The 99,723-nt window shown below is 49.4% G+C and carries 102 protein-coding genes, 1 tRNA gene and 2 pseudogenes; 83 read left to right on the forward strand and 22 right to left on the reverse strand.

The features are described 5' to 3' along the window. Positions 1 to 477 precede the first annotated feature (477 nt). Positions 478 to 732 carry a UPF0175 family protein gene (locus tag PHH59_RS09940; protein ID WP_300015022.1) on the forward strand — a complete coding sequence of 85 codons (255 nt, stop codon included), beginning with the start codon at positions 478 to 480 and terminating at the stop codon, positions 730 to 732. A gap of 322 nt (positions 733 to 1,054) precedes the next feature. Here the strand turns inward: PHH59_RS09940 and PHH59_RS09945 are convergent, their stop codons facing one another. After that, positions 1,055 to 1,897, reverse strand: coding sequence for an urease accessory protein UreD (locus PHH59_RS09945; protein ID WP_300015025.1), 843 nt, complete (start codon positions 1,895 to 1,897; stop codon positions 1,055 to 1,057). 155 nt (positions 1,898 to 2,052) lie between these two features. Next, positions 2,053 to 2,991 (reverse strand): Gfo/Idh/MocA family oxidoreductase, encoded by a 939-nt coding sequence (locus tag PHH59_RS09950; RefSeq protein ID WP_300015028.1) that lies wholly within the window; start codon positions 2,989 to 2,991, stop codon positions 2,053 to 2,055. Between the two features lie 427 nt (positions 2,992 to 3,418). Between PHH59_RS09950 and PHH59_RS09955 the strand changes: the two genes are divergently transcribed. From PHH59_RS09955 to PHH59_RS10045, 19 genes and pseudogenes are all read left to right on the forward strand, one after another. Beyond that, a complete protein-coding gene (locus PHH59_RS09955; protein ID WP_300015031.1) occupies positions 3,419 to 4,042 on the forward strand; it encodes a TetR/AcrR family transcriptional regulator in 624 nt (207 codons plus the stop codon). A gap of 138 nt (positions 4,043 to 4,180) precedes the next feature. After that, positions 4,181 to 5,725 carry an efflux transporter outer membrane subunit gene (locus PHH59_RS09960; protein ID WP_300015034.1) on the forward strand — a complete coding sequence of 515 codons (1,545 nt, stop codon included), beginning with the start codon at positions 4,181 to 4,183 and terminating at the stop codon, positions 5,723 to 5,725. 194 nt (positions 5,726 to 5,919) lie between these two features. Further along, positions 5,920 to 7,098 (forward strand): efflux RND transporter periplasmic adaptor subunit, encoded by a 1,179-nt coding sequence (locus PHH59_RS09965; RefSeq protein ID WP_300015037.1) that lies wholly within the window; start codon positions 5,920 to 5,922, stop codon positions 7,096 to 7,098. Between the two features lie 6 nt (positions 7,099 to 7,104). Next, positions 7,105 to 10,161: an efflux RND transporter permease subunit gene (locus PHH59_RS09970; RefSeq protein ID WP_300015040.1), complete on the forward strand. Its 3,057-nt coding sequence runs from the start codon at positions 7,105 to 7,107 to the stop codon at positions 10,159 to 10,161. Positions 10,162 to 10,268: 107 nt separating this feature from the next. Then, positions 10,269 to 10,955 (forward strand): annotated as a pseudogene (ispD, locus tag PHH59_RS09975) (2-C-methyl-D-erythritol 4-phosphate cytidylyltransferase); the annotation flags it as partial. A gap of 21 nt (positions 10,956 to 10,976) precedes the next feature. Then, positions 10,977 to 11,453, forward strand: coding sequence for a 2-C-methyl-D-erythritol 2,4-cyclodiphosphate synthase (ispF, locus tag PHH59_RS09980; protein WP_300015358.1), 477 nt, complete (start codon positions 10,977 to 10,979; stop codon positions 11,451 to 11,453). Positions 11,454 to 11,594: 141 nt separating this feature from the next. Then, the gene (gene ureA, locus PHH59_RS09985; protein WP_300015043.1) at positions 11,595 to 11,897 is read left to right on the forward strand and encodes an urease subunit gamma; all 303 of its coding nucleotides are present in this window, start codon (positions 11,595 to 11,597) and stop codon (positions 11,895 to 11,897) included. 25 nt (positions 11,898 to 11,922) lie between these two features. Then, positions 11,923 to 12,222 (forward strand): hypothetical protein, encoded by a 300-nt coding sequence (locus PHH59_RS09990; protein WP_300015046.1) that lies wholly within the window; start codon positions 11,923 to 11,925, stop codon positions 12,220 to 12,222. After that, positions 12,204 to 12,497, forward strand: a complete 294-nt coding sequence (locus PHH59_RS09995; RefSeq protein WP_300015048.1) for a type II toxin-antitoxin system RelE/ParE family toxin — start codon at positions 12,204 to 12,206, stop codon at positions 12,495 to 12,497. The genes PHH59_RS09990 and PHH59_RS09995 overlap by 19 nt, the downstream gene beginning before the upstream one ends. 31 nt (positions 12,498 to 12,528) lie before the next feature. Then, entirely contained in the window at positions 12,529 to 12,861 is a 333-nt protein-coding gene (locus PHH59_RS10000) for an urease subunit beta (protein WP_300015051.1), read from the forward strand. Further along, positions 12,858 to 14,609 carry an urease subunit alpha gene (gene ureC, locus PHH59_RS10005; protein ID WP_300015054.1) on the forward strand — a complete coding sequence of 584 codons (1,752 nt, stop codon included), beginning with the start codon at positions 12,858 to 12,860 and terminating at the stop codon, positions 14,607 to 14,609. The genes PHH59_RS10000 and ureC overlap by 4 nt, the downstream gene beginning before the upstream one ends. 198 nt (positions 14,610 to 14,807) lie before the next feature. Beyond that, a complete protein-coding gene (locus tag PHH59_RS10010) occupies positions 14,808 to 15,959 on the forward strand; it encodes an SMEK domain-containing protein (RefSeq protein WP_300015058.1) in 1,152 nt (383 codons plus the stop codon). Between the two features lie 126 nt (positions 15,960 to 16,085). Then, entirely contained in the window at positions 16,086 to 16,832 is a 747-nt protein-coding gene (locus PHH59_RS10015) for an SHOCT domain-containing protein (protein ID WP_300015100.1), read from the forward strand. Between the two features lie 268 nt (positions 16,833 to 17,100). Continuing rightward, the gene (locus tag PHH59_RS10020) at positions 17,101 to 17,376 is read left to right on the forward strand and encodes a BrnT family toxin (RefSeq protein ID WP_300015103.1); all 276 of its coding nucleotides are present in this window, start codon (positions 17,101 to 17,103) and stop codon (positions 17,374 to 17,376) included. Continuing rightward, positions 17,360 to 17,590, forward strand: coding sequence for a hypothetical protein (locus PHH59_RS10025; protein WP_300015106.1), 231 nt, complete (start codon positions 17,360 to 17,362; stop codon positions 17,588 to 17,590). The genes PHH59_RS10020 and PHH59_RS10025 overlap by 17 nt, the downstream gene beginning before the upstream one ends. A 200-nt stretch (positions 17,591 to 17,790) precedes the next feature. After that, on the forward strand, positions 17,791 to 18,327 hold the full coding sequence (locus PHH59_RS10030; RefSeq protein WP_300015109.1) for a transposase: 537 nt from the start codon (positions 17,791 to 17,793) through the stop codon (positions 18,325 to 18,327). Positions 18,328 to 18,467: 140 nt separating this feature from the next. Beyond that, positions 18,468 to 18,749, forward strand: a complete 282-nt coding sequence (locus tag PHH59_RS10035) for a hypothetical protein (protein ID WP_300015112.1) — start codon at positions 18,468 to 18,470, stop codon at positions 18,747 to 18,749. A gap of 44 nt (positions 18,750 to 18,793) precedes the next feature. Beyond that, the gene (locus tag PHH59_RS10040; RefSeq protein ID WP_300015115.1) at positions 18,794 to 20,002 is read left to right on the forward strand and encodes a hypothetical protein; all 1,209 of its coding nucleotides are present in this window, start codon (positions 18,794 to 18,796) and stop codon (positions 20,000 to 20,002) included. Positions 20,003 to 20,129: 127 nt separating this feature from the next. Then, the gene (locus tag PHH59_RS10045) at positions 20,130 to 21,452 is read left to right on the forward strand and encodes a CorA family divalent cation transporter (protein ID WP_300015118.1); all 1,323 of its coding nucleotides are present in this window, start codon (positions 20,130 to 20,132) and stop codon (positions 21,450 to 21,452) included. A 464-nt stretch (positions 21,453 to 21,916) separates the two neighbouring features. Here the strand turns inward: PHH59_RS10045 and PHH59_RS10050 are convergent, their stop codons facing one another. The 3 genes from PHH59_RS10050 to PHH59_RS10060 form a co-directional block, all read right to left on the reverse strand. Beyond that, positions 21,917 to 22,156, reverse strand: coding sequence for a TIGR02647 family protein (locus tag PHH59_RS10050; protein WP_300015121.1), 240 nt, complete (start codon positions 22,154 to 22,156; stop codon positions 21,917 to 21,919). Between the two features lie 175 nt (positions 22,157 to 22,331). Next, positions 22,332 to 23,303, reverse strand: coding sequence for a D-glycerate dehydrogenase (locus tag PHH59_RS10055; RefSeq protein WP_300015124.1), 972 nt, complete (start codon positions 23,301 to 23,303; stop codon positions 22,332 to 22,334). Between the two features lie 102 nt (positions 23,304 to 23,405). Next, positions 23,406 to 24,569: an aminotransferase class V-fold PLP-dependent enzyme gene (locus PHH59_RS10060; RefSeq protein WP_300015127.1), complete on the reverse strand. Its 1,164-nt coding sequence runs from the start codon at positions 24,567 to 24,569 to the stop codon at positions 23,406 to 23,408. A gap of 358 nt (positions 24,570 to 24,927) precedes the next feature. Between PHH59_RS10060 and PHH59_RS10065 the strand changes: the two genes are divergently transcribed. From PHH59_RS10065 to PHH59_RS10080, 4 genes are all read left to right on the forward strand, one after another. Further along, positions 24,928 to 25,881, forward strand: coding sequence for a CoA ester lyase (locus tag PHH59_RS10065; RefSeq protein ID WP_300015130.1), 954 nt, complete (start codon positions 24,928 to 24,930; stop codon positions 25,879 to 25,881). Between the two features lie 72 nt (positions 25,882 to 25,953). Further along, positions 25,954 to 27,144 (forward strand): malate--CoA ligase subunit beta, encoded by a 1,191-nt coding sequence (locus PHH59_RS10070; protein ID WP_300015133.1) that lies wholly within the window; start codon positions 25,954 to 25,956, stop codon positions 27,142 to 27,144. Between the two features lie 9 nt (positions 27,145 to 27,153). After that, on the forward strand, positions 27,154 to 28,041 hold the full coding sequence (gene sucD / locus PHH59_RS10075) for a succinate--CoA ligase subunit alpha (RefSeq protein ID WP_300015137.1): 888 nt from the start codon (positions 27,154 to 27,156) through the stop codon (positions 28,039 to 28,041). A gap of 384 nt (positions 28,042 to 28,425) precedes the next feature. After that, positions 28,426 to 29,403 (forward strand): malate dehydrogenase, encoded by a 978-nt coding sequence (locus PHH59_RS10080; RefSeq protein ID WP_300015142.1) that lies wholly within the window; start codon positions 28,426 to 28,428, stop codon positions 29,401 to 29,403. Between the two features lie 123 nt (positions 29,404 to 29,526). On the opposite strand, the gene PHH59_RS10085 is transcribed toward PHH59_RS10080, so the two are convergent. After that, positions 29,527 to 32,964 (reverse strand): AAA family ATPase, encoded by a 3,438-nt coding sequence (locus tag PHH59_RS10085; protein ID WP_300015145.1) that lies wholly within the window; start codon positions 32,962 to 32,964, stop codon positions 29,527 to 29,529. 91 nt (positions 32,965 to 33,055) lie between these two features. Here PHH59_RS10085 and PHH59_RS10090 point away from each other — a divergent pair, with 91 nt between their 5' ends. Genes PHH59_RS10090 through PHH59_RS10100 form a run of 3 tightly spaced genes read left to right on the forward strand, consistent with a single transcriptional unit; the run spans position 33,056 to position 34,333 of the window. Next, the gene (locus tag PHH59_RS10090) at positions 33,056 to 33,178 is read left to right on the forward strand and encodes a hypothetical protein (RefSeq protein ID WP_300015149.1); all 123 of its coding nucleotides are present in this window, start codon (positions 33,056 to 33,058) and stop codon (positions 33,176 to 33,178) included. Then, positions 33,172 to 33,921, forward strand: a complete 750-nt coding sequence (locus PHH59_RS10095; RefSeq protein ID WP_300015152.1) for a glutathione S-transferase family protein — start codon at positions 33,172 to 33,174, stop codon at positions 33,919 to 33,921. Before PHH59_RS10090 ends, PHH59_RS10095 begins: the two co-directional genes overlap by 7 nt. A gap of 31 nt (positions 33,922 to 33,952) precedes the next feature. Beyond that, complete coding sequence (locus PHH59_RS10100; protein ID WP_366145461.1) at positions 33,953 to 34,333, forward strand: YajD family HNH nuclease; 381 nt, start codon at positions 33,953 to 33,955, stop codon at positions 34,331 to 34,333. Between the two features lie 9 nt (positions 34,334 to 34,342). Here PHH59_RS10100 and rnhA read toward each other — a convergent pair whose 3' ends face one another. Further along, positions 34,343 to 34,780 (reverse strand): ribonuclease HI, encoded by a 438-nt coding sequence (gene rnhA, locus PHH59_RS10105; protein ID WP_300015364.1) that lies wholly within the window; start codon positions 34,778 to 34,780, stop codon positions 34,343 to 34,345. Between the two features lie 216 nt (positions 34,781 to 34,996). Between rnhA and metG the strand changes: the two genes are divergently transcribed. After that, positions 34,997 to 37,042 carry a methionine--tRNA ligase gene (gene metG, locus PHH59_RS10110; protein WP_300015155.1) on the forward strand — a complete coding sequence of 682 codons (2,046 nt, stop codon included), beginning with the start codon at positions 34,997 to 34,999 and terminating at the stop codon, positions 37,040 to 37,042. A gap of 168 nt (positions 37,043 to 37,210) precedes the next feature. Here the strand turns inward: metG and PHH59_RS10115 are convergent, their stop codons facing one another. Beyond that, entirely contained in the window at positions 37,211 to 37,543 is a 333-nt protein-coding gene (locus PHH59_RS10115; protein ID WP_300015158.1) for a hypothetical protein, read from the reverse strand. A gap of 287 nt (positions 37,544 to 37,830) precedes the next feature. Here PHH59_RS10115 and PHH59_RS10120 point away from each other — a divergent pair, with 287 nt between their 5' ends. Continuing rightward, positions 37,831 to 38,193, forward strand: coding sequence for a DUF1640 domain-containing protein (locus PHH59_RS10120; protein WP_300015161.1), 363 nt, complete (start codon positions 37,831 to 37,833; stop codon positions 38,191 to 38,193). Between the two features lies 1 nt (position 38,194). Here PHH59_RS10120 and PHH59_RS10125 read toward each other — a convergent pair whose 3' ends face one another. Then, positions 38,195 to 38,506 (reverse strand): hypothetical protein, encoded by a 312-nt coding sequence (locus PHH59_RS10125; protein ID WP_300015164.1) that lies wholly within the window; start codon positions 38,504 to 38,506, stop codon positions 38,195 to 38,197. A 107-nt stretch (positions 38,507 to 38,613) separates the two neighbouring features. Further along, complete coding sequence (locus PHH59_RS10130) at positions 38,614 to 39,045, reverse strand: helix-turn-helix domain-containing protein (protein ID WP_300015167.1); 432 nt, start codon at positions 39,043 to 39,045, stop codon at positions 38,614 to 38,616. Between the two features lie 120 nt (positions 39,046 to 39,165). Here PHH59_RS10130 and PHH59_RS10135 point away from each other — a divergent pair, with 120 nt between their 5' ends. The 11 genes from PHH59_RS10135 to PHH59_RS10185 all read left to right on the forward strand — a co-directional run bounded on the left by PHH59_RS10135 (position 39,166) and on the right by PHH59_RS10185 (position 50,792). Beyond that, positions 39,166 to 39,651 carry an ester cyclase gene (locus PHH59_RS10135; protein WP_300015170.1) on the forward strand — a complete coding sequence of 162 codons (486 nt, stop codon included), beginning with the start codon at positions 39,166 to 39,168 and terminating at the stop codon, positions 39,649 to 39,651. A 282-nt stretch (positions 39,652 to 39,933) separates the two neighbouring features. Further along, on the forward strand, positions 39,934 to 40,554 hold the full coding sequence (locus PHH59_RS10140; protein WP_300015173.1) for a methyltransferase domain-containing protein: 621 nt from the start codon (positions 39,934 to 39,936) through the stop codon (positions 40,552 to 40,554). A gap of 737 nt (positions 40,555 to 41,291) precedes the next feature. Continuing rightward, positions 41,292 to 42,155, forward strand: a complete 864-nt coding sequence (locus tag PHH59_RS10145; RefSeq protein WP_300015176.1) for an energy transducer TonB — start codon at positions 41,292 to 41,294, stop codon at positions 42,153 to 42,155. An 8-nt stretch (positions 42,156 to 42,163) separates the two neighbouring features. Continuing rightward, positions 42,164 to 42,928, forward strand: coding sequence for a MotA/TolQ/ExbB proton channel family protein (locus PHH59_RS10150; RefSeq protein ID WP_300015179.1), 765 nt, complete (start codon positions 42,164 to 42,166; stop codon positions 42,926 to 42,928). After that, positions 42,928 to 43,335, forward strand: coding sequence for a biopolymer transporter ExbD (locus PHH59_RS10155; RefSeq protein ID WP_300015182.1), 408 nt, complete (start codon positions 42,928 to 42,930; stop codon positions 43,333 to 43,335). Before PHH59_RS10150 ends, PHH59_RS10155 begins: the two co-directional genes overlap by 1 nt. A 129-nt stretch (positions 43,336 to 43,464) precedes the next feature. Continuing rightward, positions 43,465 to 46,221, forward strand: coding sequence for a TonB-dependent receptor (locus PHH59_RS10160; RefSeq protein WP_300015185.1), 2,757 nt, complete (start codon positions 43,465 to 43,467; stop codon positions 46,219 to 46,221). Between the two features lie 174 nt (positions 46,222 to 46,395). Then, the gene (locus tag PHH59_RS10165) at positions 46,396 to 47,388 is read left to right on the forward strand and encodes an SMP-30/gluconolactonase/LRE family protein (RefSeq protein WP_300015188.1); all 993 of its coding nucleotides are present in this window, start codon (positions 46,396 to 46,398) and stop codon (positions 47,386 to 47,388) included. A 342-nt stretch (positions 47,389 to 47,730) separates the two neighbouring features. After that, the gene (locus PHH59_RS10170; protein ID WP_300015191.1) at positions 47,731 to 48,642 is read left to right on the forward strand and encodes a dienelactone hydrolase family protein; all 912 of its coding nucleotides are present in this window, start codon (positions 47,731 to 47,733) and stop codon (positions 48,640 to 48,642) included. A gap of 11 nt (positions 48,643 to 48,653) precedes the next feature. Continuing rightward, complete coding sequence (locus PHH59_RS10175; protein ID WP_300015194.1) at positions 48,654 to 49,358, forward strand: cytochrome b/b6 domain-containing protein; 705 nt, start codon at positions 48,654 to 48,656, stop codon at positions 49,356 to 49,358. A 34-nt stretch (positions 49,359 to 49,392) separates the two neighbouring features. Next, complete coding sequence (locus PHH59_RS10180; protein WP_300015197.1) at positions 49,393 to 49,854, forward strand: cytochrome c; 462 nt, start codon at positions 49,393 to 49,395, stop codon at positions 49,852 to 49,854. Positions 49,855 to 50,045: 191 nt separating this feature from the next. Next, positions 50,046 to 50,792, forward strand: a complete 747-nt coding sequence (locus tag PHH59_RS10185) for a Fe-Mn family superoxide dismutase (protein WP_300015199.1) — start codon at positions 50,046 to 50,048, stop codon at positions 50,790 to 50,792. 144 nt (positions 50,793 to 50,936) lie between these two features. On the opposite strand, the gene PHH59_RS10190 is transcribed toward PHH59_RS10185, so the two are convergent. The 3 genes from PHH59_RS10190 to PHH59_RS10200 form a co-directional block, all read right to left on the reverse strand. Continuing rightward, entirely contained in the window at positions 50,937 to 52,058 is a 1,122-nt protein-coding gene (locus tag PHH59_RS10190) for a methyltransferase domain-containing protein (RefSeq protein WP_300015202.1), read from the reverse strand. 27 nt (positions 52,059 to 52,085) lie between these two features. After that, a complete protein-coding gene (locus PHH59_RS10195) occupies positions 52,086 to 52,859 on the reverse strand; it encodes a pentapeptide repeat-containing protein (RefSeq protein ID WP_300015206.1) in 774 nt (257 codons plus the stop codon). 265 nt (positions 52,860 to 53,124) lie between these two features. Beyond that, positions 53,125 to 55,290 (reverse strand): adenylate/guanylate cyclase domain-containing protein, encoded by a 2,166-nt coding sequence (locus tag PHH59_RS10200; protein WP_300015209.1) that lies wholly within the window; start codon positions 55,288 to 55,290, stop codon positions 53,125 to 53,127. Positions 55,291 to 55,561: 271 nt separating this feature from the next. Here PHH59_RS10200 and PHH59_RS10205 point away from each other — a divergent pair, with 271 nt between their 5' ends. From PHH59_RS10205 to pnp, 11 genes are all read left to right on the forward strand, one after another. After that, positions 55,562 to 56,206 carry a uracil-DNA glycosylase gene (locus tag PHH59_RS10205; RefSeq protein WP_300015212.1) on the forward strand — a complete coding sequence of 215 codons (645 nt, stop codon included), beginning with the start codon at positions 55,562 to 55,564 and terminating at the stop codon, positions 56,204 to 56,206. A 109-nt stretch (positions 56,207 to 56,315) separates the two neighbouring features. Next, a tRNA-Met gene (locus PHH59_RS10210) sits at positions 56,316 to 56,392 on the forward strand. A 123-nt stretch (positions 56,393 to 56,515) separates the two neighbouring features. Beyond that, positions 56,516 to 56,992 carry a ribosome maturation factor RimP gene (gene rimP / locus PHH59_RS10215; protein WP_300015215.1) on the forward strand — a complete coding sequence of 159 codons (477 nt, stop codon included), beginning with the start codon at positions 56,516 to 56,518 and terminating at the stop codon, positions 56,990 to 56,992. A gap of 26 nt (positions 56,993 to 57,018) precedes the next feature. Next, positions 57,019 to 58,518, forward strand: a complete 1,500-nt coding sequence (gene nusA / locus PHH59_RS10220) for a transcription termination factor NusA (RefSeq protein ID WP_300015218.1) — start codon at positions 57,019 to 57,021, stop codon at positions 58,516 to 58,518. A gap of 25 nt (positions 58,519 to 58,543) precedes the next feature. Next, positions 58,544 to 61,282, forward strand: a complete 2,739-nt coding sequence (gene infB, locus PHH59_RS10225; RefSeq protein ID WP_300015221.1) for a translation initiation factor IF-2 — start codon at positions 58,544 to 58,546, stop codon at positions 61,280 to 61,282. A 2-nt stretch (positions 61,283 to 61,284) separates the two neighbouring features. Then, the gene (gene rbfA, locus PHH59_RS10230) at positions 61,285 to 61,656 is read left to right on the forward strand and encodes a 30S ribosome-binding factor RbfA (RefSeq protein WP_300015224.1); all 372 of its coding nucleotides are present in this window, start codon (positions 61,285 to 61,287) and stop codon (positions 61,654 to 61,656) included. A gap of 141 nt (positions 61,657 to 61,797) precedes the next feature. Next, positions 61,798 to 62,076, forward strand: a complete 279-nt coding sequence (locus PHH59_RS10235; protein WP_300015227.1) for a hypothetical protein — start codon at positions 61,798 to 61,800, stop codon at positions 62,074 to 62,076. A gap of 62 nt (positions 62,077 to 62,138) precedes the next feature. Beyond that, the gene (locus PHH59_RS10240; RefSeq protein ID WP_300015230.1) at positions 62,139 to 62,348 is read left to right on the forward strand and encodes a hypothetical protein; all 210 of its coding nucleotides are present in this window, start codon (positions 62,139 to 62,141) and stop codon (positions 62,346 to 62,348) included. Between the two features lie 23 nt (positions 62,349 to 62,371). Then, positions 62,372 to 63,274, forward strand: a complete 903-nt coding sequence (gene truB, locus PHH59_RS10245; RefSeq protein WP_300015367.1) for a tRNA pseudouridine(55) synthase TruB — start codon at positions 62,372 to 62,374, stop codon at positions 63,272 to 63,274. 175 nt (positions 63,275 to 63,449) lie between these two features. Next, positions 63,450 to 63,719: a 30S ribosomal protein S15 gene (rpsO, locus tag PHH59_RS10250; RefSeq protein ID WP_019868341.1), complete on the forward strand. Its 270-nt coding sequence runs from the start codon at positions 63,450 to 63,452 to the stop codon at positions 63,717 to 63,719. Positions 63,720 to 63,832: 113 nt separating this feature from the next. Then, positions 63,833 to 65,914, forward strand: a complete 2,082-nt coding sequence (pnp, locus tag PHH59_RS10255; RefSeq protein ID WP_300015238.1) for a polyribonucleotide nucleotidyltransferase — start codon at positions 63,833 to 63,835, stop codon at positions 65,912 to 65,914. A gap of 226 nt (positions 65,915 to 66,140) precedes the next feature. On the opposite strand, the gene PHH59_RS10260 is transcribed toward pnp, so the two are convergent. Next, a complete protein-coding gene (locus PHH59_RS10260) occupies positions 66,141 to 66,344 on the reverse strand; it encodes a hypothetical protein (RefSeq protein WP_300015241.1) in 204 nt (67 codons plus the stop codon). A 301-nt stretch (positions 66,345 to 66,645) separates the two neighbouring features. Here PHH59_RS10260 and PHH59_RS10265 point away from each other — a divergent pair, with 301 nt between their 5' ends. Next, entirely contained in the window at positions 66,646 to 67,002 is a 357-nt protein-coding gene (locus tag PHH59_RS10265) for a helix-turn-helix domain-containing protein (RefSeq protein ID WP_300015244.1), read from the forward strand. Between the two features lie 476 nt (positions 67,003 to 67,478). Here the strand turns inward: PHH59_RS10265 and PHH59_RS10270 are convergent, their stop codons facing one another. Then, the gene (locus tag PHH59_RS10270) at positions 67,479 to 67,688 is read right to left on the reverse strand and encodes a hypothetical protein (protein ID WP_300015247.1); all 210 of its coding nucleotides are present in this window, start codon (positions 67,686 to 67,688) and stop codon (positions 67,479 to 67,481) included. Between the two features lie 490 nt (positions 67,689 to 68,178). Between PHH59_RS10270 and PHH59_RS10275 the strand changes: the two genes are divergently transcribed. The 13 genes from PHH59_RS10275 (at position 68,179) to PHH59_RS10335 (ending at position 79,288) form a co-directional block, all read left to right on the forward strand. Next, complete coding sequence (locus PHH59_RS10275; protein ID WP_300015250.1) at positions 68,179 to 68,754, forward strand: TerD family protein; 576 nt, start codon at positions 68,179 to 68,181, stop codon at positions 68,752 to 68,754. Positions 68,755 to 68,835: 81 nt separating this feature from the next. Then, the gene (locus PHH59_RS10280) at positions 68,836 to 69,231 is read left to right on the forward strand and encodes a hypothetical protein (RefSeq protein ID WP_300015253.1); all 396 of its coding nucleotides are present in this window, start codon (positions 68,836 to 68,838) and stop codon (positions 69,229 to 69,231) included. A gap of 143 nt (positions 69,232 to 69,374) precedes the next feature. Beyond that, a complete protein-coding gene (locus PHH59_RS10285; protein ID WP_300015256.1) occupies positions 69,375 to 69,950 on the forward strand; it encodes a TerD family protein in 576 nt (191 codons plus the stop codon). A 9-nt stretch (positions 69,951 to 69,959) separates the two neighbouring features. Next, on the forward strand, positions 69,960 to 70,565 hold the full coding sequence (locus PHH59_RS10290) for a TerD family protein (protein WP_300015259.1): 606 nt from the start codon (positions 69,960 to 69,962) through the stop codon (positions 70,563 to 70,565). A 5-nt stretch (positions 70,566 to 70,570) separates the two neighbouring features. Beyond that, the gene (locus tag PHH59_RS10295) at positions 70,571 to 71,590 is read left to right on the forward strand and encodes an ATP-grasp domain-containing protein (protein ID WP_300015262.1); all 1,020 of its coding nucleotides are present in this window, start codon (positions 70,571 to 70,573) and stop codon (positions 71,588 to 71,590) included. A 131-nt stretch (positions 71,591 to 71,721) separates the two neighbouring features. Continuing rightward, a complete protein-coding gene (locus PHH59_RS10300) occupies positions 71,722 to 72,957 on the forward strand; it encodes an AAA family ATPase (RefSeq protein ID WP_366904877.1) in 1,236 nt (411 codons plus the stop codon). Positions 72,958 to 72,960: 3 nt separating this feature from the next. Then, complete coding sequence (locus tag PHH59_RS10305) at positions 72,961 to 73,617, forward strand: DUF4276 family protein (protein WP_300015268.1); 657 nt, start codon at positions 72,961 to 72,963, stop codon at positions 73,615 to 73,617. Between the two features lie 130 nt (positions 73,618 to 73,747). Beyond that, the gene (locus PHH59_RS10310) at positions 73,748 to 74,944 is read left to right on the forward strand and encodes a phosphoribosyltransferase domain-containing protein (RefSeq protein WP_300015271.1); all 1,197 of its coding nucleotides are present in this window, start codon (positions 73,748 to 73,750) and stop codon (positions 74,942 to 74,944) included. After that, positions 74,916 to 75,665: a hydrolase gene (locus PHH59_RS10315; protein WP_300015274.1), complete on the forward strand. Its 750-nt coding sequence runs from the start codon at positions 74,916 to 74,918 to the stop codon at positions 75,663 to 75,665. Before PHH59_RS10310 ends, PHH59_RS10315 begins: the two co-directional genes overlap by 29 nt. 464 nt (positions 75,666 to 76,129) lie before the next feature. Beyond that, on the forward strand, positions 76,130 to 76,525 hold the full coding sequence (locus tag PHH59_RS10320) for a hypothetical protein (protein WP_300015277.1): 396 nt from the start codon (positions 76,130 to 76,132) through the stop codon (positions 76,523 to 76,525). A gap of 239 nt (positions 76,526 to 76,764) precedes the next feature. Then, a complete protein-coding gene (locus PHH59_RS10325) occupies positions 76,765 to 77,859 on the forward strand; it encodes a cysteine protease StiP domain-containing protein (RefSeq protein WP_300015280.1) in 1,095 nt (364 codons plus the stop codon). Continuing rightward, a complete protein-coding gene (locus PHH59_RS10330) occupies positions 77,856 to 78,803 on the forward strand; it encodes an HpcH/HpaI aldolase/citrate lyase family protein (RefSeq protein WP_300015283.1) in 948 nt (315 codons plus the stop codon). The genes PHH59_RS10325 and PHH59_RS10330 overlap by 4 nt, the downstream gene beginning before the upstream one ends. Positions 78,804 to 78,835: 32 nt before the next feature. Then, the gene (locus PHH59_RS10335) at positions 78,836 to 79,288 is read left to right on the forward strand and encodes a TerB family tellurite resistance protein (RefSeq protein WP_300015286.1); all 453 of its coding nucleotides are present in this window, start codon (positions 78,836 to 78,838) and stop codon (positions 79,286 to 79,288) included. Between the two features lie 51 nt (positions 79,289 to 79,339). Here PHH59_RS10335 and PHH59_RS10340 read toward each other — a convergent pair whose 3' ends face one another. Next, positions 79,340 to 80,149 carry a cupredoxin family copper-binding protein gene (locus tag PHH59_RS10340; protein WP_300015289.1) on the reverse strand — a complete coding sequence of 270 codons (810 nt, stop codon included), beginning with the start codon at positions 80,147 to 80,149 and terminating at the stop codon, positions 79,340 to 79,342. Between the two features lie 126 nt (positions 80,150 to 80,275). Continuing rightward, entirely contained in the window at positions 80,276 to 82,558 is a 2,283-nt protein-coding gene (locus PHH59_RS10345) for a TIGR03032 family protein (RefSeq protein WP_300015292.1), read from the reverse strand. Here PHH59_RS10345 and PHH59_RS10350 point away from each other — a divergent pair. Beyond that, positions 82,557 to 82,745 (forward strand): hypothetical protein, encoded by a 189-nt coding sequence (locus PHH59_RS10350; protein WP_300015295.1) that lies wholly within the window; start codon positions 82,557 to 82,559, stop codon positions 82,743 to 82,745. The two genes, PHH59_RS10345 and PHH59_RS10350, sit on opposite strands and share 2 nt — an antisense overlap. Before the next feature lie 388 nt (positions 82,746 to 83,133). On the opposite strand, the gene PHH59_RS10355 is transcribed toward PHH59_RS10350, so the two are convergent. Continuing rightward, positions 83,134 to 84,627 (reverse strand): right-handed parallel beta-helix repeat-containing protein, encoded by a 1,494-nt coding sequence (locus PHH59_RS10355; protein ID WP_300015298.1) that lies wholly within the window; start codon positions 84,625 to 84,627, stop codon positions 83,134 to 83,136. 631 nt (positions 84,628 to 85,258) lie between these two features. On the opposite strand from PHH59_RS10355, the pseudogene PHH59_RS10360 reads away from it, so the two are divergent. Beyond that, positions 85,259 to 85,515 (forward strand): annotated as a pseudogene (locus tag PHH59_RS10360) (hypothetical protein); the annotation flags it as partial. A gap of 241 nt (positions 85,516 to 85,756) precedes the next feature. On the opposite strand, the gene PHH59_RS10365 reads toward PHH59_RS10360, so the two are convergent. Beyond that, complete coding sequence (locus PHH59_RS10365; protein ID WP_300015301.1) at positions 85,757 to 85,963, reverse strand: NAD(+)--dinitrogen-reductase ADP-D-ribosyltransferase; 207 nt, start codon at positions 85,961 to 85,963, stop codon at positions 85,757 to 85,759. Between the two features lie 419 nt (positions 85,964 to 86,382). Between PHH59_RS10365 and PHH59_RS10370 the strand changes: the two genes are divergently transcribed. The 15 genes from PHH59_RS10370 to hypB all read left to right on the forward strand — a co-directional run bounded on the left by PHH59_RS10370 (position 86,383) and on the right by hypB (position 96,977). Next, positions 86,383 to 87,474: a hydrogenase small subunit gene (locus tag PHH59_RS10370; protein ID WP_300015304.1), complete on the forward strand. Its 1,092-nt coding sequence runs from the start codon at positions 86,383 to 86,385 to the stop codon at positions 87,472 to 87,474. Continuing rightward, positions 87,474 to 89,270, forward strand: a complete 1,797-nt coding sequence (locus PHH59_RS10375) for a nickel-dependent hydrogenase large subunit (RefSeq protein WP_300015307.1) — start codon at positions 87,474 to 87,476, stop codon at positions 89,268 to 89,270. Before PHH59_RS10370 ends, PHH59_RS10375 begins: the two co-directional genes overlap by 1 nt. 119 nt (positions 89,271 to 89,389) lie before the next feature. Continuing rightward, complete coding sequence (locus tag PHH59_RS10380; RefSeq protein WP_300015310.1) at positions 89,390 to 89,623, forward strand: hypothetical protein; 234 nt, start codon at positions 89,390 to 89,392, stop codon at positions 89,621 to 89,623. Continuing rightward, on the forward strand, positions 89,620 to 89,856 hold the full coding sequence (locus PHH59_RS10385; protein ID WP_300015370.1) for a PIN domain-containing protein: 237 nt from the start codon (positions 89,620 to 89,622) through the stop codon (positions 89,854 to 89,856). Before PHH59_RS10380 ends, PHH59_RS10385 begins: the two co-directional genes overlap by 4 nt. A 161-nt stretch (positions 89,857 to 90,017) precedes the next feature. Continuing rightward, positions 90,018 to 90,599, forward strand: a complete 582-nt coding sequence (locus PHH59_RS10390) for a HupE/UreJ family protein (RefSeq protein ID WP_300015313.1) — start codon at positions 90,018 to 90,020, stop codon at positions 90,597 to 90,599. A 12-nt stretch (positions 90,600 to 90,611) separates the two neighbouring features. Beyond that, positions 90,612 to 91,316, forward strand: a complete 705-nt coding sequence (gene cybH, locus PHH59_RS10395; protein WP_300015316.1) for a Ni/Fe-hydrogenase, b-type cytochrome subunit — start codon at positions 90,612 to 90,614, stop codon at positions 91,314 to 91,316. 127 nt (positions 91,317 to 91,443) lie between these two features. After that, on the forward strand, positions 91,444 to 92,115 hold the full coding sequence (locus tag PHH59_RS10400; RefSeq protein ID WP_300015319.1) for a HyaD/HybD family hydrogenase maturation endopeptidase: 672 nt from the start codon (positions 91,444 to 91,446) through the stop codon (positions 92,113 to 92,115). Beyond that, the gene (gene hypC / locus PHH59_RS10405; protein WP_300015322.1) at positions 92,115 to 92,411 is read left to right on the forward strand and encodes a HypC/HybG/HupF family hydrogenase formation chaperone; all 297 of its coding nucleotides are present in this window, start codon (positions 92,115 to 92,117) and stop codon (positions 92,409 to 92,411) included. Before PHH59_RS10400 ends, hypC begins: the two co-directional genes overlap by 1 nt. Then, positions 92,408 to 92,827 (forward strand): hydrogenase, encoded by a 420-nt coding sequence (locus PHH59_RS10410; RefSeq protein WP_300015325.1) that lies wholly within the window; start codon positions 92,408 to 92,410, stop codon positions 92,825 to 92,827. Before hypC ends, PHH59_RS10410 begins: the two co-directional genes overlap by 4 nt. A 287-nt stretch (positions 92,828 to 93,114) precedes the next feature. Further along, positions 93,115 to 93,963 carry a hydrogenase expression/formation protein gene (locus PHH59_RS10415; protein ID WP_300015328.1) on the forward strand — a complete coding sequence of 283 codons (849 nt, stop codon included), beginning with the start codon at positions 93,115 to 93,117 and terminating at the stop codon, positions 93,961 to 93,963. Then, on the forward strand, positions 93,960 to 94,181 hold the full coding sequence (locus tag PHH59_RS10420) for a rubredoxin (RefSeq protein WP_300015331.1): 222 nt from the start codon (positions 93,960 to 93,962) through the stop codon (positions 94,179 to 94,181). The genes PHH59_RS10415 and PHH59_RS10420 overlap by 4 nt, the downstream gene beginning before the upstream one ends. A 2-nt stretch (positions 94,182 to 94,183) precedes the next feature. After that, positions 94,184 to 94,645 (forward strand): [NiFe]-hydrogenase assembly chaperone HybE, encoded by a 462-nt coding sequence (gene hybE / locus PHH59_RS10425; RefSeq protein WP_300015334.1) that lies wholly within the window; start codon positions 94,184 to 94,186, stop codon positions 94,643 to 94,645. Between the two features lie 2 nt (positions 94,646 to 94,647). Then, positions 94,648 to 95,820: a Ni,Fe-hydrogenase I large subunit gene (locus tag PHH59_RS10430; protein WP_300015337.1), complete on the forward strand. Its 1,173-nt coding sequence runs from the start codon at positions 94,648 to 94,650 to the stop codon at positions 95,818 to 95,820. A 12-nt stretch (positions 95,821 to 95,832) separates the two neighbouring features. Next, the gene (gene hypA / locus PHH59_RS10435; protein ID WP_300015340.1) at positions 95,833 to 96,174 is read left to right on the forward strand and encodes a hydrogenase maturation nickel metallochaperone HypA; all 342 of its coding nucleotides are present in this window, start codon (positions 95,833 to 95,835) and stop codon (positions 96,172 to 96,174) included. Then, entirely contained in the window at positions 96,174 to 96,977 is an 804-nt protein-coding gene (gene hypB, locus PHH59_RS10440) for a hydrogenase nickel incorporation protein HypB (RefSeq protein WP_300015343.1), read from the forward strand. Before hypA ends, hypB begins: the two co-directional genes overlap by 1 nt. A gap of 381 nt (positions 96,978 to 97,358) precedes the next feature. Here the strand turns inward: hypB and PHH59_RS10445 are convergent, their stop codons facing one another. Together PHH59_RS10445 and PHH59_RS10450 are read right to left on the reverse strand one after the other, a co-directional pair. Further along, positions 97,359 to 98,342, reverse strand: a complete 984-nt coding sequence (locus PHH59_RS10445) for a DUF3387 domain-containing protein (protein ID WP_300015346.1) — start codon at positions 98,340 to 98,342, stop codon at positions 97,359 to 97,361. Between the two features lie 94 nt (positions 98,343 to 98,436). After that, a complete protein-coding gene (locus tag PHH59_RS10450; RefSeq protein WP_300015349.1) occupies positions 98,437 to 98,796 on the reverse strand; it encodes a hypothetical protein in 360 nt (119 codons plus the stop codon). Between the two features lie 282 nt (positions 98,797 to 99,078). Between PHH59_RS10450 and PHH59_RS10455 the strand changes: the two genes are divergently transcribed. After that, positions 99,079 to 99,336, forward strand: coding sequence for an FMN-binding negative transcriptional regulator (locus PHH59_RS10455; RefSeq protein ID WP_300015352.1), 258 nt, complete (start codon positions 99,079 to 99,081; stop codon positions 99,334 to 99,336). Here PHH59_RS10455 and PHH59_RS10460 read toward each other — a convergent pair. After that, on the reverse strand, positions 99,260 to 99,723 hold a 464-nt coding region (locus PHH59_RS10460), incomplete at its 5' end, for an integrase core domain-containing protein (RefSeq protein WP_300015355.1). The genes PHH59_RS10455 and PHH59_RS10460 overlap by 77 nt on opposite strands.

Genomic DNA, 99,723 nt, shown 5'->3' on the forward strand with positions numbered 1-99,723 from the left:
ACAACTTCAACCTGAAACTCAGGGCTGTTGGACGTAAGACCCCTTTTGATGCCGTCCTAAAATGGTATGATGAAAAACCAGATATTTTTATTATTAATCCTAACCATTTAAATGTGGGACTAAACAGCCGCAACCGTTCCACATTTAATTGGATATAACTGCTGGTCACGTCTTCGCCTTGCTTATGGTCCACCAGTGCCTTGACCGACTAGGCGGAAATATCTAACGACTCAGACATGGTTATGAAGGTGCGGCGTAAGTCGTGCTTGGAAAAAGGCATATCTGTTTTTTTCGATGGCCTTGGCTAGTTGCCGCACGCCTAAATTCCCTGCTTGATGGCAATCTGGATAAGGTACTGCATACACTCAGCGAAAACCTTTGGCAAACAACGGGGTAATTCAGGCTCTGTTATAATCCGGCTAAGACGTTACCAATCCGACCACCTCAAATAACGTCAATTATTACCAAGGAATTGCCATGCAGCGCACAATAACGATTGATTGCCCGCCCGAATTATTAATGGGTATCCACCTTAGCGCAGAAGACTTTGCCGCGTATCTAAAAAAACAAGCCGCCATCAGTTTGTTCAAGGAAGGCAAATTGTCATCGGGCAGTGCTGCAACGTGGCTAGGCATAGGCCGGGTTGCCTTTTTGCGGATGGCTTTTGATGCCGGAGCCACTTTACTGGAAGATAGCCAAGACGACTTCCAGAGAGAAATGGCCTTGTTATGATCGTCTTTTCCAATACCACGCCCATCATTGCCTTAAACAGTATCCAGCAACTGGATTTGTTGCCTGAATTGTTTGGACACATTCACTTGAAATGACCAACAACGACATCGTTCAAAAACTCTGGAACTTCTGCGACGTACTGCGTGACGATGGCATCAACTACAGCGATTACGTCACCGAAGGGGGGGATCGAAAGACCTTAAAATCCATATAGAGCCAAAAACTTTTGCACCACTACTTACTGGCATTAAACAATAGTGGTGGGGTTGTCCAAAGCGTTGGGGGAGGGCGGTTCAGTTTGAGAATTTATTGGCTTCTCTAATCAAGTCGCCCAGATACGCGGCGCACAGGCTTTACGCCCAACCACATCTGGCCGTAAACACATCCAAACTTCTTGGAAAAAATCACGTAAACGGTCGGCGCGGGTGTCCAAAGCGCGGCAAATTAATAAATCATCCAGCAAAGTCACGCCTCGTCCTACACTATCGCCAATCAATGTTTGCACCACCGCCAATTGCACGGTTGTGGCGGGATAGGCGAACAACGTGCCGCAAGCGGAATGTCCGTCCAGCCCCCAGTTGGCGGCAAACGCCTCAGCATCGATCAACAAACGTTCACGGTAAAATAAGTCGCCGGCGCGGAAGATTTGCCAGTTCATGCCGACTTCGCCGCTGGTGAAACTTTCCTGCGCGGCAGGTCGGCCCAGTGCGAGGATTTCCCAACCGATAAACTTAGCCCCCGCCGCCAATTCCAAACGCATTTCCGCCGCCACTTGTGCGCCTTCGTAAATAATCGTTTCCTGCGGCAACCATTCCAATGATGCCCCGGCCGCCACGGTCAAGGCCACAGTTTGCCGCGCCAGTTTGCCGTCGCTACGATAAAACTTGCCCGCCGCCGGCGTCGTCACCAAGGCCGCGCTATTGGTGGCGGCGTTGATGGTAATCGCCAAACAATCCCCCGCCACGACACCGCCAGGCGGATGCAGGACATACAGATGGCAGACTTCGCCTTCGGGATAAAAGGGACGTTGTACTGTCAAGGGGCCGATATGGCGGCGGTGCGCCAGTACGGTTTTGCCGTGTTTGTATTCAAAGCCCAGTTCTAATTGGGCTTGCCAGCCTTGGGATGATCCGGCACTTATAGTTTCCAAGGTATCTGGGTTCAAAATATTTCCGTTGCTGGTTTAGCGGGGCAGGATGGGCTAAATACCAAAGTGCTTCATACGAATATCAGTGCGATGGGTGTCTAGTTTGCTATGGATCATTTACGCAATGGTTGGGCGCATTTTGCTTAAGTCATGCGGGTGTTAAAAACAAACCCTCATTTCTCCCCCAACAACTCCGTAATCCGAATCGCCGTCGCCAATGCCCGGCGTCCTGCTTCGCCGGACACCAGCGGTTTGCTGCCAGTTTGGATGCAGTTGACGAAATGCTTGATTTCTTCCAACAAGGCATCGCCACTTTCAAACACCGATTCTTCCGTTTCAATTTCAGGGATGCCTGGGAACATTTCTTTTTTGCCCGTGCGGTGTTGGGTCAGGGTACGGTTTTGGAAATCGACGGCGATATACGAACTGGGGCGGAACAGGCGCATTTTACGCTCCAGTTTCATGCTGATGCGGCTGGCGGTGACGTTGGCGACACAGCCGTTTTTGAACAGCAAGCGGGCGTTGGCGATGTCCGTGCCTTGCGTCAATACCGCCGTGCCGCTGGCGTCGATGCGTTCGACTTCGGAATCGACCAAGGCCAGGATGATGTCTATGTCGTGGATCATCAAATCCAGCACGACACTGACATCGTTGGCGCGGGGGTTGAACGGCGACAAGCGGTGCGATTCGATGAACAGCGGTTTTTCGTCCTTATCCAGGCCCAATACGGCGGGATTGAAGCGTTCCAGATGCCCGACCTGCAAAATCAGCTTGTTGGCGGCAGCGGTGGCGATCAAATCATCGGCTTCGGCGACAGTGACGGTGATGGGTTTTTCCACCAGCACATGCACACCGGCATCGAGGAAATCTTTGGCGACGCGATGGTGCAGCGTCGTTGGCACGACAATGCTGACGGCGTCGATTGCACCATTGAGCAGGGATTGGTAATCGCTGAGGGCTTGCGCCCCGTGCTTATCGGCTACAGAGCTGGCGGCGGCAGGATTGACGTCCACCACGGCGACCAGTTCACAATCCGGTAATGACGCGTATTTTTCGGCGTGGAATTTGCCTAAATAACCGGTGCCGATCACGGCGCATCTTAATTTTTTCATGATTTTGTGGTGGATGGTCAAATGCTGTCACTGGGTTTGATAGAGATAACCAGCCGTGACGGGATTGAAGGGGTTTGGCTATTGTAAGCTATCGGAAACTATTCAGAAACCTCATAAACAAGCGTCTGTCCACGAAAGACACGAAAGACACGAAAAGTTTCGTATCCCAATTTTGGGGCTATGTCACCGTTAATTGTTGAAAAGTTTTTATTTTCGGCGCAAAGCCCTATTTAATACGGATTGTGGCTTTTGCTCAAAGCTGCGTCATTTAAGGCTTCCACAATTAACAGTGACATAACCATTTTTTTCGTGTCTTTCGTGTTTTTCGTGGACAAGCCTACTTTTAGGCTTCAACAACTTAAAAGGTTTTGGCAATTGGGATTTTTGATGCTATTATTTTTACCGAACGTTCGTTAGGGATTATTGAGTGACTTCCAAAGAAAAAATTTTAAGCGCGGCAATTTCGTTATTTGCCGAAAAAGGCTATTCCGGTTTGTCGATGCGGCAGTTGGCGAGTGCCGTGGATATGAGTGTCGCGGCGATTTATCATCATTTTCCAGATAAAAACGCGCTTTATATGGCAGCCACCCGCTATGCGTTTTCTGGCAAGGAATTGATTTTTGCCCAAGTTTGGGAAGCGCAATGTCCGGCTTCTGAAAAAATGTATAAATTCGTTCGTGCCTTAATCACCGTCATGTCGCAAGACAATGAATTTTGCCGACTGGTGCAGCGCGAGATTATGGAGGCCGACCCTGAGCGCATGGAGTTGTTGGCACAAGGCGTGTTCAAAAACCAGTTTAATTTATTGTTGCAACTAGCGGCGGAATTGGCCCCTGGGCGGGATAGTTACCTGGTCGCCACATCCATCATCGGCCTAGTTAAAATTTATGTTGACCATCAACCCTTAAATAAATGTTTTCCAGGTTGGCGGCCCGAATATGCTGAACCCGGGGCGATTGCCGCCCATGTGACGGATTTGTTGCTTAATGGCTTGATTGCTAAGGAGCACACATTAAACAACTTCGACAAATGTTATCGCCCAATCCCATAGAGCTTTCAGTTTTTTAAATCTGACCTGCCAGAACGCGAAGTGAAAGGCCATATCAAGCTCTGACAAACGCAGGACTCCCACGATTTAACCCGCCGGCCCGCTTCGGCACTAACTATTTATCCAAGGGGAAGAGTTTACATGCTATCCAAACGACGGGATTATCCCTTACGCAAGCCCATCAATGGCTTGTTGCTGGCGGCAAGCCTGATGACGGCATCTTGCACAATGGGGCCGGATTTTACGCGCCCAGCCGCACCTGAAGTGAAAAGCTACACCCCTAACGCCGAAGCCGAACACACGGTCAAGGCTTTGCAACCAGGCAAGGACTTGCCGGGGCAATGGTGGACGCTGTTCCATTCCAAAGCCTTGACTGCGCTGATCGAACAGGCGATCAAGCATAATCCTGATTTGCAATCGGCCCATGCGACGCTGGTTCAGGCGCGGGAAAACGCCTTGTCCAAACAAGGCTCGTTATGGCCGTCATTAGATGCGACCGGTTACGCAACCCGCCAGCAAATATCGGGCGCACAATTCGGTAATCCCAATTTTCCAGGTTCCGTGTACAGCTTATTCAATACCTCGATTGGCGTTTCTTACACTTTAGATGTCTTTGGCGCGATCCGACGCGAAATCGAAGGGCTGGAAGCGCAAGCACAATACCAACGTTTCCAACTTGAAGCGGCGTTTTTGACGATTGCGTCCAACATCGTCACCACCGCCGTGCAAGAGGCATCGGTACGGGCGCAAATCGACGCCACGCAAGAGATGATTGCCGCACAAACCCAGCAATTGGATGTCATCAAACAACAATTTGAACTCGGCAGCACGTCGAAAACAGCAATATTGGCGCAGCAATCGGCCTTGGAGCAAACCAAAACCACGCTGCCGCCTTTGCAACAACAGCTCACGCAATTGCGTAACCGCTTGAAAATCTTGGTCGGCACGTTCCCCAGCACCGATTTGGCGGCGCAATTTACATTGGAAGAAATCACTTTACCGACCAACTTGCCGCTGAGCTTGCCATCAAAATTAGTCGAGCAACGCCCCGATATCCGCGCCCAAGAAGCCATGTTACATGCCGCCAGCGCCCAAATCGGCGTGGTCATCGCCAGTGTCTTCCCGGATTTTACGCTCAAGGCCAATGTTTCGACGATTGCCACGGAAGCGGGCAATCTGTTCGCCCCAGGCAGTGATATTTGGAATATGACCGCCAATTTGGCACAGCCGATTTTTCATGGCGGGCAGTTGACGCACCAGCGCAAAGTCGCCAAAGCCGCTTATCAACAAGCCGCCAGCCAATACCGCAGCACGGTTTTGCAAGCTTTCCAACATGTCGCCGACACCTTGAACGCCCTGCATTACGATGCCGATGAACTGCAAACCCAAGCCTCTTCCCAAAATGCCGCCCGCGAAACGCTGGAACTGACGCAAACGCAATTCCAAATCGGCGCGGTGAGTTATTTGGATTTGTTGACCGCACAACATGATTACCAACAAGCACACTTAGGCCATATCAAAGCCAAAGCCACGCAATTGGGCGACACTGCCGCGCTGTTCCTTGCTTTAGGCGGCGGCTGGTGGCAACGCGCCGATTTGTCGCAAACGATCACGGATAATCAGCCGAAAGAAAAACCGGTCAGGTCTTGGCTGGAAGAATTTGAACGCTTCCGCAAAGGGAAATAGGGATTAATCAGAATTTTTGTCCACGAAAGACACGAAAAGCACGAAAAATAGATGTTTTAGACGTTGGGTTTACCCATAGGGCATAAAAGCGATAGCGTAACCCAACGCAATTTGCACAGAATGTCGGGTTACGCTATCGCTTTTATGCCCTGCGGGTAAACCCGACCTACTATTTCGTGCTTTTCGTGACTTTCATGGACAAACCAAACCAAATCAACAAACAATTCGCACAGGAAATTAATATGTTCAAGCGTATGCTCATTATGCTCATCGTTGTCGGCGTGGTGCTGGGCGGTGTGTTTGGTTTTATCGAATTCAAAGGGCGCATGATCAAGCAATTCATGACGGCCCAGGGCGAACCGCCGCAAACCGTTTCGACCATCACCGCCAGTTTCCAGGATTGGCTGCCAAAACTCGAAGCCGTAGGCACGCTACGCGCCGCGCAAGGAGTCGAGATCAGCTCGGAAGTGGCTGGCTTGGTCAGTGATATTCATTTCAAACAAGGCGATGCCGTCGCCGCCAATACACCGCTAGTGCAATTGCGCACCGATGATGAAATCGCCAAGCTAAAATCCTTGAACGCCACCGCCGAACTGGCGCGTATCACTTTCCGGCGTTCTGAGGCGCAGTATAACGCCAGGGCCATCAGCCAACAAACCGTGGACATTGACCGGGCCAATCTCAACATCGCCCTTGCCAATGTCGCCGCGCAACAAGCGTTGGTTGACAAAAAAACGATCCGCGCCCCGTTTGCCGGACAATTGGGCGTCCGCAACATCGACCCGGGCCAATTCCTGGAAGCGGGTACGGCTATCGCCACCTTGCAAAACTTGGATACGGTGTACGCGGATTTTTACTTGCCACAACAACATCTCGCCGCGTTAAAAGTCGGACTAGCGGTTAGTTTGGCTGCCGATGCCTATCCTAAGCAAGATTTTTCCGGTGTCATCAGCGTCATCGACCCTAAAGTTGACCGCAACACGCGCAACGTACTGGTCCGTGCCACATTGAAAAATCCTGACCATCGCCTGGTTCCGGGCATGTATGCCAAAGTGCATGTCGTCACTGGCAAGGCGCAATCCTATATCACTGTACCTCGCACCGCGATCAGCTTTAATTCGTTTGGGGCCAGCGTTTTTGTTGTTGAAGACAAGGGCAAGGATGATAAAGGCCAGCCAGCATTGGTCGCCCACCAAGCGTTTGTAACCACGGGTGCGACACGCGGCGACCAAATCAGCCTTATCAAAGGCGTTAAGGAAGGCGGGCTGGTCGTCACATCAGGACAAATCAAGCTGCATAACGGCACAAAAGTGCTGATTGATAATTCGCAGCAGCCCAGCAATGACGCTAATCCACAACCTATTGACCAGTAAGCCACCATGAATTTAACCGACATTTTTATCCGCCGCCCCGTTTTGGCTATGGTCATCAGCATCATGCTGCTGGTGCTAGGCTTGCGCTCGCTCACCAACTTGCCCGTGTTGCAATATCCACGCACAGAAAACGCCGTGGTCACGGTCATGACCGCTTATTACGGCGCCGACCCTGACATTATCGCGGGCTTTATCACCACGCCCTTGGAAACGGTGATTGCCGAGGCCAATGGCATAGATTACATCACGTCGATCAGCCAAAACGGGGTCAGCACCATCACCGCCAATTTGCGCCTGAATTTTGATCCGAACAAAGCCTTGACGGAAATCAATGCCAAGGTCAATTCAATCCTCAACCAATTGCCGCCGGAATCGCAACGTCCGGTGATGAACGTCAAAATCGGCGAAACCATTGATGCGATGTACATCGGTTTTTCCAGCGACAGCTTGCCGGCGAACAATATCACCGATTATCTGGTGCGCACCGTGCAACCCCGTTTGCAATCGGTGGAAGGCATCCAGTTGGCTGAATTATTGGGCAGCAAGAACTTTTCCCTACGCGCTTGGTTGGACCCCGACAAACTCATGGCCTACTCGCTGACCGCCACCGATGTCAGTAACGCGCTAAGACAAAATGACTTTATCGCAGGACTTGGAACGACCAAAGGGCAAATGGTGCAAGTCAACTTGACTGCCTCGACTGGCTTGCATTCAGTCGCCGAGTTTGAAGATTTAATTATAAAACAGCAAGATGGCGCAATTATCCGGCTGAAAGATGTCGCCAATGTCACTTTAGGTGCGGATGATTACGAATCCAGCGTGGCTTTCGATGGCGATAAAGCCGTTTATATCGGTTTGCAAATCGCCCCCAGCGCGAATTTGCTGGAAGTCATAGGCCGTGTGCGCGACGTGTTTCCTGGCATCCAGGCGCAATTGCCGGAAGGCATGAGCGGTAAAATCGTTTATGACTCGACCAAGTTTGTCGATAGCTCCATCCATGAAGTTATCCACACCTTGGTTGAAGCTCTGATTATCGTCACCTTGGTGGTGTTTGCGTTCTTAGGTTCGCCGCGCTCGGTGCTGATTCCGGTGATAGCGATTCCCTTGTCGCTGATAGGCACGTTCACGATGATGCTGATGTTCGGCTTTTCCATCAACTTGCTGACTTTGCTGGCTTTGGTTTTGGCGATTGGTCTGGTGGTCGATGACGCGATCATCGTGGTCGAAAACGTCAACCGCCATCTCGAAGACGGCATGGAACCCATTCCCGCCGCATTATTGGCGGCGAAGGAGTTGACCGGACCCATCATCGCGATGACCATCGTCTTGATTGCCGTGTATGTGCCCGTGGGTTTCCAAAGCGGTTTGACGGGGGCATTGTTCTCGGAATTCGCGTTTACCGTGGTCGGGGCCGTCACCGTGTCGGCCATCGTCGCGCTGACCCTCTCGCCGATGATGAGTTCACGTTTGCTAAAAGCCCACAAACATGACCGTAGTGGCTGGGAAGAACGTCTGGTCGATTGGATAGACCGCAATTTCAACCGCCTGAGCAAAATGTACGGGCGTTTGTTGCATGGTTCTTTGAATTTCCTCCCCGTGACGGCGGTGTTTGCGGTGATTATCCTGGGCAGCATTTATTTTCTGTACACCCATGCCAATAGCGAACTTGCCCCGCAGGAAGACCAAGGCGTCATTATCAGCATCGCCAACACCGCGCCGGATGCCACTTTGCAACAGAAACTGCTGTACAGCCGCCAGATTTTTGAAACTTTCCATAAATATGCCGAAACCGACCATGTTTTCCAACTGGAAACGCCAGGGCAATCCATTTCGGGATTGGTGCTGAAACCTTGGGATGAACGCCTGCAAACCGCCACGCAAATGTTGCCGCAAATACAAAATAATTTGGACAAAATCGCCGGCATCAAGGCCGCCGCATTCCAGCCACCGCCCTTGCCCGGCAGCAGCGGTATGCCTGTGCAATTTGTCATCGGCACCAACGAATCGTTTGAGCAGTTGAACACGGTTCATCAGCAATTCATGACGGAAGCGCGTAAAAGCGGGCGGTTTATTTTTGTTGACAGCGATTTGCGCTACGACCAGCCGCAAACACGGCTAAACATAGACCGCGACAAAGCGGCTTTGCTGGGCTTGACCATGCAGGATGTCGGCTCGTCGTTAGCGTCCATGCTCGGCGGTGGTTATGTCAATTATTTCAGCCTCGATGCGCGGTCTTACAAAGTCATTCCGCAAATACAGCAAAAATTCCGCCTCAATCCTGAGCAATTGCTGGATTATCCCATCCGAACCGCCGATGGTGGTAGTGTGCCTTTATCGACGATAGCCAGCCTCAGCACCGAAACGGTGCCACGCTTGCTAAACCATTTCCAGCGCATCAATGATGTGATGGTGACGGGAGTACCGTTCCCTGGCGTGACTTTAAGTGATGCCCTGGCAACCTTGCAAGACATTGCCAAACGGGTGTTGCCACCGACTTACAGCATCGACTATGCCGGACAATCGCGGCAATTGATCAAGGAATCCAGCGGTTTTTTGTTTACCTTCCTGTTCGCGCTGATCATTATTTTCCTGGCCTTGGCGGCGCAATTTGAAAGCTTCCGCGATCCCTTGATCATTTTGGTGTCCGTGCCAATGTCGATTGCTGGCGCGTTAATTTTTATTGCGCTTGGCATCGGGAATGCCACGCTGAACATTTACACCGAAGTAGGTTTGGTGACGCTAATGGGCTTGATTAGCAAACATGGAATTTTGATTGTCGAATTTGCCAACAACCGGCAAAAACAAGGCATGAGCAAGCGGGAAGCGGTAGAATCTGCCGCCAGCATCCGCTTACGCCCGATTTTGATGACCACGGCGGCAATGGTGCTGGGCGTGTTGCCCTTGATTATGGCAACGGGTGCGGGGGCGGTGTCACGCTTTAGCATGGGTCTGGTGATTGCCACAGGCATTGCGATTGGCACCTTGTTTACCATGTTTGTCGTGCCGGCGGTGTATTTGATGTTGGGCGAAGACCATCATAAAACTGAGGCGAAAACGCTTTAATCGGTTATAGTCCGCAATTTAAAGCATAAATCCTCAACCACGAAGGGTACGAAGGTTGTTGTTTCGTCGTACCCTTCGTGGTGTAAACCGTTTACTAGAAAAGCCCCATGACCCATCCACAAAAATTCTGGGCCGTCGTCCCGGCCGCTGGTGTCGGCAAGCGTATGAACGCGGGCCGCCCTAAGCAATATCTTGAACTCGGCGACAAAACCGTCCTTGAACACACGCTGGCCCGCTTGCTGGAAGCCGGAGTTTTTACTGGCATCGTCGTCGCGGTTTCCGAAGAAGATGGCTACTGGCCTGATTTGCCCATCGCCAGCCATCCGCACATCATCCGCGCCAAAGGCGGCATCGAGCGCGCCGATTCCGTGCTGTCCGCCCTCACCGCTTTGCAAAATACCGCCGCCGATGAGGATTGGGTGCTGGTGCATGATGCGGCAAGGCCGTGCATCACCGCCAGCGACATCCACTTGCTTATCGACACTTTACGCGATGACGCTGTTGGTGGCATTTTAGCGTTGGCCTCGCACGACACTTTAAAGGATGTCGATAAGGTCAATATTTTCGGCACTTTGGACAGAAGCCATATCTGGCGGGCATTAACCCCGCAAATGTTCCGCTACCAAGCCCTCAAGACCGCCTTGGAAACCCACCAAGGCAACCCGGCGATCACCGACGAGGCCAGCGCCCTGGAACTGCAAGGCCAGCAACCGAAAATCGTCGAAGGCCGCCCCGACAACATCAAAATCACCCGTCCCGAAGATCTGGCGCTCGCCCACTTTTATATGGAGCAGTTAGTTATGAGTAAAAAAAGCATGATACGCATAGGCCAAGGCTACGATGTCCACCGTTTTAACGAGGGCGGGCACATTATTTTAGGTGGCGTGAGCATCCCTTACGAACAAGGCCTGGAAGCGCATTCCGATGGCGATGTCGTGCTACACGCCTTGTGCGACGCATTGCTGGGCGCGGTGGCTTTAGGCGACATCGGCAAACATTTCCCCGACACTGACCCCGAATTTAAAGGCGCGGATAGCCGTGTGCTATTACGCCATGTCTACCATATCGTGCAGGAAAAGGGCTACCAATTAGTCAACGCCGATATGACCATCATCGCCCAAGCCCCCAAAATGGCCCCGCACATCGCCGCCATGTGCCAAAATATCGCCGAAGATTTGCAAGTCGCGGTCGATTGCATCAATGTCAAAGCCACCACGACAGAAAAGCTGGGGTTTGAAGGGCGTAAGGAAGGGATTGCCGTGCAGGCGGTTGTGTTGGTGGCTTCGGTTTGATGATAAAAGCACTGGTCATTAATAAACGGTTATTCCGTCACGGTCTCCAATTGTATTAAACTCTGGTTGCAAGAACTGTAGTTATCCACCTTAGCCCAAACAATCCGCTGTTTGGGAACGGGATTAAAGAGGAAAATAACCATGCAATTAACCGCACACGAAAAAGACAAACTCCTAATTTTCACCGCCGCCTTGCTGGCAGAACGGCGCAAAGCGCGTGGCCTGAAACTGAATTACCCCGAAACCGTGGCCTATATTACCGCCGCTATCATGGAAGGCGCACGCGACGGGCGCACCGTTGCCGAGCTGATGGAATATGGGCGCACCTTGTTAAGCCGCGACGATGTCATGGACGGCATCAGCGACATGTTGCCGGATGTGCAGGTGGAAGCGACGTTTCCAGACGGCACGAAGTTGGTGACGGTGCATAATCCGATTGAATAAATCGTTTTTTATCCGAGGCAAATCTATGAAAACAGCACAAAGCAATGCCAGCATGACGGTGAATCTTGATGTTAGCGATAGCAATCGGCTTGCTAGACTGGCGGCATTAAAAAAACAAAGTCCACAAACTGTTTTAAATCAAGCGGTTCACGATTATTTATTACAGGAAGAAGCGCGCCAGGCGTTTATTAATGAAGCGAAAACCTCGTGGGAAAATGTTGCCAAAACCGGACAGCATATTAGCTTGGAGGAATTTGCGGATTGGGTCGATACGGTGCAGAACCAGCCTGACGCGCCTATGCCGACATGTCACAAGTCATACTGACGGAAAAAGCCAGTAGTGATATTTTCAGGTTATACCTATTTTTGTTGGCGAAAAATGAGCCGTCAGCAAAACGGGCTGTGCAAACCATAAAATCGGCTTTCAACTTACTTGCCCAGCATCCAGAGTTAGGCCGTCCGGTTGAAAACGAGCCGGAACTCAAGGAATTATTGATAGATTTTGGCAACAGTGGTTACACGGCTTTGTACCATTTTGAGCAAAATACCGATCAAGTGATTATTCTGGCAATACGCCATCAACGCGAGGCGGGGTATTAATAGCCATCCCCGTTTTATTAAGGAGTCCCCCATGATCCCCGGAGAAATCATCCCCGCCACTGGCGAGATTGAACTGAACGCTGGTTGCGAAACCCTCACATTAACCGTCGCCAACAGCGGCGACCGCCCTATTCAAGTCGGCTCGCATTATCATTTTTACGAATCCAATCCGGCTTTGCAATTTGACCGGGAAGCGGCGCGAGGCTACCGTTTGGACATTCCCGCAGGCACGGCGGTACGCTTTGAACCAGGCCAACAACGGCAAATCCAGCTTGTGCCGTTTGGCGGTTTGCGCCGTGTCTATGGCTTCCGGCAAGCGGTGATGGGCTGCTTGGATTCAAAATCAGCGGAGGTTAAACCATGAGCAAAATCACGAGACAAGCCTACGCCGATATGTTCGGCCCGACCACAGGCGATAAAGTCCGTTTGGGCGATAGCGAATTGTTTTTACAAGTCGAAGCCGACCGCACGATTTACGGCGAAGAAGTCAAGTTCGGCGGCGGCAAAGTTATCCGCGACGGCATGGGGCAAAGCCAAGTCGATTCCAGAACCGCGATGGACATGGTGATTACCAACGCCTTGATTATCGACTACTGGGGCATCATCAAGGCCGATGTCGGCGTGAAAAACGGCCGTATCGCCGCGATAGGCAAGGCGGGCAACCCCGACATCCAGTCCGGCGTGGGTATGATTATCGGCCCCGGCACAGAAATCATCGCGGGCGAGGGCAATATCCTCACGGCGGGCGGCATCGACGCGCACATCCATTTCATCTGCCCGCAGCAAATCGAAGAGGCGTTAAACTCCGGCGTAACGACGATGATCGGCGGCGGTACGGGGCCAGCGACAGGCACCAACGCCACCACCTGCACCCCCGGCCCTTGGCACACACAACAAATGTTGCTGGCTTTGGACGGCTTCCCGATGAATTTTGGTTTGCTCGGCAAAGGCAACGCCAGCTTGCCGGGTGGTTTGGAAGAGCAAATCCGCGCTGGCGCGATGGGCTTAAAATTACATGAAGACTGGGGTACAACGCCCGCCGCGATTGACTGCTGCCTAAGCGTTGCCGAAAACTACGACGTTCAAGTGGCGATCCACACCGACACCCTTAACGAATCCGGTTTTGTCGAAGACACCATCGCCGCCTTCCAAGGCCGTACCATCCACACTTACCACACCGAAGGCGCGGGCGGCGGTCATGCGCCGGACATCATCAAAGCTTGCGGCTTGCCGAACGTGCTGCCGTCGTCCACCAACCCGACGCGGCCTTACACCGTCAACACCGTGGACGAACATCTGGACATGCTGATGGTCTGCCACCACCTCGACCCCAGCATCCCCGAAGATGTCGCCTTCGCCGAATCACGCATCCGCCGCGAAACCATCGCCGCCGAAGACATCCTGCACGACCTGGGCGCGTTCTCGATGATCTCGTCCGATTCGCAAGCGATGGGCCGCGTCGGCGAAGTCATCCTCCGCACCTGGCAAACCGCGCATAAAATGAAAATCCAGCGCGGACATCTATCACCCTCCTTTTCTACAGACCTGGCAGGTTTCCAAAACCTGCCAGGTCTTGAGTCAACGGTAGACAACGACAACTTCCGCATCAAACGCTACATCGCCAAATACACGATTAATCCCGCGATCAGCCACGGCATCGCCCATGAAGTCGGCTCGATAGAAGTCGGCAAACTCGCCGATTTGGTGTTGTGGAATCCGGCGTTTTTCGGCGTGAAGCCGAGTTTAATCTTAAAAGGTGGACTCATCGCCGCCGCCGCGATGGGCGATCCCAACGCGTCGATACCCACCCCGCAACCCGTGCATTACCGCCCCATGTTCGGCGCGTTCGGTGTGACCGCCGCCGCCACGTCGATGATCTTCCTGCCGCAAGCTGCGGTAGAAGGCGGCGTGCCTGCCAATTTGGGTTTGCGTAAACGCATCGGCATCGTCAAAAACACCCGTAACATCGGCAAGAAAGATTTAATCCATAACGCCTATCAACCCGTCATGGAAGTTGACCCGCAAACCTATGCGGTACGGGCGGATGGGCAGTTGTTGACGTGTGAGCCTGTGGCGGTGTTGCCGTTTGCTCAGCGGTATTTTTTGTTTTGAGTTGTTGGATGTAGGATGGGCACGACTTCCTCGCTATCCTCCCGATGATCAATCGGGGATTCTGAGCTTTTGATTGTTCAGAATCAAGACATAAGGATGGGCTGACGTAAGGAAGCCCATCAAAACTATCAATAAATGATATGCTTAGTTTGACTATGTATCTCATTGCGTCAATGCGCTACTCAACTAAAGTCAACAATGAATCGTACAAATTATTTCAATTTCATAAGTGAAAAGATTAACGCGTTTGCCAGACTTATAGAGTCACAAGGCAGCTTGAATCTTCTCGATCATCATATTCATGCGGAAATATTTTTTCGGGACTTTCTGAACTTATTGTTTGGATGGAACTTGAAAAAAACAGAGCATAACAATGAATCAGGAATTGATTTGATTGATGAAAATAATCGAATTGTAGTTTCGGTATCTTCAACTGCAACTAAGCAAAAAATTGAAAGCTCTTTAGAAAACGTTGATTTACGCTTTTCCAATTATGCTTTTAAATTCATGTCTATAGCTAAAGAAGCAAGCAAATTAAAAACTAAAACTTATTCAAATCCACATCAATTAATTTTTAATCCATCAGGTGATATTTATGATGTTAAAACACTGCTGGATTTTATTTCCAGAATGGAAATTAATCAGCTTTTCGATGTTTATAAGTTCATTAAAAAGGAACTTCATCATCATGAAACTTCCGCTGAAAACATAAATCCGATTGATCGTTTCAAAGACTATCTTGCGGATATTGAAAATTGGAAAGAAATCGAAACTGAAGAAGCGGTACCTGAAGAAATTGCTTACTACTACGAACCATATCCAGAATTCAGAGTTATAGAAAACAAAGAATTTCATGAAAAGTATGAAGAACCGTGGTGTTCTCAATTTCCCGATCCTAATTCACACCGATATGAGTATTTAGCTAAATACCACGACACTATTTTGTCTAAAGTTTATGTGGTTGTTTGTGATGGTAATAGATTTTTTACGGCTGAGCCTTCCATATGGCTTGGAGAATCAATAACCGATTGGTTTTATTCATACTATCTCATTGAGGATTCTATTGAATATTTAGTTGGTAAATTGATTCAAGAAAAAGGGGGGGCTGTAAATTTAAGGAATCCTCTAGTTTACGAAGATATTAAAATATTTGATTCAGAAGAACTTGCAAAGGAGTCAATTGATTACGATTTTTCCAATAATTGGTACGAGTATATTTACTATAGCTTTGATAAGAAAACTCAAGTTTACTCTCGAATTGTGGAAGGCGAAAAGGTCGAACTACCATTGAGCTGGTTAAAATGGAGAGGAAATTTAGAGCAATTAAGATGGAAGCCAAATTTACGCTAACACTATAATAGAATAGGATGTGCCTCCTATTGTCGGCTACCCAAGCAGGAGCTTAGGAAGGTGATTTGGTTATCTTAAAAAATTTGCCTTATGTTCGGCATTGTTGAATTAACGAGAGGGTATGAGATGGAATTATTGGTAATAATTTTTTTAATTATTTTTGTTATTTATTCTTTGCAAAGTTCGGAAAAATTTAAACTGCATATGGACACCTTAAATGCTGAATATCAAGCTAAATACAAAGAATTTGAAGATACTTTTCAAAAAGCGTCGGATTTTAACCCTACTTTCCTGTATGTGGGTTTGGATAGGAAGACTGGCATAGCAATTGATGAGCCAAGAACAAAAGTATGTATAGTCAAAAGGAATGGTAATTTGCTAGTTCATCGCGTAATTAGCTACGAGGACATACTTAGCTCAGAGCTGTATAAAGATGGAGAAATCATTTTAAAAACAGTAAGATCAAGCCAGATAAGTGGCGCGGTTGTTGGTGGACTCTTGTTGGGTGGAGTTGGAACAGTAATTGGAGGGCTCTCTGGCAACAAAATACAAAAAAACAACACACAAACTATTATCCTTAGAGTGGTTGTAAATGACCCGACTGATCCGCTACTTGATGTTTATTTCTTGAATTACGAAATTGACAATAACAGTGAATATTACAAGCTTCTTTTGGAAGATGCCCGCCAGTGGCAGGCTCGTATGGATATTTTGATAAAGCGTGCTGAGAGAGAAGATGCCGCTCTTCGAAGAAACGAAACGAGTTCTGTAAGTCTGCCAGATGAATTAAGGAAACTTGCCGAATTAAAGAACAATGGAGTTCTCACAGACGAAGAATTCAATACTCTAAAGGAAAAAATACTCAACCAGTAAGACGCACTAAAATAAACATCTATTTCAAATCCAAAGGAGTTTTTTAACACGTAAGATACTCTGTTCAATTTCAAGTTAAATGTGCTGATTTTTACTATCAGTTGCATTCTGGAATTGCATAAAAACGGGTGTTGTCGAAACACGTAAGGTGGATTCGCGCTAGCAATCCACCATTTCGAAAGTTGATGTTGCGCTAAACATGGCGGTTTGCTAGCGCGAAACCGCCCTACGAACTGCTGGCTATAGCAACGGGAATAAAGGATTCAAAATGCAATTTGAATGGGACAATCGAAAAGCTCTTATTAATTACCGCAAGCACGGCGTTAGTTTTGAAGAAGCAAAAAGTTGTTTTTATGACCCAAACCAAATTGCTTTTTATGATTCTGGGCATAGTCAAGACGAAGACAGGGAAATTTTAGTGGGTCATTCCAATAGGGGCAGGCTGTTAATGGTCATTTGCACGATACGCACCGACAAAATTCGGATTATTTCAGCGCGTAAAGCAACTCAACAAGAGGTGATTGATTATGAAAAAGGAATATGATTTAACCAAATTAAAAGTTAAGCGGCGCGGGTTATTAGCTGATTTACCGCCGCTGGAAGAAGCGGAACAAGTAACCTGTGTATTATCACTGGATAAAAAGGTGGTTGATTTCTTTCAACGGGCGGCAGATTTGCCAAATGCGTTGCCTTATCAGCAACAAATTAACCATGCGTTGCAGGAATGGTTGGAAACCCGTAAGGTGGATTCGCATTAACGCGATTAACGCGGTAAGTCGCATTCCGTAACGCGGTAAGTCGCATTCCGTAGGGCGCAATAGCCGATAGGCGTATTGCGCCGCATGGGAAATTACGAATCATACGGCGGAATACCCAAAGGGCATAAATACGCTATCGCTATTCCGCCCTACCTTTGTGGACACGCTTAATAAAGTCAACGATTAATTAGGGATAGGCAATGCCGGATTACCGTCGCTACCGCGTTCCGGGCGGGACTTATTTTTTCACGGTCAATCTGTTGGAACGGCACGGTAATGATCTTTTGGTGCGCCATATCGACATTTTACGCACGGTGGTGCGGGAGACGCGCACCCGTTGGCCATTTCACATTGATGCGTGGGTGGTTTTACCCGAACATTTGCATTGCGTATGGACATTGCCAATCGGCGATGCTGACAATGCCAACCGCTGGCGGGTCATCAAACAAGGCTTTTCCAAGGCTCTGCCGAACACGGAAAAACGCTCCGCCGTCCGTGTTGCAAGAGGCGAGCGCGGAATCTGGCAACGCCGCTTTTGGGAGCATGTCATCCGGGACGATGCGGATTATGCGGCGCATATCGATTATTGCCATATCAATCCGGTCAAACATGGCTTGGTTAAACAGGTTTCGGATTGGCCTTACTCGACGTTTCACCGAGATGTCGAGAGGGGGCTTTATCCGCTGAATTGGGCAACGTCTCCTGATAATAATTTTGACTACGGCGAGCGTGGTTGAAGATATTGGCAATCATGCGGCGCAATACGCTTGCGCTATTGCGCCCTACGGAATTAGGCTTATCTCCTTAGGCATGTCGGCGATGATGCCAAGCCTTATCAGGTGCGCGAAGCTAGGAAAAAAATAGAGGAATCAAAATCATGAAAGACAGTGACTGCTATGTGAAAATTGTTGAATGGTCTGAGGAAGATGGCTGTTTCGTGGGCTTTTGCCCTGGTGTTATCGGCGCTTGTTGTCACGCTGACAATGAAGTCGAAGTGTATGCCGAACTGTGCCAGATTGTGGATGAATGGCTTACTACTCTTAAAACTGACGGTAAGCCTCTACCTTTGCCTACCGTGGGTAAAGGTTTTGTCGACCAGATTTGCGCTCGTTCCCAAGCTGGAGCTTGGGAACGAGCGAAATTTCAAATTACCTATTGATGAGCAACTAACGGTAATCCAAGCAATTTTTTAAATGCAGGCTAATGATATTTTTAACTTACTTACCCGTTCCAAGCAAACATCCGGCTTTACTGGCCGTGCTGGTCATGGGGATTTTGCAAGGCTGTGTGTCTTCGCCCGCCTTGTTTGATGATGCGGTCATTTCCTACGATAAGTCAATCACCGAAACGTTATCCAAGCAGTTGCTGCTGAATATCGCCCGCGCCCATCAGCATCAGCCCATGCACTTCACCGGTATTTCCAATATAGCCGCAACGTTCAATTTTCAGTTGAATGCCGGCGTTACGCCTGCACTAACCGGTAATAGCGGTTCGTTATTGGTGCCTTCTTTTGGCGGTGGCATTTCGGAAAACCCCACGATCAGTATCGTGCCGATGGAAGGGGAAGAATTTACCCGCCGCTTGCTAACGCCTTTGCAGGAAGCCAAACTGACCATGCTGTTGCGCCAAGGCGCGGATGTTGATCTGGTATTACGTTTGTTAATTGATGAATTGCGGCTTACTGACGCCAATGGGGATAAAATCTATCAGAACAAACCCGCCGACACTCAAGCTTACCGTATGTTCCGGCAAGTGATTTTGCATTTGTCCGCCATACAAGATAACCATGCTTTGCATGTCAATCCTCTGTTGTTCGACCGAAGCTGGACTTTACCGGCGGCATCCTTATCGGTGGATAAGTTGGCGGAGCTACAAAAAGAATTTACCGTCAATTATGATGCCGTCCGGCAACAAGTCAAACTGACTAAACGGGTTACCGGGCACATCATTTTGAGCAATTATGATCCGGTTTCCCTTAGCAACGAAGAACGCGAGCAACTACAACAAGAAGCGGATAACCTGCCTGCCAATGAAGTGATGCTGGATATCCGGGCTGGTTACCCAGACGGGGAATGGCCGTTGCATGGCGCTTTCCGCTTGCGTAGTTTTCATAATGTGCTGAATTTTATCGGCCAAGGCATCAGTGAATATCCTGAATATGTTGTCCCCAAACATGCGCTGACACCGGAGGTAAGGGAAAATCCCGCACAAACTTTGGCTATCATGGTGTCACCCACCGAGCCTCAAAAAGCCGATCTCAGCGTAGAATATGGCGGCAACTATTACGCGATTAAGCCGGAGTCGGGTTATCAATGGAACCGCGAGGGTTTTCGGCTGTTGTATCAAGTTTTTCAGATGACGATGAGCGAATTGTCGCAACAAGGCGCACCTAGCATCACAATTTCAAAATAATCACTGGATTCCCAGGAAATTACTTCATAACTAAAGGTTTTTCAGGTTTTAATACCTGTGTGTCATTTGCAAAAATTGCATAGACACCAGATGACTCATTTACCGTGTTTAGCTTCTCTTTTCAGATATGCCAAAAGAACCGACCGCCAAATTCCACAATAGCCAGCAAGCTGTGCTTGACATATTGGTCAAGCACAAGCTGATTGCAAAATTGGTGCATAATCAGGAAATGCCCCACCATGAGCTGGTGGAAACGCTGGTCCGCAAAGAGAACATGGCGCAGTTGCAACAGATACTGAACCATTTGCCGCCTGAGGAAATTGCCCACATCCTCGAAGAATTGCCGCCCGAAGACCAATTGCTGGTCTGGGAGCAGTTGGATGACGCGCATAAGCAGCCCATCCTGCTGGAAGCCCCGATCTCTGTGCTGCAATTACTGGGGAAACAAGACTACAAGACGGAACGCTCCAGGGTCAAAGCGTTTAATCTCTACGAAGGCCGCTTGCACGAAATTACCATTGATACCCCTAACGATTTATTGGAGTCCCAACCTATCTGGATAGATTTGGTGGCGCCGACGTTTGAGGATCGGATATGGGTGGGCGATATTTTTGGCATAGAATTCCCCGATCCCTATAAATTGAGCGATTTGGAATCCAGCGCGCGGTTTTATGTGGAAGAAAACGGCGAAATCCACTTGCATTCAGATTTCCTGCTTGACAAAGGCGACGTGTCACGCAACATCGTCGTGGCGTTTATCCTTTATAAAGATATTTTGTTTTCCATCCGTAAAGAAGAATTGCCGGTTTTCCGGCTCCAGCGTTTACGCGCCTTGAGCCAGGCTAATTATGTTGCCAACTCAAGGGATATGTTGCTTGACCTTTACGCGGCGAATGCCGAGTATTCGGCTGATGCCCTCGAAGATGTTTATCTGGCCTTGGAAGTGGTTGGCAATCAAGTCCTCAGCAAACAAATGAGCGATGAAGAAGCGGCTAAGATATTGATTGATATTGCCAATGAAGAGGATCTGAACGGGCGTATCCGCCGGAACGTGATGGATACCCGCCGTGCCGTTTCATTTTTAATGCGCAGTAAGTTTCTTGCCAAAGACCAACTGGAATATTCCCAGCAGATTTTGCGTGATATTGAGTCCTTGGACGGCCACACGGCATTTCTTTTCGACAAGATCAACTTCTTGATGGATGCCGCCGTGGGTTTTATCAATATCAACCAAAACAAGGTGGTCAAGCGGTTGACCGTCGTCAGTGTGGTGTTTATGCCGCTCAATGTCCTGGCGGGCATTGGTGGCATGTCCGAATTTTCGATGATGACACAAGCGATACCTTGGCCTATCTCATACAGCATTTTTACTATCGGTTTGGTCATTGTCGGTTGGCTGACTTTTGTGATTTTGCAGATTCTTGAAAAACGCGAACACAATAAATCATAGGATTTTCGCTAAGGATTTGGCCATTAATAACTTCCCGATATTAAGACCTGACAGGTTTTTGAAACCTGTCAGGTCTAGGGTTTCAAGAATGGTTCAAGGAAGTTATTTTTAGCCAAATCCTAAAGGGTTTTGAGGTCGGACTATAGGACACGTTATCTTAAACCCACAGTGCTTTAGGAATGTGCATGGAATAAATTCGCGGATCAAGACCTGTCAGGTTTTGATACCCTCTGGGGCACAAGAAACCTGACAGGTCTGACGAGCCGGTGCGGAAATTATTTCATGCACATTCCTTAGCCAGTGGTTGTTTAGTGTTTTTTTGGAGTACAAACCTAATCCTCAGTCAATGTTTTTCCGACGGGTATTCCGGCCTACGTCAACCCGACAATTCAACACTGACTGGGTACTAGGCTTGTACTCCGCAACTAAATTACAACCACTATCAGATAATCCAACTAAGGAAATTAGGCCGGATTGATCAAATGGAATAAAGTCTGCGCCATTTCCGCTGCTTCATGACCCATCGTGGTCAGATAACCGCCATCTTCCCGTGTGGTCAGACCTTTTGCATGCAAACGATGTGCGGCGGCAACCGCGCTTGGGGTTGCACTGGATGTGTGGATTTTAAGGCCGGCCAGGGTGCTGTCCAGATTGTAAAGGGCCAGCAGGTTGAGTTCATCGATCATTTCTTGATTATAGTTCATTGTTTCTCCTCGTGTGTTGCCTAAGCCTGGGCGTATTGCTGGCTTTGGCGGGTGTGGGTACGCTTTTATGCCCATGAGGGCGGCGCGTACCTTTATGTATTGGATAAGATAATTTATGTTGAAAAACGTACTTGCCACGTCTGGGCGCACCCTGCCGGATTCACGGGCAAGGCTATTATGCAACGCGGTCTTCCGGCTCGTTTCCCGCAAAAAACGCGGCGATATTGCTCAGGACCCGATTGCCCATCGCCTCCCGTGTTTCTTCACTGGCACTGCCTAAATGCGGCAATAGCGTCACATTGTCCAGTTCCAAGAAACCGGGATTAAGATTCGGTTCGCCTTCGTAAACATCCAAACCGGCTCCGGCGATCCAACCTTCTTTCAGGGCTTTGATCAGCGCGTTGCTATCGACCACGTCACCTCGTGCGGTGTTGATAAGATGTGCGGAGGGGCGCATCAGTTTCAGGCGTTGTTCGTTGAGCAAATGTTGGGTGGCCGCCCCGCCAGGGCAATGTAGCGAGACGAAATGGGCTTCGGTCAGCAACTCCTCAACCGTTTCACAGCGCACGGCTTGTAATTCTTCGACTATCGCGGCATCGGGTGCGGAAGGCACATAGAACAGGATTTTCATGCCAAAGCCATGATGGGCTTTGCGGGCCATCGCTTGGGCGATGCGGCCAAAGCCGATTAATCCCAAGGTTTTGCCCGTGACTTTTTGCCCGACCAATTGCGTGGGCCCCCAGCCCGTCCATTGCCGGTTCAAAATTAGCCGTTCACCTTCGGCGGCTCGGCGGGCGGACATCAACAACAACAGCATGGCTATGTCCGCCGTGCAATCGGTCAGGACATGCGGCGTGTTGGTGACGACCACACCATTTGCTTTAGCGGCGTTGATGTCGATATTGTTATAACCCACGCCAAAATTACCGATGATTTTCACGCGCCGGTTTTCGGCACCGATAATGTCGGCGGTGATCGGGTCGGTCACCGTCGGCAACAAGGCATCGGCGGTTTGCATGGCGAGTTTCAATTCATCCGCGTTCATTGGCGTGTCGGACTCGTTGAGCTGCACATCGTAAAGGGCTTTAAGTTGCGACTCGACTTCGGCGGGCCAGCGGCGGGTGACAATGACTTTGGGTTTATTCATAAACGTAGCTCCACGCGATTGTAGGTTTAGTTACAGCAATCGGGTTGCAATAGATGCGCAACCCGATTGTGGTAAAGCAGGGAGGGTAGGGCGGTGTGCTTATTACGCCGTGGCGCGATAATATTCAATCGCCGCCGCAACGCCGCTACCCGGGACTATATCAATGCCGCTATCCAACAAGGCCATTTCCACACCGGCAATCGCACCGAGCATGGACACGTCATTCATGTCGCCAACATGGCCGATTCGGAAGACCTTGCCGGCCACTTCAGACAGGCCCGCACCCAGGGAGATGTTGTATTTGCTGAATGCAGTGCTGATGACGGTGCGGGCATCCTTGTCTTCAGGGACAACCACGGCGGTGACGGTGTTGGACTCAAACCCCGGCTGGGCGCATTGTTTCAAGCCCCACGCAGCGACGGCTTTACGGGTGCCTTCCGCCAGGCGGTGATGGCGGGCGTAGACGTTTTCTAAGCCTTCTTCCAGCAACAAGTCCAAAGCCTTGCGCAAGCCGTATAACAGCGGCAGGTTGGGCGTATAAGGCGTGTAGCCAGAGGCATTGTTGGTCATTTGGTCTTTCAAGTCCAAGAAGCAGCGCGGATACGTTGACGTTTCCACAGCGGCCAGGGCTTTTTGGCTGAAGGCCAAGAACGCGCCGCCTGCCGGCAGCATAAAACCTTTTTGTGAACCGCTGATCGCACCGTCCACGCCCCATTCGTCCATGCGGAAGTCGATGCTGGCAATCGAGCTGACACCGTCTACAAACAAAAACGCCGGATGGTTTGCCGCATCCATCGCTTTGCGGACGCCGCCGATGTCGCTGGTCACGCCGGTGGCGGTTTCATTATGGGTTGCCAACACGGCTTTGATTTCATGGTTGGTGTCTTCTTTCAGACGGGCTTCGAGTTTGTCTAAAGGAATGCCGCAGCCCCAAGGTTCTTGGTGGATTTCAACATCAAACCCTAAGCGTTTCGCCATTTCCGCCCACAAGTGGCTGAATTGTCCAAAACGGTAAATCAAGACTTTGTCGCCGGGATTCAAGGTGTTGGTCAATGCCACTTCCCAACCTGCCGTACCTGTGGCAGGGAAAATGAAGGCTTGCCCTGTTTCAGTTTTGAAGACTTTTTTCAGGTCTTGCAACAATGGGGTCAGCAGTTTTGGGAAGATGGGTGAGCGGTGGTCTTCCATCGCAACGTGCATGGCGTTAAGGACTTCGTTAGGCACGTTGGTAGGGCCTGGGATATAAAGGTGGTTACGACCAGCCATGAGGTTTCCTCTTGTGTAATAGTTAAGAAAGGGATGGGGGCGTCATGCAAACTGGCGTTTGCGGGTGGGCCTGAATGTTCTGGATATAGGGGGCGACTTTGACAAAGTCACCAGGCCGCGCTGGGTTTAAGTATAAAACAGCTTGCGGTTGTTAATAAAGTCCCAGCAAAAAAACGAGCAATAATGACATAGCCACTGACAATCAGCAACATTTGATTGACGATTTATCGTGGTAACAATTGACTTTACGGTGCCTGAAAGTAAAATGGGCGATTTATTTGTTTCTGGGACGCGCCAGAATGACTTTCTCAAGTACTGTATTCCAGTACGTTAATACCCAAAAAGTAGGGATGTACAAATGAGCCACACTTTATATACAGCGTCAGTCCAACGAGTCCAACGCTGTGAATTGGCTGTTCCGGGTTCCAACCCGGATATGTTTGAAAAGGCGATGAAGAGTGGTGCGGATTTTATTTTTTTGGACCTTGAGGATGCGGTCGCTCCCGATGACAAACTACGTGCCAGAAAAAATATTATCGAAGCCATCAATGACCTAGACTGGAAAGGCCACGGCGTGACCGTTTCTGTACGGATCAACGGCTTGGACACCCAATACATGGTGCGCGATGTAGTTGATTTGGTTGAACAAGCCGGAAGCAAGATCGATACCATCCTGATACCAAAAGTAGGCGTATATGCCGATGTCTACATGGTGGAAGCCATGTTGAACCAATTGGAAATGCAGCAAGGCCTGAAAAACAAAATCGGTATTGAAGCGTTGATTGAAACCGCTTTAGGTATGGCAAATGTGGAAGATATTGCCCGCCAAGGCGCACACGGATGTCTGGAAGCCCTGCATTTTGGCGTGGCTGATTATGCCGCCAGCAACCGCGCCCGCACCACTAACATCGGTGGTTTGAATCCTGATTATCCAGGCGACCAATGGCATGCAGCCATCAGCCGCATGACCGTCGCTTGCCGCGCGTTTGGCTTGCGCCCAATCGACGGCCCTTTTGGTGATTTTAAAGATCCCGAAGGTTTTAAAATGGCGGCTAAACGGGCGGCGGCTTTGGGTTGTGAAGGAAAATGGGCGATCCATCCCTCACAAGTTGAATTGGCGAACGAGGTTTTTACCCCACCAGCGGCGGAAATTGAAAAAGCCAAACGCATACTCGTTGCTTTGCAAGAAGCGGCGGCACAAGGCAAGGGGGCGGCGGCATTGGATGGCCGTCTAATTGACGCGGCGTCAGAAAAAATGGCGAATAACGTGGTAAAAGCCGCTGAAGCGATTGCTGCAAAAACCCAAAAATAATTTTACGGGTGACTGGGCGGCAAAGATTTTGTCAGCCAAAGGCAAATTAACTACACAAATAATGGAGATGCTGTGGATATTCATGAGTATCAAGCAAAAGAAATTTTAAGCGGTTACGGTATTAAAATCGCGGAAGGCGGCTTGGCGTATAGCCCGGAAGACGCAGTGCAACGCGCACGGGAAATCGGCGGTCATGTTTGGGCGGTTAAAGCCCAAATCCATTCCGGCGCCCGTGGCAAGGCCGGCGGTATCAAGATTTGTAAAACCCATGATGAAGTTGAAGCCGCTGCCGAAGCCTTGTTGGGCAAACGTTTGGTGACCCATCAAACTGGCTCGGCGGGAAAAGTGTGCGGTCGTTTGTATGTCGAAGCAGGGACGGAAATCGCCAAAGAATTGTATTTTTGCTTTTTAGTCGACCGTAGCTCCGAACGCATCGTCATGGTCGGTTCGGCGCAAGGCGGTATGGATATTGAAGAATTGGCAGCAACCAATCCCGAAGCCATCACCAAAATTTATATCGAGCCCGCCGTGGGTTTGCAGGATTACCAAGCGCGGGAAATGGCGTTCAAATTGGGTTTAGACTCGGAAATCATCAGCCATGCAGTAAAAACCATCAAAGGCTGTTACCGTGCTTTACGGGCCTTGGATGCCAGCATGTTGGAAATTAATCCCCTGGTCGTCACCAAGAGCGGAGAGCTTTTGGCCCTCGATGCCAAAATGGGCTTTGATGAGAACGCCTTGTTCCGCCAACAAAAAATCTCCGAATTGCGTGACAAAACCCAAGAAGACCCACGCGAAACCGCCGCCGCCGACCGTGGCTTAAGCTATGTCGGACTTGATGGTGACATCGGCTGCATGATCAACGGTGCCGGCTTGGCAATGGCGACGATGGACATGATCAAACTCGCTGGCGGCGAACCGGCCAATTTCCTGGACGTAGGTGGCGGCGCGTCGGCGGAACGCACCGAAAAAGCCTTCCGCTTGGTGTTGGCAGACCAAAACGTCAAAGCCATGCTGGTCAATATTTTCGCGGGCATCAACCGCTGTGATTGGATTGCCGAAGGCGTGGTGCAAGCGGTCAGAAAAATCGACATGCAAGTGCCGTTGATCGTGCGTTTGTCCGGCACCCATGTCGAAGAAGGCCAGCGCATCATCAGGGAAAGCGGCCTGCCCATCATCACCGCAGAAACCTTGGCAGAAGCGGCGGAAAAAGCCGTGCAAGCGCGTAATGAAGTTGCCGCCCGACTCAGATCGGCGGCTTAAGGAAAGTATATGGCTATTTTAATTAATGAAACCACCCGTATCATCGTCCAAGGCATCACTGGCAAAATCGGCAGTTTCCACGCCCAAGACATGCTCAACTACGGCTCCAAAGTGGTCGGTGGCGTGACTCCCGGCAAAGGCGGGCAAATCCATTTAGGTTTGCCCGTATTCAACACCGTCAAAGAAGCCGTGCAACAAACCGGTGCGGTAGCCAGCATCGTGTTCGTTCCACCAGCGTTCGCCGCCGACTCCATTATGGAAGCCGCCGATGCGGGCATCAAATATTGTGTGGCAATCACCGACGGCATCCCGACCCAAGACATGATGACGGTCAAAAATTTCCTGCGCCGTTTCCCGGTTGAAGAGCGTATGATTTTGACCGGCCCGAATTGCGCCGGCACCATCAGCCCGGGCCGCTCCATGCTCGGCATCATGCCGGGGCACATCTACATACAAGGCAACGTCGGCATCGTCGGGCGTTCCGGCACTTTAGGTTATGAAGCCGCCGACCAAATGACACGTTTGGGCATAGGCATCTCCACCTCTGTCGGTATCGGTGGCGACCCGATCAACGGCAGTTCGCACCGCGATATTTTTGAGCATTTCGAGCAAGACCCCGAAACCAAAGTGGTGCTGATGATCGGCGAAATCGGCGGCCCGCAAGAAGTCGAAGCGGGGATTTGGGCCAAAGGGAACATGAGTAAGCCCGTGGTCGCCTATATCGCCGGACTCACCGCGCCCGAAGGCCGCCGCATGGGCCATGCCGGAGCTATCATTTCCTCGGCAGGTGAAAGCGCGGCGGAAAAAGTCGCCATGCTGAGGGATTTAGGCGTGATTATCAGCCCGACACCGGCGGCGATGGGGGCGACTGTTGCAGCAGTTTTGGCTAAATTGTAAAACGTCTGATATAAGAGGCTTAACTGCACCGCGTTTTAGTGATGAGGAGTAAAAAACTTTGTTTTTTTACTCCTTTTTTATAGGGACAATAATATGATAAGTGCTTAAGCCTATGTAGAATGTGGTTAATCCTGTTTTGTAAGGAAGCAATAGGATTTTAAAACGTGATTTTATCCAGCCATGAATGATACGATTGCACATATTTATAGTTTTAGCGACTATTTGGTGCGTTGGAAACGACGTGTTTATTATTAATTGTTTCATAAGTGTTTGCATTGAAGATGAAATGCCTCACTCACGCTTTTTTGACAAGCATTTATGAAACAATTAATAATCTTCTTGAATGGGAAAATTAATAATGATGATAAAAATAAAGGAACATAGATGAAAACACCTATACACATTGCTGTTACGGGCGCGGCAGGGCAAATTAGTTATTCGTTGCTATTTCGCCTGACCGCAGGTTTATTGTTAGGGCCTGAACAACCTATTATCCTGCATTTGCTTGAAATCACACCGGCTATGCCTGCCTTAAAAGGCGTGCTGATGGAACTTCAGGATTGTGCGAACCCCTTGTTGCATCGGGTTGTGATGACTGACGACCCGATGGTGGCTTTTAAAAATGTCGATTATGCGTTTTTAGTCGGCGCGCGTCCACGAGGCCCAGGGATGGAGCGTAAAGATTTGTTGCAAGTGAACGCGGAAATTTTCGCGGTGCAGGGTAAAGCCTTAAACGCCGTTGCCAATCGAGATGTAAAAGTGCTGGTGACGGGTAATCCGGCTAATACCAACGCCTTGATTGCGATAAAAAATGCGCCGGATTTGAACCCTGAGAACTTTTCTTCGATGAGCCGTCTTGACCATAACCGCGCCATCAGTTATCTGGCGGAAAAATGCGGGGTTTTGTGCAAGGATGTAAAAAATATGAGTGTCTGGGGAAACCATTCGACCACGCAATACCCGGACTTGCATCATGCCCAGGTCAAAGGCCAGGATGCGTTGACTTTGGTTGAACGGGATTGGTTTGTAGATGATTTTATCCCTACCGTCCAGCAACGCGGTGCCGAAGTGATTAAAGCACGCGGTCAATCCAGCGCCGCATCAGCCGCCAATGCCGCTATAGACCAGATGAAAACCTGGGCGTTTGGCACCGAAGAAGGCGACTGGGTCAGTATGGGCGTGTTGTCTGATGGCAGTTATGGCATAGAAGCAGGGCTGGTCTATTCCTATCCTGTCACCGTGAAAAATGGCGAAGTCAATATCGTAAAAGGTCTGGATATTAATGATTTCAGTTTGGAAAGATTGCGGATTTCCGAAGCCGAATTGAAAGAAGAACGGGATGCCGTCAAGCATTTGTTTTAGATTCCATCATTACCCATATTTCTCATAACGCGTTGATTCCGCTCATGTTAGATGCCCAGCATAAGCGGAATCCATTCATACTCTGGACGGCGGTTTGTTTTTGCAGAACTGCTGATACCAGCCTCAAGAAGCCTTTTTTAACATCCCGAAACCGTTGGGTTTTTTCACCATTTGCACTTGGGTTTTGATGCGTTTTTTGACCGCATCGACGTGGGAAATCACGCCTACGGTTTTTCCGTAAGCACGCAGGTTTTCCAAGGTGCTGAGGACTAGCGTGAGCGAGTCGCCGTCTAAATTACCGAAACCTTCATCGATAAACAGCGAATCCACCGATTTATTGTTGTTGGCGAGTTCTGACAAACCCAAGGCCAAAGCCAAGCTGACGATAAAGCTCTCACCGCCGGATAGGGTTTTCGGCTGGCGTCGGGTGTTGTTTTGGAAGGTGTCTTCAATTTCCAAGGCCAAGCCAGCCACTTCGGGATCAAAACGCAGATAATAACGCCCGCTGATTTTTTCCAGGATGCGGTTGGTTTTGGCAAGCAATTGTTCGGCGAGACGCAACTGCACACGGCGACGGAAAACCATACCGTTTTCAGTGTCCAGCAAGGCACGTTCGGTCAAAATTGGCTGGGCTTCGTGCTCGCGTTGCTGCAATTCTTGTTCGAGTTCGTCAAACCGTTGCAGTAATTGGCTTTGTTGTGCCAAATGTTTTTGCAAACGCTGGATTTCTAATTGAGTCATGTCCATTTTGTTGGCAAATTGCGTCAATTGCCTATAAATGTCATCCGCGCCGGGGACGTTTTCAACCAATAGGGTTTGTTTGTCGATTTCTGCCGCCAAGTTTGCCAATTCTTGTTGCTTGTGGATGATTTGTTCTTGTAAAGCGGTTTTGCGCCGGGTGAATTCCGGCTCACGGGTCAATAGTTGCAAGGCGTTGCGCAATTCGGTCAGATTGGCGAAAGGTGTGGGTGCGAGCGTATCGAGCAGGGTTTGTTTCAAGCTGGAAAATTGGATTTCCTGCTCGGATACTACACGTTCCTTATCTGCGATGAGTTGTTGTTTTTCAATCAGTGCCAGATGCACACCAATCAATTCTTCACCATCCAATTGCTTGATTAGTTCGTTGATGAGGCGGTCGCAACGGGTGATTTCAGCTTGGCACACAGCTTGTTGGGCCGAAAGTGCGGACAATTCTTCGAGCAGGTTTGTCCTGCGGAAAAAATAAGTTTGATAGTCTTGCCGACGGCTGTTGAGGCGGTCAAAAAAAGCGTCTTCCTTGCCTTTGTTCGGTATGGTTTCCCCCAAGGAGGCCAGTTGCGTCAGTACTTTTTCCGCCAATTCCTGTTCTTCTTGGCGGCATTGCGCCAATGCCGTTTCAAGATCCTGCAATTCCTGACCGCTGCCTTGGGTGTTGCTGTCCAAGAGCATGGCGGTTTCTTGCAATTGGATGGTGGCGGCCTCGTTTTTGGCGATCAGCGCGGTGATTTTGGCGATGCGGGCGGACTTTTTCTGGTACTGCTTGCCCAGTGACAAGATATTCCTCAATTCATCTTGGGCCTCTTTTAACCAGATTTTCATTAAGCGCAGATTCGCTATGTCCAAGTCTTTAGATGCGGCGCCCAAGCGGTTGCATTGCGTCATCCACTCGGCTTTGAGCTTGTGCATTTGTTGCTGTGTCGCCCGGTTTTTTTCGGCAGTTTTTTGGGCGGTGATGATGCGTTTGCCTAACTGCTCAACTTTTGCCGACAAATCAAGCATTTTTATTTTTTGGTCAGCCAGGGCTTGTACCGAATTGGCGGAGACTGGCGGGTGTATTAGGTAAGGGTGTTGTTTGGAACCACATAGGGGGCAGGGCTTGCCAGCCACCAAATGGGGGCGTTCGATGGCCAATTTTTTTATCAGGGCTTCGCGGTACACCGATTCTTCAAGGGCGCGTTTGATATTTTCCTCGCGTTTTATGATGTCGCGCAGTTGTTCCTGTTCTTGCGCCAGGGCTTCAATATCAATTTCAATTTGTGGTTTAGGGCTAAACAAACCCAGCCATCCGCCGCGTTGTTGGTCGAGTTTTTGGTAATCAATGGCTAAACCGTACAGATGTTGGAATTGTCTGACGCGTTCTTGCTGCTCGCTTTTCAGCCCGTCAATGCTGTCGGCGGGATAGCCTTGCAACAGCTCGTTGCGGGCTTGTTCATCGGCGGCGAGCTGTTCTTTGAGACCGGCAATATCCGTATGGGTTTTAGTGAGGGCGGTACGGGTGTTTTTTATTGACGCCGAGGTTTTTTTTGAGCCGCTAGTGAATTGTTTGTATTGTTCGGTAAGTTCCTTCAATTCCCCCCGAAGTTTTTTCAAACGTGCGGTTTCTGGAAAATGGTCCAGCAAGGATTCGTCGCCAGCGTGTCCGTCCAGCCATGTTTGCACCGTTTCCAGGGCGGCTTCTTTTTCAGCCTTTTGCGTGTCCAGCGTTTGCAAAAGCGTGGTTTCTGACTGTTTTTGCAGACGGGTTTGGTTGATCTGGAATTTTATGTCATCAATCGTTTGATGCTGTTCGGAAAAAGTCACAGTCCCGGTTTTTTCAGGTATATTGGGCTTATCGCCCAATTGCTCCCTAAGAAAGCGCAGTTCGTTTTGTAGTGTGTTCCATTCCGTCTTGTGGTGCTGTAAGCTTTTTTGCTTGTCATCCAGGGCCAACAAATCCTCTTTATAAATTAACGCCTGTTTCGCGGTGGCGATGTTACCCAGCGATTGTCCGGTAACCAGTAATTGTGCTTGCAAATCTTGCAGGCGTTTTTTCTGGTCGACGCTTTGGATTTGCAGGGCGGCGGTGTTTTTTAGTGCGGATTGTTGCTGCTCCAAGATTTTTCGGGCGTCTTGGAATTCTTTAAGCTGTTCCTGATAATCCAATAAATCATGTTCGGACGCTTCCTGCTCTTCAGGTGTCAAGCACTTGATTTTTGCCAGTTCTTGCTTGACGGCATCGACCGATTTTTGGGCTTTTTCTGCGTTGCTGATGATTTCGTTGCGGTGGTCTGCGTAAATGTCAGTAGCAATCAAGGTTTCCAGAATACCCATGCGTTCGCTGTCCAGCGCGTTCAAAAATGCCGCAAAATCACCTTGCGCCAATAACATCGAACGTGTGAAAGTGCGGAAATTCATGCCTGTCAGTTCGGTGATGGTGGCGCAAACGCTGGCTGGTGTGGTCGCCAGCACTTCACCGTTGGACACACGGGTCAATTGCATCTTGATCGACGCCGAACTGGGTATTTTCAAATCACGTTCAGCCCGCCAGCTTGATTGGTATGCCTCATCGCCAAGCCTGAATTCCACTTCGGCATACGAATCGGCGGTGTTTTGGGTCATGACAAACTCAGCCGGTTGGTCGAAGCGGAAAGTTTCGCCGTAAAGGGCTAAGGTGATGGCATCAAGGACGCTGGATTTGCCCGAACCATTCGCACCCGTAATTGCAAAAACACCTGTGTCGGCAAAAGGCGCCTGGGTGAAGCTGATGCGGTTTTCACCCGCCAAGGAATTGATGTTTTTGAAATGGATAGAAAGTATTTTCATGGTTTGATACTTTTGCCGGACACTGGGATAATTTTAGTGCCCCATTATAACGCCGTGACCAGGCTTTTTATCAAACTATCGAGGAGGCAAAATGCTTGGCTTATCTGAGGATATTGGCGTGAGGCGTAAACGTTATAAACTGACGGGCCTTGTGGGTATTCCGGCCTACGATGTTATTTTTAATTTAACCAAATGGGCAGACAAACCATGTTGACTTTATATCAATTTCCCATTTCACATTATTGTGAGAAAGCACGTTGGGCTTTGGACTACAAGCGATTGGACTATAAAATTAAAAACCTATTTCCGGGCTTGCATGTCATGACGGCAAAACGCTTGGCGGGCGCATCATCATTACCGATCTTGGTGCATGACGGCAAGGTGGTGCAGGGATCGGGGGAGATTATTGATTATTTGGAACAGGTTTTTCCAGAACACAAGCTGGCTCCAGCGGATGATACGCTCTTGGCGGACGTGTTGGCGTGGGAAAAATTTGTTGATGGGAAGATTGGGGTTGCGGTCAGGATAGTGTGTTATCACGTCCTATTGGATCATCCTGATATTTTGACGCCGTTTTTCACCCGCAACGCGCCTTGGTATGGAAGCATTTATATGAAAATCGCTTTTCCAAATGTCGCGGCAAGAATGCGTGGTTTAATGAATATCAACGACAGAACGGCGGCATTGGCAAACCGGCAATTGGCGAGGGGGATAGCAAAACTTTCCGAACGCTTGCAGCATCGCCCATTTTTGGCCGGAGATACGTTTACCCGCGCTGACTTGTCGGCTGCGGCGTTATTGGCCCCGTTATGCAAAAGGCCGGAGTTTGGCCTGCAATGGCCTGGGCGTTTTCCTGGGCCTTTGGAAGAGATTATCGGGCAATATGCCGAGCAACTGGCGTGGGTGCATGAGGTTTATAATAACTATCGCCGCCCGAAGCCAAGTTCTAAAATATGACTATCGAAACAAATCATCAGGTGTATAAAGTATGACCCACAAAAAATCATCGTCCCAGAATGACAAACAAAGCCAATTGGTGATGTCCGCACGGCGCGACCAAGAGCTGCGGGAGCAATCTTATCGCGGTCAGGCCTTAAAAATGTATCCGTGGGTGTGTGGTCGCTGTGCCCGGGAGTTCACGCATAAAAACTTGGCGGAGTTGACCGTGCATCATAGAAACCATAACCATGATGACAATCCGGCGGATGGCAGCAATTGGGAATTGTTGTGTTTGTACTGCCACGATAATGAGCATTCGCGATATGAGGAAACCCGTTTTGCCAGCGTCAAATCCAGCAAGACGGGTGCTCCAGTGGCGACACATAATCCGTTTGCAGATTTAAAGAGCTTGCTTAACTCCAAAAAATGAAAATTGGCGTCAAATCAATGAATCAATGCCGAGATTGGCGAGTACGTCCGCCCGTTCATTGCCTTCGTCGCCGGAATGGCCTTTGATCCATTTCCATTCGATGGTGTGTGGGTTGCGGGCGGCATCCAGCCGCCGCCAGAGATCATCGTTTTTGACCGGTTTTTTTGCGGCGGTCAGCCAATTGCGTTTTTTCCAGTCCGGCAGCCATTCGGTAATGCCTTTCAAGACATAGCTGGAATCGCTGTGCAGTTGGACGTTACAAGGTTTTTTTAACGCTTCCAGCGCTTGTATCGCCGCCATCAATTCCATGCGGTTGTTCGTAGTGCTTTTTTCACCGCCATGCAGTTCTTTAATTTTGCCTTTGTAACTCAATAAGGCACCCCAGCCGCCCGGCCCCGGATTGCCCCGGCAGGCACCATCGGTATAGATAATCACACAATCAGTCATGGTGGTTTCAGTCAATTCAAAAATTCCACCCATGTTACGCAGGGACCATGCTTCCTGCAACCTTCATAAGCTTTGCCAGATTTTCTGAGAACACGTTCTGAGAAGCTGGCGTTGCGATGCAGATGATGTTTATCTTCGGTTGCCCAGCCCTAACTAGCCATTTTTTATGTCATAATGCCGCCTAATTTTCCTTCATTACCTGTACATTTTTTACCCATGTTGAACAGAAAAATTCTTGTCACCAGCGCGTTGCCTTACGCGAATGGCCCGATTCATTTAGGACATCTGGTCGAATACATCCAAACCGATATTTGGGTGCGTTTTCAGAAACAGCGCGGTCATCAATGTTATTACGTCTGTGCAGATGACACCCACGGTACACCGATTATGTTGCGGGCTGACAAAGAAGGTATTGCGCCTGAAGCCTTGATCGCCAAGGTTTGGGAACAACACAACGCCGATTTTAAAGAATTTGGCGTCGCGTTCGACAATTACCACAGCACCCATTCCGATGAAAATAAAGTGCTGGCTTCTTTGATCTACACCCGTCTGCGGGATGCCGGACATATCAGTTCACGCACGATCACCCAGGCTTATGACCCCGTCAAAAACATGTTTTTGCCTGACCGTTTCATCAAAGGCGAATGCCCGAAATGCGGTGCGGCGGAGCAATATGGCGATGGTTGCGAAGTGTGCGGGGCGACGTATTCACCGACCGATTTGAAAAACCCTGTGTCGGCAATTTCCGGCGAAAAACCCATAGCCAAAGATTCGGTGCATTATTTCTTCGATTTGGCGAATTTCACCGACATGCTTAACGAATGGACAAACGCCGGGCATTTGCAAGCGGAAGTCAGCAACAAACTTGCCGAATGGTTGGGCGGTGGTTTGCAGCAATGGGACATAAGCCGCGATGCGCCCTATTTTGGTTTTGAAATTCCTGATGCGCCAGGCAAGTATTTTTATGTCTGGCTGGATGCGCCGATTGGTTACATGGCAAGTTTTAAAAACCTGTGTGATAAGCAAGGCCTGGATTTCAACGAGTTCTGGGCCAAGGATAGCGATGCCGAGTTGTACCATTTTATCGGCAAAGACATCATTTATTTCCATGCCCTGTTCTGGCCGGCGATGCTGCATGGGGCGCATTTGCGGACTCCGAGTGCGATTTTCGCGCACGGTTTTTTAACGGTGAATGGCGAGAAAATGTCCAAATCCCGTGGCACGTTCATTACCGCACGGACCTATCTGGAACACCTGAATCCTGAATATCTGCGTTATTATTTTGCCGCCAAACTCAGTGCCGGTGTCGATGACATTGATTTGAACTTCGATGATTTCAGCCAGCGCGTCAATTCCGATTTAGTCGGCAAAGTGGTCAATATCGCCAGCCGTTGCAGTGGTTTTATCGCCAAGCGTTTTGCCGGGATGTTGTCGGCTAACTGTTCAGAACCCGCATTATTTGCCGAGTTTATCAACGCCAACGAAACCATTGCCGAGTTTTACGAAACCCGTGAATTTGGCAAAGCGATGCGTGAGATCATGGCGTTGGCGGATAAGGCCAACCAGTATATCGACGAGAAAAAACCGTGGTTGTTGGCGAAAGCAGAGGGCAAAGAGCAGGAACTGCATGCCGTTTGTTCTATGGGCCTCAATTTGTTCCGCTTGTTGGCGGTGTATCTGAAACCCGTGATTCCGGTTTTGGCGGGTGAAGCGGAAAGCTTTTTGAATATTTCGGCCCAAGCTTGGGTTGCCGGGTTGCAGCCCTTGCTGGATCACCAAATCAATGAATTCAAGCCGTTGATGACCCGTGTTGATGCTGACAAAATCACGGCGATAGTCGAAGCGTCCAAAGAGAATCTGGAAAAAACCTCGTCGTCAATAGCGGTATCGACACCTGTTGTTAAACAAGCCGCCAAGCAATTCGAGCCGATTGCCGACACGATTGAGTTCAACGATTTCGCCAAACTGGATTTGCGTATCGCTAAAATCATTAAAGCCGACCCTGTCGAAGGTTCGGATAAATTATTGTGCCTGACCGTGGATATTGGCGATGAAACCCGCACGATTTTTTCCGGTATCAAATCGGCGTACCAGCCGGACGATTTGGAAGGGCGTTTGACATTGGTCATTGCCAATCTTGCCCCAAGAAAAATGCGTTTTGGCGTGTCGGAAGGGATGGTGTTGGCGGCAGGGCCTGGGGAGAAGGAAATTTGGTTGCTGGAGCCAGATGGCGGGGCTATAGCGGGAATGCGGGTCAAATAATTTTGCTGGTTTCCAACAGGCGTACCCCTTCAGTGCGGCAGGGATGGGGGTTGTTCGCATTATGAATTAGAACGGCTACATCACCACCAATAACAACTTTTTGAAAAAAAGTCCAAGGCTATCTCGATTGCCTTGGACCTTCATTAAAAGCCCTTTCAGGCACTTAATTTATAGTGATTTGTACAACACTAAAGCTTTATTCAATTCTTCAGCCGCTTTTTTGACATCGCCTTTGTTTGACTGGATTTGTCCTTGAATGACGCTAGCGTTGGCTTTTTTAACAATGTCGTCATGACCAGAGATTTTTTCTGATGCGGAACGAGCTGCTTTTAAATGCAAACGGGCGGCAGAAAAATCACTTTTGTTGACTTCTTCCAAGGCTTTTTCAACATGCACAATCGTTTCGGAAACGCTTGCATCTTCTGCTAAGGCAACAGTGCTGACAGCACCTAAAGAGATAGCCATTAAGAAAGTTAGCATAGTTTTTTTGATGATATTCATAAAATTTGAAAAGCCTTTAGTGGGTTATTGGGGAATTTGGACATCAATGTCGGTAAATCTATAGTATGTCCAGCCCCTATCATATCGCATTAGTTGCTTTCATATCTGACTGTTTTGGTTTTAAAATAACTGGGGTAAATAACTGGGGTCAGAGTAAGTTTAAATCCTGTCATTTTAATCTTACTCGACCCCAGTTATTTATTTGTATTTATTTGAAAATGTAGTAAATATTATTTTTCTATAATTGCAGTTACAATAAGCCAACTCTTGATAAAACCTAATTAATTATGGCTACATTAACCTTTGACACCCATGAATTCGTTACCGAACTTAAGCAGGCGGGGTTGACTGAACCGCAAGCTGAAGCCATAACACGGCTTCATCAACAAGCCACATCTGCCCTTGTCGATTACGTCAAGCACGAACATAATCTTGATAACGTCGTCACTAATAAAGATTTGGATGCAAGGATTAAGGAAACGGAACTTAAAATTGAACTGGTCCGTTCTGAATTGAAACGTGATATTGAAATGGTCAGGCGTGAAATACAAGAAACTAAAGCTGACCTAATACGTTGGGTTGTCGGTGTCGGTCTTTTGCAGATAACCATTATTACCGCGCTTTTGTTACGTCTTACGGGTAAGTTTTAATTTAATCTTGATAAGTAAGTATGAATTGCTTCCATGCTCTAACGTGTGTGTTGATGCAGTCCATTTTTTCCTTTTCGTTTTCTGGGGTAAAGCATTTGCTGGGTTTTTGGTAAAATGCTTTAAAAGCTTGATCTCTTTTCATTTTTGCCGCTTCTTTTTTCCAGTCTATTTCCTGTGGCTCATTGATCTGGTTTTCTTTGAATATTTTCCTTTCTATTTTTGCGAATTCTCCTTTTTTTATCTGTCCTTTTTCCTCAAATCCTCTGGCTATAGTCCCTATGCCTTCGTGAACTACATATTTCTGGATTTCCATTACTTCTGCATAACTGGGGTCAGAGTAAGCTTAAATCCTGCCATTTTAATATTACTCTGACCCCAGTTATTCTTAATATTACTCTGACCCCAGTTATTCCCAGTTATTCAGGTAATGCCGTTAGAACCCAAACTCGATGTATCCGTACTGTCGTACATGGTCTGAGCTTTCAGTACTTCTTCGATATGGGTCTCTGACCATACACGGATAGCATCGAGCAGTGAGACCAAGGTGCGTCCAAGCGGAGTAAGCGAATATTCTACCTTCGGCGGCACAGAGGGATAGATGGTTCTTGTGACCAGACCGTCACGCTCAAGCCCACGAAGCGTTTGCGTCAGCATCTTTTGGGATACCCCGCCGATCTCGCGCCGTAAAGTGCTGAAGCGCTTGGTTCCGCCTTCCAGCGAACTAACGACCAGGACAGTCCATTTGTCGGCAATCCTGTTTAGCACCAGGCGTGTCGGACACTGAGCGTCATAGACGTTCCAGACTTGTGCTTGTTTTGATGGTGACGGCTTCATTGTTCCCATAGTATCCATTAGGTACCTATATATCGTTTAGGTGCCTTCTTCCAAATAGTAACCATTTTTTATATAGTGTGCAACGCTGATTGTGTACTACCAACCAATCGCGATCAGCATCTTAATCAAGGAGGTCACATGAAATTATTACGCAAGACTATTACAGCCCTACTTTCTGCTTTTTTACTTACTACCGGAGATAATGCAATGGCTCAAGACACATTACAGGAAAACAAGCAATTACTGGCGAACTTCGGTGCAGAAGTCTTCGGCAAGAAGGAGCTATCAAACCTGCATAGCTACATGCACGAAGGCTACATCCAGCACAATCCACTTGTTCCGCAAGGCTTGGTGGGATTCAAGCAGTTCTTTGCCGATTGGTTTAACGCTGTACCAGACTGGAATTACAGTCTTACCAAGATTGTGGCGGAAGGCGATACCGTTTGGGCTTATGGAACGTATTCAGGCACCCAGCAAGGGGATTGGCTGGGAATCCCCGCCACCAACAAAAGTTACAGCATTGCCGCAGTGGACATTTTCCGTATTCAGGACGGCAAATTCGCCGAACATTGGGACGTCATAGATGTCTACGGGCTTTTCAAGCAACTCGGCGTCATCAAATAGCGTAAAGCGTTTGGTTGATAATTGGGTCGCTTAGAGGCATGAAGGCGCATCTGAGCGTTCCCAATTGGGTTCTAACGTTACGGTAAGGGGCGCGCCGCCTACAGCATAACTGGGGTCAGAGTAAGCTTAAATCTTGCCATTTTAAGCTTACTCTGACCCCAGTTACTACCCCAGTTACTCCCAGTTACTCAGACCGGGATCAGGATTAGATGACATTGCTTTGCTTAACTCAGCAGCTATGTGTACTATGCCCGCTTTAAAGCCAACACCGACCCTTTGTTTATGAAAGCAAATAGCGAAACCATTAAAAAACGCTATGACCGCATAGCCCCGTATTTTGAAGTGTTTGAAGCCATTGTCGAAGGCTTGTTTTTTAAAAAATGGCGTAAGAAACTCTGGGAACGGGTAGAGGGTTACCATATTCTGGAAGTTGGTGTCGGTACGGGGAAGAACTTCGCGTATTACCCAGGTTATGCGCGTATCACTGCGATAGATTTTAGTCCAGGTATGCTCCAACAGGCCGCTATCCAGAAGGAGCGCAAAAAAGTCGTGGTAGATTTGGAATTGATGGACGTACAATCTTTGTATTTCGCCGATAACAGTTTCGACACTGTCATCGCCACGTTTGTGTTCTGTTCCGTGCCTATGCCGTTAAAAGGTCTGAAGGAATTGCACCGGGTATGCAAACCGGGTGGGCAGGTGTTGTTATTGGAACATGTGTTAAGCTCAAAACCACCGATAGCCTGGCTGATGAAACGCTTGAACCCGCTGGTATTGCGTCTATTTGGCGCGAACATTGACCGCAATACCGTCAAAAATGTCAAAGCCTGTCCGTTTGTATCGGTGCGGGTGGATGAGGAAAGCGGGGATATGCTTAAACTGATTGAAGCCAGAAAATGGTAGTCCGACAGGCTCTGCTAGCTGCTAGTGTGGGGAATTTCATACTACAACGCTCCAGCGTTGCATGACGTGACGCTGGGGCGTCAATAGCTGCATTCCCACAAAGCGTGGGAACGATGCCCAACCATTATAGAAGTTACGCATTGACAGCGATAAATATATAAAAATCATGTGGTTTTTATGTGAGGCTACATCAATGGGTAATTTAAAAGAAATCTTTAAATTAAAATTCTCAACAATACCTTAATTTTAAAAGGTAAAAATTTTTATATGACCTCGCATTGGCAGGGTTTTTAAAAAATCCCCGCTGTCAATGCGTAACTTCTACATGATTGCCTAGTAAACTTTCATCCCCCCGCTCCGACAAAAAATATCTCCCTCTCATGTATCGCATCTAGCGTGGAACCAGCCAATCCCAGGTGTTTCTGGCGAAACAGTGGACAACCAGCTTGTTGCTGAAAATACAGGCTGCGGTTTGGCTGGAATTCTTATAAATATCCAGATTTGCTAAACCCTATTGTCACCAAGGCTATTTTACAACGCAAGCAATTGTTTTTATGATGTATTTTTATCTATAGAAAAATACATAAAGAATCCCCTGTTGATTTTAATTAATGGCATGTCTTATGCTTAAGGTATATTGAAGCCAATGGAAAATAGTCCAAGTGTTTGGTGGATAATGATTTTCTAGCCAATTAATGATTGATGCCGATTGCGTATCTGATGGAATGGGGTGAGCCATGAACAGACCATTATTAAACTTCCAACTTGTTGAGGCGGATACAAAACCGCCTAGCCAAAGTAATACGGCGAAAGTCTTCCCTTTTAAACCGGCGGCCAGTGAACTGGCGACCGGCCTATTACCGTCAACGGCAGGTACTTTTGTTTTGGGGCATTTAAAAAACGCTACGGAGCAAAGTGACAGGAAGTTGTTGGATTATTTGATCATCGGGGCTTTGGCGTTGTGGGTACATGCCAGCTTGGTCGGTCATTTAGACAAAAACATGTTCGCCCAAGAACCGCTAATCGAACCGGTAAAAGTGCCGCCAAAAGTGGAGATAACCTTGGTCAAGCCGCAACCCAAGCCGATTATCCAACCGCCACCTCCACCGCCGCCACCAAAAGCCCAGACGCCACCTAAGCCACCTGTGCCCAAGGCGGTACCACTGAAGCCCAAACCTAAGCCTAAGCTCCAGCCGAAACCGATGCCACAGCTTGCCCCGCCACCTTTGCCCCGGCCCGTCTCCACGGTTGAAAGCAAAGGGCCAGTGGTGCCAGTACCTCCTGTAGCCCAAGCTGCGCCGCCTGTGGTGGAGAAAGTGACAGAACCCAAAGCCGGGGCCGCCTATTTGCATAACCCGTCGCCAGAATATCCCGAAGCGGCGATGGACAGAGGGCTGGAAGGCAAGGTGCTGATGAAGGTGCATGTGCAGCCAAATGGCAAGCCCGACACTGTCAACGTCACCAAATCCAGCGGTTATTCGATACTGGACGATGCCGCCGTGCGCACCGTCAAACAATGGTCTTTTGTGCCCGCCATGCGCGGCAAAACGCCAATTGCCGGTTGGGTGACCGTACCCATCACTTTTAATTTACAAAACTGAGGCCCTTCATGTCAGATATAGCATCCACCGCCATTGTCGATGGCACCCTTTATGTCCTGGTCGGGTTTTCCGTGGCGACGTGGACTTTGATTCTTATCAAAGGCATACAGCATCTACGCATTGCCCATTACAACCGCCTTTTTAACAAACAATTTTGGAGTGCGGCGGATTTGCAAGTGGCTTCCGAGTTGAAAATTTACCAAGGCCCGATTGCACGGGTCGCCCAGGCGGGGTTCACCACGTTGGTGGAAACTGAAACGGGGACTTCAACCCATGACCTTGAGCACACCGGAGACCGCCAAGAATTGCTGGATCGGCGTTTACGCCAGCAAATGCAGAAAGAACGCGGTGCTGTGGAAAGCGGCTTGGCGATTCTTGCCACGGTAGGCAGCGTTTCGCCCTTCGTCGGTCTGTTCGGCACGGTGTGGGGGATTATGGGCGCGTTGACCAGCATCAGCAAAAGCGGCTCGGCAAGTTTGGAAGTGGTCGCCGGCCCCATCGGTGAAGCCTTGATCGCCACCGCCGTCGGTATCGCAGTCGCCGTACCCGCCGTTATCGCCTACAACTTTTTTATCCGCCGGAACAAAGTCGTGTGGGCCTTACTGGATGATTTTGCGATTGATTTCGTGCATCTGGCTTTAAAAACCTCGTTCATCATCAAACGTCCGGCCCCCAAATTGGCGGCGACTTCACGGCTAGGCGAAGCGGGCGGCAGGGAACAAATTTCTAAACTTGAACAAGAAGAACTGCATGCGAAAGGGGCGCAAATCTAATGGCTTTTAAAACCCAAGATGAAGGCGATGAGGTGATGGGCGAAATCAACGTCACGCCATTGGTCGATGTGATGCTGGTATTGCTGGTGGTGTTCATCGTCACCGCGCCGCTGTTGACGAACGCCATCCATGTCAATTTGCCCAAAACTGCCGAGACCGCACCGCCCGAAGAAAAAGACCCCGTGTATGTGAGCGTGGATGCGTCCGGGAAAATCTTTATCGACAAAACCGAAATTCAACTGGAATCCTTTGAAAACGAGTTGAAAACGCGCAAGGCGGCTGACCCGGAAATCGCCCTCAATTTAAACGCAGATGATGGTGTGCAATACGGCATAGTCGCCAAAGTCATGTCATCCATTGAACGGTCTGGCATCAGCAAGTTGTCAGTCCTGACCATAGCCCAGTAAATCCAAGGCCAAGCGGTAAAAATCAGCGGCTTTTTAAGCCGTATATGGGTTGCTTTGCGAAAAATTTATGAAAACAACCAGTTTTGGCTGGAAAAACGACTTTACTTTTGACGATAAGAAGGAAACACAATGAAACATCAAAACAACAGGCGACAGCCAAAGCAAGAGGTGGAACTATTGCTGGCAACGACAGAAATGCCTTCGACGTTAAATGCCGTTGTGCAAGTTTTAATTAACGGAGCGGGCAGATCTGTGAAGCTAGGTGGTGTCGCTGTGATTATTGCAGGGGCTGCTTTACTGTCACCGGATACCGGTTTTGCGGAAGAAAAAGCGGTTAATTACGGGCTGGAGTATGAAAACAGCCGTTTGCGGGAAGAATTGCTAAAAGCCAAACAAGAAAGCGAGCGTCTGAAAAAAGCCCTGACCGACAGCGGCAATGCCGCCGCTATCGGATCGCCAAGCACTGAATCCACAACACCTGTTGCGGTTGAAGCGAAGCCAGAGGAAGCCGCCACGACAGCGGAAGCGAAAAACAAAGACTATATCGAAGAACCCAAAAACCTGTCCGAAGTGGTGGTGACTTCACGTCGCAAAGAAGAAAAATTGCAAGAAGTGCCTATCCCTATCGCCGTCATTACCGGCGAAACCTTACGGCGGGACAATATCGTCACGGTGCAGGATATGTCCCGGCGCGTCCCTAACTTAGGCGTCACCAGCACCAACGTCCGGCAAACCAGTATCGCCTTGCGCGGCTTGGGCAAAAATAGCGGCAACGAGTCGATGGAATCTAGCGTCGGCGTCATGGTGGACAATGTCTGGTCATCCTGGGTGGGTTCGACGTGGACCAACTATGTGGATATAGACCATGTCGAAGTCTTGCGCGGGCCGCAAGGCACGTTACAGGGCAAGAACAGTAACTTAGGGCTAATTAACGTCAACACCAAAACCCCGTCGTTCAAATCCGGGTATTACATTGATGGTTTTGCCGGGAACCGCGATTCACTGCAAGGCAAGGCATCGGCGACGGGTACGCTGTTGCCGGGCTTTTTGGCTTACCGCGCGTCTATCTTTGTTGACCGCCGCGATGGTTTTGTCCAAAACCTGGATTCGCCTGTGACAGTCGGTAATGTCCAGGAAACCAATGCCTTGGGCGGACGTGTGCAATTTTTGTTCACGCCTAGCGACACCGTGTCGGCGCGGATTATTGCCGACCGCTCATCGTCTACACAAACCATGAGCATCAATCCTTTGATGAACGATCCGGCCACTTTTGCTGACGGCACGGTGAGAACATCGTCTTTTACGACGCGCTTGAACCGTGACTGGTTTGACAATCTGCGCCATTCAGGCCAGCCACTAACGGTGACTGGCGATCCTCGAAGAATCTCACAAAATGACCGCCAAGTATCACGCGGCGACCAGGAAGGGGTGTCGGGGGAAATCAACTGGGATGTAGGCTCACACAAATTGACCTCCATTTCGGCCTACCGTGATTCCTTGTTTGAACCGCATCATGACGGCGATGCCACGACCGCCGATATTCAGCATATTTCCGGCCTTACCGTGCAAAACCAGCAATGGACGCAGGAACTGCGCTTGACTTCCCAACAACCGGGGCCGATTGACTATCAGGTAGGTTTGTTCGGGATGCGCACTTCGGCGGACACCAATAACCAGCGTCTCTACGGTGCCGATGCCGGGGCTTTTTATGCCAAAACCAGCGATTACAAACTGTTGAATGCCGATCCTTTGGGCCGTCAAGTCATGCGGGATTCGCTGAACCATGTCCTGCAAACGGGTTATTTGAACCCGGAAGTGACCAGCTTGGCGGCGTTTGGACAGGCTAACTGGCATATCACCGATAAGGCGACGTTGACTTTAGGTTTGCGGGAAACCTGGGAACATCGCGATAACAAAGGCAACAACGGTTACAGCGGCGGCGCAGATTTAAGCTATGCCTCCCAAGACCAACAAGCCGCCGCCTTGCGTATCCAACAAGCCGCGTTGGGCAAAATTCCAATTTGGTCGGCACCAAGACAAGGATTTGACCAAGACTCCCAAAACTGGCTGGTCAATCCCAGTTATAAAATCAACCAGGATGTCATGGTCTATTTCTCCGTGGCGGGCGGGCAAAAATCCGGCGCGGCACAATTTTCCAATTCCGATGGCTCGATACAAAACGTCAATCCAGAAGATGTGATGGATTATGAATTGGGCATCAAGAGTTCGTGGTTCGACCGCAAATTGGCGGTCAACCTGAACCTGTACAACACCGACGTCGAAGGTTTCCAATCGCAATTGCAAGTGGTTGATACCACCACGCAGTCCGGTTTCAACACCATCTTGGGCAATATCAACGGTATCCGCTTACGCGGGATTGAGTTGGAAACTAACTGGTTGGCTTACAAAGGTTTGAGCCTGTTCATGAACGGTTCGTATAACAATGCTGTGTACACCGATTTTAAAAACGCGCCTTGCCCGGCTGAGCTAAACAATTCCGGCGCTTGCGACCAGACCGGTTTGCAAATACCCAACGCTCCCGAGTTTACCGCCAACTTTGGGGCGGATTATAAGCTGCCGTTTGGCTTGGGTTTATGGAACGATTTAGGTCTGCAATGGCATGCGTTCATCGTCAACAGTTATAAATCCAGGGCCAATTACAACGCCAGCCTCAGCGCGTCGGGTTGGCAAGATGCCTATCATGTCACCGATGCCGGACTGGGTGTCAGCAGCAAAAACGGTCAATACAACCTGGATCTGGTGGGGCGTAACGTCTTTGATACGATTTATCTGACCAACGCAGCTCAGTTTTCAAGCACTAGCGCACCGTCTGGCACTTACGGCGAAGCGCGTTACTTTGGTGTGCATTTCCGTACCAGTTTTTGATGGTGGTGGTCCTTTCCCGCCTGCACAAACAGGCGGTTTTTTTAGATAAAAATGGTTTGTAATGACTAAGTACCCATGCAAATAATTTTTGTGCAAACCTGACAGGTTTTATGAAAACTTATGCGCGGGTACTTAGCATCTAGCGTTACTTTTAATTAAATCAGGAGATACATCATGTTTACATCTGTATTTAAGAGGTCAATACCGGTCGCCGGTGCCTTTTTATTGGTCACTTCACTTTTGGCAATTGCTGAATCGGCTATTCCCGAAGACACCTTCACGCCCGCCATTTCTGGGGTCACGGCGGGCGGGACACCTATCCATTTTATCAAGGATGGTTTCGATGGCACCGAAGGCCCGATTGCCGCCGTCGATGGCAGCGGCAGTGTGTTGTTCACCGAAACCAAAGCCAACCGCATCACCCGCATTGCACCCGATACCACGATTTCGACTTTCTTGGAAAATACTAACGGGGCCAATGGCCTGGCATTCAACAGCAATGGCGAATTGTTTGCCGTGCAAACCCTGAAAACCAAAGTCGGCATCATTTACCCGCCAGGCAAGGAGAAAACCTTAAGCGAAAATTTTGAAGGCACGGCTTACCAACGCCCCAATGATTTGGTGCTGGCGAAAAACGGCGGCATTTATTTCACCGATAGCGGCACCCGCCCATCTAAAGAAAACCCTACGCCGCCCGCTTCCACGCCAGGTGTTTATTATATTGCCCCCGATGGCGAGGTGAAACGCCTAGCCAACGACATCAAACGACCTAACGGCATCCAGCTCAGCACCGATGAAAAAGTCCTGTATGTCGCCAATACCGATGGCGAACACATCCTGGCCTACGATGTCACGGCGGATGGTTCTATCGGCACGAAACGGAATTTCGCCAAGCTGGCGGGTTGGGGCAAAACTGAAACGGGCGACTGGGCTAGCGGTGCGGACGGCCTTGCCGTTGATGCTAAAGGCAGGCTCTATGTCGCCTCCAGTGCAGGTATTGAAGTGTTTGGCGACAAAGGCGATGCCTTAGGCGTTATCCCGCTGCCTAAAAAACCCCAAAACCTTGCTTTCGCGGGTAAGGACAAGAAAACCCTGTATGCCGTGGGGCGTGGTGCGGCTTATAAGATTGCCGTGCTGACACCGGGCTTTGATGGGCGGGTGAAATAAGTTTGCGCCAGACCTTTCAGGTGTTTACTCGTTCCCAAGCCGGAGCTTCACTGCCCACAGTTAATGTTTTTTTACTTTCATTATCAATTGGATACGTCTTATGTAGGTTGGGTTAGCGATAGCGTAACCCAACAGCGTAGCGGTGTGCCGCCCAGATGCTGTCGGGTTACGCTATCGCTAACCCGACCTACGATGGAAATACCACTTAACACAATCGTAACCATTTGATTATAAATATATATTTATTAACTTGTGGGCTGTGAAGCCGGAGCAGCTTGGGAACGAGCGTGAAAGCCCCCTGAACGACTGAGATATTTCTAAAACTACCGAAAGGAAACATCCATGACCCGTAAAACAGCCAACGACTTTGACCCTGAAGTGCTAAAACTTTTTGACAAATATGTCCACGGCGACATTTCGCGGCGCGGATTTTTAAGTTCCGCCGCAAAATTCACCGTGCTAGGCTTGGGCGCAGAGGGCTTGCTGGAAGCGTTGAACCCCAAATTTGCCCAAGCGCAGCAAATCGCCCCCGGCGATCCGCGCATCGTAGCGAAATATGTCGAATACGATTCTTCCGAAGGCAACGGCACCTTGCGTGGCTATCTGGTGCAACCTGCTAAATCCACAGGCAAACTGCCGACCGTGCTGGTGATACACGAGAACCGTGGCTTGAACCCGCATATCGAAGATATAACCCGGCGGCTTGCGTTGGACAATTTTATTGCCTTCGCGCCCGATGGTTTGGCTTCGTTAGGTGGCTATCCTGGTGATGAAGACAAAGCCCGCGAGCTGTTCCAAAAACTCGATAAAACCAAATTGCAGGCCGATTTTATAAAGGCCGCCGAAGTCTTGAAACAGTTGCCCGACGGCAACGGCAAAGTCGGTGCGGTCGGTTTTTGCTATGGTGGCGGCATCGTCAATTTCTTGGCGACACGGATACCCGATTTGGCGGCGGCCGTGCCGTTTTACGGCAGCCAACCCACCGCCGAAGAAACCGCAAAAATCAAAGCCCCGTTGCTGATCCATTATGCAGGTGTTGACGATCGTATCAATGCCGGTTGGCCTGCTTATGAAACCGCGTTGAAAGTGGCGGGGGTCAAATATGAAGCCTTCATTTATCCGGGTGTGCAGCATGGTTTCAACAACGACACCACGCCACGCTTCGACGAAGCGGCAGCCAAACTGGCTTGGGAGCGGACTATCCAATTTTTTAACGGGCATTTGCGTAGCCAACAGTTTATCAACGGTTTTTAAGGGGGAATACGATGAAAGTGACAGTGCGTATTTGGGATTTTCCCATCCGGCTATTTCACTGGTTGCTGGTGCTTGCCGTCGTTGCGGCTTATGTCACCGCGACCCTGGGCGGCAATCTGATGGACTGGCACGGGCGCATCGGCTCATTCATCCTGGGTTTGCTGATTTTTCGGCTGATTTGGGGATTTATCGGCTCAACCTACGCCCGGTTCGGCAGTTTTTTGCCTACCTTGCCACGGTTGGCCGCTTATCTTAGAGGCCGTTGGTACGGCATCGGCCATAACCCGCTAGGCGCGTTGGCGGTGTTCGCCCTGCTCGCGGACTTGTCGCTGTTGGTCGGGACGGGTTTGTGCGCCAGTGATGATATTGCCTTTGAAGGGCCGTTTTACCAGTTGGTGGATGACGAGTCTTCACGGGACAAATTAAGCGGTCTGCATGTGCAGGCATTCAATTTTTTATTGGTGCTGGTGGCGCTGCATATCGCGTCCATCGTTTTTTACCGCGTGGTAAAAAAAACCAACCTAGTTGTGCCGATGCTGACGGGCAAGAAAGAAGTGCCTAAAGCTTTGGCAACCACAGTAATAGGCGGTGGCGTGTTCCGTTTCTTGACCACTGTGATTATTTCCGGCGCGGTGGTTTGGGGTGTTTGGGAGGGCGTGGAAATTATCAAGCCCGTCGAAAGCGCGCCGGTGACGGCCACCCCGCCGAGTTTTTAAAGCAATAATATTTTTAACCACTGAGGACTTAACCATGAAAACCAAACTGACCCTAGCCATTATCCTGGCAACCGCCACCACCGCCGCACTGGCCGGCCCGATAGAGGAACAAATCCGTTTCCGCCAATCGGCATATTCATTTTTGGGCTGGAACACCGGGAAAATCAAGAAACAAGTCGTCGATCATCCTGAAACCTTTAACAAAGACTATGTCGCCGCCGCCGCCAATGCCATCGCCGCCGTTGCCAATTCCGGCCTGGGCGAGCTTTATGGTGCCGGTACTGACCAAGGCACCGGCTGGAAAACCAGCCGCCTGAAACCGGAATTCTTCCAGAAAAAAGATGAAGTGACAGTCGTCGCCAATAATTTTAATACCGCCGCCAACGAACTGGCAAAAATTGCAGCGACGGGCGATGTCAACGCAATCAAAACCCAGTTTGGCAAACTCGGTGAAACTTGCAAAGGTTGCCATGATTTAATCCGTATCAAGGAATAAGACATTACTTAGGATTTGGTCAATATTAACTTCCTGATTTAAGACCTGGCAGGTTTCAAAAACCTGCTAGGTCTCTACGGTTTCGGCAATGACAGTTCGGGAAGTTATTTTTAACCAAATCCTTAGGCCTGATGGGTTTTGAAAACCTGTCCAGGTCCCCTGGGTCAACAACACATCGTCGGAGAAACCCCATGCCCCCTTATCCTTACAGCCGCCGTGATTTTTTAGCCAACGCCTCCGGTGCCGCCCTGGTCGCTTTGGCATCAGATAGCCTAGCAGCGGAAGCAACACCGGAAACTCCCGCAACAACCGCGCTGGCTTCCGCTTTCACAACCGCGCACGAACCCAAACCTTTGCCGTTCAATCCGGCGAAACTGGATGGCATATCCGAAAAACTGATCCGCTCACATTGGGAAAACAATTACAGCGGCGCGGTAAAAGCCTTAAACACGGTAAAAAAACGCCTTGTTGTGGCCTTGGAAGATGCCGACACGCCGCCTTTCCTTTATAACGACCTCAAACGCGAACACCTGACGCGCACGGGTTCCGTGGTCTTGCACGAATTGTATTTCCACAATCTGGGCGGTTCCGGCAAAGCGGGCGAAACCCTTAAAAAAGCCCTGGCGGAGGCGTTCGGCAGCTACGATGCGTGGGAAAAAGAATTCCGCCGCATCGGTGCAGGTTTGGGCGGCGGTTCAGGTTGGGTGGTGCTGGGCCATAATCTGCATACTGGCTTGCTGGAGAATTATTGGCTGGCGGATCATCTGCATTCCCCCGCCGCGACTTTACCCATCCTGGTGATGGATATGTACGAACATGCTTACCAAATGGATTATGGCGCGGCGGCAACGCAATATGTCGATGCTTTTTTCCGTAACATTCAATGGGACGTGGCGGCGGTGAGATTGGAAAAAGCTTTGAAAATACAATCACTTTAATTTATTTGCTAATTTAATTCCCTACAGCTTTTAAAAAACCAGCATTGATTTCGGATAAACAGGGGTTTCCGGCTTTGAAAAATTGTATGGAGTTTTGCATGGTTCGGTTTCCGTTTTCCTCAAATTCTATGCAGGCTTCTTTTTTCAACAACACCCGCCCCCTGGGCTACATTTATCCTCATGCACTCCGCCTTTGGTTTCCGCCACGGCGCGTAAGGTTCCGGTGGCGCAGTCCCAGGGTATGCCGGCTTGCTCTTGGGCGGGGGCGATGCCGATGAAGTCATCGCCGTAAGCGTCGCTTGTCAGCAATTGGTAGTTACGTTCACACACCGCCATGCGTTGCCCACGGTAATAGACATGGCCTTCATCATCGTACACTTCCGAGTACGGGCCGCGGTAAATCACGGCGTGGCCTTTGTCGGTGCAGGTGTTTCCCGCCGGTTTGATGGCGGTGATGGTGACGGCGCGGAATTCTATGCCTTCGACGACTTGCCACGCTTGGTTTTCCCATTTGTCGTAGCTGACGGCGATAAATCCGGCTTTGATGAACGCTTCTAAAAATTCATGCTCCTGCAACGCGCCGGAGATGCAGCCGCTCCACAGTTGCGGGTCTTGTTTCAGATGTCCGGGCACGGTTTCGTCGCTGACAATATCCGAAACCGCCACCCGTCCGCCGGGTTTGACGACGCGGAAAATCTCGCGGATGAGCTGTGCCTTATCGCTGTCATGCACCAGGTTCAATACGCAGTTGGACACGACCAAATCTACGGAATTGTCCTTAATTAAAGGCGCCGTTGCCCGCTGGTGTTCTTGCCAAGCGCGTAAGCCTAGCATGTCTTCGGCATTTTTCACCGGATGTTCTGCCAGATACGCATTCACCGCAGCCCAATCCAAAGCCAAATCCTGGATCTGGCCTTTGACGAATTCCACGCGGTCTTCGCCTAGTTTTTCCGCCATCTCGCCTTGGTATTTGCGTGCCAGGGCCAGCATGTCATCGTTCATATCGACACCGATCACCTTGCCGCCATCGCCGACCAATTGCGCCGCCATGTAGCAAATTTTGCCGGAACCGGAACCTAAGTCCAGCACCACGTCACCCGCTTTGACATAACGCGACGGGTCGCCGCAACCGTAATCTTTGGCTATGATTTCTTGAGGTAACAGTTCGAGCAGGGAGCGGTCATAATCGACCGGACAGCACAACTCGGTTTGGACGCTGTGCGCGCCTGCCGAATAACGTTCTAAGACACTGGTTTCTATAGTCATGGTTTTTCCTTAGTGGGGGCCTTAATCTTATTTAAAAATCGCCGCGTCAAGATGTTTGCTGGAATTCAAGCCCTTGGGCTTTCCTTTATCCTTAATACCCGAAAACCGCGTGCCTGCCAAATCCGCCCCGGCGAAATTGGTGTCTTCCAATAAGCTGTCGGACAAATCCGCACCTGACAAATCGGCGTTGCTTAAATCCGCGCCCGATAAATCCACGCCCGACAAAATCGCGTTTTTCAAAGTCGCACCGTGTAAATTGGCGTAACGCATCAACGCGCGGTTGAGGTTGGCGGCCGTCAAATCCGCCCCCGTCAAATTGACGTTGTTTAAGCTCACGCGCATCAGGCCCATAGGCTGGTTTTGCATGTCCACCCCCCAATTGGCATGGCTTAGGTTGGCGTAACTGAGATTAGAACGGTCCAGATTGGCGATGAAACGGCTGCCGCTGAGATTGGCGTGGCTCAAATCCGCGCCGCCGATATGGACACCGAAGACGCTGGTGTTGGCGAGGTTTGCGCCTGACAAGTTAATTTTTGACATCACGCTTAAATCCAGATTCAGGCCGGACAAATCGCTGTTGCTGAAATTGGCGCGGCGCAAATCCGCACCCCATAAATCAGCCTGTTTAAAATCTAAATTCGATAAGTCCATGTCCGTCAAATCTTTGCGGCGCAAGTCGGCGGGATGTTGCTTGCTGGCGTTGGCCAGCCGTTGTTCGACTTCGGCGCGGGTCAAATCAGCCGCCGAGGCGGGTAGGGCGATTAACACGGCAAGTAATAGGCAATGGGGAAGTTGTTTCATGGACGTGCTCCATATTATAAGTGGGATGCGAAATGATCAGGCTTCCAACTTTAGCCCTAGTTCTTTTCGATTGCAATAAACAGTGATGGATGGAATTTACAGCGTTTTCATATCAGATCGATTACCACAACAACGCTAGATCTGTAGGCCGGAATACCCGCAGGGCATAAATAAGCCGGTTTGGGCGCAAGCGCCGGAAACGACCATTCTTCGCTACGCTTTGGACGCTCTTATTCCGGCCTACATATTAATGCGCCCAGTGGCGTTATTTGCTGGTGTAGGTAAACACCCCGTCCCAATCCGTTTCCGGTGGTGATGATTGATAAAGCCCAATGCGCTCAAGATATATTGTGTATAACTTGTCATTTGGATGCTGCATGGACAATTCAGTAAATATCGCTATCGCCAGCGTCCATTGTTGTTGCCGGTAATAGCGCAGGGCGGATTCCAGTAGCCCGATGGTTTGGTATTGTTCGGGGAGGATGTCGGCTTTTTTGCCGATGGGTTCGTAAATGGTGATCGGATACTGTTTGCCTTTGACCCGCACCCGGTCTAGCTCTCGGTAAACGAATCCTGGCGCAGCCAAGCGGGTGGATTCGCTGACGATGATTTTTACGCCATACTGCTTGGTTAGTTCTTCCAGGCGCGAGCCTAGATTGACGGCATCACCCATGACGGTATAAGCCATGCGGAATTGTGAACCCATGTTGCCGACATTCATCGTGCCGGTGTTGATGCCGATACCCATATCAATCACCGGCCAACCTTTGTTAGTAAATTCGCTTTGCAGGGTGGCGAGCATGTCCACGATAGCTAAAGCCGATTGCACGGCTCCTGAGGCATGGTGGGGGTTGTGCATGGGGGCGCCCCAAAAGGCCATGATGGCGTCGCCGATGTATTTGTCGATAGTGCCGTTGGCTTCGTGGATCAAATGGGTGGCGGGGGTGAAAATGGCATTGATGATTTCACACAAGGCTTGTGGTTCCTGGGTTTCCGAGATTGTGGTGAAGCCGCGCACGTCAGAAAAAAATACCGTCATTTCGCGGCTTTCCCCTTTCAAGGAAAAGGCTTCGTCGGATTGGCTCATTTGTTCAACCAATTCCGGGGGGATGTATTGCCCGAACATCGCGCTTAACTGCCTTTTTTTACGGCTTTCCAAAAAGAAGCCGAAAAATATTTGGATGCCGTAAAGCAAAAATAACAGCGTTATTGGTATGGCTAAAATAGTGTCAATGCCCAGGCTTGTCCAGCAATAGAAATTGGCCAAGATGCCGCAGGCCAACAAACTGCTGAATGTGAGTGCAGAGCGTATGGCGGTCAAATGCGGAAATAAAAAAATCACTAGCAGGCAAATAGCCAGCAATTCAATCATTTCAGGGACAATAATATAGTTAGGCCGCGATTTGATGGTTTGGTCGAGCATGGCACTGAGGATATTGGCATGGACTTCCACGCCTGGGTAAATATGCTGGACCGGAGTCGCCCGGGAATCCAGCAAACCGACGGCCGTTGCGCCGAGAATGACAATTTTGTCTTTTAATTTCGTAACATCGGTGAGTCCGTTGAGGACATCAGTGGCGGAAATATAATTAAAACTGCCTTGGCGTCCCCGAAAAGGCAGCAAAATAGCCGCACTTTCATCCACTGGAATGCTTATCCCCTCAATCCGCAGGCCTTCCAGTCGGCTTTCGTTGTTTTGTAAACCGTATTTGTCACCCACTGCAAATTCAATAGCCGGATAATCGAGCAAAGCCCTGAATAGGGCCAATGACAGGGATTCATAAAGCTGATGCTGGTATTGGATCAATAAGGGCAGTTTGCGGTAAATGCCATCCTGGTCAATAAACGGGTTTTCAAAAAAACCGGCGGAAGCAGCGGCATTTTGTAGTTCCGGTAAATTCGCCGCATAGCTTTGGGCATCAAACAACAACGGACTGAACGGCAGATTATTGGTTTTGGTCAGAGGGAGCGGTAATTTGCCAATCTGGGCAAGTTTTTCTTTGATATGGCTGAAGAAATATCCCAACACCACCGGACGGTTTTTTAGGCTTTTGGCAAAGGTATCATCATACGACAATTGCGGTTTTAGCCTTTCCAAGGCTGATAAAAAACGGGCGTCATCGTGTAATTGGGTTGTAGCGAGTTTATTTAATGTCGTTATGCCTGAACTGGTGTCTGGTTCCGGGAACACCATATCAAAACCCAGCAGTTTGATGCCGTAATAGTCAAACAAAATATCGACCAGATACGCCATCTTGTCGCGGCTCCAAGGCCATTGTCCTTCTTGGGACAGGCTGGCTTCATCTATGGTGACAATGACAATACGCGGATCAACGGTGTTGACCAGCGTATTACGCAAGCGTAAGTCATAAAAGATATTCTCCATGCGTTCCAGCGTTGGCAGAGCCAGCAATCCCACCGTGTTTAGCATAAATGCCCCGGTTATGCTGATGCAAAGGAGGATGCGAAAAATCGAAAACCATTGATAGCTGAGCCGCATTGGGTAGCCTTGTCAGTCAATAAAACAGGGGTGAAAACTCATGCAAATGATGATACATCTTGTACATTTAGCAACAGTAGGGAATGAAGATGGAAGCCGGACATGTTTTATCAACGGTTTGAATGGGGGTGGATGGTAAAAAATTTAAAAAATGATGAAGATCAGCTTACTATGTGATTCCCCGTCATTTAAATATACCATCATGCCTTCCAAAAAATATTTTGATCAAGATTGCCGCCAGTGCCAAAGATTGGCTGATTTTCTGTGTGTGGTGAAGCAGGAGCATCCAACTTACCATGCCCGTCCCGTCGCACCTTTTGGTGACAGCAAAGCACGGTTGTTAATTGTCGGTTTGGCACCCGGGATGCACGGGGCCAACGCCAGCGGGCGGCCTTTTACCGGAGATTATGCCGGATTGCTGCTTTATGAAACGCTGTTCAAATTTGGTTTCAGCAATCAAGCTGAATCCAAATCACTTGACGACGCCCTGGTGCTTAACAATTGCCGGATCACCAATGCCGTAAAATGTTTACCGCCCCAAAACAAACCCGCGCCCAGTGAAGTCAGCCAGTGTAATGGCTATCTGGCGGCCGAGATACAAACATTGCCTGCCAATGCGGTTATTTTGGCACTAGGGACTGTCGCCCACCAAGCCGTTTTAAAAGCCTATCAATTGAAAACCAGCCAGTATGTTTTTGGACACCGCAGACAACACCGGCTGCCCGATGGCCGTATGTTCGTCGATTCCTACCATACCAGCCGTTACAATATGCAAACCAAACGCTTGACCCAAGCTATGTTCCATGAAGTTTTTATAACAATTAGCGATTTAATGGCTACGGCTTAAGACGTGTCGGTAAAAGCAGTGCAATATAACGAATTGCCGTTGGATTTGTCATACAAATTTAAAAATAGATTGATAAATAAAAAAAAGCGACTATACTATTCGAATCAATCGCGGGGTGGAGCAGCTTGGTAGCTCGTCGGGCTCATAACCCGAAGGTCGTAGGTTCAAATCCTGCCCCCGCTACCAGATCAAGAAACCCCGTTTTGGGGTTTTTTATTTTCAGGGCTTCGGATTTTGGAAGCTGACAATTGATTGTTAATGGAAGAGCCTTAGGCTCTTTTTTTTTGTGCGTAAGTAAGCGAGGAAATAATGAAGCAGGCCCCTGAGCATTTGGTCAATCTGATCGAGCCAGTTGTTGAAGGTTTAGGGTATGAATGTGTCGGTATCGACTATCATCCGCATCCCAAGCACGGTCTGTTACGGATTTATATTGATAGTGAAAACGGCATTTTGGTTGATGATTGCTCAAAAGTCAGTCATCAAATCAGTGGTGTTCTGGATGTCGAAGATCCGATTCCGGGCAACTATCAATTGGAGATTTCTTCACCAGGCGAAGACCGTCCATTTTTTAAAATCAGCCAGTTTGAACGTTTTATCGGTAGCACCGTATTGGTCAATTTATTTAAACCCATAGAAAACCGTAGAAAAATCAAAGGTTCGATTGAAGGTGTTGCGGGTGATATTATTACACTTAAGGAAGATGGCCAGGTTTTTGAAGTGCCGTTTAGTGCCATGAGTAAAGCGCGTTTAGTACCTGATAACCATTTAATGAAAAAAAGCATTTAATCAAGGCATCGAAAAAGGAGCTCGAAGTGGCAAATAAAGAAATTTTATTGGTAGTGGAGGTGTTCTCCAACGAAAAGGAAATTGACAAGGAAATTGTTTTTCAGGCGATAGAATCAGCATTGGAAGTCGCTACTATCAAGCGTCATGTGAACTCAATCAAAGCCCGCGTTGCCATTGACAGGAAAACCGGCGATTACAAAACTTTCAGGCAGTGGGATGTGGTTGCGCCTAATCCGGCTTGTGATGGCGATGTGGAATTCCCGACCACCCAAGTCCTGCTGGAAGTGGCGCAGATGGATGATCCCAATATCAACGTAGGTGATGTTGTTGAAGAAGAAATTGATTCGGTCGATTTCGGCCGCATTGCCGCGCAACACGCCAAGCAAGCGATTATCCAGAAAGTCCGCGAAGCCGAGCGTAAAAAAATTGTCGATGCTTACCATTCACGTATTGGCGAGTTGGTCACAGGCATCGTCAAACGCATAGAAAAAGGCAGTATTTTTATGGACTTGGGCGGTCACGTCGAAGCCTTTATAGCCAAAGAAGACATGATTCCGCGCGAGGCCATCCGTATCGGCGACCGTGTTAGAGGTTATTTGAAAGACGTGCGTCTGGAGCAACGCGGCCCGCAACTGTTCATTAGCCGCACTGCGCCAGAATTGTTGACGGCCTTGTTCCGCCTGGAAGTGCCCGAGATTGCCGAAGGCACTATTTCCATCATGGCTGCCGCCCGCGATCCGGGTTCCAGGGCTAAACTGGCGGTAAAAAGCAATGATCCAAGATTGGATCCGGTTGGCTCTTGTGTCGGCATGAGGGGGGCGCGGGTGCAATCAGTCACTAACGAATTGGCAGGCGAACGGGTCGATATTATCCTTTGGAATCCCAGCGAAGCCCAATTTGTCATCAACGCCATGTCTCCGGCTGAAATCCAGTCTATTATCGTTGATGAAGACAAGCACAGCATGGATTTGGCGGTCAGTTCAGAAAATTTGTCGCAGGCCATAGGCCGGGGCGGGCAAAACGTGCGCTTGGCCTCGCAATTGACGGGTTGGGAGCTGAATGTCATTGATGCGTCCAAAGCTGAGCTGAACAACGAAGCGGAAATATCCAAAATTACCCAGTTGTTTATGGAGCAATTGGATATTGACGAAGATATCGCCTTAACCTTGGCAGAAGTCGGTTTTAATACGGTTGAAGAAATTGCCTATGTGCCGGTCAGTGAAATGCTGGATATTGAAGGTTTTGATGAAGATCTCGTCAATGAGTTGAGAAGCCGTGCGAAAGATGCCTTGTTGATCAGCGCGATTGCCGCCGAAGAAACCAGGGAAACCGCCCATCCGGCTGAGGATTTATTGACAATGGAAGGCATGGACGATGATTTGGCTTACGAATTGGCAAGTCATGGAATTATTACTATGGATGATTTGGCCGGGCAATCGATAGATGATTTGCTGGATTTTACCGGCATGACAGAAGAACGGGCGGCAAAATTGATTATGAAGGCGCGTGAGCCTTGGTTTGCTTAAGGCACAGCGAGTAAAGGGGAAATAAATGAGCGATAAAACGGTACGGCAGTTAGCTGAAGTAGTCAAAATACCACTAGAGCGATTATTGGAGCAACTGAAAGAAGCAGGATTATCTGCCAGCTCCCCTGATGATGTCATCAGTGAAGATGAGAAAATGCAATTGCTGGGGCATTTGCGTAAGCGCCACGGAAAACAGGAAGATAGCACCGCCTCTTCACCGCGACGGGTGACGCTGGAACGCCGGAAAGTGATGGAAATCAAACAGTCCACAGCACCTGGGAGTTCCTCAAAAACGATCAGCGTTGAAGTGCGGAAGAAGAAAACCTATATCAAACGGCCTGAGATGGTGGAAGCGGAACCGGCCCAAATTATCGAGCCGATAAAGCCTGTCCAGGTTGAAGAAGTGCCGCAAACGCCGCCATTGCCAACCACGGTGGAAACCGTAGTCGCCGTCGCTGTGCCTGAGCCTGTCCAAGAAAATCCAGTGCTTGACGAAACGGTGCAAGCGGGCGTGCCTGAAGCAGAAACCCTAGCCGAGCCAGCACCCGCACCTACAGCCAAAAAAGCCAAAGCAGAGCATGTCCAGCCTAAACCTAAACAAGAAAATAAAGTTGAGGGTGTAAGCAAGGCGGAGCCACCGGTTGACGCGTCTTCCGAACCAGAATTAATTGATGAACTGGATCCCGAAGAGAAGTTTTCGACGATAAAAATCAAAGACGACAAGAAAATTAAACAAGATAAACCGATCAAGGCCAAAGAAACCGACGAAGTCAGAAAAAAACAGCAGGAAAAAGAACGCCGGCTTGAAGAGTCCATCAAGAAAAATGCTGAAAAAGTAAGGCAGCAAGCGGCCGCCAAACAACAGGAAGGCGCGTACAAGAAAAAGCAAGAAGAAGGCGCATTGCGTACACCTGGCAAAAAAGGCAAAAAGAAAGGCAAGCAAAACCAGCGTGTCGCCATGCCTTCTGAAAACCGTCATCAGTTTGAGATGCCGGTCGCGCCTATCGTTAAGGAAGTCACCATTCCTGAGATGATCATCGTCTCCGATTTGGCGCAAAAAATGAGCGTCAAAGCCGCGCTGGTCATCAAGCATCTGATGAAGCTAGGGATTATGGCGACCATCAACCAAAGCATCGACCAGGAAACGGCGGTCATTTTGGTTGAGGACATGGGGCACAAACCCATCATGCAAAGCGACGATGACTTAGAGCAAGAGATGCTTGCCGAAGTGTTGGCGGAAGATAACCGTGTGGCTTTACCCCGCGCCCCTATCGTCACCATCATGGGCCATGTCGACCACGGTAAAACGTCGTTGCTCGATTACATCCGCAAAACCCGCGTCGCTGCCGGCGAGGCGGGTGGGATTACCCAGCATATTGGTGCGTACCAAGTCAAAACTGACCACGGCGCGGTCACCTTCCTCGACACGCCAGGCCACGCCGCGTTCACCGCGATGCGGGCGCGGGGCGCCGATGTCACCGACGTGGTTATTGTCGTAGTCGCCGCCGATGACGGCGTGATGCCGCAAACGAAAGAAGCGGTGGAACACGCACGGGCGGCGAACGTGCCGATCATTGTCGCGATGAACAAAATCGACAAGCCCGAAGCCAATCCCGATAAAGTCATGCAGGAGTTGTCTACGATCAACGTTTTGGCGGAAGAATGGGGTGGTGATGTCCAATTCCTGAAAATTTCCGCTAAAACAGGCGCAGGTATTGATGATTTGATCGAAGCCTTGATTGTCCAAACCGAAATTCTCGAACTCAAAGCCCCTATCGAAGGCGCGGCATCCGGTATTGTCATCGAATCACGTTTGGACAAAGGCCGTGGTGCGGTCGCTACGGTGCTGATCCAAAAAGGCACGCTGGAAAACGGGCAAATGGTTTTGTGTGGCCATGAATATGGCCGCGTCCGTGCCATGTTCAACGAAAATGGCAAAACCATCAAAGAAGCCGGCCCGTCAGTACCTGTCGAAATTTTGGGCTTGTCCGGTACTCCGAATGCCGGGGATGAATTCTTGGTGGTCCAAAACGAGCGGGTTGCCAAAGACCTGGCGAAACATCGTGAAGACCGCAAGAAATTTACCCGTCAAGCCGCCCAACAAGCGTCCAAACTGGATGAAGTGTTCTCACGCATGACGGCAGGTGAATTGGCCAGCGTCAACCTGGTGATCAAGACCGATGTACAAGGCAGTTTGGAAGCCTTGCGCGGTTCCTTGGTCGGTTTGTCGAATGATGAAGTCGAAGTCAAAGTCATTTTTGGTGGTGTCGGCGGTATCAACGAAGGCGATGTCAACTTGGCCTTGGCTTCCGGTGCGATCCTGATCGGCTTCAACGTCCGTGCCGATGCCACTTCACGCCGCCTGATCGAAGAAAAAGGCGTGGATTTGCATTACTACAGCGTCATTTACGATGCCATTGACGAAGTTAAAAAATCCATCAGCGGTATGCTGGCCCCGGAAATCAGGGAGCATATTGTCGGCCTCGCCGAAGTCCGCGACGTGTTCCGCTCGCCAAAATTCGGCGCGATTGCCGGTTGTATGGTCATCGATGGCTATGTCAAACGCAACCTGCCGATCCGCGTCCTGCGTGAAAACGTGGTGATTTACGAAGGCCAGTTGGAATCGCTACGCCGTTTCAAAGACGATGCCGCCGAAGTCAAAATGGGCATGGAATGCGGTATCGGTGTCAAGAACTACAACGACGTGCAAGCGGGCGACCAAATCGAAGTCTTCGAGCGCACTGAAGTCAAACGGGTATTGTAAGCATGGCAAAAGAGTATGGCCGCAAAGACCGCGTCTCCTCGCAAATGCAGAAAGAACTCTCGTACATTCTGCAACGTGAGGTTGACGATCCACGGTTGGGGTTCGTCACCATCAACGAAGTCGAGGTCACCCGTGACCTCGCCGTCGCGAAAGTCTACGTCACCGTGCTGAACGCCGATGCCGACGGCAAAAAAGCCAATCTGAAAGTGTTGAACGAACTCGCCCCGCAAATCCGCCACCTGCTCGCCAAACGGATGCGCCTACGTCACATCGCTGAACTACGTTTTCATTACGATGATTCATTTGATACGGGGATGCGGGTGGCGGAATTGTTGAGCGAAGTCAACAAGACATTGCCTGAAGATGAGTCTTAGGAGATTGGGCTACCAACTTAAGGCGGGATAAAAACAACTGGGCCAGACCTTCCAGGTTTTAAAAACCTGGAAGGTCTAAATACCTACGAGTAATTGGGAAATTACCTGTGTCCCGCCTTAAGTTGGTAGCCGGAGATTGTGATGGAATATCTGGTTAATTTGCACATAGAAAAATTGCCCGAAGGGGTTTGTTTGGCAACATCTGAGGATATTCAAGGCTTGGTGGCGCAAGGGCAGACCTTGACAGAAACCTTGGCTATCGCTGCCGACGTAGCCAAGCAATTATTAGCAGCGCAAACGGAGCGGGATATTTTGTCACCGCTAAACATCCCGACTGATTCATTTGATTACTCCTTAAATAGTGAATGGCTAAAAATGGGTCAGTTAAGATTTTTTATTTCTGAATCGAGCGTATTTTGATGGCATGATTCTGTTTCAAAAGTAATGGCGATTAACATCTAATTTATTTTTCAGAGGTAACTATGCTGACATTGGAAATTGAACAACAACCTGAATGGATTAAGTTGATTGAACAAGGTGAAGAAATCGTTGTTTTGCAACATAACCAGCCTGTCGCCAAAATCATTCCATTTGCTTCGCAAGTTAAACGCAAATTAGGTACAGCTACAGGATTGTTTGCTATTAGCGATGATTTTAATGAGCCACTGACTGATTTTGACGGCTATCAATGAAGCTATTGTTGGATAAAGTATTGGTGAGCAAACGCACCTCCGACCGTAACGTCCACGGCATTATTTTGTTGGACAAACGCTTAGGCGTGTCTTCCAACAAGGCTTTGCAGGAAGTCCGCCGCTTGTTCAATGCCAATAAAGCTGGGCATACCGGAGCTTTAGACCCGTTAGCCAGTGGCTTATTGCCGCTGTGTTTTGGCGAAGCGACCAAAGTGTCTGCGTTGATGCTGGACGACGACAAACGCTATCAAGTCACCGTGCAATTAGGCGTGATGACCGATACCGGGGATGCCGAAGGCAAGGTGGTTGACACAAAACCGGTGCCGGCGTTGACGCTTTCCGACATTGAAGCCTGTCTACAAAAATTCACGGGCGCAATCGAGCAAGTGCCGCCGATGTATTCGGCCTTGAAACATCAGGGCAAAAAACTTTACGAATTGGCACGCGAAGGCATCTCGATAGAGCGCAAGGCGAGGAACATCCATATTTACGGATTGACTTTGTTAAGCCATACGGCTGATCAATTGGACTTGGACGTTTCTTGTTCCAAAGGCACTTACATCCGTTCTTTGGCGGAAGACATAGGCCACGCCTTAGGCACTTGCGGCACGGTGACGGCATTACGGCGTTTGGGGGCAGGGCAGTTTTCCATCAGCGAAGCCAAGACACTGGAAACATTGGCGGCGATGGACGAACAAACGCTGTTCAACACCTTGATTCCAGTTGATAAACCTTTGTCCGCGCTGCCAGCCGTGTATCTGTCTGACGCACAAACCATCGCTATCAATTATGGGCAGGCCATCCACTTTGAAAATGCCGGATTGGGTACTGTCAGGCTGTACCACGAAACCCTGTTTTTGGGGTTGGGGGAAATGCTATTGGATGGTAAAATAGCACCGAGAAAATTGTTTAATATGAACAAATAGATACACACTGTTTTTCGTCTTCACAATACTGGAGACGTCAATAGGCCAAGATGCAAGCCTTGTGTCGAAGCCACGCCGTCCTGCTCTACACCCTATCGTGGAACAGGATTTTTCCTAAGTCGCCCTTTGGCGGCTTTATTTTTTTATACTTTAATCTTATAGGGATTATCAAAACATGCCATTTACCGCAGAACAAAAAAAAGCCGTTGTTGAAGCTTACCGTTTGACAGAAACCGACACGGGTTCCCCAGAAGTGCAAGTCGCGTTGTTGACCGCGCACATCACACATTTGACACCGCACTTTGCCGCCCATAAAAAAGACAACCATTCCCGCCGTGGTTTGTTGCGCATGGTCAACCAACGCCGCAAGTTGTTGGATTATCTGAAAAATAAAGACGTCGCCCGCTACCGTTCTTTGATTGAACGTCTGGGTCTGCGTAAGTAAAGATGCCATTGGGGGGACGCAAGCGTTTGCGTCCCTAACAAGAAACGCTACAACCCCAGTAGGGATATGGTCGCCATATCCTTATCCGAACCTCTACACAAAGGAATCTTATAGTGAATCCTATCAGGAAAGAATTTCAATACGGCGCACTCACAGTCAAGCTAGAAACGGGTGAAATTGCCCGCCAAGCCGACGGCGCGGTGATGATCGACGTTGACGGTACCACTTTGCTCGTCACCGTGGTGGGCAAAAAAGAAGCCAATGGCGGGGATTTTTTCCCGTTGACCGTAAATTACCAAGAAAAAGCCTACGCGGCGGGCAAAATCCCGGGTGGTTTTTTCAAACGCGAAGGGCGGCCTAGTGAGCAAGAAACCTTAACGTCCCGTTTGATAGACCGTCCCATTCGTCCGCTCTTCCCTGAAGGCTATACCAACGAAGTGCAGATAATTGCCACCGTGGTTTCGTTAAACCCTAGTGTCGATCCCGAAATTCCAGCCCTTTTAGGTGCGTCCGCAGCTTTGGCGGTTTCCGGCTTGCCATTTAACGGCCCTATCGGTGCGGCTTGTGTCGGTTATAAAGACGGTGCGTATCTGTTAAACCCATCCCCAGCAGAATTAAAAGAATCACAATTGACCTTGGTTGTCGCCGGCACAGCCCACGCGGTATTGATGGTGGAATCTGAAGCCGCTGGCTTATCCGAAGAAGTCATGTTAGGCGCAGTGTTGTTCGGTCACGAACACATGCAAACGGCGATTAACGCGATCAACGAATTTGCCAATGCGGCAGGCAAAGGCGTGGTTGGTTGGACAGCTCCCGAAGCCAATGCCACTTTAGTTGGATTAGTGACTGCGGCGGTTGCAGCGGACATCAAAGCCGCTTATCAAGTGCCGGAAAAACTGATCAGACAAGAACAGCTCAAAGCCATCCGTAACGCCGCCGTTGAAAAACTCACCGCTGACGGTGACTACGAAGCGAATGCGATCCGCACGATTATCGAACATCTGGAATACACCATCGTCCGCAATGCGATCTTAAACGAAAGCAAACGTATCGACGGACGCGCATTGGATTCCATCCGCCCGATCAGCATCCGCACTGGCGTATTGCCACGCACCCACGGTTCGGCCCTGTTCACACGCGGCGAAACCCAAGCCATCGTGGTCGCCACTTTAGGCACACAACGCGATGCGCAAATCATTGACGCATTGGCGGGTGAATACAAAGAACCGTTCATGCTGCATTACAATTTCCCTCCGTACAGCGTAGGTGAAACGGGTCAAGTCGGTTCGCCAAAACGCCGCGAAATCGGCCATGGCCGTTTGGCAAAACGCGGTGTCGCCGCCGTGCTGCCGAACATGGAAGAATTCCCCTACACCATCCGCGTGGTTTCTGAAATCACCGAATCGAACGGCTCCAGTTCTATGGCTTCCGTGTGCGGCAGTTCCTTGGCATTGATGGACGCCGGTGTGCCGATCAGCGCACCGGTTGCCGGTATTGCGATGGGCTTGATCAAGGAAGGCGACCGTTTTGCGGTCTTGTCTGACATCATGGGCGATGAAGACCACCTAGGCGATATGGACTTTAAAGTCGCCGGTTCAGAACAGGGCATCACCGCTTTGCAAATGGACATCAAGATTGACGGCATCACTGCCGAAATCATGAAAACCGCGCTGGAACAAGCCAAGCAAGGCCGTTTGCATATCCTTGGCGAAATGAACAAGGCGTTGGCTTCAACCCGCGAAGAAATGTCTGATTTTGCACCGCGCATCATCACCTTCAAAATCGACCCTAGCAAAATCCGTGAAGTGATCGGCAAAGGCGGCGCCACCATACGCGGCATCACCGAAATCACCGGTGCTAGCGTTGACCTGACCGATGACGGCATCGTCAAAATCGCCTCGGTGGACAAAGCCGCAGGTGAAGAAGCCCGCCGCATGATTGAAGAAATCACCGAAGAAGTCGAAGTCGGCAAAGTCTACGAAGGCAAAGTCGTCCGCCTGATGGACTTCGGCGCATTTGTCACCATCCTGCCTGGCAAAGACGGTTTGGTGCATATCTCGCAAATTTCCGATGAACACGTCGATAAAGTCAGCGACAGACTGAACGAAGGCGATGTGGTGCGGGTGAAAGTGCTGGAAATTGACCGCCAAGGCCGTGTCCGGTTGAGTATGAAGGAAGCGGACAAAGAAGAATAAGCGTTGTCCGTTGGCGGTAAAAACTAAAAGGGTCTTAAGACCCTTTTTTTGTGGCTACTAAAATGTATTACTCCCATCTGACTGAAAAACCGTATGCCTTTATAGAGAGATAACCTTTGATTTAGAAGATGTTTCCTTATTTCAAGGTGGTACGTTTTCAAAGTGAGATGGGAGTAGAAAAAGTAATTGTTGGTGCGAACATCATCCCACTTGAAATAATGGGTGCTTACAGGTCTCCGCGCCGGGCCATTTCAATATACGTGCTCAATAAATAATTGACTAATACACTTAAATTTTCTTGGCTCACTTGGCAGTTTTCAGCTAAATACAGCAATACATCTTTATTTAAATAAATAGCTACTTGCATATCTTCTACAGGAACGGAAAGTTTGCTTTGTTCCTTGAGGGAAAAATCATATTTATTTTGCATTTTATGTCTCGTGGTTACCAATAACTTATGTAACGGCATTATTGGTGGTCTGTAAGGTAATAATTATTTGTTCACGCCGCTATCGGTTTGCCAAATGGCTTAGATGAAGTAATTATTACCATTATTTTTGGTAATTTTTCACATTATTTTATTTTAATTTAATTACTTAGTTATTGTTTATTATAAGTAAACAACACTTGTTAAGCAATAAGCCAGCAATATTTTGGTTTCTATTAGAATACATAATTAGTATGCCAATAGGCTCGTAGACCGTTATACTGTCTGTCAGTAAACTTTTTACATGGAAAATAATGACCTTTATCTACGAATCAAACAGGCGAGAGAGCATTCAAAGCTGACACAGGCGATGCTGGCTATATCGGTTGGTGTCAAACGCTCATCTGCCAATCAATGGGAATCGGCGCATTTACGCAAGGAACCGTCAACTCAAAATCTGATTAAAATAGCAACAATTACGGGAGTGAGTTTTGAGTGGTTAGCGACTGGGCGTGGCGATATGGTTTGGCATTACACAATTAAAGAGCCGAATAACAGTTACGGGGAATTGTCGCCTAAAGAAAAATATTTGTTGGGCCTTTTTGCTAAGTTGCCAGAACGCAGACAAAAAGCATTGTTGGCATTTTTGGGCAATGATTAATATAGTTTCCAGATTCTGGAATCCCTATTATTAAGGATTGATGTCATAAGACCTGTCAGGTTTTAAAAACCTGACAGGTCTGTGTTGGCAATTGCCAAAATTATTTTAGGCTTATTCCTAAGTTAAGTTTAGGCTTATGAAACGATGGTAAAAATATTTCGCCCACCCAAAATTATACGAAGTTATGGTGCATTGTCAGGCGACGAAGCTATCTGGCTTTGGTTGGACGCCGCCAGCAAATTCGGCGATCTTGTTTATGCGTAAACCTTGGGTTGTCTAGAGATTTTTAGCGGTTGGGGAAATGTCGAATGCTTGCTTCAGTTTGTTGTGTGGGGAGAGGGTTATGGCAAGGAGGATTTGTACAACAGATCCAAGCTTGAAGTGCTTGGCTTTAGGATTTGATGTGGGACAATCACAAATTTTTAACATAAAAAAACCCTCCGATGATTTCTCATACGGAGGGTTTTTTATACTACTTATTTGCCTGAAATTTGTGACGCAGTAGCGTTGTTGCTAGTGTGTCTTTTTTCTATGTTAGAAAAAGTTTCAGTTTGTAGTGCTGCAACAGTACCACTTTGCAAATGTTTGGTTTCATCTTTTTTCAGTAAAACAACCAATAGAATGATGCCAGCGATGCAACCGCCAACAACGTACCACAGTGTATTGTCATCTTGAGCTTCAGCCATTTTAAAATCCTCATCTATAGTTATTGATATTTTTGTTATTTCCCTTTCCTCAAAGGGAGCAACCCTAAATTCAAGATTTATGAGTTGGTTGTCGAAAGTTTTTCTTAAACAACGGTGTAATTTTTATCATGATAAAAGTATTGTGTCAAAGCTATTAAAGAAAAATTACAAGATTATTAAAATTTAGTTAGTATTGTCGTATGCTTATATTTTGCAACAAATTGAAAATAAATAAGAAATAATCGCCTGTGAAGTCACTGCTTAAAATTAAAAAATTATTTTTAATCACAAAGCGCCGCCCTTCCCATATCCATTGCAGGGCGTCCATCTAGGAAAACGCCTTATTAAAGGTTATGATAGCGGCAAGTGCTTGTCACTAAGGCATAAACGATTGCTAAACTTTCCAAGCAATATGAATTTATCGTTGCTGGCGGATCTATAATTTCGATGTAAACCCAATATACCAATTAAATTTTTTGAGATTGATTTTATGAGTATTTCATTAAGTAAAGGCGGCAATATCAGTTTGTCAAAAACCGACCCTAGCCTTAAAAATGTCATAGTCGGCTTAGGTTGGGATGCCAGGCCAACGGATGGTGCTGATTTTGATTTGGACGCCAGTGCATTCATGGTCAAGGAAGATGGCAAAGTCCGCTCAGACAGTGATTTTATTTTTTATAACCAAACGAAATCCACTTGCGGCTCGGTTGAACATACCGGTGACAACCGCACGGGGGCGGGTGATGGTGATGATGAGTCTGTTATCGTGTTGCTCGATAAAGTTCCTGGCGACGTACAGCGCGTGGTTTTCACGGTGACTATCCACGAAGCTGAGCAACGTAAACAAAATTTCGGTCAAGTCACCCATGCGTTCGTTAGGATCGTCAATAAAGATACCGGTATAGAAGTGACCCGTTTTGATCTTAGCGAAGATGCTTCCATAGAAACCGCAATGATTTTTGGTGAAATCTACCGACACGGCGGCGAATGGAAATTCCGCGCAGTCGGGCAAGGCTATGCCGGCGGTTTGGCGGCGTTGGCGCGGCAATGCGGCATTAATGTATAAATCATAATTATGTACCTAAACCGGTTCTACAAACAGCGTTCCTTTGTTTTTGATCATACATCCAACTGATAAAGGCTAAAAATGAGTTATAAAGCCCGTTTAATAAAATTGGCAATAAAATGTACACCCAAGATCATGGTGGTATGGGGGGCGAATATTGTACTTAAAGGCATTGCCGAACTGACCGATTTTAAGTTTGATCTGGAAACCCGGAAAGTCTACGTTCGAACCCTGCTAAACGGCGAAGTGGAGGCGATTGAAGTGTGGGTGGAAGATTTTGCTATGGTCAACGATGGGGAAAACTACACATTTATCATCCAGCAAGCCCAATCAAACAAGCTGTGGTTGACTAATTTGCTGTCGCATATCATTGGAAGAGCTTGGAAAATTCCTGTGACACCACAATTAAAATCTCATATTGAGCTTCTGTCAGAGCTATTAAAAGCCGAAAAACCGGAACAGAAAGAAACTGATTAAAGAATGAATGGACTGCTCCATTGATTTTGAACAAAAGCCCAACTTGTCACTCTAGCGAAGCTTAGCGTTATCGACTTTCCGTAACGATAAAAACGGAAATTGTTTTTTTTAGTTAATCAATAACAAACGAGGAGAATAAAATCATGGCAATATCATTGACAAAAGGCGGCAACGTCAACTTAAGCAAAGAAGTCCCAGGCTTGAACAAAATCATCGTGGGTTTAGGCTGGGATGCCCGCTCCACCGACGGCGCGGCGTTCGATTTGGATGCCAGCGCGTTTTTGGTCAAACTGGACGGCAAGGTCCGTTCCGATAGCGATTTTTGTTTTTTCAACAATAAAGTCGTTGCTGATGGCGCCGTCCAACACATGGGCGATAACACCACCGGGGCAGGCGAGGGCGACGATGAAGTCGTTAAAGTTGAATTGGCAAAAATTCCTGCCGATTTGGATAAAGTCGTTTTCACCGTAACCATTTACGATGCCGAAACCCGCAAACAAAACTTTGGCCAAGTCAGCCATGCTTTCATCCGCATCGTCAATGAAGAAGGCGGGCAAGAAATTGCCCGTTATGATTTGAGCGAAGATGCGTCAGTTGAGACGGCGATGATTTTCGGCGAAATTTACCGCATCGGTGCAGAATGGAAATTCAAAGCCGTAGGCCAAGGCTTTGCCGGTGGCTTAGGCCCATTGGCGGCGTCGTTTGGCGTCAACGTTTAAGGAACTATGATGGCTATTAATTTACAAAAAGGGCAAAAAATATCGTTGTCCAAAGAATCCGGCGGCAGCTTAAGCAAAGTCATTATGGGCTTGGGCTGGGATGCGAAAAAAAGCGAGAAAAAAGGCGGTATGCTGGGAGGCCTGTTTGGTGGCGGCGCGGGCGCGGGTGATTCGATAGACTTGGATGCCTCCTGCGTGATGTTTGACGATAACAACAAATCGGTAGATGTTGTTTATTTCGGGCATCTGAAAAGCAAAGATGGCAGCATCACCCACACCGGCGACAACCGCACCGGCGATGGTGACGGCGATGACGAGCAAATCATCGTTGACCTGGATAAAGTGCCTGCCAACGTCAAATCGTTGGTGTTCACGGTCAATTCCTTTACCGGACAAACCTTTGATTCGGTTGAAAATGCTTACTGCCGCATGGTCGATAGCAGCAACAAAGCTGAAATCGCCCGTTACACGCTCAGTTCGCAAGGTTCGCACACCGCGCAAATCATGGCTAAAGTCTACCGCCACAATGGCGAATGGAAAATGCACGCCATCGGCGAAAACGGCACCGGCCGCACCATCGAAAATTTGCTGCCGCAAATCATCCCCCATCTTTAAAACTAATGCGCATTTGGTTCAATAAAACCTTCTCCACCATCAGCGCAGTCTTTAATAACCTTCACCTGGCCGGACGGCCAGGTGAAGTCACGATTATCTGCACCCACACCCACAACACCGCCTCGGCTTTTTTGGCGGCAGACGAATACTACCTTGAACCGAGCCTGATTGATGAAGCTTATCTACTCTGGTGTTTGGATTTTTGCCTAAGCCATCGGATCGGTTTGTTTTGGCCCGGCAAAGAAGCGGCGCTTATCAGCAAGCATCATGAGCGTTTCCAGGCCATCGGTGTGCAAGTCCTGTCGGTTGCCGATTACAACACGCTGAGTTTGCTCGACAACAAAGCCGGGTTTTACGCCGCGCTAAACCCCGAAATTGCCCCGACGATGGACTTTATTGCCGTTGATAATCTGGATGCGTTCGACCGTGCCGTCATGGAATTGTCCACCCGCCACGAAAGCCTGTGCGTCAAACCTTCCGTGTCCGTGTTTGGCCTGGGTTTCCGCATCCTTGACACTCAGCGCGACAGCATCACCCATTTAGCCAAAGGCGTGGAATACCAAATCCCGCTATCCGAATTGCGTTTGGGTATGTTCAACACCCGTCATTTCGAGACGATGTTGGTCATGGAACACTTGGGCGGACACGAATGGAGCGTCGATTGCGCCGGGCGGCATGGCGAACTGCTATGCGCCGTGCAACGTAAAAAACCCCTGCTCAAAGGCCACGGTCAGGAAATTGACAACAACGCCGATATACAGGGTATGGTTGAACGCCTGAGCAGGCATTACCGCCTGAACGGCTTGTTCAACATCCAGTTTAAGGAAGGCAAGTACGGGCCAAAGTTGCTGGAAATCAACCCGCGTCCGTCAGGCGGTTTTGGCATGGCGTGTTTGGCGGGCGTGAATCTGGCGAAAGTCGCTTTACAGGCGATCAAGGGGGAGAAGGTGATTGTGCCTAGCATTGATTATGGCTTGCGGGTTACGGAAGTGGGGATGCCTGTGGTGTTGAGGAATGTGGGTTGACGTTCGGCTATAAATATGGCGGATAGCTTATGGCTAAGATTGAGGGCATTCGGGTCAAGAATTTTAAGACGTTGAAGGATGTGACGTTGGGTAAATTATGGAACGTTTTTGACATTGAGCCATTAACACCAATGACCGTTGTTATAGGTAAAAACGGCGTTGGTAAAAGCACACTATTTGATGTTTTTGGTTTTTTAGCAGACGCTCTTAAATTAGGAGTTGAAGATGCTTGTGATTTATCTGGCCGAGGCGGGTTCGAGGGGATTCGCTCGCAAGGACAATCAGGTGCCATTGAATTTGAAATAGCTTATAGGGAAAGTGTCAGCCATTCTCTTATTACATATAAAATTTCTGTTGATATTGATGGGAATGGCCGACCTTTTATAACGGCTGAGTCATTTTTTCAAGTATCCAGTAAAAGTACGATTTATTACTTAGTGCTTATCAAAGGATTTGGTTTTGCTTTAAAAGATCAGGAAATAAATTTAAATGACACTAATGAAAATGGTTTCGAGCTTGATAAGCTCCAAACACTCCTTTCCGAAGCAACTCATGAGTTTAGAAACGAAAGCTCAAATTTATCAATATCTGTAATCAATCAAATCGCACAAAAAAATGGCTTGAATTCATTTGAAGCAGTCGGGTTAACTGATAATAGAAAACTGGGTATAGCTACGCTAGGTGCGCTTACCCAACATCCTAGAATATCGGCTTTTCGTCAATTTATCGAAAATTGGTATCTTAGTTATTTTACTCCCGATGCCGCCCGAACTCTGCCCATGTCCGGCGCACAACAACACCTAAACAGTAAAGGCGACAATATCGCCAATTTTGTGCAATTCATGGAACGCGAACGCCGCGACAAATTCCAAAACATCCTAAACCGCATCGCTGAAAAAATTCCGGGCATTGGTTCAATCAAAACCTACCGCGACCAGATCAGCAACCAATTGCATTTGCTGTTCCAAGACATAGGCTTTGATAAGCCATTTTACGCCCCGCAAATGTCCGACGGCACACTCAAAGTCTTCGCCTACTTGCTACTTTTAGAAGACCCCAATCCGCCGCCGTTCATCTGCATCGAAGAACCCGAAAACGGCCTATACCACAAACTGCTGGAAACCTTAGCCGCCGAATTCCGTAGCCATGCCACCGGAAAGGATGACGGCTCACAATTGTTCATCACCACGCACCAGCCTTATTTTGTTGATGCCTTAGAACCGGAAGAAGTTTGGGTACTGGAAAAAGGCGAAGACGGTTTCGCCAAAATAACCCGTGCCAGTGATATTCCTTACGTCCAAAACATGGTCAATGAAGGTTTGCCTTTAGGGTCGTTATGGTACAGCGATTATCTGGATGCCCGCTAAACTATGCACTTTGAGATTTTGGTTGAGGGGCAATGCGAAAATACCGCTTTATCCATATTAATGCCAAAAATTATTGGCGAATATCGCCAACCCCATACTTGGAATATTCGCCCGCATCGAGGTATTGGCAAACTGCCAGAGAATCCTGCCGCAGAGCCTAATAAAAACGATCAGACACTATTGCACAATTTACCTGCAAAATTAAAAAGCTACGGCATAGAACAAAACCCAAATTTGGTCGTGCTTGTGTTGGTTGACCTTGATGATAAAGCAGATTGCATAGCATTTAAAAATCAATTGCTGGCTTTATTGGATTATTGCGAAATTAAGCCGCGCACCTTATTCCGTATTGCCGTTGAAGAATTGGAAGCGTGGTTTTTAGGAGATGCAGCCGCATTAAAATCCGCCTATCCTGATGTACGGCAAGATATTCTCGATAATTATGTACAAGACTCACAAATCGGCACATGGGAACTTTTAGCTGAAGCCATTCATTTGGGTGGAATTGATGCTTTGTTATTGAAAAACAAGCGTTCGCCTTTAGTGCTTGAAGAAAAAAGAAAATGGGCAAAAGAAATCTCCCGACATTTAAACGTTGATCAAAACCAATCACCTAGTTTTTGCTGTTTTCGGGATGGTTTACGACGGATGGCAATCTGAGCCAACAATTGAAATTAGAAGGGTCATGCCCAAAAATCATCACTGTATGTAAACAGGCCTTTCTGATTTCAAAAACCTGAAAGGTTTTGCTGCTCAATATCCCAAAATCTCATTCCAAACTCACCATAAAATGCCCAAAAAACACACCATCCCCCTAGCTACCGGCACACTCCACCTCAACCTAATTCCGGGCAAAATCCCCCTCCATCGCTTATTAGGCTTTGCCGCCCGCGTCAGCAGCAAGCGCAAGTTTTTGCTGGTCAGCAAGGTGCTGGGCAAGCACTATCCCGTGTCACCTAAAATGATGGCCTGGTCTTATCGGGCTTTGGCGCGCTTGGTGTTGAAGCAAAAAATCGCCGCGCCGTCGTTATGGATAGGTATGGCGGAGACGGCGACGGGCTTGGGTTATGGCGTGTTTGCCGCCGCTTGCCATGAAGGTGTGCAAGATGCGCTGTTCATGCAAACCACGCGCTATGTGTTTGAAGGTTGTGACCGGCTGGAATTTGAAGAGGCACACAGTCACGCTACTGACTTTTTTTTATATTATCCTGAGCAAACGATAAATCGGCAGCTATTCCAAACCGCGCGGACTTTGGTGCTGGTTGATGATGAAATCAGCACAGGCAAAACCTTTTTGCGCTTGATTAAAGCCTACCAAGTGGTCAATCCGCAGTTGGAAAAAGTATTCATCGTCAGTCTGGTGAATTTCGCCCATGCTGCTGACCGACATTTTCTGGAAACCGAGTCGGGTGTGGAAGTCGAATGGGTGTGTTTCCGCGAAGGTGTGTTGCATTTTGACGATAGCCACAACGCCGCGCTGGACGGAATCACCATCAACGTCTCCGGCAATGGCGGCTGCAAAAAGCATCTGCTGGCTTGGCCTGGACGCTTCGGCATGGCGGCCCCCTTGCACTGGCAAGCGGGGACGCTGGAACGGCTGTTGCCGCTGTTAGGAGCTGGCGACGCTGACCCGCGCCCGGTGTTGGTGTTAGGCACGGGCGAATGCAACCCGCCCGCAATCATGCTGGGGCGGGAGTTGGAGCGGGCGGGTTATAAAGTCAAAGTGCAAAGCACCACCCGCTCGCCTATCCACCCAGGCAATGCCATCGGTTCGGTGTGCCAGTTCACCGACAATTACGACGATAACATCCCGAATTTTCTCTACAATCTGGATTTGTCCGCGTATCGGCAAATCATTTTGTGCCATGAAACGCCGCTGAATGACGCAGTGCTAAGCCGTTTACACGCTTGGCAGGCGATCAGCGCACGTTTCCAACTTACCAACCAGTCCACCCACGATGCAACGTTACATTTTTTTAGACCTTGACGACACCTTGTTCCAAACTCTGCACAAATGCCCCGATGCCGACGACCCCCGGTTGCAAGTACGGGCGTTATTGTCGGACGGCACCGCCAACTCTTACGCCACCCACAAGCAACAATGGCTATGGCAATGGTTTGAGCAAGACTTCAAAATCATCCCCGTCACCGGACGCGACGCCGGCGAATTCGCCCGTGTGCAATTGCCGTTTGCCGAAGAGTCGGTCATCATCCACGGCGCGGTGATTTTGGATAAGCAACGCCAAATCGACCCACAATGGCTGGCGCGACTGCAAGCCGAATTGCCGGATTATTATGAAAAGCTGTTGGCAGTTTGGCAGGACGTGGAACGCTTCGCCGCCCGCTACCCAGGTTACAAACCGCGCCTGGTCAACGAATTTGAGGTCACTTGGTATGGCGTCATCAAACACAGCGAAGGCAGGGAAGACGCGCTACGGCTGATGCTGAACGAAGTCATCATCAACCACCCGCACCTGCGCGACAGGAGTTTGTATTGGCATTTGAACGGCAATAATCTCGCCGTATTGCCAGACATCATCCGCAAAGAACACGCGGTGAGCTTCTTGCTGGAACGCTACCGGCAACAACACCCCGAATTGTTCACCTTTGCCGCAGGCGACAGCCACACCGACGCGCCGTTCATGGCCTTATGCGATTACGCGCTAATTCCTAAAGATACCCAGTTGCATCAGCGGTTGGCGGGGTAGCAATGAGCGGGCGGGTGTAGGGCCAATGCCGTTAAGTTAAGTTAAGATATAAATTATTAAAATCAATCTGTTACGAAGGAAAGATTGCAAAATATCAAATATAACCATTTGATTTTTAAGTTTGTTTTCTTAACTTAATGGCATTGAAGCGTAGGGTGGGAAAACAGCTTTATCGTCAGCATTTCTAGGGGCTACAGAATGGCTTTTAAACGAAACGGTAGTCCTGCAATCGGAATGATTTGTAAAAAGTCAAGCCTACCGATTTATTGGGTCGAATGCCCGTACTTCAAGGCGTACAGTCATCGCAATATTTTATTGACAAATCTATTATCATTCCGATTGCGGAACTACCAACGAAACATTCACGGGGATTGTCAATATTCCTGAATATTTAACAAGGGTTAAAATAGCCAATCCATTTTTGACCATCTTCCCATCAGGGTTACATTTGAGAGGAATTTGTAATGGTAGATTTTATCGCGGCTTTTAAAGAAGGGTTAAGTGCGGCTGAGATAGCTGATAAAAACAAACGAGAAATTGATTCAGTATTTAAACAATTAAATCAACAACTCGCATTGGAAACTAATGAAAAAATAAAAATAAAAATAAAAATAAAAATAAAAATAAAAGGCTCTATATGGGTTTCAAGGTCTTTTGCTAAAGATGTACGGCAAGCCGTTAATAAGCATGGCAACATTAAAAATACCCGTCATTCCGGCAGGGATTGCCGGAATCCAGATGCCAAGGATGGCATCTGCCAACTTCGTACAGTTAAAAACAATCGAATTGTTCGTTTTTTCGTTCGATTTTCGTCATTTTGCGTGATTATTAACGATAAAAAGACCCCAAAACCCATATAGAGCCAAAAAAATTCCTCAAAGAAGTTGAATCAGACCCTATTGATATTGACACATCCAGTTTTGATGGCTATAGAAAATCTATAACAACTAGGGAATTCAAATCTGAACCGACAAAGCCATTACCAAATCAGAACGTCATAGAAAAATTGATTGGCAGGGAACTGCCAGAATGGAGGATTACTGGATTCCTATCGTTTTATGCCGTTTGGGTACACCAACTTTCTCTTAACTCTCAAAACATGACCAAAATCCCCTTCTCAGGCAGCTACCCCGTCGATGATGTTGAGTTCCTGCTCAAACAAATCACTATCGAAAACACCCCGATAGCGGTCAAAGAAGCCCTGATCCAATCGGGGCAGAAACATTATTCGCAAATGCTCAGCCATGAGTCTTTGCCTTCGGCGGCGTATCTGGAGTTGTTCCGGCAGGCGATGGCGGTGAACAGGCAGCGGATGGCGGCGGATATTATCAGTTTGGCGGCGGGTATAGTCGCCACGCGCCCGCATGGGGTCACGCTGGTGTCGTTGGCGCGGGCGGGGACGCCGATTGGGGTGTTGTTGAAGCGGGTGTTGCAAAGCTATCACCACATTAACGCGGCGCATTATTCCATTTCCATCATCCGCGATGTCGGCATCGACACCCATGCCTTGCGCCATATCCTGCAACGCCACGCGCCGGAAACGCTGGTGTTTGTCGATGGCTGGACGGGGAAGGGCGTGATCGGGCGGCAATTGGCGGCGAGTTTGCAGCGGTTTGCCGAAACGGATAATGTTACTATACCCGCCGAGCTTTATGTGTTGGCGGATTTGTCCGGCACGGCGGCGGTGGCGGCTTCGGCGGAAGATTATTTGATCCCCTCGTGCATTTTGAACGCCACGGTGTCGGGTTTGGTCAGCCGTTCGGTGTATGATGTGCAAACCGCCGCCGCAGCCGATTTTCACGGTTGTGTGTTTTATCAGGATTTTGCCGAACACGATTTGTCGGTTTTTTTTATTGACGAAATCCTCGCCAGCGTCGCCGGGCAATGGCGCCATCCGCAACGAGACATCCGCCCCGCCCACTACCAAGCCGGACAAGCGGCAATCTCAGAGAAACTGCTTACCGATTTGGCAACGCGGTATAATGTCAGCCAAACTAATTTCATCAAACCGGGCATCGGTGAAGCGACCCGTGTATTTTTACGCCGTGAAGCCCGTTTGTTGTTGTTGCAAGATGATGCCGCAGAAGCGACGTTACATTTGCGGTGGTTGGCCGAGTCCCGCGCCATCCCGATAGTCGTCTGTCCTGATTTACCTTACCGCGCCGTAGCCTTAATCAAAGAGATAACCCTATGACCATGCTCCATCCTTCATTGCCCGAATTGTTTTCTCCGTGGATGTTAGGCGCACCGCTTTATATGCCCGCACACCGGCGGGATTTGGTGGCGATTGCCAATGGCGAGAAACTCAAATTTTTACGTTCGATGATTTTTTGTACCGAAGACGCGGTATTGCATCAAGATATTGACAGTAGTTTGCAGCATCTGGCCTCGTGTTTGCCAGATTTTGACGCCACACCTGGACGTTACCGTTTTATCCGCGTCCGTAATCCGATTGTGTTGGCACGCTTGTTGGAATTGCCTGCGATTGAAAAAATTGACGGCTTTGTGTTGCCAAAATTCACTGAAAAGGTCTTCGATGCCTATTTTGACCAATTGCATGGCACCTCTTTTAAAGTCATGCCGACCCTGGAAACCCGCGAGGTTTTTGATAGCCAAGAGATGATCCGTTTATGTGGACGCTTAACCCAAGCCGATGTTTTTCCACGCATCTTGATGTTGCGTATCGGCGGCAACGATTTGATGAACGTGTTGGGTATCCGCAGGCCGCGCCTGATGACGATTTATGACACGCCGATGGGCTGTGTGATTTCGCAATTGGTGACGCTGTTTAAGCCGCATAATTTCGCACTGTCCGCGCCTGTGTTTGACTATCTTAACGATACCGTGACCTTGCAACGGGAAATTGTCTTGGATTTGGCGCATGGCTTGACGGGCAAGACCGCCATCCATCCTGATCAAATTGAGGCTATCGAAGGCGCCTATGAGGTTGACAGGGAAGATTACGAAATGGCCTTGAGCCTGAATGAAGATGACGCCCCCGCCGTGTTCAAGATGCACAATAGCATGTGCGAAGTCGCCACCCATCAGCAATGGAGCAAAGCTATCCTTAACCGGCATCACTGTTACGGTGTTAAAATGCCCAGGACACGGGAGCAATACGCTGAATTATCCGGTTAATTTCCACCCACCCACTAAATCAGGAGCACATCATGAGTTTTGATAACTTTCTTAATCAACTAAAAACGAAAGCCAACGAATTAAAAACGGAAGCGTTAAAATTTAAAAACAAAGATTTTTTAAATGCCGCGATGGCGGGTTCGGCCTTGGTGGCGATGGCGGATGGCAGTGTCAGTGCCGAAGAAAAACAAAAAATGATCAAATTCATCGAAGGCCACGACGCTTTATCTGTGTTCACCACTAGCGATGTGATCAAAGCCTTTCAGGATCATGTCGGACAACTGGAGTTTGACAAGGACATCGGCGAAGCCAAGGCTTATCAAGCCTTGGGTAAAATGAAATCAAATTCTGACGCAGCACGTTTGTTGATCCGTATGATCATTGCCATTGCCGCTGCTGACGGGCATTTTGATGAAACGGAAAAGAAGGTCGCCGCTAAGATAGCTAAGGAATTAGGGCTGAATCCGGCGGATTTCGAATTGTAAGGTAGTTATTCAATAAAGTGCCGGACATTGCGTCCGGCACCCCTTCAAAATTTACTGGCCTGCGTTGGCACAAGCAGGGGCCGGTGTCACCGCTGATGGGATGCTGCTTAAGTAAGCATAAACCGCATCCAAATCAGTATCGCTCATCTTACCGTAAATAGGCCAAGGCATGACTTGTAACAGTGAGCCAGGGGAATTGGGCGAATGCCCGGTACGCAGCGTGTTTTTAAATTGCGCTAAAGTCATACCGGCTGGCCGTCCTTTGTCGTTCGGGGTCAGATTGCGTGATACAAACGGGCCGAATTGTACACCGCCAGCCAGGTACGTCGGTGCATTGAATTGTAGGTTTTCACCTTTGAAAGGATTGTGTCCGGCCGCATAAGTCGGGCAACTGTGGCAATCTGCACAACTGCCTTGGGCGTTGACTATATAACTGCCAGAGTAGACTTGTTTGGCCTTTTTGCCGGCCAGATCCAGTGTAATCGGTAATACTGGATTTCTGCCGCTGACGATACCCTTGCCGATACTGACGCGGGTTTCTTCCGCCGTGCGGACAGTGATTTTTCCGGTCATGCCCGGATGGATGCTGCAATGGTAGGCGAACGTACCTGCGGTTTTAAAAACGCGTGTAAAAGATTGGTCTTTGCCCAGATTGGCTGAAGCCCATTCGCCATTGTCGGCGGTTGTGTTGTGCGTGGCGGTGTCTTTATTGGTCCAAGTGATAGAGTCACCCAGGTCAAGGGTTACGGTGGCGGGTTTAAATGCAAAGCCTTCAATAGTGACTGTGACAGGTTTTGCAAAAACGGATGTTGATGCCAGCATCAGTATGAAAGCCAGCAACGGGTAGGTGAAACGGTTCATAATATCCTCCAAAAAATAATGTTTTTAGTTGTTTTTTGTGCCTTGGAGTTAAGGTTTATAGCACAGATAACGATCTGTTTCATAGGACTTTTTTAGGATTTTGATGCGCTGGGATAATGTCAAAAATTACCGTTTGAAAGCGGTTAATGCCAAAGCCACGCGGTGCATCATCTCGGCCCAATTATCCGTTTGGATTTGCCGGAACAACTTCATGGATGGATACCAAAGACAGGCTTCACCTGCCAGCAACCATCGCCAGTCGAAATGTTTGCCTAGCAACACCCAAACGGGTTTGCCCAACGCCCCCGCAAGATGTATGACCGAGGTGTCAACCCCGATCACCAAATCAAGTTGGGCGATCAAGGCGGCGGTACGGGCGTAGTCGGTCAATTCCGGTTCCAGATTGATAGCCCCTTGTGCGGCGAGCAATTCAAGCTCATCGCTGGTCAACGGCGTTTGCAGGCTATAAAAATCCATTTCCGGCATCGACAATAGCGGTAGCCAGTCTGATAAAGAGCAAGAGCGGTGGTGGTCATTGGGGTGGATGCGGCTACCCGCCCAGCAAATGCCGACTTTTAATCCCTCCCCGGCGAGATGCGGTACGCCGATATGTTTGGGAACAGACAAATACGGCACGGCAACGGGTAGCGCATCCATGTCAATCATGTCAATGCCTAGAATATGCGGCAAGCTCAGGAGCGGGCAAAAATAATCAAAACTGTCCAGCGGCACATTGCCTACACGGGTTTCCGCCACGCCAGCCGTGTTTGCCAGTAAAGGGCGTAAGCTTTCAGGGCAAACCAGCAGCAATTTTTTGCAGCGTTGGGCAAGCAAGGGCAGGAAACGGGCGAATTGCAACGCGTCACCCGCGCCTTGTTCGGTATGCACCAACAAGGTTTTGTCGCTAATATCTTCACCTTGCCAGCGCGGTTGCGGGCAAACAAAAGGCGTAAAAGATCGGGTTTGCCAACGCCATTCATATTCTTCCCAACCTTCTTTGAAACGGCCCAATTTCAGCAGGACCATCGCGCGGTTCGTATGCGCGATGGCGTATTGCTGGTCGGCAGCCAAAGCCTGTCCGTAATGGTGCAAGGCTTTGTCCCAGTTTTCTTGTGCGGCGAAACACAGGCCCAAACTGTTATGGGCTTCGGCATGATTGGCTTGCAGGGCAAGCAGTTGCAATAATTCCGTTTCGGCTTCCGACCAGCGTTCCAGATCGGCTAAGGCGACACCGAGATGAAAACGCGCCGGAATATGCCCAGGCGTTTCTGCCAATAGTTGGCGATAAGCGGCAACCGCAGCTTCCAGATTGCCTTGATTATGCTGTTGCGTAGCCGCTTCGAAAGCGATGGCTACAGGTTCGGGGGTGGCCACTTCGGCGAGTGCTTCATCGGGCAAGGAGTAGGACGTGCGGATTAGCGGATCGTCAATTTCCAGCAGAATCGGAAATCGGTGCGGTAACACTTGCACGGCGAACACTTCCTGCACCGAGCCGGTAAATGCCACGCAGCCCACGGTTTGCCCATTTTCTATGTCAACCACCCACACGCCGCAGTGCCGCTCGCCTGCTTGCGCCGTCAATGGCAAACCGGAAAACACCGCCGTCTCGCGCACTTGCGACAAACCAATGAATGCGTAACGTCCGGCAAAATCCAAACCACGCGTAAACCCCGGAACTTGGGCGATGACTTGGCGTTGCCCTGTTTGCGTATTGACCGTGCATAACTGCCCCGCACCCGATTCCAGATACCACAACTTATTTTGATACCAGCGTGGTGAGTGCGGCATCGACAGGCCCGTGCTGATGATGCGCCCATCGGGTACGCTCATCAGCAAACCGCCGGCCGCTTTATTGCTACGCCAACCCGCAGCGGTGTCAGTTTGTCCTAAAGCCGTGACAAAAGCCGGTTTGCCATTTTTTAAAGCCAGGCCGTTAAGATGGCAGCGGTCGCTTAAATCATAAGCCGTGATAAACGGGGGCCGCCAGCGCGGCACGACGCTGTAGGCCGAATCGAGCGTACACAGACAGGACATGCGGGTGTTGACCAGCCACAATTCGCCATCATCGCTGTAAGCCAGTTCATGGATGTCGATGTCGCCGGTGATATGTACCGAGCGTGGCAAATAACAGGCATCGTGGGGGATTTCCCCGGGTAATTTTTGCCCGACAGCGGGCAGGTTGGCGTATTCCCACAATTGATAACCCGTGCCGACTGCCAAGCGTTCCCTATGCGCCGCTAAGCCCATCGGTTTGTCGAGCCCGCAAAAATGGGTGTTAAGGACATCATCCTGGGTGCGTAGGATGATTAATTGCCCGGCCTGATAAGTCGATACCAGCACCGACGCCCCCAAGAAATTAAGCAAAGCAGGAAAAGACGCGGTGTGTTGGCTGGCAAAGGGGATGCTCATGGCTTGGGTTCCAAAAAATGGCGTAGGAGGTGTTTTAAAAGTGCCGTGTGAGGCTCGCGACACTTTTAGGAACGGGCATGAAATAATTTCCGCAACAGCTCGTCAGTTGCTTTCAGGTTTTGAAAACCTGAAAGCTTTTAGCTTTAACACAGTTGCTTTCAGGTTTTTAAAACCTGAAAGGTCTTGATCCGCGAATTTATTCCATGCACCTTCCTTAAAACACCTCCTAAGATTAGAAGCGGTTGGATTGTCGCTATTTATCATAGCCACTGAATCGGAGCAAGCACACTTAAAGAAGGGGAATAAGTACAAAAACTGTTTTGCATTCCGACATTGGGTGGTTGCTGTACTACTGTCTTTTATCACAGTGTACCCGCAGGCTACCAGTTGAATTGCCGTCGCAGTGAAACTACGCAAGTGGTTTTTCATTTAACTGTTGATGAGTAAAAACCTTTTATGCCCCAGCAGGTAAGGTTTGTGCTCCAAAAATACAACGGTTAGATTCGATTCCAAATCCTTAGATTAGTTTTAATTCAACCATGACTCAATAGTGAATCCAGTTGTTATCCGATGGGTTATTGGCACACCCAAGCACTACGCAAGGCGTTTATTTGCGTGATTAACGCCGCAATTTGACTGCCAGTCGCATAATCAGTCTTGTCTGGTAAATTGTCCGCATCGAGACGGGTGAGGGTTTTTGATAGTTGGCTGCAAGCCTGGGTGTTTAGCGATGCTATTTTATTGTCACCCGCCGTCAACAACTGGTTGCGTACCGCATTGAGTTTATAAGTCGGATTGGAGCCAATGCCAACGATACCGCCACCAGAAACTTGGGCATCAAAAAAATTGATCAATGTTTTTATGTTGGCGGGTATCGGTTTTATTTGCTCGAAAGCCCCAATATCACAAATTCCGCCTATTGGTTGCGGACGGCTGACATAGCGTTGGTCAGTTTTTTTGCAAAGCGTGTTGGCAACATTGGCGGCAGGGCTAATGTTACGCAGGGCGTGGGTTAAGGTGGCGCCGCCGTTGTCCAGTAATGGGGCGAGCTTGGGGTCGCCGCTGAGAGGGGCGTTACAAGCGCCGTCTTCAATGAGGTTAGTGCCCCGCAAGGTAATGGCGGCAGGGGCGGAAAAACAATCCGTCCCGCCTGTGCTATTGGCAATGAGGCTGTTGGTCAAAGTCAGCGAGCCGTTGTTCTGGATGCCGGCGTTAACGCCATGGGCGATGCGGTTATTCGAGACAGTGCTGTGCACGAGTGCCATGGTGCCGCTGTTCTGGATAGCGCCGATGCCATATTGCGCCGGATCCAAACTGCTGTTGCCGGAGACCGTGCTGTTGATTAAGGTCATGGTGCTGGTCTCAATGTTAACAATGCCGGCGACCCCGCCGTTAATGGTGTGATTGCCGGAAACGGTGCTGTTGATCAGCGTTGTGGTGCCACGGATATTGGCAAGGGCGGTGGCGCCCTGATTGCCCGAAACCGTACTGTTGTTCAGGGCCAAAACCGCCTTGTATCCATTAGCGATGCCACTACCTAGTGCGCCTGTACCTAAAGCGGCATTGCCCGCAATGGTGCTGTTGATCAGCGTTAGGGAGCTTCCGTTCAAAACGCCTGCGCCATAGCCATCAAAAAAGTTATCGATCTCCAGTTTTCCGCCCGATACGGTGAGATTGTTCAATATCAGGTTACCATTATTGCCGATGCGGAACAGACGGAAACTAGGGGTGTCGGCGGCATTGCTACGTTTTATGACCGCGCCATTGCCATTGACCGTAATTTTACTGGTGATGGACGGCAGGCCATTTGGCCCTTGGTTTAGGTTGTTTACCGTGTTAAGCGTATAAGTTTGATTGGCCTTCAGGCGCAGAATATCAGCACTGCTACCCGCCGGGCAACCGCCTACGCCATCGGTATCCGAATCCGTATTGGCATTGTTAATGGCATTGGCCAGCGTACAAGTTCCGCCGACATTGATAGTGCCGGCATGAACCGGACTGATGGCTAGGGCTAATGCCAAGGCTAAAGCATGGCGGTGAAACGGCAAGCAATTAATAAGGGTGTTCATGATAATGTCCTTTAGGCTAGGTAAGGGTTATTGGTCGTGTTGGTTGTGATAAAACTCAATCTTCCTGTGCGGGTTATGGTGTAATTTCAATTACGGTCTAAATATAAGGCGGGACGGAAAAATAACTATGTGACTTATTAACTGATTTTAGGTATTAATTAACCAAAAGAACGGCTTGTCCTGGGCGTACCTGTGGCTAAGGCCAGAGCTAAGGCATGACGGCGGAAAGGAAAAGCATTGCTGTGCGAGGTCTGATAATTTCCTTAAATGATTGGGTGACAGGTTGTTTAAGCTTAAATTGGCTTTAATTCAATTGAGTATAGTAGCATCATCATAACGTTTCATCGTATCAACGATCCCGACAATACCGTTACGGAAGCAGTATAAGATTATTCTGGAATAATTTAAGTAATGTAGGTCGGGTTAGCGATAGCGCTTGTGCCCCAGAGGGTATCAGTCAGTTGGAATTGGCGGGTCGACAGGCTGTGCGCGGCTGGATGAAGGGCTTCAATCAAGAAGTCCTGTTCGTCCGGCGGGTCTTTTACCCATAGGGCACAAGACAAACAAAGACGGCAGCATCGGTTTGTTGAACCGGGTATGCAGCGATTGGGCGTGCGACGGCGGACAGGCCTCGGCCCTCTACCAAAAACGGTGGAAGGTCGAAGAGTTCCATAAGTCTCTGAAATCCAACGCGGGATTGGCAAAGTCGCCGACCCGCACCGTCACCACCCAGAACAACCACCTCTTCATGTCCATCTATGCCGTGTTTCGTAGGTGCCCTGTGGGTACAAGCTGGAATGTTTGAAGATCAAACATAAAGGCTATGTCACCGTTAATTATGGAAGCCTTAAACGACGCGGCTTTGAGAGAAAACTACAATCCGCATGAAATAAGGCTTTTCGCAGAAAATAAAATTTTTTCAACAATTAACGGTTACATAAATTAACGGTTACATAGCCAACATAAAACCAACCATTTCGCCACGCGGGCGAAGCTGTTTATAAAAGCAAACCAGATGGCGTATGAAGAGTTGCAGAAATTACGGGCTGCGTAACATCAGTTATTAAATCCAGATCAACTAAACGCCTGGTACTCCCTCGCTTTAATTAAGCGGTAACTATTCGGTTTCTTAGCCATCTCTTTGATGTGCGCGCCTTCTTCCGGAGTCGGCGAGCCTCGATTGTCTAGCCAATTGCTCAAACAAGCCTGAAGCCGATTCGCGGGTGCCGGCGATATGCTGCGGTTTGGGATGTTCATTAAAGACAGGATTGGCGATGCAGGTCGTTGCGACACCGATTAAGTTGGTGCTGTGACGGAGATATGCGGCATGGGGCATGGGAAAAATCTCCAGGCATGATTATCAAATGAGGTCATTTTTACACCGGATTGTTAATTTGCCCAGACAGCCTGTGGCTATGTCATATTTCCAGCAATAGTCTGTTTTTTTGTTGTGTTTGTTGTATAGCCGACATATTCGTCTTCCTAGTAGCATTATTTTTCTCATAATTATAAAGGTTTTTCGACCGGCGTTAATCCGGTATGGATGTTGCAATAGCTTTGAGCAGCAGTATCGGCAGGAGGGCAGCACCGCTTACTGCACTAAAAATAATAACGACACAGCGTTTCCAAACGCCTGCATGCTTGCCTGATAAACGGAGGCGGCATACTGGAAAAAGAATAGGTTGGAAACGCGGTACTGAAGAAAGTCCATGCGATATTCTTCACAAGCTACACAACAACGCCAGGAGTTCCTGAATGAATGAAACCTTTTACGATGTCATGCGTAGGCAAGGCATTACCCGCCGCAGTTTTCTCAAGTTTTGCAGCCTAACCGCCGCATCGCTGGGGCTTGCTCCTTCTTTCGCGCCGAAAATCGCCCATGCGATGGAGACCAAGCCGCGCATTCCGGTGTTGTGGCTGCACGGCCTGGAATGCACCTGTTGCTCGGAATCCTTTATCCGCTCCGGTCATCCTTTAGCCAAAGACGTGATCCTGTCGATGCTGTCGCTGGATTATGACGACACCATCATGGCGGCGGCGGGCCACAACGCCGAAGCCATCATTGACGAAATTGTCGAGAAATACAAAGGCAATTACATCTTGGCTGTTGAAGGCAATGCGCCGTTGGCCGAGGACGGCATGTACTGCATCATCGGCGGCAAACCGTTCGTCGAACAGCTCAAATATGCCGCCGAAAGCTGCAAGGCGATTATTTCCTGGGGTTCGTGCGCGTCTTGGGGGTGTGTACAGGCCGCCAAGCCCAACCCGACCCAAGCGACGCCGACCCATAAAATACCCGGCTTGGCCGACAAGCCCATCATTAAAGTGCCCGGCTGTCCGCCTATTGCCGAAGTGATGACGGCGGTGGTGGCGTATTTGCTGACCTTTGACAAATTGCCGACTTTGGACAAACAAGGCCGTCCACAAATGTTCTACAGCCAGCGCATCCATGATAAATGCTACCGCCGTCCACATTTTGACGCAGGGCAATTCGTTGAGCATTGGGACGATGAAGCCGCACGGCAAGGCCATTGCCTGTACAAAATGGGCTGCAAAGGGCCGACCACGTACAACGCCTGTTCCACGGTGCGTTGGAATGAAGGCTTATCGTTCCCGATCCAGTCCGGTCACGGCTGCATTGGCTGCTCCGAAGACGGTTTCTGGGATAAAGGCAGTTTCTACGAGCGCCTCACCGACATTAACCAGTTCGGCATCGAAGCCAACGCTGATGCCGTCGGCGGTACTGCTGCCGCCGTGGTCGGTCTGGGCGTCGCTGCCCATGCCGGGTTGACCGCGCTGAACCGATCTAAAAAATCCGGCGATAAACAACCAGGAGCGCAGCAATAATGACAGTCACCAAAACCCCCAACGGCTTTAACCTGAATGACGCAGGCCGGCGTGTCATCGTCGATCCGGTCACGCGCATCGAAGGACACATGCGCTGCGAAGTCAATATCGACGACGACAACATCATCCGCAACGCCGTCTCCAGCGGCACGATGTGGCGCGGCCTTGAAGTGATCCTGAAAGGCCGCGACCCGCGCGATGCCTGGGCCTTCGTGCAGCGCATCTGCGGTGTCTGCACGGGTACCCACGCCTTGACCTCGGTGCGCGCGGTCGAGGATGCGCTAAAAATACAGATTCCTGAAAACGCCAATTCAATACGCAACCTGATGCAGCTCAGCCTGCAAGTGCAAGACCATCTGGTGCATTTTTATCATTTGCACGCCTTGGATTGGGTCAATCCGGTCAATGCGCTGAAAGCCGACCCCGCCGCGACTTCGGCCTTGCAGCAATCCATTTCGCCGCATAACCCCAAATCGTCACCCGGTTATTTCCGCGACACGCAAAACCGTTTGCTGAAATTTGTCGAATCCGGGCAATTGGGCCCGTTCAAGAACGGTTATTGGACGAACCCGGCTTATTTATTGTCGCCGGAAGCGGACTTGATGGCGGTCACGCATTATCTGGAAGCCTTGGACTTCCAAAAAGACATTATGAAAATCCGCACCATCTTCGGCGGCAAGGACCCGCATCCGAACTGGCTGGTCGGCGGCGTACCGTGCGCGATCAATATCGACGGCATAGGTGCGGTGGGCGCGGTCAATATGGAGCGGCTGAATCTGGTCTCGTCCATCATCGACCGCACCATCACCTTTATCGACCAAGTTTACATCCCTGATCTGCTCGCTATTGCCCAGTTTTATAAAGGCTGGATGTACGGCGGCGGTTTGTCCGGGACTAGCCTGTTGGCCTACGGCGACATCCCCGATAACGCCAACGACTATTCGGCGGCGAATCTGCTGATGCCGCGCGGTGCGATCATCAATGGCGATTTGACCAAAGTCCATGACGTCGATTTGGCCGATCCCGAACAAATCAAGGAATTCATCCCGCACTCTTGGTATAAATACCCGGACGAAGCGCTGGGCCTGCATCCGTGGGACGGCATCACTGAACCCAATTACAAACTGGGGCCGAACACGAAAGGCGACCGCACCCATATCCAGGAACTGGACGAAGCGGCCAAATATTCGTGGATCAAAGCCCCGCGCTGGCGCGGCCATGCGATGGAAGTGGGGCCGTTGGCGCGTTATGTGGTCGGCTATGCGCAAGGCAACAAGGAAATCACCGAGCAGATAAATTTTGTGTTGAAAACGTTGGACGTGCCGGTCACGGCCTTGTTCTCGACCTTGGGCCGGACCGCCGCGCGCGGTCTCGAAGCGCAATGGGCGGCGGGCAAGATGCGCTATTTTATGGATAAGATGATGGCGAATATCAAGTCCGGCGACTTGGCGACCGCGAACGTCACGAAATGGGATCCTGAAACCTGGCCTAGCAGCGTCAAAGGCGTAGGCTTCACCGAAGCGCCGCGCGGCGCGTTGGGGCATTGGCTCAAAATAGAAGATACCAAGATCGCCAATTACCAGTGCGTGGTGCCGACGACCTGGAACGGTTCGCCGCGCGACGAGCAAGGCAATATCGGCGCGTTCGAGGCGGCGTTGATGAACACCAAAGTCGAACGTCCCGAGGAGCCTGTGGAAATTTTGCGCACCTTGCACAGTTTCGACCCGTGTCTGGCGTGTTCTACGCATATCATCAGCCCGGACGGTACGGAATTGACGCAGGTTAAGGTGCGTTAGGAGAGCTATTACGACATTTTGTTGCGTCGTTTTTCGTGCTATGTTCATGTCGCGTGCGTAATTACGCACGCTATTGTTCAGAAAAACACCCGAAGCAACCCATCAAAATGGAGTGAATTATGCGGCAAATCATTACGATAGACGATGCCTTGTTAAAAAGTGCAAGCTACTGTTTAGCAACGGATGACATTAATGAAATGGTCAATATTGCGCTACATGAACGCATTAAAAATCATCCCGTTGCTACTGACAAACGCCGCCAACCTCCCGCTTCTATTGCAGGTAAAGGAAAAATATTAGCGGACTTGGTTGTACCGTGTGTCGATAGCGAGGATTTTGAGTGTCTGAAATGATTGTGTTAGACACGCATATCTGGGTTTGGTGGTTGAACGATAAAGACCGCTATTTATCAACACGGCAAATAGACACGATAGAGCAAGCTGAACGGGTTGCTGTTTCGGTTGTATCCTGTTTTGAAGTCGCTCAAATCGTTAAAAAAGGACGTTTGTTGTTGCCTTTGCCCGTCAATGAGTGGTTGCAAGAAGCCTTACAACCCGCAGGTGTTGAGCGTTGCCTTTATCCGTAACCATTGCCTGTCGTGCAGTCGATTTAACGCCTGTCCACAAAGATCCCTTTGACCGTTTGATTATTGCAACAGTCTTGGGCTATTCCAGTCAGTTGATGAGCATTGACAGCAATTTTAAACATTATCCCGAATTACAAAATCATTTGATTTAGGAGTTAACCATGATTAAACATTTTTCATCCGCCGCTTTATTGCTGGCATTGGCTTTAACCGCCACGACGGCCTCGGCGCACACAGGTGCACACGACATCGACGGCTTTATCAGCGGCTTAAGCCATCCCTTTTTAGGCTTGGACCATTTATTGGTCATGCTCGGTGTCGGTTTATGGGCCAGCCGCTTAACCCGGCTCAACGCCAGCCTTACCATCGCCGCGTTTTTAAGTTTTATGGTTTGCGGTGCAGGGCTGGCTTTATCAGGTTTAAACATTCAAGGCGTAGAAACGGGCATACTGGCTTCGGTGCTGATCGTAGGCTTATTGCTCAGTGTGTCGCGCCGCTTCCCCGTCTTGCTGACTATCGGCTTATTAGCCGGTTTTGCGGTGTTGCACGGTGTCGCGCACGGTTTGGAAATGCCTTTAGCCGCCGCGCCCGTCGATTACGCGGTAGGTTTTCTGCTTGCCACCGCCAGCCTGCACGGTATTGGTTTGGGTCTAGGCGCGATGCTGAACCAACACCGGTTTGGCTTGCGCGTTTCGGGCTACATCACCAGCGGTCTAGGTTTGTATCTATTATTGAACGCTTAACGGAGTAACCGCATGAGCAGCAACGCCCTTCAAACCCCCGCCGTTTACGTCTATGAAAAACCCGTGCGGCTATGGCACGGCCTGAACGCCTTGGTCATCGTCGCGTTGACGGTCTCCGGCTATTTAATCGCCTCGCCGCTGCCATCAGTGGGCGGCGAGGCATCCGATCATTTTGTGATGGGCTATATCCGGTTTGCGCATTTCGCCGCCGGTTATTTGTTGGCGATAGGCTTGCTGTTCCGGGCGTACTGGGCCTATGCCGGTAACGGACATGCCCGGCAACTTTTTGTACCACCGATATTGAGCCGGAGTTTTTGGCAAGGCATAGGCCATGAAATCCTGTGGTACGCTTTTTTGGTCAAGGAGCCGCGCAAGTACGCAGGGCATAACCCCTTGGCGTTGTTGGCGATGCACTTTGCCTTCGTTTGGGGTTCGCTATTTATGATTATCACGGGTTTTGCGTTATACGGCGAAGGCGCGGGGCAGGGCAGTTGGCAACACAATTTGTTCAGCTCCTGGGTGCTGCCATTGTTCGGTGACAGCCAAAGCCTGCACAGTTGGCATCATTTGGTCATGTGGCTGATCGTCTGCTTCGTGCTGATCCATGTTTATGTCGCCGTGCGCGAGGATAAATTATCGCGGCAAAGCATCTTGTCAACGATGGTGACGGGCTGGCGCACGTTTAAAGACGACAAGCCGCTGGACGATGTCCATTGATTTAAAAACAGCATTTTGTCCACGAAAAACACGAAAATCACGAAAATTTTTAAAGAGATTCCGTGTCTTTCGTGCTTCTTGTGCCCCAGTGGGTATTCGTGGACAACATTTTTCTTAAGGATTGACGATGAATATTTTGCTGCTGGGCATAGGCAACGTCCTTTGGGCTGATGAAGGTTTTGGCGTCCGGGTAATCGAACACCTGCAAAAAAACTACCGTTTCCCCGAAAACGTCAAGGTGATGGACGGCGGTACGCAAGGTGTTTATCTGGTCGAACATGTCCAGGCGGCGGATGTGTTGGTGGTCTTTGATGCGGTCGATTACGGATTGCCGCCAGGCACATTGAAACGCGTCGCCAATGATGATGTGCCGAGTTTTCTCGGTGCCAAGAAAATGAGCCTGCACCAGACCGGTTTCCAGGAAGTGTTGGCGATGGCGCAAATGTTGGGTAGCGACCCACAGTATTTGCTGTTGATCGGCGTGCAACCGGAGGAACTGGACGACTATGGCGGCAGCTTGCGCCCTTGCGTCAAGGCACAAATCCAAGCGGCGATTGATATGGCGTTGACCTACCTGCATGCTTTCGGCATTAATGCGGATTTTACCGGTGCCGATGCCAATTTGACCGACCCGGTGCTTAACATGCAACGCTATGAACAGGAGCGGCCCACTGCCGACGAAGCTTGCCGGATTGGCGACGAACGCATTCTGCAATCCGGTGCATTCGCCGTGCAACCGCCGCAAGCGGGCGGACAGCCCAGCTTGCAAGTCGATGTCGATTATCGGGGCAAATACTGATGTGTATCGGCATTCCTATGCAAATCTACGCCCAGCGCGGCGAAATGGCGGTTTGTCTGCACGGCGGCCAAGAACACTTGATAGACATGATGCTGGTTGGCTTACAGCCTACCGGCACTTGGGTGTTGGTGTTCCTGGACACCGCGCGTGAAGTGTTGGGCGAGGAAAAAGCCCGGCAAATTACCGATGCCTTGGAAGCCATGCGTCTGGCGATGCAGGGCGAAACCCGTATAGACCATTTGTTTGCCGATTTGGTAAATAGGGAACCGAGCTTACCGGAGTTTTTACAATCATGACCACACCGTTGATAGACCAATTGTATAACCGCCACGGCTTGCCGTTGCTGGATGCGGACAACTACGACCCTTTTGTCTATGGCAACGGAACGGTGGTGCTGTTTTTTTGTAACGACCCCGTGCATTTTCCTGAAAGCAACGATGTCGCGGTGATCTTGCCGGAATTGCTCAAAGCTTTTAACGGCAGGCTGCAAGCGGCGGTCGTCGGCAGAATTATCGAGCGCGAATTACAGGCACGGTTCCGCTTCACCCGTTGGCCTTCGCTGGTGTTTTTGCGCGGCGGCGAGTATTTAGGTGTCATCAGCGGTATCCGCGATTGGCAGGACTTTGTGCAGGAAACCGTGCAGATACTCGCCGCCACGCCCAGCCAACCGCCGGGGTTCGATTTAGATAAAGTTTGCGGGGCGGCGCATTGAACATAGTTTGACCACCCTAACCCATGTGCCTCGCCACCGTTGTTAAGGATTTGGCTAAAAATAACTTCCCTCTTCGACAGCATAAGTATCTACCCAAGTTTTATTGGTCGTCATTCCGGCCAACCCTCGCTACGCTCTCCCTGGCGGAATGACGGTGTTCAAGACTTGTGTAGATACCTATGCTTCAACAGGCCCGGCACGAACGGCTTAACTGTGGGCGGCAATGTCCGTTTGAGGACAAAGCAACATCAGGGCCTTCATAACCTTAGAATACAACCATACTCATCATGACCTCAATCCCACTCCCTATTTTCGGACTAGGCAGCCAACCGCCTGAACAAGACGGCGCAACTTTGGACTATCTACAAATGCCGCAGGAAATGGCGACTTACGCCATGCCGCAGATTTCGGTGGATTTGAATTCAGTCGATTGGGCGCAAGTGAAAAAGGTCTTGCAACAATTGCAGCACGACTTGGCGATATTCCCGGCACAATCAAAACCTAGCCGCCTGATAAAATTCGATGCCGAAAACCGCAGGTTTATTGACGAGTTGCTAGGCGAGGGCGAAGTCGGTGCGATGTGTTCCGGCGAGCAAGACATCCGCATCCAAGAATCGGTGATGGCCGGGGTTTGGCGGTCGCAAACGCTCAATGCCCAGCGGCAAATTGTTGATGATGTGTTGGAAGTCGGCATTATTCCGCAGCAATTGCCGCAACGGGCATTTGCGGAGGCGGCCAGCCAAATCGACACCTATTGGACGGAACTGCCGTCCGGCGTGATGAACGCGCCGCCATTGCTGGCCGAACTCAACGCCAAAATCGCGCGATACCAACCAGGCGATGAGGCTCACACCATCAATTTGAGCCTGTTGCCGCAAACCGAGCAGGATTTGGCGTTCCTCGCGCAACGTTTGGGCACTGGCAACGTCACGATACTGTCGCGTGGCTACGGTACAAACCGGATCACCGCCACCGGGATAAAATATGTCTGGTGGGTGCAGTATTTTAATTCGCAGGACACCTTGATCCTCAACACCTTGGAAGTCAGTGACGTGCCCAGCGTGGCCTGCGCCTCGCCGGAGGACATTGCCGACAGTTGCCAGCGTTTGCAGGAAATACTCAAGGTGTATTTGTGAGCACGTCATTTTTCGCCGGGGCTTATGGTGGCGACATTGCCAGCTTGCCGCCGGAAACGCGCTTGGAATGCAAGATTTGTTGGTATGTCTACGATCCGGCAGAAGGCGATGAAGTCTGGCAAATCCCGTCCGGCACGGCTTTTTCACAGTTGCCTGGGCATTGGAGTTGCCCGCAATGTGGCGGCAAAAAAGAGGATTTTTTGTTGTTGGAAGACTGAATATGCAATGGCAGGACAGCGGACAAATCCAGCTTGCCCTGGAGTCGGCCTTTAACGGAATTTTAAAGACGCGCATGGCGGGTTTGCCGATAGTGAACGCCGCGCTGTCGGTGCAGGCTGTCGGCTTCGCGCCGTTTGACGAAGATTGGTTGGGCGTGTTGCTGACGCCTTGGTGTATGAATCTGCTGCTGTTGCCGGGTTTGGATAGCCCTTGGTGCGGACAGGCGGCCGGGGCCAGCATCGAAAAGCACTTCCCTTACGGCACGTTTGCCTTCACTTTAGGCCGTGAAACGCAGTTGGGCCTGTACGCCCAATGTTCGTTATTTTCGCCGATGTTCCAATTTGAAAGCCAAGCAGCGGCATTGGCGACGGCACACGCGGCCTTGCAAAACTTGTTGGCCGTACCTGAACCGCGTGTTGTCAGCCGCCGTGAATTGTTACGCGGCAGTATGGGTAAGCGTTGACAATGCCCGCCGGGTCGTTAAATATTGAACTATGCCTCCGCTCAGGGCGGGCGGCGGATGTGCGGATCACCTCCACCCGACCTGACGCGGCAACACGCGTATTGCTGGGCAAAACGCCGGAACAAGTGCTGACGGTCGTGCCGCTGCTGTTCACGCTGTGCGGCAACGCCCAAGCTTACGCCGCCGTGCAGGTTTGCCGGACCGCGTTGGGTTTGCCCAGTGAACCGGCAATGGATGCCGCCCGCGAATGGCTAGTGCAAGTGGAAACCCTGCGCGAACATGCGTGGCGGATTTTGTTGGACTGGCCTAGTTTTATCGGCCTTGCCCCCGATAAAACCCACTTGGCGGCCTGGCTTAAGTTTGACACGCAATTTCGGCAACTGTTATTCCAAGACGGCAGGGCGTTTAGATTGGACAGCCGACTTGCCCCCGACAAGGCGGGTTTGACACGGTTGTTGGCGGATTTGTCCGCATTGATAGACACCGCTATTTTTGCCGGACGGCAAGCCGAATTTCACGCACTTCAAACCGAAACGCAATTGCAAAATTGGTTAGTGCAAAACCCGGCCATCGCAGCCCGGTTGCCGGATTTTTTGTATCGCCAAGAGTGGGCGGCCATCGGACAAAACCCTATCACTTGTTTGCCGGAAATTGATGGTCAAGCATTAGAGCGACAAATACGGAATGAAGAATGGGCGGCGTTTGTGCGTACCCCACATTGGCAAGGCCACTGTTTTGAAACGACTTTATTGAACCGGCAATTGGGCTGGCCGCTCATCGGCGTATTGCACGGACAGTATGGCAATGGCCTGATAGTCCGCCTCTTGGCCCGTTTGGCGGAAGTCGCCAACATCCCCGCCCGCTTAAACCAGCTTTGGGCACAGATCAACGACGGTGCGGTTTTGCCTGTGGACTGCTCCATCAGCGATGGCATCGCCTTGGCCCAAGTCCAAGCCGCGCGTGGCCTGTTGATCCATCGCTTGGTGTTGCGGCAAGGAACAGTGTACGATTACCGCATTGTCGCGCCCACCGAATGGAATTTTCATCCCGAAGGCGTGGTCGTGCAAGGCTTACGACGCTTACAAGCCCAAAACCCTGATAATCTGCGGCAACAAGCGCAACTGCTGGTTAATGCGATAGACCCTTGTGTTGCAATACACCTTAAAATTGACTGACAGTTAAAAAACATGCACGAAATGTCTTTATGCGAAAGCATTTTGCAAGTATTGGAAGAACAGGCCGAGGCCCGGCAATACCGCAAAGTCAAAACGGTTTGGCTGGAAATCGGCGCGTTGGCCGGGGTTGAGGTTGAGGCTTTGCGCTTCAGTTTCGATGTCGTCACCCAAGGTTCCATCGCTGGACAGGCTAAACTGGAAATCATCGACATACCCGGCCAAGCCTGGTGTATGCCGTGCGGGCGTAATGTCGCCGTGCGGGAGTTATATGACCTATGCCCGCACTGCGGCAGCCATCAATTGCAAGTCAACAGCGGTGATCAAATGCGGATAAAAGAACTGGAGGTAGAGTAATGTGCGGTATTTGCGGCTGCGGCGAGGGCCATTCCCACTCGCCCGATCACGATCATGAGCATCCTCATAATCATTCCCACGACCACGATCATGAACACGCTGCGGCGCACACCCATGCGCCGGGTTTAAGCACCAAGCGGATGGTGCAAATCGAACAGGATATTCTGGCGAAGAATAACCGCTACGCCGCCGAAAACCGCCAGTATTTCGGCGAACGCGGCATCTTGGCGTTAAACTTGGTGTCCAGCCCCGGTTCCGGCAAGACCACGCTGCTGACCGAAACCATCGCCCGGCTGAAAGAGGACATCGCCATCACGGTCATCGAAGGCGACCAGCAAACCGCCCGCGACGCCGAGCGCATCCGCGCCACCGGCGTTCCGGCCTTGCAAATCAACACCGGCAAAGGTTGCCATCTTGATGCCCATCGGGTCGGCCATGCGCTGGAAAGCCTGCAACCAAAACACCAAAGCTTGCTGTTCATCGAAAACGTCGGCAACTTGGTCTGCCCGTCGGCGTTTGATTTGGGTGAAGCACATAAGGTCGTGATTTTGTCAGTGACCGAAGGCGAAGACAAACCCATCAAGTACCCCGACATGTTCCACGCCGCCGATCTGATGATCCTGAACAAGACCGATTTGCTGCCATACCTGGATTTTGACAGTGCGCAATGTATCCAGTACGCGAAACAGGTCAACCCGCGTATCAAAGTGTTGTCCTTGTCCGCCAAATCCGGTGAGGGGATGGAATTGTGGCTACGCTGGCTGAAAGCGGAAATGGAATTGCAGCGGATTGCTTATGCTTAATGCCAAACAAGCTTGATCTTCAACCCTTTAAGTCTTCGGCTAAAAATAACTTCCCGAAATCAGAATCCATTAGTGCGCAGCAATTCCCAATTTAAAACCTTAAGTTTTAACTGGTCATTCTGTTCCGCCATTCAGCATGAACAGCATTAAATGCCGCCAGTTGTCAAAAGAGATAAATTGAAGGCTCTATATGGGTTTTGGGGTCTTTTGTCATAACTAACATGGCAACCACATAATCGTTCAACAAAAATATTAGCCAGCTTTTTGGAGATCGCTACAAGTCTATTGAAAGCCGAGGGTGATTAGAAGAACTTATCGTCCGATTTTGGCCGATTTGTGCCACATAAACAATCGCAGTTCACATCACAACAAACTATACAACTACCCCCACTCCGCACTCAAACTCTCCGCCTGCTCCAATACCAGTTGCACGGCTTCTTCCTGTTTTCCTGGCGGGTATTTGTATTTGCGTAATATCCGCTTCACCATCAGCCGTAAGCTGGCCCTTACGCTTTCGCGCACCGACCAATCGACGCTGACATTTTTGCGTAGATTCTCAGCCAGTTCATGGGCGATTTTTTTCAGGGTATCGTCACCGAGTTCACGGACGGATTCTTCGTTATTCGCCAGGGCATCGTAAAAGGCCAGTTCATCATTGTTTAGGCCAAGGTCTGCACCGCGCTCCGCCGCTTCCTTGAACTTTTTCGCCATCTGGATCAGCTCTTCAATCACCTGCGCGGTTTCAATGGAGCGGTTCTGGTAACGGAGGATGACGTTAGTCAGCAATTCCGAGAATTTATGTTGCTGGACGATATTGCTGGCGAAACGGGCTTTTATTTCGCCTTCCAGCAAGCGTTCCAGCAGTTCCACGGCAAGGTTGCGTTCCGGCAGGTTGCGGACATCGTTGAGAAAATCTTGGTCAAGAATGCCGATATTGGGCTTATCCAAGCCAACGGCGTTAAAAATATCCACGACTTCTTCTGAGACGACCGCCGAGCCGATAATTTGGCGGATAGCCAGCTCGCGTTCTTCATTGGTTTTCTTTTTGCCGCTGATGGCTTTCTTGGTCAGCAACACCTTAACGGCTTGGAAAAAAGCCACTTCTTCCCGCTCAGCCTTGGCTTCATCCAGGGTGCAGCATAACGTGAAGGCTTTGGACATAGCCAAGGCGGTATCGCAAAAACGTTTTTTGCCCTCTTTGATGCCCAGCACATGGTTGGCGGTTTTCGCCAAGAGTCCATGACCTCCTGTTAAAAAATCGCTGTAATCAAAGCCATGCAGCATGGCTCGAAGAATATCCAATTTTTCTTCCAGTACCGCGTAGATTGGGCAATGCTGTTCTGCCTTTATGCCCTTTGGGTACACTTTTGCGACATGATTAGTGGGCAGAAAGGTGTTGCCCACATGCCTGGAAATTTTCGACAACGTCGGTGAAAAATCCTAAATAATTTTTGCGTGATTATTTATGTAGTGCTTTAACACATTGAAGATGTGCGTCATCTCTGAATTCTTCTATAACTCTGGTTTGATATTCTTCTGTGCTAAAGCGATTTATTTCATAAGCGGCAATAATCAAGGCTTGTGTTAGCTTATTCTGTTCGGCTATATGCATCATTTTTGACATTGAAACACCTTTTTGTCGCCCACTCATGATTTGTAGTGCTAATTCAGAAATAGCATCACACTTTGATTTTGGTGTGTCATCGCCTGCGTTTATTGGTGCAGACTCATGCTTTACTAAAAAGGACTCGTATTTTATTGGAAGATCCGCACCTTTTGTTGTATCGATTTCAGTTCTAATTGGTGACTGATCGGTCAACAGTTATCAGGACAAAAAGTTAAGCGACTTTTCTATATGTTTCAAAATTCGCGGGCGACGATGAGCCCTTAGCGGAATGCCGGCGTAAGCGGTTATAAAAGACTTCGGGTAGTCCTGCAATCGGAATGATAATAGATTTGTCAATAAAATATTGCGATGACTGTACGCCTTGAAGTACGGGCATTCGACCCAATAAATCGGTAGGCTTGACTTTTTACAAATCATTCCGATTGCAGGACTACCAGCCCGTCTTGGTATGCCACTAAGCAAGAAACGGGGAAAGTGGTTCCCACTTGGAATTACGCGGTCGTCCATGCTTATGGCAGATTGCAGGTGATTGATGATGCCAGTTGGCTGCGCAGCCAACTGGAAGCCCTGACCAACCAACACGAGGCGGCTTTTGCCGAACCGTGGGCGGTTGCGGATGCGCCGTCTGATTTCACGGAAAGGCTTATTGGCTCGATTATCGGCATTGAATTGGTGATAACCCGCTTGTCCGGCAAATGGTGTCAAGTCCCGCCTGATCATAAACCTTTTTAACAAACAACTCGGGCTTATCTTCTTGCCATTTTTGGACGGCTTGCATGGGTGTTTGATGGTTGATGGCGCGTTGTGGAATATGATGATTATAGATAACCAGGTAGCTGAGCAAGGTCTTCTCCAATTCCTCGGCGGAGTTAAACCGGGTTTGCTTGAGCAATTCGCTGATCCGTCCATTAAAACGCTCCACCACTTGTGCCCCAGAGGGTATGCCGTTGGTTTGCGGATGTCTGGGCGGGCTTAAACGATGCTCAATGCCGAGCTTGTCACAAGCTTGGTCGAAACGGTGCTGCCCCGTAGGCTGCTTGCCTTTGCTGGTGAAACGGTCGGTGAACTGGGTGCCATTGTCAGTGGGCAGCTTGACGATTTTCATGGGCGCGGCTCGAA

The organism is Methylovulum sp., from assembly GCF_028687615.1.
In the GTDB taxonomy this organism is placed as follows: Bacteria; Pseudomonadota; Gammaproteobacteria; order Methylococcales; family Methylomonadaceae; genus Methylovulum.

Bases quoted from the DNA above. Each gene is read 5' to 3' on its own strand.
- PHH59_RS09940 (WP_300015022.1), top strand. From the start codon at position 478: ATGCAGCGCACAATAACGATTGATTGCCCGCCCGAATTATTAATGGGT.
- PHH59_RS09950 (WP_300015028.1), bottom strand. From the start codon at position 2,991: ATGAAAAAATTAAGATGCGCCGTGATCGGCACCGGTTATTTAGGCAAA.
- PHH59_RS09960 (WP_300015034.1), top strand. From the start codon at position 4,181: ATGCTATCCAAACGACGGGATTATCCCTTACGCAAGCCCATCAATGGC.
- PHH59_RS09965 (WP_300015037.1), top strand. From the start codon at position 5,920: ATGGACAAACCAAACCAAATCAACAAACAATTCGCACAGGAAATTAAT.
- PHH59_RS09970 (WP_300015040.1), top strand. From the start codon at position 7,105: ATGAATTTAACCGACATTTTTATCCGCCGCCCCGTTTTGGCTATGGTC.
- ispF (WP_300015358.1), top strand. From the start codon at position 10,977: ATGATACGCATAGGCCAAGGCTACGATGTCCACCGTTTTAACGAGGGC.
- ureA (WP_300015043.1), top strand. From the start codon at position 11,595: ATGCAATTAACCGCACACGAAAAAGACAAACTCCTAATTTTCACCGCC.
- PHH59_RS09990 (WP_300015046.1), top strand. From the start codon at position 11,923: ATGAAAACAGCACAAAGCAATGCCAGCATGACGGTGAATCTTGATGTT.
- PHH59_RS09995 (WP_300015048.1), top strand. From the start codon at position 12,204: ATGTCACAAGTCATACTGACGGAAAAAGCCAGTAGTGATATTTTCAGG.
- PHH59_RS10000 (WP_300015051.1), top strand. From the start codon at position 12,529: ATGATCCCCGGAGAAATCATCCCCGCCACTGGCGAGATTGAACTGAAC.
- ureC (WP_300015054.1), top strand. From the start codon at position 12,858: ATGAGCAAAATCACGAGACAAGCCTACGCCGATATGTTCGGCCCGACC.
- PHH59_RS10010 (WP_300015058.1), top strand. From the start codon at position 14,808: ATGAATCGTACAAATTATTTCAATTTCATAAGTGAAAAGATTAACGCG.
- PHH59_RS10015 (WP_300015100.1), top strand. From the start codon at position 16,086: ATGGAATTATTGGTAATAATTTTTTTAATTATTTTTGTTATTTATTCT.
- PHH59_RS10020 (WP_300015103.1), top strand. From the start codon at position 17,101: ATGCAATTTGAATGGGACAATCGAAAAGCTCTTATTAATTACCGCAAG.
- PHH59_RS10025 (WP_300015106.1), top strand. From the start codon at position 17,360: ATGAAAAAGGAATATGATTTAACCAAATTAAAAGTTAAGCGGCGCGGG.
- PHH59_RS10030 (WP_300015109.1), top strand. From the start codon at position 17,791: ATGCCGGATTACCGTCGCTACCGCGTTCCGGGCGGGACTTATTTTTTC.
- PHH59_RS10035 (WP_300015112.1), top strand. From the start codon at position 18,468: ATGAAAGACAGTGACTGCTATGTGAAAATTGTTGAATGGTCTGAGGAA.
- PHH59_RS10040 (WP_300015115.1), top strand. From the start codon at position 18,794: ATGATATTTTTAACTTACTTACCCGTTCCAAGCAAACATCCGGCTTTA.
- PHH59_RS10045 (WP_300015118.1), top strand. From the start codon at position 20,130: ATGCCAAAAGAACCGACCGCCAAATTCCACAATAGCCAGCAAGCTGTG.
- PHH59_RS10050 (WP_300015121.1), bottom strand. From the start codon at position 22,156: ATGAACTATAATCAAGAAATGATCGATGAACTCAACCTGCTGGCCCTT.
- PHH59_RS10055 (WP_300015124.1), bottom strand. From the start codon at position 23,303: ATGAATAAACCCAAAGTCATTGTCACCCGCCGCTGGCCCGCCGAAGTC.
- PHH59_RS10060 (WP_300015127.1), bottom strand. From the start codon at position 24,569: ATGGCTGGTCGTAACCACCTTTATATCCCAGGCCCTACCAACGTGCCT.
- PHH59_RS10065 (WP_300015130.1), top strand. From the start codon at position 24,928: ATGAGCCACACTTTATATACAGCGTCAGTCCAACGAGTCCAACGCTGT.
- sucD (WP_300015137.1), top strand. From the start codon at position 27,154: ATGGCTATTTTAATTAATGAAACCACCCGTATCATCGTCCAAGGCATC.
- PHH59_RS10080 (WP_300015142.1), top strand. From the start codon at position 28,426: ATGAAAACACCTATACACATTGCTGTTACGGGCGCGGCAGGGCAAATT.
- PHH59_RS10085 (WP_300015145.1), bottom strand. From the start codon at position 32,964: ATGAAAATACTTTCTATCCATTTCAAAAACATCAATTCCTTGGCGGGT.
- PHH59_RS10090 (WP_300015149.1), top strand. From the start codon at position 33,056: ATGCTTGGCTTATCTGAGGATATTGGCGTGAGGCGTAAACGTTATAAA.
- PHH59_RS10095 (WP_300015152.1), top strand. From the start codon at position 33,172: ATGTTGACTTTATATCAATTTCCCATTTCACATTATTGTGAGAAAGCA.
- PHH59_RS10100 (WP_366145461.1), top strand. From the start codon at position 33,953: ATGACCCACAAAAAATCATCGTCCCAGAATGACAAACAAAGCCAATTG.
- rnhA (WP_300015364.1), bottom strand. From the start codon at position 34,780: ATGACTGATTGTGTGATTATCTATACCGATGGTGCCTGCCGGGGCAAT.
- metG (WP_300015155.1), top strand. From the start codon at position 34,997: ATGTTGAACAGAAAAATTCTTGTCACCAGCGCGTTGCCTTACGCGAAT.
- PHH59_RS10115 (WP_300015158.1), bottom strand. From the start codon at position 37,543: ATGAATATCATCAAAAAAACTATGCTAACTTTCTTAATGGCTATCTCT.
- PHH59_RS10120 (WP_300015161.1), top strand. From the start codon at position 37,831: ATGGCTACATTAACCTTTGACACCCATGAATTCGTTACCGAACTTAAG.
- PHH59_RS10125 (WP_300015164.1), bottom strand. From the start codon at position 38,506: ATGGAAATCCAGAAATATGTAGTTCACGAAGGCATAGGGACTATAGCC.
- PHH59_RS10130 (WP_300015167.1), bottom strand. From the start codon at position 39,045: ATGGATACTATGGGAACAATGAAGCCGTCACCATCAAAACAAGCACAA.
- PHH59_RS10135 (WP_300015170.1), top strand. From the start codon at position 39,166: ATGAAATTATTACGCAAGACTATTACAGCCCTACTTTCTGCTTTTTTA.
- PHH59_RS10140 (WP_300015173.1), top strand. From the start codon at position 39,934: ATGAAAGCAAATAGCGAAACCATTAAAAAACGCTATGACCGCATAGCC.
- PHH59_RS10145 (WP_300015176.1), top strand. From the start codon at position 41,292: ATGAACAGACCATTATTAAACTTCCAACTTGTTGAGGCGGATACAAAA.
- PHH59_RS10150 (WP_300015179.1), top strand. From the start codon at position 42,164: ATGTCAGATATAGCATCCACCGCCATTGTCGATGGCACCCTTTATGTC.
- PHH59_RS10155 (WP_300015182.1), top strand. From the start codon at position 42,928: ATGGCTTTTAAAACCCAAGATGAAGGCGATGAGGTGATGGGCGAAATC.
- PHH59_RS10160 (WP_300015185.1), top strand. From the start codon at position 43,465: ATGAAACATCAAAACAACAGGCGACAGCCAAAGCAAGAGGTGGAACTA.
- PHH59_RS10165 (WP_300015188.1), top strand. From the start codon at position 46,396: ATGTTTACATCTGTATTTAAGAGGTCAATACCGGTCGCCGGTGCCTTT.
- PHH59_RS10170 (WP_300015191.1), top strand. From the start codon at position 47,731: ATGACCCGTAAAACAGCCAACGACTTTGACCCTGAAGTGCTAAAACTT.
- PHH59_RS10175 (WP_300015194.1), top strand. From the start codon at position 48,654: ATGAAAGTGACAGTGCGTATTTGGGATTTTCCCATCCGGCTATTTCAC.
- PHH59_RS10180 (WP_300015197.1), top strand. From the start codon at position 49,393: ATGAAAACCAAACTGACCCTAGCCATTATCCTGGCAACCGCCACCACC.
- PHH59_RS10185 (WP_300015199.1), top strand. From the start codon at position 50,046: ATGCCCCCTTATCCTTACAGCCGCCGTGATTTTTTAGCCAACGCCTCC.
- PHH59_RS10190 (WP_300015202.1), bottom strand. From the start codon at position 52,058: ATGACTATAGAAACCAGTGTCTTAGAACGTTATTCGGCAGGCGCGCAC.
- PHH59_RS10195 (WP_300015206.1), bottom strand. From the start codon at position 52,859: ATGAAACAACTTCCCCATTGCCTATTACTTGCCGTGTTAATCGCCCTA.
- PHH59_RS10200 (WP_300015209.1), bottom strand. From the start codon at position 55,290: ATGCTAAACACGGTGGGATTGCTGGCTCTGCCAACGCTGGAACGCATG.
- PHH59_RS10205 (WP_300015212.1), top strand. From the start codon at position 55,562: ATGCCTTCCAAAAAATATTTTGATCAAGATTGCCGCCAGTGCCAAAGA.
- rimP (WP_300015215.1), top strand. From the start codon at position 56,516: ATGAAGCAGGCCCCTGAGCATTTGGTCAATCTGATCGAGCCAGTTGTT.
- infB (WP_300015221.1), top strand. From the start codon at position 58,544: ATGAGCGATAAAACGGTACGGCAGTTAGCTGAAGTAGTCAAAATACCA.
- rbfA (WP_300015224.1), top strand. From the start codon at position 61,285: ATGGCAAAAGAGTATGGCCGCAAAGACCGCGTCTCCTCGCAAATGCAG.
- PHH59_RS10235 (WP_300015227.1), top strand. From the start codon at position 61,798: ATGGAATATCTGGTTAATTTGCACATAGAAAAATTGCCCGAAGGGGTT.
- PHH59_RS10240 (WP_300015230.1), top strand. From the start codon at position 62,139: ATGCTGACATTGGAAATTGAACAACAACCTGAATGGATTAAGTTGATT.
- rpsO (WP_019868341.1), top strand. From the start codon at position 63,450: ATGCCATTTACCGCAGAACAAAAAAAAGCCGTTGTTGAAGCTTACCGT.
- PHH59_RS10260 (WP_300015241.1), bottom strand. From the start codon at position 66,344: ATGCAAAATAAATATGATTTTTCCCTCAAGGAACAAAGCAAACTTTCC.
- PHH59_RS10265 (WP_300015244.1), top strand. From the start codon at position 66,646: ATGGAAAATAATGACCTTTATCTACGAATCAAACAGGCGAGAGAGCAT.
- PHH59_RS10270 (WP_300015247.1), bottom strand. From the start codon at position 67,688: ATGGCTGAAGCTCAAGATGACAATACACTGTGGTACGTTGTTGGCGGT.
- PHH59_RS10275 (WP_300015250.1), top strand. From the start codon at position 68,179: ATGAGTATTTCATTAAGTAAAGGCGGCAATATCAGTTTGTCAAAAACC.
- PHH59_RS10280 (WP_300015253.1), top strand. From the start codon at position 68,836: ATGAGTTATAAAGCCCGTTTAATAAAATTGGCAATAAAATGTACACCC.
- PHH59_RS10285 (WP_300015256.1), top strand. From the start codon at position 69,375: ATGGCAATATCATTGACAAAAGGCGGCAACGTCAACTTAAGCAAAGAA.
- PHH59_RS10290 (WP_300015259.1), top strand. From the start codon at position 69,960: ATGGCTATTAATTTACAAAAAGGGCAAAAAATATCGTTGTCCAAAGAA.
- PHH59_RS10295 (WP_300015262.1), top strand. From the start codon at position 70,571: ATGCGCATTTGGTTCAATAAAACCTTCTCCACCATCAGCGCAGTCTTT.
- PHH59_RS10300 (WP_366904877.1), top strand. From the start codon at position 71,722: ATGACCGTTGTTATAGGTAAAAACGGCGTTGGTAAAAGCACACTATTT.
- PHH59_RS10305 (WP_300015268.1), top strand. From the start codon at position 72,961: ATGCACTTTGAGATTTTGGTTGAGGGGCAATGCGAAAATACCGCTTTA.
- PHH59_RS10310 (WP_300015271.1), top strand. From the start codon at position 73,748: ATGCCCAAAAAACACACCATCCCCCTAGCTACCGGCACACTCCACCTC.
- PHH59_RS10315 (WP_300015274.1), top strand. From the start codon at position 74,916: ATGCAACGTTACATTTTTTTAGACCTTGACGACACCTTGTTCCAAACT.
- PHH59_RS10320 (WP_300015277.1), top strand. From the start codon at position 76,130: ATGGTAGATTTTATCGCGGCTTTTAAAGAAGGGTTAAGTGCGGCTGAG.
- PHH59_RS10325 (WP_300015280.1), top strand. From the start codon at position 76,765: ATGACCAAAATCCCCTTCTCAGGCAGCTACCCCGTCGATGATGTTGAG.
- PHH59_RS10330 (WP_300015283.1), top strand. From the start codon at position 77,856: ATGACCATGCTCCATCCTTCATTGCCCGAATTGTTTTCTCCGTGGATG.
- PHH59_RS10335 (WP_300015286.1), top strand. From the start codon at position 78,836: ATGAGTTTTGATAACTTTCTTAATCAACTAAAAACGAAAGCCAACGAA.
- PHH59_RS10340 (WP_300015289.1), bottom strand. From the start codon at position 80,149: ATGAACCGTTTCACCTACCCGTTGCTGGCTTTCATACTGATGCTGGCA.
- PHH59_RS10350 (WP_300015295.1), top strand. From the start codon at position 82,557: ATGGCTTGGGTTCCAAAAAATGGCGTAGGAGGTGTTTTAAAAGTGCCG.
- PHH59_RS10345 (WP_300015292.1), bottom strand. From the start codon at position 82,558: ATGAGCATCCCCTTTGCCAGCCAACACACCGCGTCTTTTCCTGCTTTG.
- PHH59_RS10355 (WP_300015298.1), bottom strand. From the start codon at position 84,627: ATGAACACCCTTATTAATTGCTTGCCGTTTCACCGCCATGCTTTAGCC.
- PHH59_RS10365 (WP_300015301.1), bottom strand. From the start codon at position 85,963: ATGCCCCATGCCGCATATCTCCGTCACAGCACCAACTTAATCGGTGTC.
- PHH59_RS10370 (WP_300015304.1), top strand. From the start codon at position 86,383: ATGAATGAAACCTTTTACGATGTCATGCGTAGGCAAGGCATTACCCGC.
- PHH59_RS10375 (WP_300015307.1), top strand. From the start codon at position 87,474: ATGACAGTCACCAAAACCCCCAACGGCTTTAACCTGAATGACGCAGGC.
- PHH59_RS10380 (WP_300015310.1), top strand. From the start codon at position 89,390: ATGCGGCAAATCATTACGATAGACGATGCCTTGTTAAAAAGTGCAAGC.
- PHH59_RS10385 (WP_300015370.1), top strand. From the start codon at position 89,620: ATGATTGTGTTAGACACGCATATCTGGGTTTGGTGGTTGAACGATAAA.
- PHH59_RS10390 (WP_300015313.1), top strand. From the start codon at position 90,018: ATGATTAAACATTTTTCATCCGCCGCTTTATTGCTGGCATTGGCTTTA.
- cybH (WP_300015316.1), top strand. From the start codon at position 90,612: ATGAGCAGCAACGCCCTTCAAACCCCCGCCGTTTACGTCTATGAAAAA.
- PHH59_RS10400 (WP_300015319.1), top strand. From the start codon at position 91,444: ATGAATATTTTGCTGCTGGGCATAGGCAACGTCCTTTGGGCTGATGAA.
- hypC (WP_300015322.1), top strand. From the start codon at position 92,115: ATGTGTATCGGCATTCCTATGCAAATCTACGCCCAGCGCGGCGAAATG.
- PHH59_RS10410 (WP_300015325.1), top strand. From the start codon at position 92,408: ATGACCACACCGTTGATAGACCAATTGTATAACCGCCACGGCTTGCCG.
- PHH59_RS10415 (WP_300015328.1), top strand. From the start codon at position 93,115: ATGACCTCAATCCCACTCCCTATTTTCGGACTAGGCAGCCAACCGCCT.
- hybE (WP_300015334.1), top strand. From the start codon at position 94,184: ATGCAATGGCAGGACAGCGGACAAATCCAGCTTGCCCTGGAGTCGGCC.
- PHH59_RS10430 (WP_300015337.1), top strand. From the start codon at position 94,648: ATGCCCGCCGGGTCGTTAAATATTGAACTATGCCTCCGCTCAGGGCGG.
- hypA (WP_300015340.1), top strand. From the start codon at position 95,833: ATGCACGAAATGTCTTTATGCGAAAGCATTTTGCAAGTATTGGAAGAA.
- hypB (WP_300015343.1), top strand. From the start codon at position 96,174: ATGTGCGGTATTTGCGGCTGCGGCGAGGGCCATTCCCACTCGCCCGAT.